This is a genomic window from Rudaea sp. (assembly GCF_057139185.1).
Genome location: NZ_DBNHDN010000044.1, coordinates 1 through 115,343 on the forward strand (window position 1 = coordinate 1; position 115,343 = coordinate 115,343).

At 66.4% G+C, this 115,343-nt stretch carries 90 protein-coding genes (1 of these 90 running past the window's edge); 61 read left to right on the plus strand and 29 right to left on the minus strand.

Features of this window, described 5'->3' with window-relative positions:
• The first annotated feature begins 47 nt into the window (after window positions 1–47).
• The 5 genes from AC16HO_RS14475 (at window position 48) to AC16HO_RS14495 (ending at window position 7,631) form a co-directional block, all read left to right on the plus strand.
• Window positions 48–470 (plus strand): DNA polymerase III subunit chi, encoded by a 423-nt coding sequence (locus AC16HO_RS14475; RefSeq protein ID WP_395641581.1) that lies wholly within the window; start codon window positions 48–50, stop codon window positions 468–470.
• 227 nt (window positions 471–697) lie between these two features.
• Entirely contained in the window at window positions 698–3,010 is a 2,313-nt protein-coding gene (locus AC16HO_RS14480; RefSeq protein ID WP_395641580.1) for a TonB-dependent receptor, read from the plus strand.
• 60 nt (window positions 3,011–3,070) lie between these two features.
• Window positions 3,071–4,039 carry a peptidylprolyl isomerase gene (locus tag AC16HO_RS14485; protein WP_395641579.1) on the plus strand — a complete coding sequence of 323 codons (969 nt, stop codon included), beginning with the start codon at window positions 3,071–3,073 and terminating at the stop codon, window positions 4,037–4,039.
• A gap of 64 nt (window positions 4,040–4,103) precedes the next feature.
• The gene (locus AC16HO_RS14490; RefSeq protein ID WP_395641578.1) at window positions 4,104–4,709 is read left to right on the plus strand and encodes a helix-turn-helix domain-containing protein; all 606 of its coding nucleotides are present in this window, start codon (window positions 4,104–4,106) and stop codon (window positions 4,707–4,709) included.
• 99 nt (window positions 4,710–4,808) lie between these two features.
• Window positions 4,809–7,631 (plus strand): valine--tRNA ligase, encoded by a 2,823-nt coding sequence (locus AC16HO_RS14495; RefSeq protein ID WP_395641577.1) that lies wholly within the window; start codon window positions 4,809–4,811, stop codon window positions 7,629–7,631.
• A gap of 29 nt (window positions 7,632–7,660) precedes the next feature.
• On the opposite strand, the gene AC16HO_RS14500 is transcribed toward AC16HO_RS14495, so the two are convergent.
• The 3 genes from AC16HO_RS14500 to AC16HO_RS14510 are packed head-to-tail and all read right to left on the minus strand — an operon-like array spanning window position 7,661 to window position 12,078.
• Window positions 7,661–8,773 (minus strand): acyltransferase family protein, encoded by a 1,113-nt coding sequence (locus tag AC16HO_RS14500; RefSeq protein ID WP_395641576.1) that lies wholly within the window; start codon window positions 8,771–8,773, stop codon window positions 7,661–7,663.
• Window positions 8,770–9,498 (minus strand): SGNH/GDSL hydrolase family protein, encoded by a 729-nt coding sequence (locus tag AC16HO_RS14505; RefSeq protein WP_395641575.1) that lies wholly within the window; start codon window positions 9,496–9,498, stop codon window positions 8,770–8,772. Before AC16HO_RS14505 ends, AC16HO_RS14500 begins: the two co-directional genes overlap by 4 nt.
• 21 nt (window positions 9,499–9,519) lie before the next feature.
• Complete coding sequence (locus AC16HO_RS14510; protein ID WP_395641574.1) at window positions 9,520–12,078, minus strand: family 20 glycosylhydrolase; 2,559 nt, start codon at window positions 12,076–12,078, stop codon at window positions 9,520–9,522.
• A gap of 203 nt (window positions 12,079–12,281) precedes the next feature.
• Between AC16HO_RS14510 and AC16HO_RS14515 the strand changes: the two genes are divergently transcribed.
• Window positions 12,282–14,372, plus strand: a complete 2,091-nt coding sequence (locus AC16HO_RS14515; protein WP_395641573.1) for a S9 family peptidase — start codon at window positions 12,282–12,284, stop codon at window positions 14,370–14,372.
• 159 nt (window positions 14,373–14,531) lie between these two features.
• A complete protein-coding gene (locus AC16HO_RS14520) occupies window positions 14,532–18,173 on the plus strand; it encodes a DUF748 domain-containing protein (protein ID WP_395641572.1) in 3,642 nt (1,213 codons plus the stop codon).
• A 270-nt stretch (window positions 18,174–18,443) separates the two neighbouring features.
• Here AC16HO_RS14520 and cydX read toward each other — a convergent pair whose 3' ends face one another.
• The 5 genes from cydX to AC16HO_RS14545 all read right to left on the minus strand — a co-directional run bounded on the left by cydX (window position 18,444) and on the right by AC16HO_RS14545 (window position 22,498).
• Window positions 18,444–18,563, minus strand: coding sequence for a cytochrome bd-I oxidase subunit CydX (gene cydX, locus AC16HO_RS14525; RefSeq protein WP_395641571.1), 120 nt, complete (start codon window positions 18,561–18,563; stop codon window positions 18,444–18,446).
• A gap of 9 nt (window positions 18,564–18,572) precedes the next feature.
• Entirely contained in the window at window positions 18,573–19,703 is a 1,131-nt protein-coding gene (gene cydB, locus AC16HO_RS14530) for a cytochrome d ubiquinol oxidase subunit II (RefSeq protein ID WP_395641570.1), read from the minus strand.
• Window positions 19,696–21,246 (minus strand): cytochrome ubiquinol oxidase subunit I, encoded by a 1,551-nt coding sequence (locus AC16HO_RS14535; RefSeq protein WP_395641569.1) that lies wholly within the window; start codon window positions 21,244–21,246, stop codon window positions 19,696–19,698. The genes cydB and AC16HO_RS14535 overlap by 8 nt, the downstream gene beginning before the upstream one ends.
• Window positions 21,243–21,494 (minus strand): cytochrome oxidase putative small subunit CydP, encoded by a 252-nt coding sequence (gene cydP, locus AC16HO_RS14540; protein ID WP_484335564.1) that lies wholly within the window; start codon window positions 21,492–21,494, stop codon window positions 21,243–21,245. The genes AC16HO_RS14535 and cydP overlap by 4 nt, the downstream gene beginning before the upstream one ends.
• 110 nt (window positions 21,495–21,604) lie before the next feature.
• Complete coding sequence (locus AC16HO_RS14545) at window positions 21,605–22,498, minus strand: ATP-grasp domain-containing protein (RefSeq protein WP_395641567.1); 894 nt, start codon at window positions 22,496–22,498, stop codon at window positions 21,605–21,607.
• Between the two features lie 137 nt (window positions 22,499–22,635).
• Here AC16HO_RS14545 and AC16HO_RS14550 point away from each other — a divergent pair, with 137 nt between their 5' ends.
• Window positions 22,636–23,055: a group III truncated hemoglobin gene (locus AC16HO_RS14550; RefSeq protein WP_395641566.1), complete on the plus strand. Its 420-nt coding sequence runs from the start codon at window positions 22,636–22,638 to the stop codon at window positions 23,053–23,055.
• Between the two features lie 225 nt (window positions 23,056–23,280).
• Here the strand turns inward: AC16HO_RS14550 and AC16HO_RS14555 are convergent, their stop codons facing one another.
• Window positions 23,281–24,918 carry an electron transfer flavoprotein-ubiquinone oxidoreductase gene (locus AC16HO_RS14555; protein WP_395641565.1) on the minus strand — a complete coding sequence of 546 codons (1,638 nt, stop codon included), beginning with the start codon at window positions 24,916–24,918 and terminating at the stop codon, window positions 23,281–23,283.
• A 134-nt stretch (window positions 24,919–25,052) separates the two neighbouring features.
• Between AC16HO_RS14555 and AC16HO_RS14560 the strand changes: the two genes are divergently transcribed.
• The 3 genes from AC16HO_RS14560 (at window position 25,053) to AC16HO_RS14570 (ending at window position 28,530) form a co-directional block, all read left to right on the plus strand.
• Window positions 25,053–26,486 carry an amidase gene (locus AC16HO_RS14560; protein WP_395641564.1) on the plus strand — a complete coding sequence of 478 codons (1,434 nt, stop codon included), beginning with the start codon at window positions 25,053–25,055 and terminating at the stop codon, window positions 26,484–26,486.
• A gap of 55 nt (window positions 26,487–26,541) precedes the next feature.
• Window positions 26,542–27,147: an alpha-ketoglutarate-dependent dioxygenase AlkB family protein gene (locus AC16HO_RS14565; protein ID WP_395641563.1), complete on the plus strand. Its 606-nt coding sequence runs from the start codon at window positions 26,542–26,544 to the stop codon at window positions 27,145–27,147.
• 93 nt (window positions 27,148–27,240) lie between these two features.
• Entirely contained in the window at window positions 27,241–28,530 is a 1,290-nt protein-coding gene (locus AC16HO_RS14570; RefSeq protein ID WP_395641562.1) for a threonine/serine exporter family protein, read from the plus strand.
• A 46-nt stretch (window positions 28,531–28,576) separates the two neighbouring features.
• On the opposite strand, the gene AC16HO_RS14575 is transcribed toward AC16HO_RS14570, so the two are convergent.
• From AC16HO_RS14575 to AC16HO_RS14585, 3 genes are all read right to left on the minus strand, one after another.
• Window positions 28,577–28,897 carry an H-NS histone family protein gene (locus AC16HO_RS14575; protein WP_395641561.1) on the minus strand — a complete coding sequence of 107 codons (321 nt, stop codon included), beginning with the start codon at window positions 28,895–28,897 and terminating at the stop codon, window positions 28,577–28,579.
• A gap of 158 nt (window positions 28,898–29,055) precedes the next feature.
• Window positions 29,056–30,756, minus strand: a complete 1,701-nt coding sequence (locus tag AC16HO_RS14580) for a proline--tRNA ligase (protein WP_395641560.1) — start codon at window positions 30,754–30,756, stop codon at window positions 29,056–29,058.
• Window positions 30,757–30,853: 97 nt separating this feature from the next.
• Complete coding sequence (locus AC16HO_RS14585) at window positions 30,854–31,312, minus strand: DUF4124 domain-containing protein (RefSeq protein ID WP_395641559.1); 459 nt, start codon at window positions 31,310–31,312, stop codon at window positions 30,854–30,856.
• Between the two features lie 136 nt (window positions 31,313–31,448).
• Between AC16HO_RS14585 and AC16HO_RS14590 the strand changes: the two genes are divergently transcribed.
• From AC16HO_RS14590 to ppa, 11 genes are all read left to right on the plus strand, one after another.
• A complete protein-coding gene (locus AC16HO_RS14590) occupies window positions 31,449–32,210 on the plus strand; it encodes a CDP-alcohol phosphatidyltransferase family protein (RefSeq protein ID WP_395641676.1) in 762 nt (253 codons plus the stop codon).
• Window positions 32,207–33,913, plus strand: a complete 1,707-nt coding sequence (locus AC16HO_RS14595) for an ATP-binding SpoIIE family protein phosphatase (protein WP_395641558.1) — start codon at window positions 32,207–32,209, stop codon at window positions 33,911–33,913. Before AC16HO_RS14590 ends, AC16HO_RS14595 begins: the two co-directional genes overlap by 4 nt.
• Window positions 33,910–34,245: an STAS domain-containing protein gene (locus AC16HO_RS14600; RefSeq protein ID WP_395641557.1), complete on the plus strand. Its 336-nt coding sequence runs from the start codon at window positions 33,910–33,912 to the stop codon at window positions 34,243–34,245. The genes AC16HO_RS14595 and AC16HO_RS14600 overlap by 4 nt, the downstream gene beginning before the upstream one ends.
• A 2-nt stretch (window positions 34,246–34,247) precedes the next feature.
• Entirely contained in the window at window positions 34,248–35,045 is a 798-nt protein-coding gene (locus AC16HO_RS14605; protein ID WP_395641675.1) for an MlaE family ABC transporter permease, read from the plus strand.
• A 121-nt stretch (window positions 35,046–35,166) separates the two neighbouring features.
• On the plus strand, window positions 35,167–35,976 hold the full coding sequence (locus AC16HO_RS14610; protein ID WP_395641556.1) for an ABC transporter ATP-binding protein: 810 nt from the start codon (window positions 35,167–35,169) through the stop codon (window positions 35,974–35,976).
• Between the two features lie 136 nt (window positions 35,977–36,112).
• Window positions 36,113–37,051: an MlaD family protein gene (locus AC16HO_RS14615; protein ID WP_395641555.1), complete on the plus strand. Its 939-nt coding sequence runs from the start codon at window positions 36,113–36,115 to the stop codon at window positions 37,049–37,051.
• A complete protein-coding gene (locus AC16HO_RS14620; RefSeq protein ID WP_395641554.1) occupies window positions 37,048–37,659 on the plus strand; it encodes an ABC-type transport auxiliary lipoprotein family protein in 612 nt (203 codons plus the stop codon). Before AC16HO_RS14615 ends, AC16HO_RS14620 begins: the two co-directional genes overlap by 4 nt.
• On the plus strand, window positions 37,656–38,126 hold the full coding sequence (locus AC16HO_RS14625; protein ID WP_395641553.1) for a hypothetical protein: 471 nt from the start codon (window positions 37,656–37,658) through the stop codon (window positions 38,124–38,126). The genes AC16HO_RS14620 and AC16HO_RS14625 overlap by 4 nt, the downstream gene beginning before the upstream one ends.
• Window positions 38,127–38,130: 4 nt before the next feature.
• The gene (gene rimI, locus AC16HO_RS14630) at window positions 38,131–38,610 is read left to right on the plus strand and encodes a ribosomal protein S18-alanine N-acetyltransferase (protein WP_395641552.1); all 480 of its coding nucleotides are present in this window, start codon (window positions 38,131–38,133) and stop codon (window positions 38,608–38,610) included.
• An 80-nt stretch (window positions 38,611–38,690) separates the two neighbouring features.
• Complete coding sequence (gene mprF, locus AC16HO_RS14635) at window positions 38,691–41,321, plus strand: bifunctional lysylphosphatidylglycerol flippase/synthetase MprF (protein ID WP_484335565.1); 2,631 nt, start codon at window positions 38,691–38,693, stop codon at window positions 41,319–41,321.
• A gap of 128 nt (window positions 41,322–41,449) precedes the next feature.
• The gene (gene ppa / locus AC16HO_RS14640) at window positions 41,450–41,998 is read left to right on the plus strand and encodes an inorganic diphosphatase (RefSeq protein ID WP_395641550.1); all 549 of its coding nucleotides are present in this window, start codon (window positions 41,450–41,452) and stop codon (window positions 41,996–41,998) included.
• Window positions 41,999–42,056: 58 nt separating this feature from the next.
• Here the strand turns inward: ppa and AC16HO_RS14645 are convergent, their stop codons facing one another.
• The 4 genes from AC16HO_RS14645 to thiC all read right to left on the minus strand — a co-directional run bounded on the left by AC16HO_RS14645 (window position 42,057) and on the right by thiC (window position 48,571).
• A complete protein-coding gene (locus tag AC16HO_RS14645) occupies window positions 42,057–43,718 on the minus strand; it encodes an ArnT family glycosyltransferase (protein ID WP_395641549.1) in 1,662 nt (553 codons plus the stop codon).
• A 28-nt stretch (window positions 43,719–43,746) separates the two neighbouring features.
• Entirely contained in the window at window positions 43,747–44,760 is a 1,014-nt protein-coding gene (locus AC16HO_RS14650; RefSeq protein WP_395641548.1) for a DUF2333 family protein, read from the minus strand.
• Between the two features lie 89 nt (window positions 44,761–44,849).
• Window positions 44,850–46,676, minus strand: coding sequence for a sulfotransferase (locus tag AC16HO_RS14655; protein ID WP_395641547.1), 1,827 nt, complete (start codon window positions 46,674–46,676; stop codon window positions 44,850–44,852).
• Window positions 46,673–48,571: a phosphomethylpyrimidine synthase ThiC gene (thiC, locus tag AC16HO_RS14660; protein WP_395641546.1), complete on the minus strand. Its 1,899-nt coding sequence runs from the start codon at window positions 48,569–48,571 to the stop codon at window positions 46,673–46,675. Before thiC ends, AC16HO_RS14655 begins: the two co-directional genes overlap by 4 nt.
• A gap of 305 nt (window positions 48,572–48,876) precedes the next feature.
• Here thiC and AC16HO_RS14665 point away from each other — a divergent pair, with 305 nt between their 5' ends.
• Window positions 48,877–49,425, plus strand: a complete 549-nt coding sequence (locus AC16HO_RS14665; RefSeq protein ID WP_395641545.1) for a DUF3016 domain-containing protein — start codon at window positions 48,877–48,879, stop codon at window positions 49,423–49,425.
• A 383-nt stretch (window positions 49,426–49,808) separates the two neighbouring features.
• Window positions 49,809–51,143 (plus strand): dipeptidase, encoded by a 1,335-nt coding sequence (locus AC16HO_RS14670; protein ID WP_395641544.1) that lies wholly within the window; start codon window positions 49,809–49,811, stop codon window positions 51,141–51,143.
• 131 nt (window positions 51,144–51,274) lie between these two features.
• Here the strand turns inward: AC16HO_RS14670 and AC16HO_RS14675 are convergent, their stop codons facing one another.
• Complete coding sequence (locus AC16HO_RS14675) at window positions 51,275–51,916, minus strand: TetR/AcrR family transcriptional regulator (protein ID WP_395641543.1); 642 nt, start codon at window positions 51,914–51,916, stop codon at window positions 51,275–51,277.
• A 236-nt stretch (window positions 51,917–52,152) separates the two neighbouring features.
• Here AC16HO_RS14675 and AC16HO_RS14680 point away from each other — a divergent pair, with 236 nt between their 5' ends.
• From AC16HO_RS14680 to AC16HO_RS14695, 4 genes are all read left to right on the plus strand, one after another.
• The gene (locus AC16HO_RS14680; RefSeq protein WP_395641542.1) at window positions 52,153–53,271 is read left to right on the plus strand and encodes an efflux RND transporter periplasmic adaptor subunit; all 1,119 of its coding nucleotides are present in this window, start codon (window positions 52,153–52,155) and stop codon (window positions 53,269–53,271) included.
• Window positions 53,272–53,358: 87 nt separating this feature from the next.
• Window positions 53,359–56,544 carry an efflux RND transporter permease subunit gene (locus AC16HO_RS14685; RefSeq protein WP_395641541.1) on the plus strand — a complete coding sequence of 1,062 codons (3,186 nt, stop codon included), beginning with the start codon at window positions 53,359–53,361 and terminating at the stop codon, window positions 56,542–56,544.
• 253 nt (window positions 56,545–56,797) lie between these two features.
• Complete coding sequence (locus AC16HO_RS14690; RefSeq protein ID WP_395641540.1) at window positions 56,798–57,454, plus strand: protein-L-isoaspartate O-methyltransferase family protein; 657 nt, start codon at window positions 56,798–56,800, stop codon at window positions 57,452–57,454.
• Between the two features lie 46 nt (window positions 57,455–57,500).
• The gene (locus AC16HO_RS14695; protein ID WP_395641539.1) at window positions 57,501–58,919 is read left to right on the plus strand and encodes a TolC family outer membrane protein; all 1,419 of its coding nucleotides are present in this window, start codon (window positions 57,501–57,503) and stop codon (window positions 58,917–58,919) included.
• Between the two features lie 63 nt (window positions 58,920–58,982).
• Here the strand turns inward: AC16HO_RS14695 and waaA are convergent, their stop codons facing one another.
• A complete protein-coding gene (gene waaA / locus AC16HO_RS14700) occupies window positions 58,983–60,269 on the minus strand; it encodes a lipid IV(A) 3-deoxy-D-manno-octulosonic acid transferase (protein WP_395641538.1) in 1,287 nt (428 codons plus the stop codon).
• Window positions 60,270–60,485: 216 nt separating this feature from the next.
• On the opposite strand from waaA, the gene lpxL reads away from it, so the two are divergent.
• From lpxL to AC16HO_RS14715, 3 genes are all read left to right on the plus strand, one after another.
• Window positions 60,486–61,406 (plus strand): LpxL/LpxP family Kdo(2)-lipid IV(A) lauroyl/palmitoleoyl acyltransferase, encoded by a 921-nt coding sequence (gene lpxL, locus AC16HO_RS14705; RefSeq protein ID WP_395641537.1) that lies wholly within the window; start codon window positions 60,486–60,488, stop codon window positions 61,404–61,406.
• Between the two features lie 186 nt (window positions 61,407–61,592).
• On the plus strand, window positions 61,593–64,349 hold the full coding sequence (locus AC16HO_RS14710) for a DUF2339 domain-containing protein (protein WP_395641536.1): 2,757 nt from the start codon (window positions 61,593–61,595) through the stop codon (window positions 64,347–64,349).
• Complete coding sequence (locus AC16HO_RS14715) at window positions 64,346–65,740, plus strand: DUF3999 family protein (RefSeq protein ID WP_395641535.1); 1,395 nt, start codon at window positions 64,346–64,348, stop codon at window positions 65,738–65,740. Before AC16HO_RS14710 ends, AC16HO_RS14715 begins: the two co-directional genes overlap by 4 nt.
• Window positions 65,741–65,933: 193 nt before the next feature.
• Here the strand turns inward: AC16HO_RS14715 and AC16HO_RS14720 are convergent, their stop codons facing one another.
• From AC16HO_RS14720 to AC16HO_RS14730, 3 genes are read right to left on the minus strand one after another with little or no spacing between them, the layout of a single operon-like run.
• Window positions 65,934–67,166: an O-antigen ligase family protein gene (locus AC16HO_RS14720; protein ID WP_484335566.1), complete on the minus strand. Its 1,233-nt coding sequence runs from the start codon at window positions 67,164–67,166 to the stop codon at window positions 65,934–65,936.
• Between the two features lie 2 nt (window positions 67,167–67,168).
• Window positions 67,169–68,344: a glycosyltransferase gene (locus AC16HO_RS14725; protein WP_395641533.1), complete on the minus strand. Its 1,176-nt coding sequence runs from the start codon at window positions 68,342–68,344 to the stop codon at window positions 67,169–67,171.
• Window positions 68,345–68,366: 22 nt separating this feature from the next.
• Complete coding sequence (locus tag AC16HO_RS14730; RefSeq protein WP_395641532.1) at window positions 68,367–68,588, minus strand: zinc-finger domain-containing protein; 222 nt, start codon at window positions 68,586–68,588, stop codon at window positions 68,367–68,369.
• Window positions 68,589–68,764: 176 nt separating this feature from the next.
• Here AC16HO_RS14730 and AC16HO_RS14735 point away from each other — a divergent pair, with 176 nt between their 5' ends.
• A complete protein-coding gene (locus AC16HO_RS14735; RefSeq protein ID WP_395641531.1) occupies window positions 68,765–70,027 on the plus strand; it encodes a Yip1 family protein in 1,263 nt (420 codons plus the stop codon).
• Between the two features lie 83 nt (window positions 70,028–70,110).
• Here AC16HO_RS14735 and AC16HO_RS14740 read toward each other — a convergent pair whose 3' ends face one another.
• Window positions 70,111–70,719: a YceI family protein gene (locus tag AC16HO_RS14740; RefSeq protein ID WP_395641530.1), complete on the minus strand. Its 609-nt coding sequence runs from the start codon at window positions 70,717–70,719 to the stop codon at window positions 70,111–70,113.
• 201 nt (window positions 70,720–70,920) lie between these two features.
• Between AC16HO_RS14740 and AC16HO_RS14745 the strand changes: the two genes are divergently transcribed.
• Window positions 70,921–71,946, plus strand: a complete 1,026-nt coding sequence (locus AC16HO_RS14745) for a mitochondrial fission ELM1 family protein (protein WP_395641529.1) — start codon at window positions 70,921–70,923, stop codon at window positions 71,944–71,946.
• A 37-nt stretch (window positions 71,947–71,983) separates the two neighbouring features.
• Here AC16HO_RS14745 and AC16HO_RS14750 read toward each other — a convergent pair whose 3' ends face one another.
• On the minus strand, window positions 71,984–72,727 hold the full coding sequence (locus tag AC16HO_RS14750; RefSeq protein WP_395641528.1) for a FadR/GntR family transcriptional regulator: 744 nt from the start codon (window positions 72,725–72,727) through the stop codon (window positions 71,984–71,986).
• 33 nt (window positions 72,728–72,760) lie between these two features.
• Window positions 72,761–75,727: a TonB-dependent receptor gene (locus tag AC16HO_RS14755; protein WP_395641527.1), complete on the minus strand. Its 2,967-nt coding sequence runs from the start codon at window positions 75,725–75,727 to the stop codon at window positions 72,761–72,763.
• 245 nt (window positions 75,728–75,972) lie between these two features.
• Here AC16HO_RS14755 and AC16HO_RS14760 point away from each other — a divergent pair, with 245 nt between their 5' ends.
• From AC16HO_RS14760 to AC16HO_RS14780, 5 genes are read left to right on the plus strand one after another with little or no spacing between them, the layout of a single operon-like run.
• Window positions 75,973–78,225 carry an alginate lyase family protein gene (locus tag AC16HO_RS14760; protein WP_395641526.1) on the plus strand — a complete coding sequence of 751 codons (2,253 nt, stop codon included), beginning with the start codon at window positions 75,973–75,975 and terminating at the stop codon, window positions 78,223–78,225.
• Between the two features lie 3 nt (window positions 78,226–78,228).
• Window positions 78,229–79,482 carry an MFS transporter gene (locus AC16HO_RS14765; RefSeq protein WP_395641525.1) on the plus strand — a complete coding sequence of 418 codons (1,254 nt, stop codon included), beginning with the start codon at window positions 78,229–78,231 and terminating at the stop codon, window positions 79,480–79,482.
• Between the two features lie 17 nt (window positions 79,483–79,499).
• Window positions 79,500–80,252 carry an SDR family NAD(P)-dependent oxidoreductase gene (locus AC16HO_RS14770; protein ID WP_395641524.1) on the plus strand — a complete coding sequence of 251 codons (753 nt, stop codon included), beginning with the start codon at window positions 79,500–79,502 and terminating at the stop codon, window positions 80,250–80,252.
• Window positions 80,253–80,265: 13 nt separating this feature from the next.
• On the plus strand, window positions 80,266–81,378 hold the full coding sequence (locus AC16HO_RS14775) for a sugar kinase (protein ID WP_395641523.1): 1,113 nt from the start codon (window positions 80,266–80,268) through the stop codon (window positions 81,376–81,378).
• Window positions 81,379–81,418: 40 nt separating this feature from the next.
• On the plus strand, window positions 81,419–81,607 hold the full coding sequence (locus AC16HO_RS14780) for a tautomerase family protein (RefSeq protein ID WP_395641522.1): 189 nt from the start codon (window positions 81,419–81,421) through the stop codon (window positions 81,605–81,607).
• A 3-nt stretch (window positions 81,608–81,610) separates the two neighbouring features.
• Here the strand turns inward: AC16HO_RS14780 and glnE are convergent, their stop codons facing one another.
• On the minus strand, window positions 81,611–84,460 hold the full coding sequence (glnE, locus tag AC16HO_RS14785) for a bifunctional [glutamate--ammonia ligase]-adenylyl-L-tyrosine phosphorylase/[glutamate--ammonia-ligase] adenylyltransferase (RefSeq protein WP_395641521.1): 2,850 nt from the start codon (window positions 84,458–84,460) through the stop codon (window positions 81,611–81,613).
• Window positions 84,461–84,756: 296 nt separating this feature from the next.
• Here glnE and AC16HO_RS14790 point away from each other — a divergent pair, with 296 nt between their 5' ends.
• Window positions 84,757–86,310, plus strand: a complete 1,554-nt coding sequence (locus tag AC16HO_RS14790; RefSeq protein ID WP_395641674.1) for a tetratricopeptide repeat-containing sulfotransferase family protein — start codon at window positions 84,757–84,759, stop codon at window positions 86,308–86,310.
• A gap of 72 nt (window positions 86,311–86,382) precedes the next feature.
• Here the strand turns inward: AC16HO_RS14790 and AC16HO_RS14795 are convergent, their stop codons facing one another.
• The 3 genes from AC16HO_RS14795 to AC16HO_RS14805 form a co-directional block, all read right to left on the minus strand.
• Window positions 86,383–89,202 carry a TonB-dependent receptor domain-containing protein gene (locus AC16HO_RS14795; RefSeq protein WP_395641520.1) on the minus strand — a complete coding sequence of 940 codons (2,820 nt, stop codon included), beginning with the start codon at window positions 89,200–89,202 and terminating at the stop codon, window positions 86,383–86,385.
• 128 nt (window positions 89,203–89,330) lie between these two features.
• Window positions 89,331–90,122: a LytR/AlgR family response regulator transcription factor gene (locus AC16HO_RS14800; RefSeq protein ID WP_395641519.1), complete on the minus strand. Its 792-nt coding sequence runs from the start codon at window positions 90,120–90,122 to the stop codon at window positions 89,331–89,333.
• Entirely contained in the window at window positions 90,119–91,210 is a 1,092-nt protein-coding gene (locus tag AC16HO_RS14805; RefSeq protein ID WP_395641518.1) for a sensor histidine kinase, read from the minus strand. Before AC16HO_RS14805 ends, AC16HO_RS14800 begins: the two co-directional genes overlap by 4 nt.
• Before the next feature lie 294 nt (window positions 91,211–91,504).
• Here AC16HO_RS14805 and AC16HO_RS14810 point away from each other — a divergent pair, with 294 nt between their 5' ends.
• The 21 genes from AC16HO_RS14810 (at window position 91,505) to purD (ending at window position 112,633) form a co-directional block, all read left to right on the plus strand.
• Window positions 91,505–92,455 carry a helix-turn-helix transcriptional regulator gene (locus AC16HO_RS14810; RefSeq protein ID WP_484335567.1) on the plus strand — a complete coding sequence of 317 codons (951 nt, stop codon included), beginning with the start codon at window positions 91,505–91,507 and terminating at the stop codon, window positions 92,453–92,455.
• A 310-nt stretch (window positions 92,456–92,765) separates the two neighbouring features.
• The gene (locus AC16HO_RS14815; RefSeq protein WP_395641516.1) at window positions 92,766–93,614 is read left to right on the plus strand and encodes a 2OG-Fe(II) oxygenase; all 849 of its coding nucleotides are present in this window, start codon (window positions 92,766–92,768) and stop codon (window positions 93,612–93,614) included.
• 228 nt (window positions 93,615–93,842) lie between these two features.
• On the plus strand, window positions 93,843–96,005 hold the full coding sequence (locus tag AC16HO_RS14820; RefSeq protein ID WP_395641515.1) for a protein-disulfide reductase DsbD family protein: 2,163 nt from the start codon (window positions 93,843–93,845) through the stop codon (window positions 96,003–96,005).
• Window positions 96,006–96,214: 209 nt separating this feature from the next.
• The gene (ccoN, locus tag AC16HO_RS14825) at window positions 96,215–97,681 is read left to right on the plus strand and encodes a cytochrome-c oxidase, cbb3-type subunit I (RefSeq protein ID WP_395641514.1); all 1,467 of its coding nucleotides are present in this window, start codon (window positions 96,215–96,217) and stop codon (window positions 97,679–97,681) included.
• A gap of 10 nt (window positions 97,682–97,691) precedes the next feature.
• Window positions 97,692–98,348, plus strand: a complete 657-nt coding sequence (gene ccoO / locus AC16HO_RS14830; RefSeq protein ID WP_395641513.1) for a cytochrome-c oxidase, cbb3-type subunit II — start codon at window positions 97,692–97,694, stop codon at window positions 98,346–98,348.
• Complete coding sequence (locus AC16HO_RS14835) at window positions 98,345–98,500, plus strand: hypothetical protein (RefSeq protein ID WP_395641512.1); 156 nt, start codon at window positions 98,345–98,347, stop codon at window positions 98,498–98,500. Before ccoO ends, AC16HO_RS14835 begins: the two co-directional genes overlap by 4 nt.
• Window positions 98,497–99,420: a cytochrome-c oxidase, cbb3-type subunit III gene (ccoP, locus tag AC16HO_RS14840; RefSeq protein ID WP_395641511.1), complete on the plus strand. Its 924-nt coding sequence runs from the start codon at window positions 98,497–98,499 to the stop codon at window positions 99,418–99,420. Before AC16HO_RS14835 ends, ccoP begins: the two co-directional genes overlap by 4 nt.
• A gap of 22 nt (window positions 99,421–99,442) precedes the next feature.
• Window positions 99,443–99,649, plus strand: a complete 207-nt coding sequence (locus AC16HO_RS14845; protein WP_395641510.1) for a hypothetical protein — start codon at window positions 99,443–99,445, stop codon at window positions 99,647–99,649.
• The gene (locus AC16HO_RS14850; protein ID WP_395641509.1) at window positions 99,646–102,075 is read left to right on the plus strand and encodes a heavy metal translocating P-type ATPase; all 2,430 of its coding nucleotides are present in this window, start codon (window positions 99,646–99,648) and stop codon (window positions 102,073–102,075) included. The genes AC16HO_RS14845 and AC16HO_RS14850 overlap by 4 nt, the downstream gene beginning before the upstream one ends.
• Window positions 102,072–102,245 carry a cbb3-type cytochrome oxidase assembly protein CcoS gene (gene ccoS, locus AC16HO_RS14855; RefSeq protein WP_395641508.1) on the plus strand — a complete coding sequence of 58 codons (174 nt, stop codon included), beginning with the start codon at window positions 102,072–102,074 and terminating at the stop codon, window positions 102,243–102,245. Before AC16HO_RS14850 ends, ccoS begins: the two co-directional genes overlap by 4 nt.
• Window positions 102,245–102,967 carry a sulfite exporter TauE/SafE family protein gene (locus tag AC16HO_RS14860; RefSeq protein WP_395641507.1) on the plus strand — a complete coding sequence of 241 codons (723 nt, stop codon included), beginning with the start codon at window positions 102,245–102,247 and terminating at the stop codon, window positions 102,965–102,967. Before ccoS ends, AC16HO_RS14860 begins: the two co-directional genes overlap by 1 nt.
• A gap of 51 nt (window positions 102,968–103,018) precedes the next feature.
• Window positions 103,019–103,564 (plus strand): TlpA family protein disulfide reductase, encoded by a 546-nt coding sequence (locus tag AC16HO_RS14865; RefSeq protein ID WP_395641506.1) that lies wholly within the window; start codon window positions 103,019–103,021, stop codon window positions 103,562–103,564.
• A 169-nt stretch (window positions 103,565–103,733) separates the two neighbouring features.
• Window positions 103,734–104,183 carry a type II 3-dehydroquinate dehydratase gene (gene aroQ, locus AC16HO_RS14870; protein ID WP_395641505.1) on the plus strand — a complete coding sequence of 150 codons (450 nt, stop codon included), beginning with the start codon at window positions 103,734–103,736 and terminating at the stop codon, window positions 104,181–104,183.
• 60 nt (window positions 104,184–104,243) lie between these two features.
• The gene (gene accB / locus AC16HO_RS14875; RefSeq protein WP_395641504.1) at window positions 104,244–104,714 is read left to right on the plus strand and encodes an acetyl-CoA carboxylase biotin carboxyl carrier protein; all 471 of its coding nucleotides are present in this window, start codon (window positions 104,244–104,246) and stop codon (window positions 104,712–104,714) included.
• Between the two features lie 46 nt (window positions 104,715–104,760).
• Window positions 104,761–106,128, plus strand: coding sequence for an acetyl-CoA carboxylase biotin carboxylase subunit (accC, locus tag AC16HO_RS14880; protein ID WP_395641503.1), 1,368 nt, complete (start codon window positions 104,761–104,763; stop codon window positions 106,126–106,128).
• Window positions 106,129–106,302: 174 nt separating this feature from the next.
• Window positions 106,303–107,211, plus strand: coding sequence for a 50S ribosomal protein L11 methyltransferase (gene prmA / locus AC16HO_RS14885; RefSeq protein ID WP_395641673.1), 909 nt, complete (start codon window positions 106,303–106,305; stop codon window positions 107,209–107,211).
• A 60-nt stretch (window positions 107,212–107,271) separates the two neighbouring features.
• The gene (locus AC16HO_RS14890; RefSeq protein ID WP_395641502.1) at window positions 107,272–108,039 is read left to right on the plus strand and encodes a zinc-ribbon and DUF3426 domain-containing protein; all 768 of its coding nucleotides are present in this window, start codon (window positions 107,272–107,274) and stop codon (window positions 108,037–108,039) included.
• Between the two features lie 248 nt (window positions 108,040–108,287).
• Entirely contained in the window at window positions 108,288–108,560 is a 273-nt protein-coding gene (locus tag AC16HO_RS14895; protein WP_395641501.1) for a helix-turn-helix domain-containing protein, read from the plus strand.
• Between the two features lie 134 nt (window positions 108,561–108,694).
• Window positions 108,695–110,302 carry a bifunctional phosphoribosylaminoimidazolecarboxamide formyltransferase/IMP cyclohydrolase gene (purH, locus tag AC16HO_RS14900; protein WP_395641500.1) on the plus strand — a complete coding sequence of 536 codons (1,608 nt, stop codon included), beginning with the start codon at window positions 108,695–108,697 and terminating at the stop codon, window positions 110,300–110,302.
• A gap of 125 nt (window positions 110,303–110,427) precedes the next feature.
• A complete protein-coding gene (locus AC16HO_RS14905; protein ID WP_395641499.1) occupies window positions 110,428–111,246 on the plus strand; it encodes a hypothetical protein in 819 nt (272 codons plus the stop codon).
• Between the two features lie 79 nt (window positions 111,247–111,325).
• Window positions 111,326–112,633: a phosphoribosylamine--glycine ligase gene (gene purD, locus AC16HO_RS14910; RefSeq protein WP_395641498.1), complete on the plus strand. Its 1,308-nt coding sequence runs from the start codon at window positions 111,326–111,328 to the stop codon at window positions 112,631–112,633.
• Window positions 112,634–112,641: 8 nt separating this feature from the next.
• Here the strand turns inward: purD and AC16HO_RS14915 are convergent, their stop codons facing one another.
• Window positions 112,642–114,270, minus strand: coding sequence for a tetratricopeptide repeat protein (locus AC16HO_RS14915; protein ID WP_395641497.1), 1,629 nt, complete (start codon window positions 114,268–114,270; stop codon window positions 112,642–112,644).
• Window positions 114,271–114,473: 203 nt separating this feature from the next.
• Here AC16HO_RS14915 and AC16HO_RS14920 point away from each other — a divergent pair, with 203 nt between their 5' ends.
• On the plus strand, window positions 114,474–115,343 hold the 5' end (the start) of the coding sequence (locus AC16HO_RS14920) for an MFS transporter (protein WP_395641496.1). Its footprint extends 1,017 nt past the window's final position; only the first 870 of its 1,887 coding nucleotides appear in the window; its start codon is at window positions 114,474–114,476; the stop codon falls past the right edge of the window.

Genomic DNA, 115,343 nt, shown 5'->3' on the forward strand with positions numbered 1-115,343 from the left:
GGTCGACCTGCGCCGCGTCGCCAAGCTCAGCCTGAAAACCACATCCGATGCCCCGTGCCGACTTCTACCTGATCGCCAAGCCGCGCTTCCGCGACGATCCGCTGCTGCTCGTCTGCGAGCTGGCCAAGCGCGCGTTCGAGTCGGGGCAACCGGCGCTGATCCTTGCGCATTCGGCCGACCAGGCTGATGCGCTCGACGAGAAACTCTGGGAGTTCGACGAGCAGGCATTCCTCCCGCATCAGCTCGCCGGCGACGACGACGACGCGATCACGCCGGTGCTGATCGTCGCACCGGGCAGTGAAACTCCGGATCGCGCGCTCGTGATCAACCTGCGCGAGGAGTGCGCGCCCGGCCTGTTCGAGCGCGTGCTCGAAGTCGTGCCTGCCGAAGAGGCGCAACGCGCCGGCTCGCGCGAGCGCTGGAAAACCTACAAGGCCGCCGGCTTCGAACTTGCCAAGCACGACATGTAGGTCGCGTCGGCACGCCACGGAATCCCGTGCCGGAGTTCCTGCGGACGCCGGCCGCGCTTGACACGCCCTCGTCAAAACGTTATCAATTCGTCAAAATTCTTTGACATGTCGAATTTCGAAGACCGGCGCTCCATGCCGTCCGGCCTCCGATTTCGCCAGATCGCCTCGACCCACAGCACCGGCAGGATGCCGCCATCCGCCCACTCCACTCCCCCGGGGAACATTCGATGATCACGCATTGCGCCGCTTCTTCCGCCGCCCGATCTTCCGCGCCGAATCCGGTACGAACCAGGATCGCCCATGCCGTCTTCTGCGCGCTCGCCGCGCTGGCCTTCGGCTCCGCGCATGCCGCCGATGCCGCCGCGACCGATGCGGACGCTCAGGCCAAGCCGGCTGACGCGAACACGGCTTCCGATTCAACTGCGCTCGGGACGGTGACCGTCACCGCGAACAAGCGCGCCGAATCGCTGCAGAAAGTGTCGATGAGCATCTCGGCGATCGACGGCAAGGACATGACCAACGCCGGCGCGCAGAACTTCACTGACCTGATCTCCAGCGTGCCGAGCCTGGGCATCTTCAAGACCGGCTCGGGCCGCTCGCAAATCATCATGCGCGGCGTCAACGCGGGCAATTCATCCGAGGACGATCCGCAGACCCAGGAAACCGTCGGCCTCTACATCGATGACGCGCCGGTCGCGATCAACGGTTTCAATCCGGAGTTCGGCCTGTTCGACCTCGAGCGCGTCGAAGTGCTGCGCGGCCCCCAGGGCACGCTGTACGGCGCGGGCGCGATGGCCGGCGCAATCCGCCTGGTCACGCGCAAGCCGCTGCTCGACACGGTCGAAGGCAGTGTCGAAACCTCGATCGCCGACATTGACCACGGCGGCACCAGCTACGACCTGCGCGGCGTGATCAACGTGCCGCTGATCAAGGACGTGGCCGGCCTGCGTGTGTCGATGTACGACGACCGCAACGGCGGCTTCATCAAGAACACGACCACGGGCGAGAGCAACATCAACCGCGCCAACGCGGTCGGCGGCCGCGTCGCGCTGCGCGTGCTGCCGACCGACAGCCTCACCGCCGACCTGTCGATCTGGGCCCATGACCAGAGCGACCACGGCCGCGGCCTCGATGAGACGGGCAACTACACGCGTGCCTACCAGTCGCCGGAGAATTCGAACGAGGACTACACGCTTTCCAACCTCACCCTGACCCAGGTCCTCGGCTGGGGCAGCATCGTTTCCTCGACATCGTATTTCCAGATGAACATGCTCAATCGCTGGAACCTCGACAAGATTTACACGTCGACCTATCCGGCACTGGGTCTTTCGGCGGACGGACCCAAGGCTTCGCTTGCCGACGAAACCCACCTCAACGACTTCACCCAGGAAGTGCGCGCGCTGTCCAACGACGATGGCGTGTTGAAGTGGCTGCTCGGCGCCTACTACCACAAGCGCAACCGCGGCTACATCAACGCCTTTCCCGATCCGGGCTGGGATGCTTACACCGGGTTCCCGAGCGCGGACTTCGGCGCGCCGAAGGACTATCCGTTCTGGGGCATCCAGAACGTGCACATCGAGGAGGCCGCGCTGTTCGGCGAGGCCACCTACAAGCTCGGCAATTTCGCGCTGACCGGCGGCTTGCGCGCGTTCGACTGGAAGGAGCGCCACTGGCAGTACCAGTCCGGCTTCTTCAATGGCGGCGCGACCTCGAACGGCATGCAGCACTCGAAGGAAAACGGCATCAACCCGAAGGTCAACGTCGCCTACACGATCGACGACAACAACGAAGTCTACGCGCAGGCGGCGAAGGGTTTCCGTTACGGCGGCATCAATCAGGTGATCCCGCTGAACCTGTGCGGCGCGGAACTCGAAGCGAACAACCTGCATCCGTCTACCGACTACGGCTCGGACAACCTGTGGAACTACGAGATCGGCAACAAGTCGAGCCTGCTCGACAACCATCTCACCGTGAACAGCAGCCTGTACCTGATCAAGTGGAACAACGTGCAGGTGCGCCGCGGCCTCAATTGCGGCGTCAACTACGTCGAGAACGCGGCCGGCCTGACCAGCAAGGGCGCGGAACTCGAAATCGCCTGGCGTCCGATCCAGAACCTGAAGGTCACGGCGGGTGGTTCGTACACGCATTCCACGCTTGACGCCGACATGCCGCCGCTGAATGCGCACGCCGGCGACGCCGCGCCATTCGTGCCGAAGACCTCGTTCAACGCCACGGCCGAATACACGTTCCCGCTCGGGGCGGACATGCACGGCTTCGTCTGGGGCGGATGGAACTATGTCGGCAAGCGCACGACGCAGTTCAATCCGGCATTTTCGCTGTATCGGGAGATGGACGCATACGATTTGCTCAACCTGCGTGCAGGCGTGCAATGGAGCTCGATGGAAGCCTCGGTGTTCGTGAAGAACCTCGGCAACAGCGACGGCGTCGTGCGCCAGGTCTCGGCAACACCGTTCTATCCCGACGGTGCCTACCGCGTGCAGCCGCGCACGATCGGGGCATCGTTCCGTTACTGGTTCTGATCATCCGCTCGTCATCCCGGCTTTCGCCCGGATGACGAGCTTTCAGCATGTGACAGCCCTATGACGACGAAGCTTCTTCGCAAGAACTACCTGCGCGCACGCGTCACGTCGCTTTGCGTGCTCGGCTTGGCTACGATGCTCGCCGCATCCGTCCATGCCAGGCCGCCCGTGACCGCAGCGAAACCCGCCACCCAGACTACCGCCGCCGTGCTCGCCGCGGCGAAACCCGGCGACTGGCGCGCGCTCGACCCGCAGAACACGTTGTACCTCGACCTGCCGGGCGGCCGCGTCGTCATCGAGCTCGCGCCCGCGTTCGCGCCGAACCACATCGCCAACATCAAGGCGCTGGCGCGCGAGCGGTATTACGACGGCCTCTTCATCGTGCGCGCGCAGGACAACTACGTCGTGCAGATGAACGATCCGGACTACGAGAACGAGGCCAAGCGCAAGCCGATCAAGACCGCCAAGCGCCACCTCGCGCCCGAGTTCACCGTCGCGCTCGACGCCAAGGCGCCGTTCACGCGTCTGCCCGACGCCGACGGCTACGCGCCGGTGACCGGATTCTCCGACGGCTTCGCCTCCGCGCGCGACCCGAAAACGCGGCGCATGTGGCTGACCCACTGCTACGGCGCGGTCGGCGTCGGCCGCGACAACGCACCCGACTCGGGCGGCGGCGCCGAACTCTACGTCGTCATCGGCACGCCGCCGCGCCAGCTCGACCGCAACGTCACCGTCGTCGGCCGCGTCGTCAAGGGTATCGAGTTGTTGTCCACGCTGCCGCGCGGCACCGGACCGTACAGCCTGTACGAAAAACCGGAGCAGCGCACTCCGATCACCAGCATCCGCGTCGCCGCCGACGTGCCGGAAAACGAGCGCGTCGCGCTCGAAGTGCTGCGCACCGACACGCCGACCTTCGACGCCTACGTCGAATCGCGCCGCAACCATCGCGAAGAGTGGTACGCGGTCGCCGCCGGACATATCGACGTGTGCAATGTCGACGTGCCGGTGCGCGCCGCGGGCGGACACTGAAGAACCATGGGGCAACCCTTCTGCGTGGAAGGAAGGGGAAGAACAAAAACGAGGGAGCAAACGCATGAGCACGGCGCCCAAGCGGAAAACCAGGTCGCGCCCCGGCAAGCCGCACATCGGCATGGGGGCGCGCATCCAGCATCGGCGCAAGCAGCTCGGCCTGACCTTGAGCGAGCTCGGCGCACGCGCCGGGCTGTCGGCGCCGTTCCTGTCGCAGGCCGAACGCAACCACACCGTGCCGTCGATCATGTCGCTGATGGCACTGGCCAAGGCGCTCCAGGTCGACCTGCAGTACTTCCTCGAAAGCCCGACCGAACGCAGCATCGTCTGCCGCGCCAGGGAACGCCCGCGCATCCGCATCAATTCGCCGGTTGCATTCTATGATCTGTCCTCGAGCCTGATCCATCGCATGATGGACGCGATCCTCATGGAAATCCCGCCCGGCCACGCGTTTCCGACCGACCAGCGCGATGGCGAGGAATTCGTCATGGTGCTCAAGGGTCGCCTGCACTCGCGCGTCGGCGAGATCGAAACCGTGCTCGGCCCCGGCGACAGCCTGCATTTCAACTCGCAACTGCCGCACTCCTCGCGCAACGACACGAACACGACCGTCACCCTGCTCTACGTCGGCACGCCGAGCGTGATCGGCGAAGAACCGCGCGAAGGCTGAATCCCGCGCCGTGCTTCGCGTCGCGCGGCCGGCGCGGCTACAATGACGCACCCTTTCTCCTTTCGCGCCCGCGTCCCGCGCGGGCCAGGCAAGATCGTCATGGAAAAAAGTTTCGAACCCCAACAGATCGAGTCGAAGTGGTACGCCGCTTGGGAAGCCGCCGGCGACTTCCAGCCGCGCGGCGACGGCGCGCCGTATTGCATCCTGCTGCCGCCGCCGAACGTGACCGGTACGCTGCACATGGGCCATGCGTTCCAGCAGACGGTGATGGATGCGTTGACGCGCTACCACCGCATGCGCGGCTTTCGCACGCTGTGGCAGGGCGGCACCGACCATGCCGGCATCGCCACGCAGAAGATCGTCGAGAACCAGCTCGCCGCCGACGGCAAGTCGCGCCACGATCTGGGCCGCGAGAAATTCGTCGAGCGCGTGTGGGAGTGGAAGCAGCAGTCGGGTTCGACGATCACCCACCAGATGCGCCGCCTCGGCGCCTCGGTCGACTGGTCGCGCGAGCGCTTCACGATGGACGAAGGCCTGTCCGCGGCGGTCAGGCGCGTGTTCGTGCAGTGGTATCGCGATGGCTTGATCTATCGCGGACGTCGCCTCGTCAACTGGGACCCGGTGCTGATGACCGCCGTGTCCGATCTTGAAGTCGAAAACCAGGAGAAGGACGGCTCGCTCTGGTCGATCCGCTATCCGGCCGCCGACGGCAGCGACAACCTCGTCGTCGCGACCACGCGCCCGGAGACGATGCTCGGCGACGTCGCCGTCGCGGTGCATCCCGAGGACGAGCGCTACCAGCACCTGATCGGCAAGATGCTCAAGCTGCCGCTGACCGGGCGCGAGATCCCGGTGATCGCCGACGACTACGTCGATCGCGAGTTCGGCACCGGCTGCGTCAAGATCACGCCGGCGCATGACTTCAACGACTGGCAGATCGGCGCACGGCACAAGCTCACACCGATCACGATCCTCACGCTCGACGCGAAGATCAACGACAACGCGCCCGAAAAATACCGCGGCCTCGACCGCTTCGCCGCGCGCAAGGCCGTACTCGCCGACCTTGAAGCCACCGGCCTGCTCGTCGAAACGAAGAAGCACAAGCTGCAGGTGCCGGTCAGCCAGCGCAGCGACGCGATCATCGAGCCGATGCTGACCGATCAATGGTTTCTCGATCTCACCAGCGACACGCGCGTCGACGGCAAGCCCGGCCCGGGCGGACGCCGCGCGATCACCAAACCCGCGCTCGCCGCGGTGCGCGATGGCGAAATCAAGTTCGTGCCGGAGAACTGGTCGACAACCTACAACCAGTGGCTGGAAAACATCCAGGACTGGTGCGTCAGCCGCCAGCTCTGGTGGGGCCACCAGATTCCGGCCTGGTACGACGAGGCCGGAAATATCTTTGTCGGCGAGAACGAAGCCGACGCGCTCGCGCACGCGGGCGTGCAGCCGGTCGGCACGCTCAAGCAGGACGAGGACGTGCTCGATACCTGGTTCTCCTCCGCGCTGTGGCCGTTCTCGACGCTGGGCTGGCCTGGCGATGAGCCCGTGAAGAACGAACGCGGCGAGATCGTCGCGAACTGGGCGCAGGACCAGGCGTTCCTGCCGAGCGCGGTGCTGGTCACCGGCTTCGACATCATCTTCTTCTGGGTCGCGCGCATGGTCATGGCGACCCAGTACTTTACCGGCAAGGTGCCGTTTCGCGAGGTCTACATCAACGCCATCGTGCGCGACGCCGAAGGCCAGAAGATGTCGAAGTCGAAAGGCAACACGATCGACCCGCTTGACCTGATCGACGGTATCGATCTCGGCACGCTGGTGAACAAATCCACAAGTTCACTGTTGATTCCACAGGTGCGCGAGAAGGTCGAGAAGCGCATCCGCAAGGACTACCCCGATGGCATCGCCGCAGTCGGCACCGACGCGCTGCGCTTCACCTTCGCCGCGCTCGCCACCTACGGCCGCACGATCAACTTCGACCTCAAGCGCGCCGAAGGCTACAAGGCGTTCTGCAACAAGCTGTGGAACGCGGCACGGTTCGTGTTGATGAATATCGAAGCGACGCCGCAACCAGTAGTGCAGCCAGCGACGGAAGCAGAGCGCTGGATTTACGCGCGACTGCGCATCACGCTTGCGGAAGTCGAGGCGCAGATGAAGCTCTACCGCTTCGACCTCGTCGCGCAGGCGCTGTACGAGTTCGTCTGGAACGAATACTGCGACTGGTTCGTCGAGCTGGCCAAGCCTGCGCTCAATGGCGACGACAAGGCCGCTGCCGATTCGACGCGGCACACGCTGCTTGCCGTGCTCGAAGCCGCGCTGCGCGCGTTGCATCCGATCACGCCGTTCATCACCGAAGAAATCTACCAATCGGTCGCGCCACTGCTCGGCCTCGAGGAAAGGAGCATCACGCAGCGCCCTTATCCGCGCGCCGACGACTTCACCGCCGACGATCCGGCCGCAAGCGCCGACATCGAATGGCTGCGCGCGGTGCTGACCCAGGTTCGCCGCATCCGCAGCGAGATGAACATCGCGCCGGGCAAGACGATTCCGCTGCTCTACGTGAACGGCAGCACGAGCGACCGCGTGCGCGCGGACAAGTTCGCCGCGCAGATCGCCTTCCTCGCCAAGGCAGAATCGCAGCGCTGGCTCGCGCCGGGCGAGACCGAACCGGCCGCCGCTACGGCGATCATTGGCGAGATGAAGCTGCTGATCCCGCTTGCCGGCCTGATCGATCTCGACGCGGAGAAGGCGCGGCTTGAAAAAGAGATCAAGCGCCTTGACGGCGAACTCGCCAAGTCGAGCGCGAAGCTCGCCAACTTCGGCGAAAAGACGCCGGCGACCGTGGTCGAACAGGAGAAGAAGCGCGTCACCGAGTTCAGCGCCACGCTCGACGGTCTGCGCGTGCAGTTGGCCAAGCTATGAAGTCATGACCGCCGCCGCGTGGCGGCCGCCTACAGCGTGATGTAGATGCGCTTTCGATCCATGCCCCAGGCGACGAGCCAGCACAGCAACATGAAGGTGCAGGCGTACAGCAGCGCACCGTTTGGCGCGCCGGCCCAGCTTTCGAATCCGTTGCGATAGAGCCAGGAAAACGACGAAACGCCGCCGATCGGGATCAGGAACATCAGCGCGTTGCCGACTTCGCTGAGCAGGTAGACGAACAATGTGTTCTTGCCGAGCACTTCGAAGAAATGCGTCAGCTTGTTGCGCACACCTCGACCGTCGATCGCCCAGACCAGCGCGGCAAGCACGACGAGGTCGATACCGATCGTGCACAGCGCGTACGAGCTCGTCCACAGCTTCTTGTTGATCGGCAATACGCCGTTCCAGACCAGTGCGAGCGCGACACAGACAACGCCGATGCCGGCGAAACGCCACAGCAGCGCGCGGTCGTAGCCGCGCACGCGCAATGCGCGACCGGCGAGGCAGCCGGCAAGCATGTTGACCGCGGCAGGCAGCGTACTCAACAGGCCTTCCGGGTCGAAGGCGATGCCCTCGCCGTGCCAGAGATGATCGGGGCCGAGCAGGAGCAGATCGAACTTACGTACCGCGTTGCCGGCAAGCGTGTAGTCGCCGAAATGCGCAAGCACCGTCCAGTAGCCGAGCAGCACGGCGCCGGCAAAGATCAGTGCGCCGCGTGTGCCGAGGACAATGGCGATCAGGCTGACCACGCAGTAGTCGACGGCGATGCGTTGCAGTACGCCGGGAATGCGCGTGCCGGCGAGTGGCAGCAGCGCAAGTCGTCCCGCTTCGTCGAAGTGGAAAAACGGAAACCAGTACAGCAGATAGCCGCAGAGGAAGAGCAGCGCCGTGCGGCGGAAAATCTTCTTCAGGGCGGCGCTCATGCCGACGCGCCGAAGGCCGTCGAGCGCGTAGCTGATCGAGACGCCGGCGACGAACAGGAACGTCGGGAAAACCACGTCGGTCAGCGTCAACCCATGCCACTTCGCATGCTGCAGCGGCGCATACGATACGCCTTCGATCGACATGTTGACCACGATCATCAGCACCAGCATCATGCCGCGCATGACGTCGACCGCGAGCGAACGCGTGCCGCCGCTCATTGCTTCGCCGCGCCGACCGGCGCCCGGCCCAACGCCTGCGCGACGGCCGCGCGTGCGAGCGCGTTCATTACCTTGTAGCCCGCCGCGTTCGGATGCACGCCGTCGTCGGAGTATTCCTTCTTCAACGCCGATCCGGCGGCCACCATCGGCGTGTAGTAGTCGATGTGGACGAGGCCGCGCTCGCGCGCGTAGTTGCCAATCCAGCGGTTGAGCGCAGCGATTTTCTCGACCGGCTTCACGTCGGGCGCCCAGTCATAGTGCGCCGCGGGCAGCAGCGAGGCAAGCACGACGACGATGCCGTGTGCCTGCGCCAGCTCGACCATCGAGGCCAGATTGCCCTCGATCTGCGCAAGCGTGGTCGGCCCGGCGTTGCCGGCGATGTCGTTGGTACCGGCAAGGATGACGACGACTTTCGGTTTCAGCTCGATCACGTCGGCGCGGAAGCGCAGCAACATCTGCGGCGTGGTCTGCCCGCTGATGCCGCGGTTGATGTAGTCGCGGGTGGAAAAAATGCTTTCCGGCGCTTCGCTCCAGAACTCGGTGATCGAATCGCCCATGAAGACAACGCGGCCGTTGCCGGCGTTGGACGCCGCAAGCGCGGCGTTCGCGGCGGCGTAACGGGCGAGATTGGGCCAGTCCGATTGGCAACCCTCGGCGGCTGCAGAGGTCACCATGGCGAAGACCGCGAGAACCGGCATCACACAACGCACAATGGATTTCATCATGGTTCGATCTTTCGTATGTCGCTACGGATTGTCAATCCATGCAGCGCGTCCCCTTCGTCCGTCCGTGGTGAAGGCCGCCACGCGCAACGTGCCGTGCTCGTGCAGCGGACCGGTCACGACTGGACTGTGGGCGTCGGGCTCGCCGCCGTCGCTGCGATAGCGCAAGATGAAGCCCGGAATCTGCATGTTGACCTGCACCGCGCCGTCGATGCGCTTCAACCCCGGCATCGGAATGCGGTACACGACGCCGGCGTGTTCCGCGTCGAGTCGCGGCAGCACGCGCTTTCCAATTTGGTTGACGAACGCCGACCACGCCGCCGCGTGCGCGCTCGCGGCGCGTGTGCGATCGACCTCGTGCGTCCACGCGGGATCGCGCGCCCAGCCAAGTTCGGCGGTGCCGAGCAGGCGCGGCATCAGCAGATAGTCGATGCGCTCGCGACTGCGCAAGGTCTCGCCGAACAGCGTCGCCTCGACGCCGCGCACATGTTGCTCGCCGTACTCGGTGAGACCATCCAAGCCGGGCACACCAGCGGGGTCGGTGACGTCCTTGCGCGTGGAATCAAGCGGAATGAAATCGTAGACCTTGCCGAGGTCCACGTAGGCGGCCCAATTCATGCCCGGTTCCTCGGGATCACGGCTGTAGGCCATGTCCGCATAGAGATTGGTCGCCGGCGACAGCACCACGTCGTAGCCTGCATTGGCGAGGCGGTACGCCAGATCCTCGGCGCCGCCGGTGTTGTTCCAGACGTGCAGCGTGAAGCCGCGTTGCACGAATGTCGGATTCGGGATCAACTTGCTCTTGCCGCGCAGAGTCGTGCGCCGCGCGCCGAGCTCTTCCCAACCGGCGGTGGCCAGCCCGTGCGCGCGCAGAATGCGGTCGACGCGGTCGTAGAACACGTCCCACACCTGCGCGACCGAGTCCAGGTGTCGCGCCTGCATCAGCTTGCGCACCGCGGGCGACTGCTCCCACACGCCCCTGGGCACCTCGTCACCGCCGACGTGCAGCGTGGTCAGCGGCACGCCGGCCTCCTTGTGCATCGCGACGAGGTCGGCAACGACCCGCTCGATGAACGCATAGGTCGATTCCAGACCTGGATCCATCACGTTGTCGGTGTACAACTGCGCCGACGCGTACACCGACTTGTCGCCTGGGTCGGTGAGCAGCAGCGTGTTCGCAGCATCCGTTTGCGCGCTGTGGCGAGCACGCCAGGCCATCGCCTTGATCGCCGCACGCGCGTGCCCGGGCATCTCGATTTCCGGGATGACTTCGATGTGACGCGCGGCGGCGTACTTGAGAATCTCGATGTAGTCGGCGCGCGTGTAGTGGCCACTGCCGTGGGCGTCGTCGACATCGGGGCCGGAACCGAACGCGGGAAACAGGTACTCGGCCTCGTTTGTCGAGTGCCCGCGCCGTGCGCCGAACGCGGTGAGCTCGGGCAGGCCCGCTATGTCCAGCCGCCAGCCTTCGTCGTCGGTCAGATGAAAATGGAACGTGTTGAGCTTGTAGCGCGCCATCAGGTCGAGCAGCCGCAGCACCGTCGGCTTGTCCTGAAAATTGCGCGCCACATCGAGCATGAATCCGCGATAGGCGAAACGCGGTGCATCGGTGAGCGTGATCGCGCCGAGCGTTACCGCTTCGCCCGCTTTGTGCTGCAACGGCAACAGCTCGCGCAGCGACTGCAAGCCGCGCGCCACGCCCGCAGCCGTATTGCCGGTGATGCGCACGCCGCTGGCCGGATCGACCGAAAGCGCGTAGGCCTCGGTCGATGTCTCGCCGTCCACCGCGGCTACGCGCAACGTGAGCACGGGCTCCTTCGCACCTTGGCGGGCGCCCGCTGCGATATACGATGCCAGCATCGCACGCGCCTGTGCCGCCTCGTTGGCCAGCGTGGCGTCGGCATCGATGCGCGGCAGCGTGGACCACGTCAACCTGCCCTTGCCGCGAACAAAGTGCCGCGGCGTCGGAAACACCGGCGCCAAATCATTCTCGGCCACGTCGGCAATGATGCGGTTGCGCTCGAAAATTTCCTCGGCCCCGGCCGGTGGCGAATGTTCGCCTGCATCGGGATCGACCTGATCGGCGAGCTTCGGCAAGGTCACGCGGTAGTCGCTGATCGGATGCCCAACGTCGATCGCCGCATCGTTGACGAAATACGGCGCCTTCGGCGCCTTGTCGATGTTGAACATCACCGCCGGATGGATCAGGGTCAGGCGCACGCTGTCACCCGGCGCCAACGCCTTGAACCCAGCGATCGGCCGCAGCCGGAACAGGCCGCCATTGACGCGCTCGACCCGCACATGGCCCGGCATCTCGCCGGTGCGCGCATCGGCGAGACAATCGAAATAGATCGCCCAACCGCTGGCCGGCAGCGGCCGGCTATCGCGATTGGTCAGCACGAACGCCGCTTCGCTGTGACGTTCCGCCCCGCTGTCGGCGACGCCGATCTTCACCGTTTCCCACTGCAACTGCAGCGGCGCCGGCTGTGACGCTGCAAATGCGAACACCGCTTGCAGCAGCAGCGCGAGTACGCAGCACCAACGCGCGCACCGCGTGTTGAACCGTCGGTCAGCACCGTTCATCCGATCTCCCCGCAGGAATTGTCGCGGCGATGGCCCCGAAACTCCGCATCGTCGTTGCCGCGGGAGAATGGCCGAATCATGACAACGTTGTCAACAGCCCTTGCATCGTGCCTTCACGCATGATGCAGCGGCGCGGCCACAGCCAGCCCACCGTGCAACATTTGCAGCTATCCTCAGCGCAACGCCCCAGCCACAGGGATCCGATGAAAGCCCGCATCGCCGTTGTTGTCCTGCTCGCTGCCGCCACGTTCGCCCAGGCGGCCGACAAAACGACCATTACCCACGAAGACCTGTGGCTGATGCCGCGGGTCGGCGCGCCGGTGACCAGCCCCGACGGCAAGTTCGCCGCGTTCAACGTCACCGAGCCGAGCTACAAGAAGGATGAGTCGCGCACGCACCTGTGGCTCGTCGCCACCGACGGCGGCACGCCCGCGCGCCGCCTCACCGCGAGCAAGACCGCGGAGAGCGGCATCGCCTGGAGCGCCGACTCCAGGCGCCTCGCGTTTGCGGCCAAGCGTGGCGATGACAAGGTCGCGCAAATCTGGATTCTCGATCTCGCCCAAGGCGGCGAGGCGATCCGGGCGACGTCGCTGTCGACCGGCGCCGCCGAGCCGGAGTTCTCGCCCGACGGCAAGCGCCTGCTGTTCACCAGCCACGTCTACCCCGGGGCGAAGGACGACAAGGACAACGAGCGCATCGCCAAGGAACACGAGGAGCGCAAGTACAAGGCGCACGTCTACACCGGCTTTCCGATCCGCAACTTCGACAAGTGGATCGAGGACAAACGTCCGCATGTATTCGTGCAGACGATCGGTGCGAACGATGCGCGCGACCTGATCGCAGGCTCCGCGCTGGCGCAACTGCCGGGCTATTCCGCACCCGACGAGAATGCCGGCTCGACCTGGGCGCCCGATGGCCGCAGCATCGTCTTCGTCGCCAGCCGCAACCGCAACCGCGCAGCGTGGCAGTTCACCAACGCCGATCTGTTTCGGGTTTCCGTCGACGGCGGCGAGCCCAAGCGCTTGACCGGCAACGATTCGCTCGACGCCGGCGACAGCTACGGCAAGCCGCGCTTCAGCGCCGACGGCCGCACGCTGTACGCGGCGGTGACGCCACAAACGGGCGCGATCTACAACGCCTCGCGCCTTGCCGCGATCGACTGGCCTAGCGGCAAGCCGCGCGCACGCGTCGAACTGCCGGGAAAACTCTCCGTGGCGAGCTTCGCGCCGGCGCCTGATTCGCGCACGGTGTTCATCACGGCCGAGAGCGAAGGCCAGGAAAAACTCTATCGCGCCACGAACGGTGACAACGAAGCGAAACTGGTCGGCGCGCCGGCGCATGGCACCTGGGCACATCTGAGCGGCGGCGTGAAGTCGCCCATGCTCGTCGCGCAGTACGAATCGGCGACCGAGCCGCCCGAGATCGTGCGCCTCGACGCGTCGGGCAAGATGCAGAAGCTGACGAATTTCAGCGGCGAGCGCGCGGCCAGGCTCGATCTCGCGCCGGTGGAACATTTCGCCTTCACCAACGCGCGCGGCCAGCGCATCGACTCGATGCTCGTCAAGCCGCCGCACTTCGATCCGGCACGGAAGTACCCGCTGCTCGTGGTCATGCACGGCGGCCCGTTCTCGCAATGGCGCGACCAATGGGTGCTGCGCTGGAACTACCACTTGCTCGCCGCGCCCGGTTACATCGTGCTGTTGACCAACTATGTCGGCTCGACCGGTTACGGTGAGGCGTTCTCGCAGGCGATCCAGGGAGATCCATTGAAGGGTCCGGGCGACGACATCAACGCCGCCGCGGACGAGGCGATCAAAAAGTATTCCTTCATCGACGCAAGCCGCCAGTGCGCCGCGGGCGCGAGTTACGGCGGCCATCTTTCTAACTGGATGCAGGCGACGACGACACGCTACCGCTGTCTGGTCAGCCACGCCGGCCTGGTCAATCTCGAAGCGCAGTGGGGCACCTCGGACACGATCTATGGCCGCGAAGTCGGCAACGGCGGCCCGGTCTGGGAACAAGGCGCGATCTGGCGCGAGCAGAACCCGATCCGCTATGCGGCGAAGTTCAAGACGCCCGCGCTGGTCTCGGTCGGCGAGCGTGATTTCCGCGTGCCGATCAACAACGCGCTCGAATACTGGTCGGCGCTGCAGCGCCAGCGTGTCGAGAGCAAGCTCATCGTCTTCCCCGACGAGAACCACTGGGTGCTCAACGCCGAGGACTCGAAATTCTGGTACTCCGAAGTGCAGGCGTGGTTCGCACGGTACTTGAAGGACGAGAAATCACAGCCGTAGAGGGCGCGCGAGGCCGCTTTCCTTCTCGCGGCGAAAAATATGAGAGGCGTCGGCAGGATTCGATGAACCGAGCCCCTACGCCGGGACCGCGGACAGGTTGCCCGTCGTGCGACTTGTGGGAGAATCCAACCCATCGGATTCGGTGACGGAACAAAACCCATGCCGGCATCGATCGCCTCGCTGACAACCCGTGCGCTGGCAGTGCGCGCGCGCCTGCTTGCGCTGCGCCATTCGCGCCGCGCGCGCAAGCTCGCGCTGATCGCCGCGGTCGTGCTGGTCATCTACGCACTGGCCGGGTTCTTTCTGCTGCCCGCGCTGTTGCAGCGCTGGGTCGACGCGAACGCCGCCAGACTGCTCGGCCGGCCCGCGTCGGTCGCCGCGCTGCAATTCAATCCGTTCACCCTCGAGCTCGGCGCCGACCAAGTGCATGTCGCCGACGTGGACGGCAAGGCGCCGTTCGTCGACATAGACCGCCTCGTGCTCAACGGCTCATGGACATCGCTGCTGCGCTGGGCGCCCGTGCTCGACGCGGTTGTGGTCGAACGGCCACGCCTCGCCCTCGCGCGCGCGGCGGATGGACGCTTCAACTTTTCCGACCTGATCGATCGTTTCCGCGCCGCGCCCGCGGCCGCAATGCAGGCCACGCCCACGGAACCGGCGCGTTTCTCGCTGTCGAACATTCGCGTGCACCGCGGCGAGATCCGCTTCGACGACAAGCCGACGAATGCGAGCCACCGTATCGACGACATCGAGATCGGCATCCCGTTCCTCGCCAACCTGCCCGGCGACGTCGACGTGTCGGTGCAGCCGCTGGTCGCGATGCGCGTCGATGGCAGACCGCTGCGCATCGAGGGCCAGACCAAGCCGTTCAAGCACAGTCTCGAATCGACGATCGATCTGACCGTGGACCGCCTCGACCTGCCGCAATACCTCGCCTACGTGCCTGCCGAGCTCCCGGTCGCGATACCGAAGGGCCTCGTTTCGGCCAGCGTGCGCGCGCATTTCGTGCAGGACAAGGCGATGCAGCAACTGCGCCTCGACGGCGTGGTCGTGCTCGACGATTTTGCGATGACGGACAAGGCGAAAGCACCGATCGTGGAAGCCGGCCGCGTCATCGCCTCGTTCGCCGACGTCGAGCCGTTGATCTCGCGCTACCGCTTCGGCAACGTCAATCTCGACCACGCCCGGCTGCGCTATGTCGCGCGACCGGGCGGACGCAGCAATTTCGATGCCTTGTACGCGAAGCCGAAACCGTCGGGCGACAAGGCCCGGGCCAGCGAGTTCGCGATCGCCAACCTCGGACTCGTCGCCGACCGCTTCGACTACGTCGACGAGACCGTCGCCGACGCGACGGCGACCGTCACGCTGACCGACCTTGCGGGTTCGCTGACCGGCCTCGACACGACCAAGGGCACGGCGGCAACAGTCGAGGTGACGGCGAAGCACAACGGCGGCGACCTCGGCACGCGCGGCAAGCTCGACCTGGCCGGGAGCCGCTACGCGGGCACGCTGGACGCGAAGAACATCGGCCTGGCACCGCTGCAGCCGTTCATGCTGCCGGCAGGCAGTCGCGCGACGATCCGCGGTGGGCAGCTCGACAGCGAAGGCAGCTTCGCCGCCGACTGGAAAGGCCTGTTCAACCTGCACGTCGAACCGGCCAGGTTGGCCTTGCGCGACGTGGCCATCGGTCCCAAGGATGCCAAGGAACCGGCGATCGCGTGGAAGGCGCTCGATATCGCGCTGACCCGGTTCGACCTCGCCGCAGGAGAGACCCGACAGGGCGACGTCGTCGTGCACGGCCTGCGCGTCAACGCGCGACGCGAGCACGACGGCCGCTTCGACCTCGCGCGCCTGATCGATGCCGGGCCGGCCACGAAAACCGCGGCGGCGGCGAAATCGGCCAGGCCGGCGCAGCCGTGGAAATGGAGCATCGCGCGCCTCGTTCTCGACGACGCCGGCGCGACGGTCGCGGACCACACCACGGCGAGGCCCACCGCGGTCGTGCTCAAGGCGGTCAAGGGCGACATCGGCGGCTTGAGCGAGGATATGAAACAACCGCTGAAGCTTGCCTTGAGCGGCGCGATCGACCAGGGCAGTTTCGAAGTCGACGGCAGCGTCAGGCCGATTCCGCTCGACGCCGACCTCCGCCTGAAGACGCGCGAGCTCGACATCGCCGGCCTGACCGCCTACGCCGAAGTGCCGCTCAACGTGCGCGTGGCTTCGGCGCTGGTGAGCAGCGACGGTACGCTGCGCTACACCGAGGGCAAGCTGGCGAAGATCGCCTACCGTGGCCGCGCCGCGCTCGGTCGCGCGCGCGTGCTCGACAAGCTGAGCGGCGACGACTTCGCCAGCGTGCGTGCGCTCAACATCGGCGCGATCGACTTTGTGCAGGACGGCAGTGCGCCGATGCAACTCAAGCTCGGCGACATCGCGTTGAGCGATTTCTACGCACGTATCATCATGAACGCCAGCGGCAGGCTCAACCTGTCCGAAGTCGCCGGCACGAACGCGGCGACACCCGTGTCGGTCACGCGGGCGCAGGAGCCGACGAATCCCGCGCCCGCGCCGCAGGCGGAATCACCTGCGCCGCAACAGCCCGCGGCAGCGAAACCGGCGGCAACCATCCATGTCGGCCAGATCACCTTGTCACGCGGCCGTCTCAACTACACCGACAACTTCATCAAACCCAACTACACCGCGAACATCACCCAGCTGTCGGGCAAGATCGACGCGTTCGGCACGGCCGGCGGCGAGCCCGCCGTCGTCACCTTGCGCGGGCGGCTCGACGACAACGCCGAGGTCGACATCGACGGCAGGATCAGTCCGCTCGCACCCGTCGCCTACGTCGACATCAAGGGCAAGGCCGACAGCGTCGAGCTGACCCACCTGTCCGCGTATTCGGTGAAGTACACCGGCTATCCGATCATCAAGGGCCGCCTCAACGCCGACGTGAGCTACCTGCTCGACCAGGGCAAGCTCAAGGCCGACAACCACCTCTACATCGACCAGCTCACCTTCGGCGACGAGAACAAGGACCCGGGTGCGAGCCACTTGCCGGTCAAGCTTGCCGTCGCCCTGCTCAAGGATTCCAACGGCGTCATCGACGTCAACGTGCCCGTGTCCGGCTCGCTCGACGATCCGCAGTTCTCGCTCGGCGGTGTCGTCTGGCGCGCCTTCGCCGGCATGATCGCGAAGGCAGCGACCGCGCCGTTCCGCCTGCTCGCCGCGGCATTCAAGGGCGGCGGCGGCGGCGAAGATCTCGGTTACGTTGAATTCGCGCCCGGTGCCGACCAGCTCGACGATGGCGCACGCGCCAAGCTCGAACAGATCGCCAAAATGCTGAACGCACGCCCCGCAATCAATCTCGGCATCGTCGGCCGCACCGACCCGGCCCTCGATACCAACGGCCTGCGCCGCGTGATGGTCGACGACCTGATCCGGCGCGAATACCTGCACGACCACAGCGACAGCGAGGAAGCCGCCGCGCAGCCGATGCCCCCCGCGGAAACCGAAAAATATCTCGAAGCGGCCTACAGGCACGCCGACTTTCCCAAGGAGAAGACCCTGGGCTTCCTGACCAAGTCACAGCCACCCGAAGAAATGCGCCGCCTGCTCGAAGCCAACGTCGCGATCGACGATTCCTCGATGCTGCACCTCGCCGAACGCCGCGCCGGCCACATCGTCGGCTTTCTCCACAGCAAGGTCGAGGACCGGCGCTTGTGGACGCTCGCACCGCAATTGACGCCCAAGGGCATCGACGACCAAGGCAAGACGACGCGGGTCGATTTCACTCTCCAGTAGCGCTGTACCCGGCCTCTTGCCCGTCCCGATTCTTGCTTGTCATTCGGGCGGATGCCGGGCTTTCAACGGCAAAGGGCTGGCCATCCGGCCTTCGCTCGCTCTGTCCGCTTCCGCTCGGTTTTCCGCGGGCGGCGCGCGGGCTGCGCTCCTTTCTTGTGCAAAGAAGGCGGCCCAAGAACAAGGCCCGGATGCCGCGCTCGCGGCTTCGCCACGAGGACATGCCGGAGTGACCAGCCCGCCGGCTGCGGAGAGCCGCGAGACGGCGCTGAACTAGGGCTCGTCCCGGGCGGACCTCGCTTGCGAGTCTGCATGCAGCTCGAACCACATCGCATTGAGGATCGCGAAGCTGCAAGCGAGTCCGATGCCGAGTATCCAGCTGAAATACCACATGGCGCTCTCTCAATAACCCAGATGGTGTTTGATCTGCTCGAACGTCACCCGTCCGCACAACACACGATAGACCCAGCTCGTGTAGGCAAGCACGATGGGCAGGAACACGACGACGACGATGAGCATGATGCCGAGCGTGCGCTGGCTCGACGAGGCGTCCCACACCGTCAGGCTGCTGCGTGGATCGAGACTCGAGGGTATCAAGAACGGGAACAGCGCGAAGCCGGCCGAAAGGATGGTTCCGGCGCAGACCAGCGAGCTGGCAAGAAACGCGGCGAAGTATTTCTGCGCCGCGATCAGCACGAAGTTGGCCAGCGCCGCGACGAGCGCGAGCACCGGGGCCAGCCAGAACAGGGGATGCGCGGCGTAGCCCGCAAGCCAGCGGCCCTGCAGGACGACCTGCTTGAGCAGTGGATTCGACGGCGCCGCGCCATCGATCGGCGACACGATCGCATAGCCGGGCAGACCGAACGCGAGCACCGCGCCGGCAACCAGGTAGAGCACGAGGAAGGCAAGCGACGCGCTGCGCGCGACCTTGCCGGCGCGCTGCGCTAGCGAAGCATCGGCCTTGAATGCGGCATAGCTCGCGCCATGGGCGAGCAGCATCGTGATGCTGACCAGGCCACAGAGCAGTGCGAACGGCGTGAGCAGGCCGAAGAAACCGCCCTCGTAGCTCATGCGCATCTCCGCATCGAGGCGGAACGGCAGGCCGAGAAACAGGTTGCCGAAGGCGACGCCGAAGATCAGCATCGGCACCAAGCCGGAGACGGTCAACGCCCAGTCCCAGGCATTGCGCCAACGCGCGTCAGCGAGTTTGTTGCGATAGCTGAAGCCGACCGGGCGCAGGATGAACGCCGCCAACAGCAGGAACATCGCCACGTACAGCCCCGAAAACGCGATCGCGTAGACGAACGGCCAGGCCGCGAACACCGCGCCGCCGGCGAGGATGAACCAGACCTGGTTGCCCTCCCACACCGGCTCGATCGTTTCGAGCAGCACGCGCCGCTCCTCGTCGTTGCGGCCGAGCACGCGCAGCAGCGCGGCGATGCCGAAGTCGAAGCCGTCCATGATCGCGAAGCCGATCAGCAGCACGCCGAGGATCAGCCACCACAGCAGGCGCAGGGTTGCGTAGTCAGGCATGTGCTTCTCCCGGCGGCCAGATGCCCAATCCATCAGGTCCGTGCCGCACGTATCGGCGCATCAGGAAGAAGTCGACGACTGCAAGCGCAGTATAGAAAACCACAAATCCACAAAGGGAAAAAAGCACCTGTCCAGCGGAAACCGAGGACACGCTCAGCGCGGTCGGCAGCACACCCTCGATCGCCCACGGCTGGCGCCCGTACTCGGCAACGATCCAGCCGAGTTCGATCGCGAGCCACGGCAGCGGCAGGCTGTACAGCGCGAGCTTTAGATACCAGCGCCGCGTATCGAGCCGGCGTTTCGAGGCCAGCCAGAACGAATAGCCGAACAGCGCGATGAAATAGAGGCCGCAGCCGACCATGATGCGGAACGCCCAGAACAACACGGGCACGTTCGGGATCGTGCTGTTCGCCGCGGCCCGCACGTCGGCCGGGGTCGCCTGCGCTGGATCGGCGATGACCTTGCGCAGCAGCAGCGCATAGCCGAGGTCGGCCTTGTGCGCATCGAAGTCGGCGCGTGCGCGCGCGTCGTTGCGGTCGGCGCGCAGGCGCTGCATCGCGGTGTAGGCGATGCGGCCGCTTTCGATGCGTCGTGCGGCTTCGTCGACGAGCTGGTTGATGCCCGGCAGCACGCCGTCGAGCGAGCGCGTGCCGATGATGCCCATCACCCACGGGACATGGATAGCCAGATGGGTCGTGCGCTCGGCCACGTCAGGCCAGCCGAACGCGGTGAACGAGGCCGGTGGCGTTTCCGTCTCCCACATCGCCTCGATCGCGGCGAGCTTCATCTTCTGGTTTTCCGAGACGGTGTAACCCGATTCGTCGCCGAGCACGACGACGCTGAGTGCGGAAGCAAGACCGAAACTCGCCGCCACCGTCATCGAGCGTTTGGCGAACTCGATGTTGCGGCCCTCGAGCAGGTACCACGCACTGATCGAGAGCACGAACATCGCGCCGAGCACGTAGCCCGCGCTTACCGTGTGCACGAACTTCGACTGCGCGACCGGGTTGAACATGACGGTCGCGAACGAAGTGACCTCCATGCGCATGGTGTCGAGGTTGAATTCGGCACCGACCGGGTTCTGCATCCACGCGTTCGCGATCAGGATCCACAGTGCGGACAGGTTCGTGCCGAGCGCGAGCAGCGACGTGACGATCAGGTGTTTCACCTTGGACAGCCGATCCCAGCCGAAGAAGAACAGACCGATGAAGGTCGCCTCGAGGAAGAACGCCATCAGGCCCTCGATCGCGAGTGGCGTGCCGAATACGTCGCCGACGTAGTGCGAGTAGTACGCCCAGTTCGTGCCGAACTGGAACTCCATGGTCACGCCGGTGGCCACGCCCATCGCGAAGTTGATGCCGAACAGCACGCCCCAGAACTGGGTCATGCGCTTCCAGATTTCGCGCCCGGTCATGACGTATACCGCTTCCATGATCGCCAGCATCCAGGACAGGCCCAGGGTCAGCGGCACGAACAGGAAGTGGTACAGCGCAGTCAGCGCGAACTGCAGGCGCGACAAGATGACGACGTCGTTGTCGATCATGGCGCGGGCTCGCCTCGGCGCTGGCCGGCGGGTTGGCTTGCGGGCGCAGCGGCGGCGGGCGCGCCGCGGATCGCGTCGTACACCTGGTCGGGCGAGGTGTCCGCGCGCGGCTGCGGCGCGACGAAGATTAAGTAGATCGCGGCGAGCAGGACGATCTTGAACACGATCAGCCAGAGCAAGTGGCGGCGGTAGCGGCGCCCCTCGACCGAACGGAACCACGACGGCGCGGAGTCCGTACAGAGAACCACGGCTACTGGCGCATGGCTGAGCATGCGCACAGTCTAACGCGATCGCGAGGCGCGGAAATGCGCTGCGCCGCCGCAGTCCCGCGCGCTGTCGACCGGTATGCCCGCGGCCATCAGCCGAGCCGCGCAGCGAGCACTTGGGCGAAGCGTCGTGCGGCACCTTCGGCATGGGCGAAGAACAGCGAAGGTTCGGTCAACTCGAGTTCGAGTACGCAGGGTTTGTCCGTGCCGTCGCGGATCAGGTCGACGCGCGCGTACGGCAACGGGCCGCCGAACGGAATCGCGGCGATCGCGCTTTCCGCGACGCGCAATTCCTCCGCGGTCGGCGTGCGCGGGGTGATGTGCTCGGCGGCGAACAACGCACGCGTCGGTCCTTCGCCACGACGCAGCAGCGCCCCCTTGCGGATGGCATGGCTGAACTGGCCGTCGAAATGGATCAGCGCGGTTTCGCCGTGTGCGTCGACCCGGTCGAGGTAGGGCTGCAACAACGCGCTGCGCCCCGCCGCGAGCAGGCGCTGCGCGTGCGCGAGCGCGGCGGTGCGCTCCTCGTGTCCGTAGCGCTGCGCATCGCGCGAGCCGGCGCCGACGCTGGGTTTAACCACGAACTCACTGGTCTCGTGCTTGTGCAGAAAGCGATCGAGCAGCGCCGCGGCATCTTCGCCCGGTTCGATGAAATGGCTCGCCACGGTCGCCACGCCCGCGCGCGCGAGGTCGCCGAGGTAGTGCTTGTCGGTATTCCAGCGGATCACGTCGAGAGGGTTGAGCAACTGTGTCGCACGGCTTGCGCGCGCGGCCCAGTCGAGGAATTCGTGCAGGCGCGTCGTGTAGTCCCAGGTCGAGCGCAGCACAGCGAGTCGGTAGCGCGACCAGTCGGCACTTGCATCGTCCCAATTCACGATGTCGAAGCCCAGGTCTTGCGCGCGCAGCGCGTCGGCCAATGGCGGCAGGTCTTCGTCGAGATCGCGCGCCGCGGCGGCGGTGACGAGGGCGATGCGAGGCTGGGGCATGCAATTGTCCTGGGTGGGAAAACATGCAGTTTCCCACGACGCGGACCGGCCTGTCTCGCCACGCCTTGATCCGGGTCAAGGCGAAACCCATTTGACACAGGTACCCTGCTCAGCCCGCGCCCCGATCGTATCCGCCCATGTCCACGCCTTCCCTCGACGAAACCCGCATCGCCACACTCGTCGACCGCTTCTACGACAGGGTGCGCATCGATCCGCGGCTCGGCGCGGTATTCAATCCGGTCGTCGCGGATTGGAATGAACACAAGCGTCTGCTGACTTCGTTCTGGTGCTCGGTTGTGCTGCGCACTGGCACCTATCGCGGCAATCCGATGGCCAAGCATCTGCCGCATGCGATCGACGCGGCGCATTTCGAACGCTGGTTGCAGTTGTGGGGCGAAACCGCGCGCGACGTGCTCGATGCCGACGCGGCTGCGGTCATGGTCGAGTACGCCACGCGCATCGGCGACGGCCTGCGCCTCGGCCTCGGGCTTCCGCGCGCACGCCATGCGCGTGGTCTCGGCATTCCGATCGTCGGAGCGCCGCCGCGCGCGAGTTGATTCGATGTCGCGCAACCGGTACGCCGGCGCCGGATCGAATCAGCTGGAACGAACCATGCTTGTTCGATCGGTTGACAGTCCACTGATCAAAAATCCGTGCGGATACTTCTCTGGGTCGCGCCCCCCCAACGAACGCAGGCAGTCGAGCAATGACCCATCCGGCGGACGAACTCAGACTGATCTTTTTTGTCCCTCCCCATTCATGCCTGTCCAGAAGCCGCACGGTCAAAGATTTTGGTAATTCGGTCCACTCCCGCCCTCGGGCGTCACCCAGGTGATGATCTCGTAGGGATCCTTGATGTCGCAGGTCTTGCAATGCACGCAGTTGGCGGCGTTGATCTGCAGGCGTTTGCCGGCTTTGCTTGATTCGTCGGCGACGATTTCGTAGACGCCGGCGGGGCAGAAGCGCGTGCAGGGGTTCTGGTATTCGCTCGCACACCTGGTCACGCAGACCTCGGTGTCGGCAACATGCAGGTGCACGGGCTGGTCTTCGTCGTGCTCGGTCGCGGCGAAGTAGACGGAAGCCAAGCGGTCGCGCGGGGCGAGCGTGCGCTCGAGGTAGCCGAGGCGCTTCTGGTCCTCGGCGACGGTGTCGCCGGGCGCGACTTTTTTCAGCGAGGACCAGTCGGCATGGTTTTTCAGCGTCCACGGCGAAAGTCCCGCGGTGACGGTTTCCCAGCCCGCGTTGGCAAGGCCAAGCCACAGGCCCTTGTTGAAGCCCGGGCGGATATTGCGCACCTTCTTGAGCTCACTCATCACGACCGAGCCACGCAGCTTCGCGTCCCAGCCGGCCGATGCTTTCGCAGTGATGACATGTTCGGCGGCGAGCATGCCCGAGCGGATCGCCTGGTGCGTACCCTTGATCTTCGGCACGTTGAGCAGGCCGGCGGAATCGCCGATCAGCATCGCGCCGGGCATCTCGACCTTCGGCAGCGACTGGTAGCCACCTTCGACGATGGCGCGCGCGCCGGCCGAGACGATGCTGCCGCCGTCGAGCAGCGGCTTGATGTGCGGATGATTCTTGAGCTGCTGGAATGCCTCGAACGGCGACAGCAGCGCGTCGGAATAGTCCAGGCCGGTGACGAAGCCGATCGCGATGCGGTCGTTGTCGAGGTGATAGAGGAAACTGCCGCCGTAGGTCGCGCCGTCCATCGGCCAGCCGACGGTGTGCATGACCTTGCCAGGCGTGGTGCGGCCCGCGGGCACCTGCCAGAGTTCCTTGATGCCGATGCCGAAGGTTTGCGGATCACGGTCCTTGTCGAGTTCGTATTTCGCGATCAGCTGCTTCGACAGGTGGCCGCGGCAGCCTTCGGCGAGAATCGTGATCGGCGCGACGATGTCGATGCCCTGCGTGTAGCCGGGCTTGTGCGATCCGTCCTTGGCCACGCCCATGTCGCCGATGCGCACGCCCTTGACCGCGCCGCTCTCGTCGAACAGCGGTTCGCTCGCGGCGAAACCTGGATAGATTTCGACACCCAATGCCTCGGCCTGCGGTGCCAGCCACGCGCACAGCGCGCCGAGCGAAACGATGAAGTTGCCGTGATTGTGCATCTGCGGCGGCGTGATCGGCGACTTGATCGCGCGCGCGTGGTCGGGCAGGTACCAGAATTCGTCCTCGCTCACCGGCACGCAGACCGGCGGCGGATTCTTGCCCCACTCCGGCAGCAGTTCGTTGAGCGGCTGCGGCTCGATCACCGCGCCGGACAAAATCTGCGCACCGATCGTCGAGGCCTTCTCGATCACGCAGACGCGGATGTCGGGCTGCAACTGCTTGAGCCGGATCGCGAACGCGAGCCCGGCAGGGCCGGCACCGACGGTGACGACGTCGTATTCCATCACGTCGCGTGGGGTGGAATCGCTCATGCTGGCTCTCTCGCGGACGGGTTGGTATGGAAATGGAATTGTGCGGGTTTGCCGCGTGGGCGGCAATTGTGCATTTGCACGTTCCGCCAACACCAATTCGGTGATAATGCGACAGGGATCGGGGGTATGAGCTGATGAACATCGAATTGAATCCGGATGCCGCGCAAACTCTGAAGCCGTTGCCGCCGCCGGAGGCGCAGCGGTTGCGCGGCGCGGATCTGTGCCAAACCCTGCACTGGCTCGCGGGCGCGCGCGTGAGCGCCACCGCCTTGACCCAAACGTATCTCGACGCGATCGCGGCGCGGAATGCCGAACTCAACGCCTACGTCGCGCTCAATCCCGCCGCCCGAGCCGAAGCCGCGGCCAGCGATGCGCGCCGGGCAAAGGGAAAATTCGGCCGCCTCGACGGCGTGCCCGTCGCGATCAAGGACAACTTCGACGTCGCCGGGCTCGCGACCGCCTGCGGCCTGCCGGGCGCGCATGTGCCCGCACACGCCGACGCGCACGCGGTCGCGCGCCTGCGCGGCGCCGGTGCGGTGATTCTCGGCAAAACCCACGTGCCGGAAGCCGCTCTCGGCGCGACCAGCAACAACCCGCACCTCGGCGCCGCACACAATCCGTTTCGCCATGGTTACCAGGCCGGCGGATCTTCGGGCGGCTGCGCGGTCGCGGTCGCGGCGGGACTTGCCGCCGTCGCCATCGGCTCGGACAGCCTGGGTTCGATCCGCATCCCGGCAAGCTATTGCGGCCTGTTCGCGCTCAAACCCACGCACGGCGAAATTTCCACGCGCGGGATGATTCCCGCCGCGCGCCGCCTCGACTCGGTCGGCCTGATCGCGCGCAGCGTGCACGATCTCGGCGTGCTGCTGCACGTGCTCGGCGGCCACGATCCGGCCGATCCGCGCTCGCGCCGGCGCCGCGTCGATCTCGCCCTGCCCGATTGGGAGCCGGGCAAGTTGCGCGTCGGCCTGCTCGGCGATCCCGGCGCGTTCGGCATCGAGCCCGGGGTGGCGAGGGCATTCGAGCGCGCGTTGATGGTGTTGACCCACGAACTCGAAAACCGTTGCGACGTCGGCTTCGGCGATTTCGATCTGCCGCGCGCGCGACGTGCGGCGTTCTTCATGATCGAAGCCGAGATGCTGGCGACGCACGCGCGCGCGATCGCCGACCCCGCGCATCCGGTTTCGGCCGAGATGCAGGCCTGGCTGGCCTACGCACGCAGCAAGTCCGCCGCCGACTACGTCGCCGCCGATCACCTGCTCGATGCCGCCGTCGTCGCCGCGCGCAGAATGTTCGAGCAGGTCGACGTGCTGGTCACGCCGACTACGCCGCAAACCGCGTTCCCGCTCGAAGCGCCGCTGCCCGACAACGCCGGCGACTTCACCTGCATCGCCAACCTCGCCGGCCTGCCCGCAGTCACGATCCCGATGGGCATGACCCTCGACGGCCTGCCTTGCGGGATGCAGTTCGTCGGCCCGCCCGGCTCGGACCTGCGCCTGCTCGAGCTCGCGGAAGTGTGCGCGGCGGCGCTTGATACGGCACCGGGCTACCCGTGCGGTCAACCCTGACCGCGAAGATCACCCGGCGGCCCTCCGTGGCCGCACTCGTCCGCTTCGTTTTTTCGTGACGACAGGACTCGACTGGCGGCGTTTCGATCTACCGGGGGCCGATGTGCGCCTCGCGCAATTTTGCGACGACGCGCAAGCCGCACGCTGGTTCGCGCGGCTGCATGAGGAAATCCCCTGGGAGCAGCATCGCCTGCGCATCTTCGGCCGCGAAATCGACGCGCCGCGGCTGTCGCGCTGGATCGGCGATGCCGAAGCGGTCTACACCTATTCGGGATCGCGCTTCGTGCCAAGCGCATGGACGCCGGCGCTCGCCGAACTGCGCGCGGTGGTTTGCGCACACGGCGCGGAGTGCTGCAACAGCGTGCTCGCCAACCTCTACCGCGACGGTCGCGATTCGATGGGTTGGCACAGCGACGACGAACCCGAGCTCGGTTCCGAGCCGGTGATCTGGTCTTTCAGCTTCGGCGGCGTGCGCCGCTTCCGCCTGCGCCATCGGCACGATCCGCGCCTGCGTCTCGAACTCGAGCTGGCTGCGGGCAGCCTGCTGCGCATGGCCGGGACCACGCAGCACCACTACCGCCACGACCTGCCGAAAACCGCGCGTACGGTCGCCGCGCGGATCAACCTGACGTTCCGCACCATCCGTGCGCTCGATGGCTGACGCCACAGTTCGCGCCGACAGCGTTGCCGGCGGCGGCGCGCAACGACTTCGATGTCCGCTCCGCGCGGCGATCGCGGATACAATTCGCGGGGTATGGCAACCACCCCGATCTTGAACGAGTCCGTCGACGCGGAGCAGCGTCCGCTCGTGCTCAGCGCGTGCGCGCCGCTGCACGCGCGCATCGCCTTCGTCCTCGAAACCGCGCGCCGGCTGCACCAGTACGGCACGTCAGCGCCGCGCCTGGAAAGCGCGCTGGATCGGCTGAGCACGCGCCTCGACCTCGACGTGCAGGTCTGGTCGAGCCCGACCGCGATCATCATTTCGTTCGCCGACGGCGGCGACCGCGAGCGTGTCGCCGAGACGACGCGTGTCATCCGCCTCTCGCCGGGCGACATCGACCTGCGTCATCTCGCCGAGGTCAACGACATCGCCGACAAGGTGATCGCGGGTGAGCTCGACATCGCGCAAGGCTCGCTTTTGCTGCACACGCTGGGCGATCGCATCGGCCCGCGCGCGCGCGCGCACGAGGTACTCTGCTACGGCCTCGTCTCGGCGACACTGGCCACACTGATGCACGGCGCCTGGGTCGATGTCGCCAGCGCGGGCAGCATCGGCCTCGTGGTCGGCCTGATCGCCGATGTCGCCGCACGCAGCCAGCGCATGCGCCTGGCGCTCGAGGCGCTGAGCGGCCTGGCTGCGACCGTGCTCGCCACGCTGATCAGCGTCCACATCGCCCCGCTGACGTTGAAGATCACGGTGCTGGCCAGCCTGATCGTGTTGTTCCCCGGCATGGTGCTGACGACCGCGGTGCGCGAGTTGTCGACACGCCATCTCGTCTCCGGCGTCGCGCGCTTCGCCGATGCGATCGCGACCCTGATCAAGCTGGCGTTCGGCACGCTGGTCGCGAACCAGTTGTGCAAGGTGCTCGGTCTTGTGCCGCCGTCGGCCGCACTGGCGCCGGTGCCCGACTGGACGGCCTGGGTCGCGCTGGTGTTCGGTGCGTACGGCTTCGCCGTGCTGTTTCGCGCGGCACGACGCGATTTTCCGCTGGTCATGAGCGCGGCCGTGCTCGGTTATGCGATCACCTATTTCGGCGGACGCGAATTCGGCCCCGAGTTCGGCGTGTTCCTCGCCGGGGCGATCATGGGCGCGCTGAGCAACCTCTACGCGCGCATCAGCGACCGTCCGGGTGCGCTGGTGCGCGAACCCGGCATCATCCTGCTCGTGCCCGGCAGTCTTGGATTCCTCACCATATCCGCGATCGTCGGCAGCGACGTGTTCCTCGGCATCAACACCGCAGTCTCGCTGTTCGCGATCCTGGTGTCGCTGGTCGCCGGCCTGCTGTTCGGCGATCTGATCGTTTCCCCGCGGCGCGTGCTGTAAAAAAAGCCGGCGGTTGGCCGGCTTTTTGTTTCCATTCGCGACGCGATCAGATCAGAAGATCCTTTTCCTTCTTGCCCGCGGCCAATGCCGCAGTGAACCAGCGCGGACGCTTGCCGCGACCTGACCAGGTCTCCCCGCGATCGGCCGGGTTGCGATACTTCGCCTTGGCCGGACGGCGCGTCTTGCGCACCGGACCGCGGCCGGCGAACAGCTGTTCGAGCGTGATGCCCTCGTTCTCGAGGATGGCGAGGATTTTCTCGCGCACCTTGACGATATTTTCCTTGGCCAATTCGTGCTTGCGCGATTCGGCACGCTGGATCAATTCGCTCAGCTGATTCTGATTCAAACCCTTGATGTCGATTGCCATTCATTTTCCTCATTCTGGATTGCGCTGACGGATCCATGGGCACGGCGCCACGGAAGCCGGCAGCCTGTGATTGTAATTGGCAAAAAGAAATGGCTCGTTAAAATCGCGAAATCGCGAATCGGCGGCGATTTCAATGCCGGCGGCAAAAGGGTCGGGCTCTATCCGCGCGCCAGCGCAATCACTTCCGCGCGCGTAAGCTGGCGACTTTCGCTGTCGCGACGCGCGCGGTATTCGAACGTGCCCGCGGCGAGGCCGCGTTCGGACACGACGATGCGATGTGGAATGCCGATCAGCTCGATGTCGGCGAACATCGCACCCGGGCGCAGGCCGCGGTCGTCGAGCACGGTGTCGATGCCGGCCGCGTTCAATTCGGCGTACAGAGCCTGTGCGGCCGCGTTGACGTTGGCATCGTTCTTCGGATTGATCATGCACACGGCCACTCGCCACGGCGCCATCGGCTCGGGCCAGATGATGCCGGCGTCGTCGTGGTTCTGCTCGATCGCCGCGGCGACGATGCGCGAAACGCCGATGCCGTAGCAGCCCATCTGCATCGGCCGGTTCTTGCCGTCGGCATCAAGCACGCTCGCGTTCATCGCCTCGGAATACTTCGTGCCGAGCGCGAACACATGACCGACTTCGATGCCGCGCGCGATTTTAAGCGTGCCTTTTCCATCGGGTGACGCATCGCCTTCGACCACCTTGCGGATATCGGCGACGACGTCCGGCTCTGGCAAGTCGCGCACCCAGTTCACTCCGGCGATATGGAAATCGACCTTGTTCGCCCCGACGACGAAATCGGTCATCGCCGCGACTTCGCGATCGGCGACGATGTTCACCTTGCCGCGATCCACGCCGACCGGACCGAGATAGCCGGGCTTGGCGCCGAGCGCGTCGACGATTTCCTGCTCGTTGGCGAGCCGGTATTCGGCAAGACCCGCAATCTTCTGCAGCTTGACCTCGTTGACCTCGTGGTCGCCGCGCACGAGCGCGAGGACGAAGCCTTGTTCGCCATTCACGCAGACCGACTTCACCGTGCGCCTGATATCGATGCCGAGCAGCGCGGCGACGTCGGCGCAAGTCGACTTGCCCGGCGTCGGCACGTCGTGCATCGCCTCGCTCGCGGTGGCGCGCGGCCCCGGCGGCAGCGCGGAGGCGAGCTCGACATTGGCCGCGTAGTCCGACGTGTCGGAAAACACGAGCGCATCCTCGCCCGACTCGGCGAGCACCTGGAATTCGTGGCTGCGGCTGCCGCCGATCGCGCCGGTATCGGCGTTGACCGCGCGGAAGGCGAGGCCGAGGCGGGTGAAGATGCGCGCATACGTCGCATACATGTTGTCGTACTCGCGACCCAGGCTGGCCTCGTCGATGTGGAACGAGTATGCGTCCTTCATCAGGAATTCGCGCGCGCGCATCACGCCGAAGCGCGGGCGGATCTCGTCGCGGAACTTCGACATGATCTGGTAGAAGTTGACCGGCAACTGCTTGTAGCTCTTGAGCTCGCTGCGGGCGAAGTCGGTGACGACTTCCTCGGCGGTCGGCGCGTAGCAGTACTCGGCCTCCTTGCGATCCTTGATCTTGAGCAACTGCGGGCCGAATTTCTGCCAGCGGCCGGTCTCCTCCCACAGCTCGCGCGGCTGCACTATCGGCATCGCCACTTCCAGGGCGCCCGCGCGATTCATCTCCTCGCGCACGATCGTCTCGACCTTCTGCAGCACTTTCAGGCCCAGCGGCGACCAGGTGTAGAGGCCCGCGGCATGCTTGCGCAGCATGCCCGCGCGCAGCATCAGCCGATGGCTGGCGATTTCCGCGTCGGCGGGCACTTCCTTGACGGTGGCGAGATGGAACTGGGACAGGCGCATGGCGGTTCGCGGGACTCGAGAGGGCCCGCGATTGTAGCGGCTGTGCATGGCGCGGCCAAACCGCGGGGCCGCAATGAAACCCGGTTGCCGGGTTCGATCAGCCCGGATTCTGGCAATAGCTGGCAACGCTCTGGCTCGCCGCCGCGGTGCGGTCGGCGCGCGTTTTTGCATCGAGCGGCTTGCCGGTGGAATCGGCGACCTGGAATTTGCTCTGCAGCAGATCGAGCGCGGCGCGCGACTGCTCGCACAGGCGCTTGCGGTTTTCCGGCGTGTCGGGCAGCGCGGTCGGCGCCGGCTCGACCGGCTTGGCGGCGTCGGCCGGTGCCGATTCCGGCTTTTTCTCCGCCGGATCGGCGACCGGGGCCTCGGTGCCGGCCAGGCGTACGCGCTGCGCCGAATCCGCGTCCTGCGGGGCGGTATCGGAGTAGTGGACGACGCCGTTCTTGTCAGTCCATTTGTACAGCTCGGTCGCACTTGCGAAGCCGCCGGCAAGCAGTGCGGCCAGCGCGAACGATGCGCTGGCACGACGGATCGAAACGACGCGGACGCGGGACATGGGTGCTCCGGGGTGGCAAGACGCGGAAGATTCTAGCTCCGCGAGGGCTTGCGGTACACTTTTGCCACCGAGAACTACGGGGACCCGCGTGGATTCCACTTCCGGCCAACCGCCGAAACCGCATCGCGGCATCTACCTGCTGCCGAACCTGTTCACCACGGGTGCGCTGTTTTCAGGTTTCTACGCCGCGCTCGCCGCGTTCGCCGGGAACTACGTCGCGGCCGCGATCGCCGTGTTCGTCGCGGCGATCCTCGACGCGCTCGACGGCCGCGTCGCGCGCCTGACCAATACGCAGAGCGAGTTCGGCGTGCAGTACGATTCGCTCTCCGACATGTGCAGCTTCGGCCTCGCGCCGGCGATCGTGATGTATGCTTGGTCGTTGTCGACACTGAAGGCCTACGGGCCGTTCTGGGGCAAGGTCGGCTTCGGTGCGGCCTTCGTCTATGCGGCCTGCGCCGCGCTGCGCCTGGCCCGCTTCAACACCCAGGTCGGCGTCGCCGACAAGCGCTACTTCCAGGGCTTGGCCAGCCCCGCCGCAGCGGGCTTGCTGATGTCGTTCGTCTGGGCGACGACCGAATACGGCATCGACGGCACCATGGCCCAATTCGTCGCACCGTTCCTGACCGTGCTCGCGGGCGGACTCATGGTCAGCCGTGTGCGCTACTGGAGCTTCAAGTCGGGCCCGAAGTCGGACAAGGTGCCGTTCGCGATCATCCCGCTCGCCGTGCTCGTCCTCGTCGCGCTGTATGTCGACACGGCGCCGGTGCTGTTCCTGATCGCGCTGCTCTACGTGATCTCCGGGCCGGTGCTGACCCTGTGGGGCATGCGCGCGGCGCGCGGCCGCCGCGAGGAGCGCGGCGACGAGAACAAGTCAGGCGCGGAGCCGCCACCGCCGTGAACGCGGCGCGCCCGGTTGCCGCCGATTCGCGCGATGCGGCGCGCGCAGGCGGGCGGCGTGCGCTGGGTTTCCTCGCCGATCTGTCGCAGTCGCTGGCGGTGTCGCTCGACCTGAAGACGACGCTCGGGCCGGCACTCGCGCGCATCCTCGATTTCATGCATGCCGAAGGGGCCTCGCTGTTCCTGCTCGATCCGGCGACGCATCTGCTCGAATGCAAGATCTGCGCGGGCCCGGTCGACATCGTCGGTCTCAAGCTCGAAGTCGGCCAGGGCGTTGTCGGCCGCGCGGTGGCCGAGAATGCGCCGCAGCGCAGCGACGACGCACGCCGCGACACGCGCGTCAACACGCGCGTCGATGCCGAAACCGGTTTCGTCACGCGCGCGATCCTGTGCGTGCCGCTGGCGACCGCGCAGGGCGCGCTCGGCGCGCTGGAAATCATCAATCGCCGCGACGGCGGCGCGTTCGACGACGATGATGCGGAGATCCTGCGCCTGATCGCGGCGCCGATGGCGCTGGCGATCAACAATGCGCGCCTCGCGCTCGAGGTCGCCGAGCAGCAGCGCATCCGCCGCGAGATGACGCTGGCGCGCTCGATTCAGAAATCGCTGCTGCCGCGGCGGCGGCGCGGGCGCTTTCCGCTGATCGGCGTCAACCTGCCGGCGCACGAGATCTCGGGCGACTTCTACGACTATTTCGACCTCGCCGACGGCCGCCTCGCGTTCTTCATCGGCGACATTTCCGGCAAGGGCCTCGACGCGGCGTTTCTCATGGTGCGCGTGGCCAGCCTGCTGCGCTGGAGCGGCAACGCCGCGCCCGCGCCGGCCGCGTGGCTGCGCGAGGTCAACATCGAGTTGTGCAAGACCTTGCAGAACGGTCGCTTCGTCTGCGCCGTCGTCGGCATCTACGACCATCGCACGCGCGCGGCCATCATCGCCAATGCGGGCTTCCCACCCGCGCTGCTCGACCACGGTGGGCGATTCGAGGAATTGCCGGCCGACGGCCCGCCTCTCGGCATCCTCGCCGATGCCGGGTACGCCGAGCGCACGATCGACCTCGGCAGCGCCGCGCTGTACCTGTTTTCCGACGGGGCCACCGACGTACGCGAAGGCGTGCGCGCGCGCCTCGGCGCCGAAGGCCTGCGCGAGTTGATCCGCCGCTATGCCGCACTCGCGCCCGAGCCGCGGCTGCGCGCGCTGATCGGCGAGTTGAAGCGGCGCCGTCTGGTCGACGACACAACCTTGCTGCTGCTGCAGGAGCCGCGCGGCAGCGAAGTACGCGAGCTGCTCGCGCTGCGCTTCCCGGCCGCCCCCGGCGAGATGCGTCGCGTGCGCGCCGAGCTGCGCACCGCGCTCGATGCCGAGGACGTGTCGCCGGAATTGCGCGACCGCCTCGTCCTCGTCGTCGACGAAGCATGCACCAACATCATGCGCCACGCGTACTGCGGCGGCGAAAGCGGAACGATCGCGCTACGCATGACGCGCGAGCGCGACGTGCTCGATTTCGAGCTGCGCGACGAGGCGCCTTGCGTCGACCCGCAGCGGATCCGTCCGCGCGACCTGTCCGAGTGCCGCGCCGGCGGCCTCGGCGTCGCCTTCATCGATGCGACGATGGACGCCTGGCACGTCGAAGGCGTGCCGGGCGGTCGCGGCAACCGTCTGCTCATGCGCAAACACATTCCCGCAAAAACAGGGGGCGACCCGTGAACGCCAACGAATGCACCAGCGAAACCCTTGGCGACTACGTGCTCGTGCGCCTCAGGGGCGAAGTCGACCTGTCCTGGTCGCAGCAGGTACGGCGGGCGATCCTCGACGCACTGGCCGATACCGGCAAGGTCGGCGTCGAATTGTCCGAGGTCAGCTATATCGACTCGTCCGGCATCGCCGCGCTGGTCGAGGGTTTCCAGAACGCGCGCAGCCGCAACCGCAAGTTCGGCCTCGTCGCGGTCAGCGCGGCGGTGATGGCCGTGCTCCAGCTCGCGCGCCTGGATCGCGTGTTTCCGATCTTCGCCGATCTCGACGCAGCAAGGTCGGCGTGAGCATGGATGCGATCACGCGCCCGCTCGAGTCGCTGGGCCGCACGACATTGAAGTCGCTCGCCGGCATCGGTCACGCGGCGATGCTGCTCACGGAAAGCATCGGCTTCGCGCTGACCGGCTGGCGCCGCGGCCAGCCGGTGCGCGTCGCGTCCGTGTTCGAGCAGATGCGCCAGATCGGCGTCGACGCGCTGCCGATCACGGCGCTGCTCGCGCTGGTCATCGGCATCATGCTCGGCATCCAGTTCGTGGCCGCGTTGTCGGAATTCGGCGCGCAGTCGCAGGTCGTCGTCGCCGTGGCCAAGTCGGTGACGCGCGAATTCGGCACGCTGATCACGGCGATCCTCGTCGCCGGGCGTTCGGGATCGGCGCTGGCCGCGCGCATCGGTTCGATGAACGTCTCGCAGGAAGTCGATGCACTCGCGGTGATCGGCATCGATCCGGTGCGCTACCTGGCCGCGCCAGCGCTGTTCGCGATGCTGATCATGCTGCCCGCGCTGACCCTCTTCGCCGACGCGATTTCGATCCTCGGTGCCGCGCTCTATTCCGCGCCCGCGCTCAACGTTTCGCCCGGCGCATATATTGCGCAGACGCTGGCGCAGCTGACGCCGGGCGATATCGGTCAGGGCCTGGCCAAGTCGGTGGTGTTCGCGATCCTGATCTCGCTGATCGGCATCAGCACGGGCTTCTCGGTCGCGGGCGGCGCCGAAGGCGTCGGCCGCGCGACCACGCGTTCGGTCGTGCTGTCGATCTGCTACATCATCGTGGCGGACATGATCTTTTCGTTCTTCCTCAATCGATGACGGGCATCAGCGACAAAACAGTGTGCGGCGTGCGGAATGAGCGCAGAGCCGCGTTGTCGCCGCTGCTTTTTCCGCTCGCCGCCCACCGCTCGTCGCTTGCCGTCGCCCCGAGGTTCCTGTCGTGAATGCCTCCGCTTCGCTCATCGAAGTCTCCCAACTCGAAGCCTGGTACGGTCGCCGCCGCATCCTCAAGGGCGTCGATTTCAACGTACGCGCGGGCGAGATCCGCGTGATCATGGGTGGATCCGGTTCAGGCAAGAGCACGCTGCTGCGTCATCTGCTCGGCCTGCATCGGCCGCGCGGCGGCTCGATCAAGCTGCTCGGCGTCGATATCGGCCGGGCGAGCGAGGCGCAGATGCTCGGCATCCGCCGGCAGATCGGCGTGTCGTTCCAGGGCGGCGCGCTGCTGACCTCGCTCAGTGTCGGCGACAACGTCGCGCTGCCGCTGCGCGAGCTGACTTCGCTCGACGAGAACACGATCCGCATCATGAGCCGGCTCAAGCTCGAAGTGGTCAACCTCGGCGGCTTCCAGGAGCTGATGCCGGCGCAACTGTCCGGCGGCATGATCAAGCGCGCGGCGCTCGCGCGCGCGATCGTGATGGATCCGAAACTGCTGTTCTTCGACGAGCCTTCGGCCGGCCTCGACCCGGTCGTCTCCGCCGAACTCGATGAGTTGATCCTGCGCCTGCGCGACGCGCTGCGCATGACCATCGTCGTCGTCACCCATGAACTCGAAAGCGCGTTCAAGATCGCCGACACGATCACCGTGCTCGATCAGGGTGAGATCCTGATGACCGACACGGTCGACAAGGTGCGTCACGCCGACAACGAGCGCATCCAGGACCTGCTCAACCGGCGCCCGCGCGAGACGCCGGTCGATGCCGACGCCTATCTGCGCCGGCTGACCGAAGAGCATGCCGCGCCGGTTTGAGGGCGGCTTGCGCGAACGCGCTCGCGATGCGGGTCAGCACGTCCGGCCTGCGCTCGATTGCCCTCGCGCCGCCAGCGGCCGTGTATGATTTCGGCATGCGGCGCCAGGGTCGCAACCATTCCGGAGCAGGGCACGGGTGAAACGCGACAACATCAACTACGTGCTGGTCGGCGCCGTCGTCGCGGCGGCGTTCGCGCTGTTGCTCGTCGCACTCGCTGCGATCACCGGGCGCGGCTCGGCGAGCACCGACTACGTCGCGCGTTACCGCAACGTCACCGGTCTGCGCTACGGCGCGCCGGTGTTCTACGAAGGCTTCCGCATCGGCCAGGTCAGCGCGATCGACCCCGAACGCGGCGCGGCCGGGGGCAAACCCGAGACGCGCTACAAGGTGACGCTGGCCGTGCGCCGCGACTGGCCGATTCCGAAGGATTCGGTCGCGCGCCTGACCTCGACCGGGCTGCTCGCCGACGTCGCGATCGGCATCAGCGAGGGCGCGAGCGTCGACGTCGCCAAGCCGGGCAGCGAACTCGCCGGGGTCGAGAACGCCGATCTGTTCACCTCGATGAACACGCTCGCCGCGCAGCTCGGCGACCTCGCGCACAACCAGGTCTCGCCCCTGGTAAAGACGCTGACCACGCATGTCGACTCGATCGCGAGCCAGCTCGACGAAAACACGCCGGAGATCGTCGCCCAGTCGCGCCAGTTGCTGCAGCGGCTGAACTCGGCTTCGAGCTCGGTCGACGACCTGCTCAAGCCGCAGAACCGCGCCGCGATCGGCGCGATCCTGGGCAACGTGCAGACCCTGACCCACGATCTCGCCGAGACCCGGGCCAAACTCAACAGTGCGATCACCCAGCTCGACGAGGTGATCCGCGAGAACCGCCCCGGCGTGCGCGATTCGGTCGATGACCTGCGCGGCATCCTCGCCTCGCTGTCCGAACGCATCGATTCGATCACGCAGAATCTTGCCGTGGCCGCACGCAATTTCAACGAGTTCTCGCGCGAAGTGCGCATGAGCCCGAACCGCCTGCTGATCGCGCCGAAACGCGACAAGGTAGAGGAGGAGCCGAAATGACGTGGTCGCGCCTGTTCGCCGCGTGCGCGGCTTTGCTGACCCTCGCTGCCTGCTCGCCGCCGACCGTTCCCGACGTCACCTACTATTCGCTGCCGCCGATGGCGCCGCCGCCGCACCTGCAGAAGCCGCTGACGGTGCTGCCGATCGAGGTGGCCACGTTCCGCTCCGAAGGTGTCTACGCCGAGCAGTCCGTGCTCTACGCGACCACGCCCGATGCCGGCGCGCTGCGCGCCTACCACTATCAGCTGTGGAGCGATCCGCCTTCGCGCGGCCTGCAGGCGCGACTGACCAACCGCTTGCGCGAAGCGGGAGTCTCCGCGCTCGTCACCGACCGCCTGCCGGCGAGCGTGCAAGCACTGCGCATCAAGGGCCGCATCCTGCGTTACGAGCGCGTGCCGCAGGCGCAGGGCGCCGTCGCCCAGGTCGCGTTCGAGATGCGCGTCGAGCAGGACTCCGGCGAACCGCTGCTCGAGCAGAGCTACCGTGCCGAGCAGGCCGCGTCGGGCGAGACCATGGCTGCAACCGTGCAGGCCTTCGGTGCCGCGGTCGACGCCGCGTTTGCGCAATTCCAGGCCGACCTCGTCGCGCTCGAAGGCGGCAAGTCGTGATGGACGCGACGCGCCTGTCCCTGCTCGAAGCGATGGGCATCGATGTCTATGCCCTGCGCACACGCGGCACATCGGCCGCGCCGTCGGTGATGACGGTTGACGCCGACGTCGGCAACCCGGCCAAACTGGCCATCGTCTGCGCGCGCGGTGTGCGCGCCGATGCGCGGCTCGCGCGCCTGTTCAAGCACTTGCCGCAAACGCTGGGCGTCGCCGCTGCCGCGATCGAATGGCTCGAAGCCGGCGCGGAGGGCGAGCTCGTGGGCACGGCGGATGCGCCCGCCTATCTCGTGATCGGCGCGGCGATGGCCCGCGCGCTCGGCGTGCATTTGTCCACGATGCAGCAGAATGCGGCGACGATCGCGGTCACCGCCGATCCCGCGTTGCTGCTCTGCGCGGCTGCGGACAAGCGCGCGCTGTGGCATTCGCTCAAACCGCTCGCGCGCCGGCTGCGCGGAACCGCGGGCTGAGGCGATGGTCGCGATTCTCGCCGAACCGCGCTCGCAGATGCGCGCCATGCGCATCGATGACATCGACGCCGTCGCCGCGATCGAATCGGTCGCCTACGAATTCCCGTGGACGCTTGGCATCTTCGGCGACTGCCTGCGTGCGGGCTATGAATGCTGGGTGCTGCAGCGGGGCGAGGAAGTTCTCGGCTACGGCATTCTTTCGGTCGCCGCGGGCGAGGCGCATCTGCTCAACGCCTGCATCGCACCGGCGCATCAGGGCCGCGGTCACGGCCGTCATCTGGTCGGGCGCATGATCGAACTCGCGCGCTGGCATCGCGTACAGCGCATCTTCCTCGAGGTACGCCCCTCGAACCTCGCTGCCGTTGCGCTCTATCCGACGCTGGGCTTCAACGAGATCGCCGTGCGGCCGAACTATTATCCGGCCAAGCACGGACGCGAAGACGCGATCGTGATGGCAATGGAGTTGCTGCCGCCCGAAAGCTGATCGCCGCCACCGGTCATGCCGCGAGTGACCGGCTGGCACGATTGCCTGCGATAATGCGCGCGCCAGCGCACAGCCACGTCATGACCGAACCCGGCAGTACCCTCCCTCATCGCCCCGCCTCGTCCGGTGCGCTCGCGCGCCTGCGCTGGCTTGTGCCGTTGGCGTTCCTCGCGGTGACCGGCTGGCTGCTGTGGCACGAGATCGGCACGCAGTTCGACCTGCCCGAGATCCAGCGCACCCTGCTCGACGTACCGACCGCGCCGGCGCTGGGCATCGCCCTGCTCGCGCTGTTCGCGGTCGCCTTTACCGGCCTCGTCGACGGTCTGATCGGGCATTGGCTCGGGCTGGGCCTCGCCTGGCGCGACTACCTGCGCCTGTCGTTCGTGGCCAATGCGCTGGCGAACACGCTGAACCTTTCCGGGGCGATGGGCGCGGGCATCCGCTTGATGGGGCTGACCTCGCACAAGGTGCACCTGCCGCGTGCGGCGGCGCTGATCGGCATGCAGGCGCTGTCGCTGCCGCTCGGCCTGTCGCTGCTCGTCGTGCTCACCTTGATGACGCATTCACTGCCGCTGACCGCGAGCACGACCGAACGCACGATCGCCTACCTCGTGCTCGCCGCGGCCGCGCTGTATCTGCCGCTGTATTTCGTGCTGACTACGCAGCGGAAACTGATGCGCTGGCTGCCGCACGATCTTGGTCTGCCGCCGCTGCGCCTGAAGATCGAACTCGTCGCCGTCTCGCTGCTTGACTGGATCCTCGCAGCGGCAGTGCTGTGGGCGTGTTTCTACATTTCCGGCGCGCACGTCAAACCCGGCCTGCTGCTCGGCGCGTTCGCCGGCGCATCGGTGCTGGGATTGGTCAGCCAGGTGCCGGGCGGCCTCGGCGTGTTCGACGGTTTGATTCTGATCGCGCTCAAGGACGCCGGTTACGACCCGCCGGTGATCGTGTCGGGCCTGATGCTGTTCCGTCTCGCCTACTACCTGCTGCCGCTGCTCGCCGGGCTCTACCTCGGCTCGGAGATGTTCACCCAGAACTCGCAGGCGCTGGCGCGGCTGCGCCTGCGCCTCTCCGGCCATCCGCTGTTCGGCCTGCTCGGCCTGCCCGCGGTGCTGCTCGCCGACCTCGGCACGCGCTTGGTGGCGATCCTGACCTTCCTCGCCGGCGCGCTGCTGCTCGCTTCCGCGGCGACGCCCTCGGTGATCGAGCACGTCAACGTCGTGCGCCAGCATCTGCCGATCCTGTTCGTCGAGAGCGCGAGCTGGTTCTCGATCCTCACCGGCGTGCTGCTGCTCGGCCTCGCGCGCGGCATCGACGGCCGCCTGCGTGTGGCCTATCGCCTGACCATGTGGCTGCTGCTGATCAGCGCCGGTCTCGCGGTGACCAAGGGCCTGCATTTCGGCGAAGCGCTGTTCCTGATCGCCGTCGCCTTGCTCCTGCGCACGCGCAAGCGCGTGTTCATGCGACGCGCGATGACGCTCGGCGCGATGACGCAGGCAGGCTGGTACGCAGGCCTCGCCGTCTGCGTGCTGGTGTTCTTCGCGGTCGGCGCCGCGCAGGTGCTCGGCGATGACTCGTTCGACCTGTTCTATTTCGGTTTCGGCGAGCACACCTCGCGCATCGGCCGCGGCCTGGTCGCCGCGACCTTCGGCCTCGTCGTCTATTTCATCTGGCAGTTCTTCGCCGTGCGCAGGCCGGAACTGTCGCTGCCCAACCGCGGCGACCTCGAACAGGCGCGCGCGATCTACCGCGCGCATGGCGGCGGCGAGTTCGCCCATCTCACTTTCATGCGCGACAAGCATCTGTTCTGGGCCGCCGACCATCGCGCCGTCGTCGCCTACGGCAGCGTGCGCAACCGCCTCGTCGCACTCGGCTCGCCGTGCGGACCGGAGAGCCTGATCGACCAGGCCATCCTCGAATTCCGCCGCCACGCCGACACGCAGGACCGCGTGCCGATTTTCTACGAAGTGCTCGAACCGGACCTCTCCCATTTCCACGACGCCGGCTTCGACCTGTTCAAGCTCGGTGAACTCGCGATCGTCAAGCTCGACGAATTCTCGCTCGCGGGCAAACGCTGGGAGGACCTGCGCCAGGCGGTCAACCGCTCGGTCAAGGAGCGGCTGACGTTCGAGATGATCGCCCCGCCGCACGATTCGACGCTGATCGCGGAAGTGCGCGAAGTCTCCGATGCGTGGCTTGCCGACAAGGGCTCGGTCGAAAAAGGGTTCTCGCTCGGCCGCTTCGACGGCGACTATCTCGACTGGAGCGCGCTCGCCCTCGTGCGCCGTGCCGGTTGCCTGATTGCCTTCGCCAATTTCGTTCCCGGTTACGGGCCGAACGGCACCGCCAGCGTCGACCTGATGCGCCATGTGAGCGACGCGCCGCGCAGCACGATGGATTTCCTCTTCGCCAAGGTCATGCTGTGGGCGCAGGCGCAGGGCTATCCGCAGTTCAGCCTCGGCATGGCGCCACTGTCGCGCGTCGGCGACAACCCGTACGCGCGCATCAATGAACGCCTCGCCTCGCTCGCGTTCCGCTACGGCAACAACCTTTACAACTATCAAGGCGTGCGCCGCTACAAGGACAAGTTCAAGCCGGAATGGATCGGCTCTTACCTCGCCTACCCACGCGGCGCCTGGGTGCCGGGCCTGCTGATCGATATCGCCGCGCTGGTCGCGGGCGGTTACGGCCGGTTCCTGTTCAAGCGCTGAGAATCCGCCCTCAAAGCCGCTGCGCTTTGACAGCGGATTCTGAACGCCAGCCCGAAAGTCGGGATGCGGCGGCGCAGCATTTCGCGTATCCTGCGCGCCCTCGCCTGCAAACATCGACGGAAGACATCATGGGCCTCGACCTCGTCCCCAGCGGCCGCGACGTGCCGAACGAAATCAACGTCATCATCGAAATTCCGAAGGACGCGGAACCGGTGAAGTACGAAGTGGACAAGGCCTCGGGTGCGATCTTCGTCGACCGCGTGCTGTCCACGCCGATGCGTTACCCATGCAACTACGGCTACGTGCCGAACACGCTCGGCGGCGACGGTGATCCGCTCGACGCGCTGGTGATCCTGCCGCTGCCGCTGGTGCCGGGCTCGGTGATCCGCTGCACCCCGGTCGGCATGCTCAAGATGACCGACGAGGCCGGCGCCGACGAGAAACTCGTCGTCGTGCCCGTGACCAAGGTGTTCGCCGGCTACGCCAACATCACCGACATCGGCCGGGTGTCGGCGCACTGGCTCGAGCGTATCGGCCACTTCTTCGAGCACTACAAGGATCTCGAGAAGGGCAAATGGGTGAAGATCGATGGCTGGGCAGGCGCCGAAGCGGCGAAGAAGGAGATCCTCGAGGGCGTGAAGCGCTACGAGGCGTCGCCGGAAAAGCCAAAGTTCTGACTTCTCGCGACGACGCGCGATTTCGGCGGGTACGCCCCGACTGCGCACGCAGCGGCGCTCAATCTTCGCTCCTGGTTTCCTCTTCGGCCTTTCCCTGCGGCGCAATGCGCGGGCCGCTGCACAGGTCCGCCGCACGCCAGATCAGGATGCGGCCTAGCCGCCAGGGCACTTCCGTTTCGGGTTTCACCGGGACGCCGTACTTGGTGTAGAACGTCACCACTTCGCCGTCGGGATGCGCCGCGCACCAGGTGTACAACTGACCGAGGTTGATCGCCTCGAACGGCTGCTTGAGCCGGCCCGGAAATTCGAACAGGCCGTGATGCCAGCCGAGATGCACGATCGGCTTGCCGGCTTGCTGTGCGGCGCGAATGCGATTCGCTGTCGCACTCACGTCGAGCGTCGGACCGACCGCCTGCGCGATCGTAAGCATGCCCAACGCCGCCGCCGCGACGCTGGCCAGCGCGACCGCGACCAGTTGCCTGTACGCACGCCGGTGCACGAGCAGGAATACCCCGAGCGCTGCAATCAACGCACCCCAGAGCGGCCAGATGCCGCCGAGCACCGCCTGCTCGTCGGCGGAAAAACTGCCGCCGTGCACGAGCCCGCGCAAACCCGGTACACTCGCCGCATGCTGCGCCAGCCACGGCGCGGCACAAAGGAAGACGCCAACCAATCCGAGCAGCACTGCAAACAGGCGTCCGCGCACACGCGCCGCATCGTCGCGCAGCACCAGCGCGAAGTACAAGGCGAGGCCCGGCAGCAACGGCAACAGATAATGCGGCTGCTTGCCGCTGGCGAAACAGAACAACACGAATGCCGGCACGAACCACGCAACGGCGAAACGCGCGGCCTTGCTGCCCGCCAGATTGTCGCGCCAGGCGCGCCATGGTGCGCGCAAGCTCAGCGTCCACGGCAGGATCATGAACGGCAGCACCATGAAGTACCACCAGATGGGCCGCGCATGGGCGAAGCTCTGGGTCATGCGCTCGGCAGTCTGATGGAACACGACGTCGTTGACGTAGCTCCAGCCGCCGGCCGAGACCATGTAGACGAGGCCGACGCCGACACTGGCGAGAACGCCGGCGAACACGGCGGCATACCATCGCAGTGGCGCTCCGCGCGCAGTCGCGCTCCACCACGGCCCGAGCAGGCCGACGAGGCCCGCATCGAGCAGCATCACCGGCCCTTTGTTGAGCAAGCCCAAACTCAAGCCCGCCGCGAAAATCGCAATGCCGCGGCCCCAGCGTCGCTCGTCGAAGTCGATCAGTCCGTGCAGCGCGAGCAGGACACAGGCGGCGAGCACGACGTCGAACATGATCGCGCTGGCAAACACCGCGAAGAACATCATGCCGGCGAAAATTTGCGCGGCGCGGGTGGCGAGCCTGCCGTTCGCTGCGCCATCCGCCGGGTCGAGGCGGCGCACGAGACGCTCGAACATCAACAGCGATACCAGCGAGACGACGAGCATGCCAAGGCGCACGATCCACACGTTCAGGCCGGCCGCCGTCCAGGCGATATTGATCAGCCAGAACAACAGCGGGCCTTTGTGCGAATACAACTCGCCGTTGAGATGCAGCAGAAGCCAATCCGGCGAATTGCGCAATTCCCACGCCACCGAGAGATAACGCGTCTCGTCGATGGGCAACGCCGGCAGAAACAGCGCTACCGGCAGCAGAATCAGAAACCAATGCAGGCGCCAGTCGGCGAAAAGCTTGTTCATGGATTTGTCATCGAATGGCGGTGGGCCATCAGCCCCGGTTCAACAAGTTTTTCAGATCGATGATCGCCGCGTTCGCGCGCGAGACGTAGTTGGCCATCACCAGCGAATGATTGGCGAAGAAACCGAACGGACTGCCGTTGAGGATCACCGGACTCCATACCGGCTTCTGCGATTCCTCGAGCTCGCGGATCACCTGCTTCAGGCTCACCATCGCGCCCTTGCGCTCGAGCACGGGGCCGAAGTCGACCTCGATCGCCTTGAGCTGTTCGAGCAGCGCCCAGGTGTAGCCGCGCGACTCATAGAAGATGTCGTCGATCTTGTACCACGGCGTCTTCACCACCTGCTGCCCCTGCGCGTTCTGCATCAGCGCCGTGCCGGCCGGTGTCTCGCCCTGCAATTGGATCTGGCCGACGCTCGCGGACAGGCGCTGCGACAGCGAGCCCAGGCGCGTGGAGACGACGTCGAGATAGTCGGCGAGGCTGTCCGCGCGCGCATAGAACTGCGCACCATTCGGATCGTTCTTGCCGAGGCGCGTGAAGTAGCCTTCGACGCGAGCGATCGCCTTGCGGTACTGGCCTTCGGAGCTCGGCAGCAGCCAGCGGTCGTTCGGCGAAGAGAACAAAGGGTCGGCTTCCCTGAGGTCGACGTCCTCTTCCGACTGGGACTGCGAACGCGCGAACTTGTTGCGCATCTCGCGCGCCAGGTCGCGCGTGGCGGTGAGCACGCCGAATTCCCAGTTCGGCACGTTGTCCATGAGCACGCCCGGCGGGAACTTGTCGTTCGAGATGTAGCCGCCGCGCTTGTCGAGCAGGGTCTCGGCACTGCCGATCAAGGTTGCAGTGACGGTGCTGCCGGTGACGACCGGCTGGTTGTGCCGCGCCGAACGCTCCTGGGCGAACTTGACCACATCGAACTGCGCCGGCTCGTAGCTCCACCACCACATCAGCGCAAGCACGACGAGCACGTACAGGGCGACGACGACGGCGATGCCACGCAGCCAGTAGCGGCGGCCCGAGGAACGAGGGGTCGGGATCGCGTTCATGGAGCCTCCTTACCGGTCTTGCGGACCCGCATTGTGCCGCAAAGCGCGCCGCGCTTGCATGCATGCCGAAGCAGTCGAGGGGCTGCCGTTCAGCGCGCGGCGAACCTGTCGCTGCGCGCGATCGTCTCGGCGAGACCGGGCAGCACCGCTTCGATCGCGGCTTCGTGCCGGCGCCATTTTTCCGGATCGGGTTTCGACACGGTGTAGCGCGACAGCGGCAGCTCGGCTTCGAGCGGACGGTCCCAGGCAAATTCGACTGCCGCACACAGGCGCGCGATTTCGGCCGCGGGATCCGCGGTCAACGCATCGTAGCGCGCGACGTGCACACGCTCGCGCGGCATTGCGCCGAGATCGTCGAGCAGCGCCTGGGTCACCGCCTGCCACTGCGCCGCGACGATTGCGTGCAGCGGCCGGCCATTCAATTCCCGCCAGCCCGGCGTCAGCGCGAGCGACCACGGCAGGCCGTTCCAATCCGGCAAATTCGGATAGGTGCGGAAGCCCCCCGAGTTCCATGCTTCGATCATGCTCGCCAGCACCTGACGCACGTCGCGATGCAGATAGATGAACTGCGCCTCGGGGAAAACCTTGGCGAGAAACGGGATGCGCAGGGAGTTCTTCGGCGTCTTCTCGAGCAGACGCAACGGCCATTGCGTGGGCGGCGTGCCGTCGCGGTCGCGCAGCGCGGCGCGAAAACGCGCGCGCAGTTCCTTGACCACATCGCTGCCCGCGGCGTCGACGTCGAGACGATTGGAAGCGAAGCCGCGCACGCGCGGATGCAGCACGCCGATACCCTCGATCAGGCCGTGGCTCTCGTCGCCGATCGTGTAGACGCCTTTCGCGCGCGCCAGCGTTTCGAACAGGAAGGTCGAGCCCGAGCGCGGCGGCGAGACGATGAACACCGGACGGTCGAATTCCGTGTCGCGCGACGACTTCGCCTTGCGTGGCGCATCGCGCGGCTCGCCGAAAATCACCGGTGTCGACTCGTCGATCAGCGCCGAGCCGACCACCATCACCATCAGCACCTTGTGGAAGTCGAGGTCGTTGGTCAGGAACAGGTGACCGCGCAACGGCTGCATCTGCTCGACGAATTCGTCGAGCACGCGGCGGAACCCCGCGCGACCCGCTGGCGCATCGCCGTGACGCGACCACAGCGCCTGCCAACGGCGCATGCAGTGCATAGCCGCCTGTTGCGCTTCGGCAATCGCCGGCTGCTGCGGGCGCAACTGTCCGAACAGGAACGACAGGTGCGAATGCAGCTCCCACGGCGACATCACCGCGGGCGAATTCACCGACTCGAACTGCAGCTCGCCCGCGTCGCCCGGCTGCGGCGCGACGAGCTGCGCCTGCCAACCGGTCGGGTTCAGATGATGCGGACGCGAACGCGCCATGTGCTCCCAGAAGCCCTCGCCGCCTACCGTGTCGGCAACGAGGTGGATGCGCACGTCGTCGCCCTGGTTGAGCACTCGGTGCAGGCGCCAGGTATCAAAGATCCAGCACTCGCCCGCACCCATGTTGATCTCGGCATCGCCGCAATGAAAGCGCACGCCGGGCTGGGTCACGATCGGCACGTGCACGCGCATGCGTTCGGCCCAGTAGTAGGCCTGGTCGATGTGCGCAGTGACTTCGGCCTGACCCGACAGACGCATCAGGCGCGTGCGCCCGAGCACCACGCCGAGCGAGGCGAGCACCTGCCGCAGATACGGCAGGCGCGCGAGCAGCGGCGTCGGCCGCATCGGCCCGACCAGGCCGTCGTTGTCCTCGTCTCCGTCCACGGCGACCAACGGCAGCGCGGAGTTGCCGGGGAAGCCCTGTGGATGCGGTCGCCATTCCGCTTCCTCAATCGCGGCGACTTCGGCGGCCAGCGCCGCGGCATCGAAACGCAGCGGCAGCTGAATAAAGGGGAATTGCAGCCTCAAGAGACCTTCTCGCTGCCAGCCTGCAGATAGACTTCGCCGCCTTTTTCGCGAAACTCGCGTGCTTTCTCCTGCATGCCCTTGGCCAGCGCATCGGCCTCGTTGGCGACGCCGTGGTCCTTGGCGTAGTCGCGCACGTCCTGGGTGATCTTCATCGAGCAGAAATGCGGGCCGCACATCGAGCAGAAATGTGCGTGCTTGGCGGCCTCTTTCGGCAAGGTTTCGTCGTGGAATTCCTGCGCCTTTTCCGGATCGAGACCGAGGTTGAACTGATCGTTCCAGCGGAACTCGAAGCGCGCCTTGGACAGCGCGTTGTCGCGCACCTGCGCGCCAGGGTGGCCCTTGGCCAGGTCGGCGGCATGCGCGGCGATCTTGTAGGTGACGATGCCGTCGCGCACGTCCTGCTTGTTCGGCAGGCCAAGGTGCTCCTTCGGCGTGACGTAGCAGAGCATCGCCGTGCCGTACCAGCCGATCATCGCAGCTCCAATGGCGCTGGTGATGTGGTCGTAGCCCGGCGCGATGTCGGTGGTCAGCGGGCCCAAGGTATAGAACGGCGCTTCGTGGCATTTCTCGAGCTGGCGCTCCATGTTCTCGCGGATCAAATGCATCGGCACGTGGCCGGGGCCTTCGATCATGGTCTGCACGTCATGCTTCCACGCGATCTGCGTCAGCTCGCCGAGCGTGTCGAGCTCGGCGAACTGCGCCGCATCGTTGGCGTCGGCGATCGAGCCGGGGCGCAGGCCGTCACCGAGCGAGAAGGCGACATCGTAAGCTTTCATGATCTCGCAGATGTCCTCGAAGTGCTTGTAGAGGAACGACTCCTGGTGATGCGCAAGGCACCACTTCGCCATGATCGATCCGCCGCGCGAGACGATGCCGGTGACGCGTTTGGCGGTCAACGGAATGAACGGCAGGCGCACGCCCGCATGGATGGTGAAATAGTCCACGCCCTGCTCGGCCTGTTCGATCAGGGTGTCGCGGAAGATTTCCCAGGTCAGTTCCTCGGCCTTGCCGTCGACCTTCTCCAGCGCCTGGTAGATCGGCACCGTGCCGATCGGCACCGGCGAGTTGCGGATGATCCATTCGCGCGTCTCGTGGATGTGCTTGCCGGTCGACAGGTCCATCACGGTGTCGCCGCCCCAGCGGATCGCCCAAACCATCTTCTCGACTTCCTCGGCGATCGAACTCGTCACCGCCGAGTTGCCGATGTTGGCGTTGATCTTGGTCAGGAAGTTGCGGCCGATGATCATCGGCTCGCTTTCCGGATGGTTGATGTTGCACGGAATGATCGCGCGGCCGCGCGCGACTTCGCTGCGCACGAATTCGGGCGTGATGATTTTCGGAATCGCTGCGCCGAACGATTGGCCGGCATGCTGTCGGAGCAGGTCGGCATCGCGCAACGCGTCGAGCTTCTGGTTCTCGCGGATCGCGATGTATTCCATCTCCGGCGTGACGATGCCGCGGCGCGCGTAGTGCATCTGCGAGACGTTCGCGCCGGCCTTCGCGCGCAGCGGCGCGCGCGTGTGCGGGAAGCGCACGCCGGCCAATTTCGGATCGGCAGCGCGGCGGCGGCCGAATTCGCTCGACAGGCCCTTCAGGGTTTCCGTGTCGCCGCGCTCTGCGATCCAGTTCGCGCGCAGCGGCGCGAGGCCGGCGACGAGGTCGATGCGCGCGCCCGGATCGGTGTACGGGCCCGACGTATCGTACACTGCCAGCGGCGCGTTCTTCTCCGCGCCGAACACCAGCGGCGTATCGCTCAGCGCGACTTCGCGCATCGGCACGCTCAAGTCGGCACGCGAGCCCGGGACGTGAATCTTGCGCGAACCCGGAATCGGACGCGTAACCGCTTCCGACAGCGCGGTCGTGTCACGGATCAGGTCGGCGGCCAGTGCATTCATTCTCAACTCCTCTCTCAAAAAGCCTGGATCGAAGGTGCTTTTTGTGGAGAGTCCGCACAAGGATGTGCGATCTACTCTTCGCGCGCAGGGAGGCACGCAAAAATACCTATGACCCGGATCACGTACGAAGGGTTTTTCCCAGTTTCCCGGTCTCTGCGGAAAACACCCCCGCTTCATGAATACTATTGAAACACGAAGCGCCGGCGCTGGCGAGCCGCGACGAAACCCGGCGCCCGCGCGTCTTGTCTATCGTTCGCGCAGGCCACAGAGTATCCGGGCCTGGTTCAATCCTCGAGAGGTTTGCCATGAAGACATACCGCCATTCGATGTTCCGCCCGCTGCTCGCCATCGCCGCAGCCTGCCTGACCCTGGCCGCCTGCGTGGCGCCGGGGCCGAAGAAGGCGTTGCCCGAACGCGTCCAGGTCAGCTGGGCACCGGACAACCAGTTGACCGAGGTCAGGAACAACTCGTTCCAACGCGGCTGGCTGAAGCCGGAAGACTGGCAGAAGACGCTGTCCACGTACCTGCGCCAACGTGCGGATGCCATCCTGCCGCCGGGGCAGAAGCTCGAGGTCAAATTCGAGGACATCAAGCTCGCCGGTGACTTCGAGCCATGGCATGGCCCCAACGCGCAAGACATTCGCTTCATGAAGGACATCTATCCGCCGCGCGCGACGCTGCACTATCGCCTTACCGACGCAAGCGGCGCGACGATCCGCGAGGGTGAGAGCAAGCTCAGCGACCTGGCCTACCTGCAGCGTACGACGGTCGCGAACTCGACCGATCCACTGCGCTACGACAAGCGCATGCTCGACGACTGGCTGACCAAGGAATTCGTGCGCAACCAGTCGTGAGGTCCCGACCGGACCCGATCCGGGAATCAGGACATCGTGTTCGGTGCGCCGCGCGGCATGGCGCCGCGCCGTCGCCGCGCGGCGGATGCAGCGGTTCGAACAGGCTTTGACCGGAGCGCGCCGACGGGCTGTCCGCGCCACGCAGCCGTCGGCCGCCATGCGCGGTATGCCCCGAGTTGCCGTCGACGTAGTCGGCCCACCCTCACGCGGCACGCCCGGATCGCGGAACTCCGCATTCCCCGGTACGGCGCCCCCGCGCTTGCGTCACCTTCGCAATGACGGCGAGGGCAAAACCGGACATGCGACGAAGAAACCGGTTTCGCCGCGCGCCAATTTCGGCTATGACTACCAAGGTCAGATACCCACTCCGATCGAGGCCAGAAATGACGACCACTCCGACGCACCTGAAGTTTCCGCTTTTGTTCGCCGCGATCGCCGCGACTTTCGCCATGTCGGCGGCCTTCGCGGCCGGCGGCGACGTCAACGCTCGCGTCGCGCGCGTACTCGCGCAGACGCCGCTGATCGACGGCCACAACGATCTGCCCTGGGAGATCCGCACGCGCTTCGGCGGCGACGTGACGAAGATCGATCTCGCCGCGGACACCTCGAAACTTGCCGCGCCCGAAGGCGAGGCGAAGCTGATGACCGACATCCCGCGCATGCGTGCCGGCCATGTCGGCGGCCAGTTCTGGTCGGTGTGGATTCCGGTGTCGCTGAAAGGCCCCGAGGCCGTGCAGGTCACGCTAGAGCAGATGGATATCGTCAAGGCGATGACGGCGCGCTGGCCGCATGATTTCGCCATGGCCTACAGCGCGGCCGACATCCGCCGCATCCACAAGGAAGGCAAGATCGCCTCGCTGATCGGTATCGAGGGCGGCCATCAGATCAACGACTCGCTCGCCGTGCTGCGCGAGTACTACGACGCCGGTGCGCGCTACATGACCCTGGCGCATTCCTCGAACACGGACTGGAGCGACTCGGCCACCGACGCGCCGGCGCACCACGGCCTGACGCCGTTCGGCAAGGAAGTCGTGCGCGAGATGAACCGGCTCGGCATGCTCGTGGACCTCTCGCACGTTTCCGACGAGACGATGAACGCCGCGCTCGACGTGTCGCAGGCGCCGGTGATTTTCTCGCACTCGTCGGCACGCGCGATCGACGACCATCCGCGCGACGTCTCCGACGAGATGCTGCATCGTGTCGCCAGGAACGGCGGCGTGGTCATGGCCAACTTCGCGCTGGACTATGTTTCCGACGCGCACCGCCGCTGGAGTGCCGACCGCTCCGCCGAGCAGGCGCGCTACAACAGTCCGCCGTTCGGCGGCCTTTACATCGGCAATCCCGCGCGCGCCAAGGCCGCGCTGGCCGAATGGGAGAAGGCGCACCCCGCGCCAAAGGTCACGCTTGCCGAAGTCGCCGACCACATCGAGCACATCGCCAAGGTTGCCGGCGTCGATCACGTCGGCATCGGATCGGACTTCGACGGCATTCCGGAAGCGCCGCAAGGCCTCGATGGCGTCGACAAGTATCCCGCGCTGCTCGCCGAACTCGCGCGCCGCGGCTGGAGTGACGTCGATCTTGCCAAGGTCGCGGGCGGCAACCTGTTGCGCGCGATGACGCAGGCCGAGGTGGTCGCGGCGAAGCTGCGCGCCGAGCGGGGACCATCAGCGGCCACGCTCGAACAACTCGATGGCGCGCGTCCGCAAGCGCGGCACTAGGCTTCGAGCCCCTTCTCCCGCGACGGGAAAGGGGCTGGGGCAAGGGTTGAGTCGAAACCAGCGGCATCTTCGACGCCGAACCCCTCTCCCGCAACGGGAGAGGTGACAAGACAGCGGTGACGATCAATTCGTCAACGCGGCACGTAAGCGCGCAAGAAGAAATCGACCGTCGCGTTGAGGTGCTCGTCGATCTCGCGCGCGGTCGCCGGCTCGCCGCAGCCGCACTCCTTGCGCGCATGCAACTCGCCCTTGAGCAGGCAGAAGAACTGCGAGGCGGCGCGATGCAGGTCGGCGATATCGAGCTTGCCCGCCTCGACCTCGATGCGCAAGAACGATTCCAGCCCCCGCTGGACCTTCGTCGGACCGGCTTCCCAGAACAGGGCCGCAAGCTTCGGCGCACTCGCCGCATTGGCGACGATCGTACGGTGGATCGCGATCGCATCCTCGCTCGTGATCAGGCCGAAGAATGCGCGCGCGATCGCGAGCAGTTGCTTGCGCAACGGCCCCTTGAGGTCGGCCTCGAACAATTCCTCGGGCATCAACGTTTCGCACTTGCTGCGCACGGCCTCGGCGAACAAGGTTTCCTTGTCGCGGTAGTGACTGTAGACGGTGAGCTTGGACACACCCGCCTTGTTCGCGATCGCGTCCATGCTCGTGCCTTCGAAGCCCTGTTTGACGAAAAGCTGCTTGGCCGCATCGAGGATGGCGGCGCGCTTCTCCATGTCCTTGGGGCGGCCGGGACCGGCGGTTCTGGGGGTGGCTAACAATGACATGGCGTCGCTCGGGACTTGCAGTGGTTTCAGTCATTCGATGCCGGGGCATCAAAATAAACTGGACAGTTCAGTTTACTATTTGTAAGATAGCACAATAACAGTGTTCATGGGGCAGAAAAGAACGTTTTTCGTTTGCACAAATTCCTGTTGCGACGTCTACTTTTGCGCGATTCGGCACACCGCGCAATCTGCCCCGCAACAACGATGCGCGAATTTCGCCCGAGAGGCTCAAAGTCATGTTCGACACGTCCACCCGTTCCCCACTCCATGTCGCGACCGCGACCACGTTGTTGCTCGCGGTATTCGCCCTCGCCGGCTGCGGCAGCCACGCCGCTGCGCCCGCGCCGCCGCGCAGCGCGATCGTCGCCCATCCGCAGGCCGCCGACGCGATCAGCGCCGAGGTGTATTCGGGCGAGGTGCGTGCGCGCTACGAAAGCCAGCTCGGCTTCCGCGTCAACGGCAAGATCCGGACGCGCAAGGTCGATGTCGGCAATCACGTCGAAGCGGGACAGGTGATCGCCGAACTCGACCCGGCCGATCTGCAATTGCAGGCCGGCAGCGCGAGCGCGAACCTTGCCGCGGCGAAAGCCAACCGCGATCTCGCCCAGGCCGACTACGACCGTTATCACAAGCTGCTCGACAAGCACTACGTCAGCCAGACCCAGGTAGATGCGCAAGCCAACGCGCTCAAGGCCGCGCAGGCGCAAGTGCTGCAGGCACAGGCCGCGCTCGCGGTCGCCTCGAATCAGACCGGTTACACGAGCCTGCGCGCCGACCACGCCGGCGTGATCACCGCGCTCAACGCCGAGGCCGGCCAGGTCGTCGCCGCGGGCCAGGGCGTCGCCACGCTCGCGTGGGACGGCGCGACCGAAGTCGAAATCGCCGTGCCCGAAAACCGCATCGGTGCCTACAAGGTCGGCGCGCCGTTCGCGATCGAATCCTGGGCCGAAGCAGGCAAACAGTTAGCCGGCCATCTACGCGAGATCGGCGCCGAAGCCGACCGCGTCACGCGCACCTACCGCGTGCGCGTGAGCTTCGACGATGCCGCTGCCGCACCGCGTCTGGGTCAGACCGCGCGCGTCTACTTCGCCGACGGCGCCAACGCCGGCCAGATCCTGATTCCGCTGTCGGCGCTGCACGAACTCGGCGGCAAACCCGCAGTGTGGATCGTCGATGCGAAGACACACCAGGTGAAGCTCGCGCCGGTCACCGTCGCCGCGTACCGCGAACAGGGCGTGACCCTGTCCGGTGGCACCGGCACGCAAGACTGGATCGTCACCGCCGGCGTGCACAAGCTGCACGAGGGCGACACGATCACGCCGGTCGATGCGCTCAACCGCCCAATCATGCTGTAGCAACCTGTCATTCCCGCATGCCGCCGGCGGGAGTGATGAACCAATGGTTGCCACGCCAGACCAACCGCTAGGACTTTGCTTCCTGCCATGACCCGCTTCAATCTTTCCGAATGGTCGCTGCGCAACCAGCCGCTGTTGCGCTATTTCATCGTCCTGCTCGCCGCGCTCGGCGTGTGGTCGTACATGGGCCTGGGCCAGTCCGAGGATCCACCGTTCACGTTCAAGGTCATGGTCGTACAGACGCAGTGGCCGGGTGCGACCGCAGCCGAGGTCACCGAACAGGTCACCGAGAAGATCGAGAAAAAGCTGCAGGAACTGCCGCAGATCGACTACCTGCGCAGCTACTCGCGCCCGGGCGAGTCGATGGTGTTCGTCGTGATGAAGGATTCGCTGCCCGCGGACACGGTGCCGGATTTCTTCTACCAGGTGCGCAAGAAAATCGGCGACATCCGCTACAGCCTGCCGCAAGGCGTGCTCGGCCCGTTCTTCAACGACGAGTTTGGCGACACCTTCGGCAACATCTACGCGCTGAGCGGCGAAGGCTATTCCGACGCGCAACTGCGCGATTACGGCGAGCGCCTCAAGCTCGAACTGCTGCGCGTGCCCGATGTGGCCAAGGTGCAGTTCGTCGGCCTGCAGGACGAGAAAGTCACGATCGAACTGTCCAACGCCAAGCTCGCCACGCTCGGCGTGAGCTTCGATCAGCTGCAGCAGACACTGGCCGCGCAGAATGCGATCACGCCCGCGGGAAGTTTCGAAACCGGCAGTGACCGCATCTACCTGCGCCCGACCGGGACGTTCGATTCGGTCGATCAGATCCGCAACATCTCGATCCGCGCCAACGGCAACCTGTTCCGCCTCGGCGACATTGCCAACGTCACGCGCGGCTACGCCGATCCGGCCAATCCGCGCATGCGCTTCATGGGAAAAAATGCGCTCGGCCTCGCCGTGTCGATGCGCGCGGGCGGCGATATCATCCATCTTGGCGAAAATCTCGACGCGGCGATCGCGCGCCTGCAGCAGGCGCTACCGGTCGGCCTCGAACTCGAACGCGTCACCGACCAGCCGCGCGCGGTCGCGCGCTCGGTCGACGAATTCGTGCACACGCTGGCCGAGGCGGTCATCATCGTGCTGCTGGTGAGCTTCTTCTCGCTCGGCCTGCGCACCGGCCTCGTCGTCGCGCTGTCGATTCCGCTCGTGCTGGCGATGACGTTCGCGGCGATGAAGTACTTCGGCATCGACCTGCACAAGATCTCGCTCGGCGCCTTGGTCCTCGCTCTGGGCCTGCTTGTGGATGACGCCATCATCGCGGTCGAGATGATGGCGATCAAGATCGAGCAGGGCTACGACCGCATCCGCGCGGCCGCGTTTGCCTACACCTCGACCGCATTCCCGATGCTGACCGGCACCCTGGTCACTGCCGCGGGTTTCCTGCCGATCGCGACGGCGAAGTCGGGCACGGGCGAATACACACGCTCGATCTTCGAAGTGGTGACGATCGCGCTGCTGATCTCCTGGGTCGCCGCGGTCATGCTGATTCCGTATCTCGGCTACAAGCTGCTGCCCGAGCGCGACCAGGCGCCGCCGCCGGCGGGCTCGTGGCTGAACAAGCTGCCGCCGCGGCTGCGCCGCATCGTCACCGGCGAGCATCCACCGCATGCCGACCACGACCCGTACGCGACGCCGTTCTACAAGACGTTCCGCGCGCTGGTCGACTGGTGCGTGGAGCATCGCTGGGCCGTGATCGGCGCGACGGTCGGCGCTTTCGCGCTGTCGATTGCCGGATTCGGCCTCGTCCAGCAGCAGTTCTTCCCCGACTCGACGCGGCCCGAGCTGATGGTCGATCTGAAATTGACCGAAGGCGCCTCGCTCAACGCGACGCAGGAGCAGGTGAAGAAGCTCGAAGCGTGGCTGGCGAAACGCCCCGAACTGGAAAACTACGTGAGTTTCGTCGGCAGCGGCGCGCCGCGTTTCTATCTGCCACTGGATCAACAACTGCCGCAGGCGAGCTTCGCCGAATTCATCCTGTTGACCAAGTCGCTCAAGGATCGCGAGAAAATACGCGCCGAACTGATCGAGCTGTTCGACAGGGATTTCTCCGAGCTGCGCGCGCGCGTCGTGCGTCTGGAGAACGGGCCGCCGGTCGGCTATCCGGTGCAGTTCCGCGTTTCCGGCGCCGACATCGCCACGGTGCGCGGGCTCGCGCGCAAGGTCGCCGACGTGATGCGCAAGAATCCGATCCTGCGCAACGTCAATCTCGACTGGGAGGAGCCCTCCAAGGTCGTCAAGCTCGACATCGATCAGGAGCGCGCGCGCGTGCTCGGCGTGTCCTCGCAGGATCTCGCCAACTTCCTGCAAAGCTCGCTGTCGGGCGTGCCGGTCACCTACTACCGCGAGCGCGACCAGCTGATCGAGGTCGACCTGCGCGGCCCGACCGACGAGCGCGCGCGCCTGTCCCTGCTCGAAAGCCTTGCCGTGCCGATGCCATCGGGCAAGGCCGTGCCGCTGAAGCAGGTCGCGAAGGTGTCGTACGGCTTCGAGGAAGGCATCATCTGGCGGCGCAACCGCCTGCCGACGGTGACCGTCCGCGGCGACATCTACGGCGACACCACCGCGCCGACCGTGACCACGCAGGTGCTGCCGCAGCTCGACGCGATCAAGGCTTCGATGCCGGCCGGATACCTGCTCGAAGTCGGCGGCGCCGTCGAGGAGTCGGCCAAGGGCCAGACTTCGGTCGACGCCGGCATGCCGTTGTTCCTGATCGTGGTGCTGACCGTGCTGATGATCCAGCTGCGCAGCTTCTCGCGCGTGCTGCTGGTGTTTCTCACGGCACCGCTCGGCCTGATCGGTGTGACCCTGTTCCTGCTCGTGTTCCGCGTGCCGTTCGGCTTTGTCGCGATGCTCGGCACGATCGCGCTGATGGGCATGATCATGCGCAATTCGGTCATCCTCGTCGACCAGATCGAGCAGGACATCGCCGCCGGCCACGCCCGCTGGGCCGCGATCGTCGATGCCACCGTGCGCCGCTTCCGCCCTATCGTCCTGACCGCACTTGCCGCGATCCTGGCGATGATCCCGCTGTCGCGCAGCGCGTTCTATGGTCCGATGGCGGTGGCGATCATGGGCGGCCTGCTCGTGGCGACGGCGCTGACGCTGCTGTTCCTGCCCGCGCTGTACGCGGCCTGGTTCCGCGTGCGACGCGGCGAGTCCGCAGCGCATCCGAAGACCGGAACCGGGGCGGAGGCGAGCGTCGCAATCGCGGCCAACCATTGAATTCCGCGGAGCTTGCCCAACCGTATCGATGCAACCGTTACCGCTCGGTAACATCTTGGCCGTTACTGAGCAGTAACATCGAGCCGGATCGGCGGCGTAAGCTTCGCGTCAGCGACGATGCCGGAACATGCACGAAGGTTTGAATGACTTCCGGCACTTCGGCGGTTGTCGCGATCTGCGGCATCGTACGATTGCCGGCGCAAAGCCCAGACTTTATCCTTTGATCCTTTTCATGAAAGCCGGAAACCCCGCCATGTCGCTCAACGTCGAACTCGCACGCAACAACATGATCGAACAGCAGGTGCGCCCCTGGGACGTACTCGACGAACGCGTGCTCGAGGCGCTCAGCGCGCTGCGACGCGAAGACTTCCTGCCCGAAGCCGTGCGCAACCTCGCCTTCACCGACATCGAGCTGCCGCTCGGCCATGGCGAAATCGCGCTCAAACCGGTCATCGAGGGCCGCCTGCTGCAGTCCATCGCGCCGGCGAAAGGCGAGAGCGTGCTCGAGATCGGCACCGGCTGCGGCTTCCTCACCGCCTGCCTCGCCCGGCTCGGCGGCAACGTGACCAGCGTCGAGCAGCATGTCGACTTCGTCGAAGCCGCGCGCGCGCACCTCGCCACCGCCGGCATCCGCAACGTGCACATCGAGCATGCCGACGCGGTCAACGCCTACCAGCCCGGGCAACAGTTCGACGTGATGCTTGTCACTGGCGCCGTGGCCGCGCTTCCGCCACGCTGGCGCGAATGGATCAAGCCGGGTGGACGCCTGCTCGCGATCGTCGGCGAGTCGCCGGCACAGCGCGCCGTTCTGTATGTGCGTACCGACGGCGGATGGAGCGAGCAGGCACTGTTCGAGACCGACCTGCCCTACCTCACCCATGCGGCACCGGTCGCCCGCTTCGTGCTCTGAATACGGGCACCGCGGCACACACAGAGAATTTCCCAAGGAACCCACTATGCGCAAAAGTAGACAAATGAAAAATGCCGCGCCCGCCCGGGTCAAGCTCGGCGCACTCGCCGCCGCCATCGCCATCGGCACGCTGGCATCGCCGCTGCGCGCGGAGGATCTGAGCCAGATCTACGCGCAGGCGCGCGAAGCCGACCCGACGCTCGCCGCAGCGGACGCGAACCGTCTGGCCACCAAGGAAGGCTCGCCGCAGGCGCGCGCCGCGCTGCTGCCGCAGATCAACGGCAGCTACGGCTACAACCGCAGCAACGGCAACAGCAGTCCGGCGACGTCCGACATCACCGGCGCGCTCGAAGCCGGCACGCAGTTCACGCGCGCGCGCTCGCGTCCTGCTTCGGTCACCTTGAGCCAGTCGCTGTTCAACTGGGGCAACATCGAGCGCCTGCGCGCGGCGAATGCGCTTAGCGAAGGCGCCGACTTCAGCTACGACGCGGCGTCGCAGGCCCTGCTTGTGCGCACCGCGACGGCCTACTTCAACGTACTCACCGCCGAGGACCAGCTCGCTTTCAGCCAAGCCAACGAAAAGTCCCTGCAAAAGCAGCTCGATCAGGCCGACGAACGCTTCAAGGTCGGCCTGTCCGCGATCACCGACGTGCATGTCGCCCGCGCCCAGCACGACTCCGCGGTCGCCGGCGTCATCGTCGCGCAGAACTTCGTCGAAACGCAGCGCGAGGCGCTCGTTCAGATCATCGGCAAGAATTTCGGTGATCTGAAGAAGTTGCGCGATCCGGTTCCACTCGACAAACCGGTACCAGGCGACATGCAAGCCTGGGTCGATCTTGCCGAGAAGCAAAACCCTTCGCTCGCCTCGGCGCAGAAGTCCGTGGACTCTGCCGAGCACGGCATTTCCGCCAGCCGCGCCGGCCACTATCCAACCCTTGGCGCCACGCTGACGCGCAGCGACACGCCCAACTGGGGCAGCGGCTGGGTCGACGTGCCCGGCCATGCGGGAGGGCCGCACCTGTCCAGCAACGGCCTGGTCGGCAACACCACGATCGGCGTCAGCCTGAGCATTCCGATCTTCTCCGGCGGTCTCGTCTCATCGCAGACGCGCCAGGCCGTCTACCAGCGCGACGCAGCGCAGGACCAGCTCGAAATCACCCGCCGCGGCGTCGTCGCCAACACGCGCAACGCGTACCGCACGGTGATTTCGGGTATCAGCGAAGTCGAAGCGGCCAAGGCCGCGGTGGTCTCGGCACAAAGCGCGGTCGATGCAACGCAGGCCGGATTCGAAGTCGGCACCAAGACCATCCTTGACGTGCTCACCAGCCAGAGCCAGCTCGTCAGCGCGCAGAGCTCCTACTCGCAGGCTCGCCACAACTTCGTGCTCAGTGGCCTGCTGCTCAAGCAGTCGGCCGGTGCGATCGCGACCAGGGACCTCGATTCGGTCAACGCGTTGCTGCAGTAGCGCGACACTCCATGGTCCGGTTTGACGGGCCGGAAACCAGCAAGGGCGCGGACGACCGCGCCCTTACTTTTTCCCCGGCTCGTCGCCGAGCGCCTTCTCCACGATCGCCAGCGTGCGCAACACGCTGCCCTGCTCGCGTTCGAATGCGTGCTGCGCGGCTTGGCCGACGCGCTTGCGCAGCACGCCGTCGGCGAACAGGCGCGTGATCGCGGCGCCGAGCTCGTCGCCGTCGAGCACCTGCAGCGAGGCGCCGGCCGCGGTCAGGCTCTGGTTGATCTCGGCGAAATTGAACATGTACGGGCCGACCACGATCGGCACCGCGAGCGCGGCCGGTTCGAGCACGTTGTGCCCGCCGATCGGTACGAGGCTGCCGCCGACGAAAGCCACGTCGGTCGCGGCGTAATAGTTGAGCAGTTCGCCCAGCGTGTCGACGACGAAACATTGCGTGTCCGCGGCCGCCGCATGTTCTTCGCTGCGCGTGCGTGTGGCGAAGCCGAAGCTGCGGCAGGCGAGCGCGACCGGTTTGAAGCGTTCCGGGTGGCGCGGCACGATCAGCATCAGCGCGTCCGGGAAGCGGCGCAGCACTTCCGCATGCGCCTTGAGCACCGGCAGTTCCTCGCCGTCGTGCGTGCTCGCTGCGATCCACACCGGGCGGCGCGCTCCCCAGGCGGCGCGCATCGTCGCAGCCTCCGCGACCAGGTGCTTGGGCACGCTCATGTCGTACTTGAGGTTGCCGATCACGCCGAGGCGCTCGGCCTGCGCGCCGAGTTCGGCGAACCGCGCGGCGTCAGTCGCCGATTGCGCGGCGATGTACCCGACCCCGGCCAGCGCGCGCTGCACGAGCGGACGGATCGGCGAATAGCCGCGCAGGCTTTTTTCCGACAGACGAGCGTTGGCGATGATCAATGGGATCCTGCGCGCCTCGCACTCGAAGAACAGGTTCGGCCAGATCTCGGTTTCCATGATCACGGCGACACGTGGGTGGATACGGTCGAGGAAGCGCGCGATCGAGCGCGGCAAGTCATACGGCAGATACAGGTTGACGACGCGATCACCATAGACGCGGCGCACGCGTTCGGAGCCGGTAGGTGTCACCGTGGTGATCACGAACTTCATGCCGGCGTACTGCGCCATCAACGCGTCGATCAGCGGCAGCGCGGCATTGACCTCGCCCATCGACACCGCGTGGATCCAGATGCTTTCCTTCAACTCGACCGTGGAGTGGCCGAAACGCTCGCGCCAACGCTCGAAGTATTCGCGATAGCGCAGGCCGCGCACCGCGAGCCGGTACAGGATGGCCGGCGTCAGCAAGTACATGGTCAGCGTGTAGAGAAGGCGGCGAAACGGCACGTGGGGAGGCGGAGTGAAGGATGGCGAAGTATAGCCGCGGGGCGAACGCGGAATTCGGGACAATGCGCGTGGCCGGTCATTCGCGCGGGTTCGCGGCGGGAATCCTGCGACCTCCGCCTTCGGGTTCGCGACGCACAAGAAAAGGCTCTGGATTCCCGCCTTCGCGACAATGATGCGCAAAAAACAACCTCGCAGCACTCCCGTATACTTCGCGCGATGACGGTGCCGGAAAGCCCACAACCCTCCTTGCGTTCGCCGCGCTGCTGGCCCGCGTGGCTCGGCATCGGCGTGATGAAACTCGTCGCGCTGCTGCCGTACCGCGCGTTGCATCTGCTCGGCCGCGCGCTCGGCCTGCTGACCCGGCAGTTGCCCGGCGCGCGTCGCCGCGTCGCGCGGCGCAATCTCGAACTATGCTTCCCGGAACTTTCCGCGGACGAACGCGAACGCCTGCTGCGCGCCACGCTCGCCGACCTCGGCATGATGCTGGTCGAGTTCGCCTTCGCCTGGATGGGCAGCGACCGCGCGATCGCGCGCGTGCCGTGCGCGATCGAAGGGCTCGAACACCTCGAAGTCTGCCGTGCGCAGGGCCGCGGCGTGCTCCTCGTCGGCGCGCACTTCTCGCACCTCGAATTGTGCGCGCGCCTGGTCTCGCAACGCATCCGCATCGCCGGCATGTATCGCGTGATGGACAATCCCGTGTTCGAGCACGAAGTTCTGCGCTCGCGCCTGCACTACGCCGAGGTGATGTTCACCAAGGACGAGTTGCTCGCGACGGTGAAGTACCTGCGCCGCGGTGGCGCGCTCTGGTACGCGCCCGACCAGGACATGCGCGGCAAGGACGCCGTGTTCGTACCGTTCTTCGGCCTCGCCGCGGCGACGATCACCGCGACGCACCATCTCGCGCGCCTGTCCGGCGCCGCGGTGGTCCCGTTCTTCCATCGCCGCCTGCCCGACGGGCGCGGCTACCAGCTGCGCCTCGAAGCGCCGCTGGAAAACTTCCCGGGCGCCGATGCCATCGCCGACACCGCACGCGTCAACGCACAGATCGAGCGCATGGTGCGCGAGGCACCGGAGCAATACCTGTGGGTGCACAAGCGCTTCAAGTCGCGGCCGCCGGCAGACCCTCCGCTGTACTGATCCGCGCCCCCCGGTATTTCGTCTTGCCAGCCGCGTGGAGAGGTTTCCCGACAGATTCCGTCGCACAGCCAGGCCGGGGGAGAAGAGCCGGCGCGAGCCATGGCGGCTTTGCGTGAGTAGGCACTAATATCGCCTTGGGGTTTTGACTGCGCGGCTCGCGCCGGCGCGCAACGGGAGACAGACGCTATGATTTTCTTGTGGATGTTCGTCGGTGCCGTGTTCGGCGGCTGGCTGAGCTGGATCGTGCTCGACGAATCGGTCGGCGCGCTGGGGATGACTTTCGGCATTGTCTGCGGGCTGCTGTTCGGCCGGCTCGCCAGGCTCGGCAAGCGGATCGGCGAACTCGAAGCGCAGATCAAGATGCTGGTTTCAGCGCCTGCCACGCAGCGGGCCGAGGTGCCGGACGTCGCGGTCACGCCTTCGCTACCCGTCGAAACGGCCGCCATGCAGTCCGCGACCGCGCCGGCGCATCCCGTTTTCGCTCCTGTCGCCGCGACCGCCGCCATGGCCGATCGCGGAGCGACGACGATCGATTTGCGCACGCTCGCGGCCGCGACCGAAACCAGACCGGCATCGGCGACGACGTCGCCCAGCCCGGCTCCACCGCGCGCCGATCCGCCCGCGCTCGCCTGGCTCAAGCGCTGGTTGACCGAAGGCAATCCGCTGGTGAAGGCGGGCATCGTCGTCGTGTTCTTCGGCGTCGCCTACCTGTTCAAGTACGCGGCCGACGCGGGCTGGCTGTCGGTGCCGGTCGAGTTCCGTTTCCTCGCTGTCGCCGCCGCCGCACTCGCCGCGCTCGCGTTCGCGTGGCGCAAGCGCGAGTCGCAGCGCCCGTTCGCGTTGAGCCTGCAGGGCGGCGCGATCGGCGTGCTGATCCTGACCATCTTCGCAGCGTACCGTCTGTACGCGCTGCTGCCGCCGACGCTGACCTTCGCCCTGCTCGTTATCGTCGTCGCCGGCGCGGGGCTGCTCGCGGTGCTGCAGGATTCGGCCGCGCTCGCCGTGCTCGCGATCGTCGGCGGCTTCCTCGCACCGATCCTCGCCTCGACCGACAGCGGCAACCACGTCGCCCTGTTCTCGTACTACGCCGTGCTCAACGCGGCGATCTTCCTCATCGCCTGGATCAAGCCGTGGCGCGCGCTCAACCTCGTCGGCTTCGTCTTCACCTTCGGCGTCGGCGCGGCCTGGGGCGCGCTCAAGTACCGACCGGAACTGATCGCCTCGACCGAGCCATTCCTGTTGCTGTTCTTCGCGTTATATCTTTTGATTCCGGTGCTGCACGCACGCCTGCAGGCGCGGCAGCAAGGCGGGGCCGGACCGAACCGTGCGCAGGCCGTGGTCAGCGGCAGCCTCGTGTTCGGCACGCCGCTGGTCGTGTTCGCGCTGCAAGCGGCGCTGCTCGAGGGCGCGCGCATGCCGCTTGCGTTCAGCGCACTCGGCGCCGCGGCGATCTACGCTGCGCTCGCCGCGCTGGAACTGCGCCGCTGGCACGCGCAGCTGCTCGGTGAATCGCACGCGCTGCTCGCCCTCGGCTTCGCCACGATCGCCGTGCCACTCGCGCTGTCGGCACAGGCGACGACGTGTACGTTCGCGCTCGAAGGCGCGGCGCTGGTCTGGCTCGGCCTGCGTCAGGCGCGGCGCGTCCCGCGCTGGATCGGCTACGCGCTGCAAGGCATGGCCGGTGCGATCTGCGGCGACGGCTTCGCCGCCGCCGCAGATGCGGCGCCGATCCTGAACGGTACGTTTCTCGGCGCCGTACTTCTCGCGCTCGCCGGCCTCGTCAGCGCGCGCCTGTTGCACCGGCGCGATGCGCATGCGCCGCTGACCCTGCTGTTCCTCGTCTGGGGCGGGTTCTGGTGGTACCTCGCCGGCGGCAACGAGATCGAACGCTTCGCCGCGCACGCACGGCACTGGGACGCATGGCTCGCATTCCTCGCCGCGACCGCGCTGATCGCTACCGAAGCCGCGCGCCGCCTGACCTGGCGCGAACTGCTCGTGCCCGCCGTGGTCACGATCGCGCTCGGCCTGCCGTTCGTCGTGCTGACCATGCTCGACGAGCATGGCCCGCTCGAAGGCTGGCATCTGGCCGCCTGGGCCATGTGGTTCGCCGCCACTTGGCGCACGCTGCCCGCCATCGTCGCCGACAACACCCGAGTCGCGCGCATTCTGCATTTTATTTATTTGTGGATCTGTACGCTGCTCCTTTCGCTCGAACTCGGCCATCTCGGCCACGATCACCTGCACTTGCGCGGCATCTGGTTCGCGCTGTCCCTGCTCGCCCCGTTCGCGGCTGCGTACCTGCTCGTGCTGCGCCGCTCGCCGCTCGCGCACTGGCCACTCGCCGTCGGGGTCGTTGCGCTGCGTACGCCGCTGCTCGGCAGTCTCGTTGCGACCATGGGCATCGCTTGGCTCGCCGGCCTCGTGCAGGAAGGCGAGCCGACGCCGTTGCCGTATCTTCCCGTGCTCAATCCGCTGGAACTCGCGCAGATCGCCTGGCTCGTGCTGCTTGCACTTTGGTACCGGCAGGCGCAAGGCGAAGGCAAGGTTTTTCTCGATGCCGAGTTGCGCGCGCGGGTGCTCGCGGCGGCGGGCTTCGTCCTGCTCACTTCGATCACATTGCGTTGCGTGCACTTCTTCGGCGGCGTGCCATGGGACGCGAACATGGCCTCCTCGCCGCTCGCGCAGTCGGCGCTGTCGATCGTGTGGACGCTGGCCGGTATCGCCGCGATGCTCGCCGGCAAGCAGCGTGGTTCGCGCGCGGTCTGGTTCGGCGGCGCGGCGTTGATGGCGCTCGTGCTGGTCAAGCTCATGCTGATCGATCGCAACTATCTCAACGACCTGTCTGCGATCGTCGGCGTGCTCGTGGTCGGTGTGCTGCTCGTCGCGGTCGGCTACTTCGCCCCGGTGCCGCCGAAGACTGGCGCTGCGGGAGAACCGACATGAAGCGCGTCGTCGCGCTGTCCGTTGCCCTGCTCTTTGTCGCAGCCGCTGCGCATGGCGATGATTCGAAACGCTACGCGTATTCGTGGCCGCTGACCCTGACCGGCGACGCCGCCGCCTGGCAGGTCGAATTGCCGCTTGAGGTCTATCGGACCCTGACCGATCCGCAGATGCGCGATCTCGTCGTCGTCGACGACCAGGGCAACGCCGTGCCGACTGCCGCGCGCGCCGCCGATCCCGCCACCGTCGTCTCCGCACGCACCGAGCTGCCCTTGTTCGCGTTGCCCGCCGGCCTGCCGTCGAATCCGGCCGACGCCCCGCTCAACCTGCGCATCGAACGCGACGCGGACGGGCGCCTGCGCAGCATCGGTGCCGATCTTGGTACGGCCGCGAAGGCGACGCCGGATTCCCGGGACTATCTGATCGACGCGGGCAACCTCGACGCGCCGATCGACCGCCTGCGCCTCGACTGGGACGAGGGCGCCGGTTCGGTCAACGCGCAATTCGCCCTCGCCGCGAGCGACGACCTGCAGAACTGGCGCAGCGCGGTCGCCGGCGCGAGCGTGCTCAGCCTCGCCCAGGACGGCAATCGCCTCGAACTGCACGAGATCGATGCGACCGGCGTGCACGCGAAATACCTGCGCCTGCGTCGCCTCGATCACGGCGTCATGCTGCCGGGCCTGCGTGTCAGCGCCGTCACCTTGGCACGGCGCAGTCCGGCACGCGCCGCGCGCGAGTGGCTGTCGCGCACGGCAAAGGAACCGGCCGCATCCGGTGCGCCGACGCTGACCGGCGTCGAGTATCGCTACGACCTGCCGGCCGCGCTGCCGATCGAGGCGATCAAGCTCGATCTCATCGCCGATAATTCGGTCGCACGCGTCGGCATCGCCAGCCGCCGCAGCGGCGCACAAGCGTGGACGCCGCGCGCCGACTTCACCGCGTTCCACCTGCAGCAAGGCGGCGACGCCATCGTCAACGACGAGACGACCCTGACGGGCGCGGTGCGCGACAACGAATGGCGCGTGCAGTCGGCGACGCCGCTCAACCGCGCGCCGATTTTGCATCTCGCCTGGCGCCCCGACCGCTTCGTTTTTCTCGGTGACGGCACGCATAGCTACCGGCTCGTCGCCGGCAGTGCCACCGCGCGTCGGGCCGACTATCCGGTCGATGTCGCCCTGGCCCAGTTGCGCGGCAAACTCGGCGCCGACTGGCAGCCGCCGCTCGCCGCCCTCGGCGCGCGCCAGACCCTCGCCGGCGATGCCGCGCTGCGAGCGCCGACGCCCGCGTCGAAGTACGACTGGAAAACCTTCCTGCTCTGGGCTGTGCTCGTCGCCGCTGCGGCGGCGATCGGGTATCTCGCGTTGAGTCTTTTGCGCGGGCAGAAGTCCGCGTAGCAACAGGAGCTTCCACTCGCCCTTCGGGCGCGCGGACAGGCGAACGGACGCGGCCAGAAGGAACAAAAACAAAGGTAAATGGAACGCCGGCTGTGCCGGCATGGCGAACATTTCGGATTCCAGCCTGACCCCTCGTTCGGCTGTTGAGAGCCGCCGGAATGGCGAGCAAAAGCAGATCGGCAAAAAATGGCCGCTACGCGTTGCGATCCGCGCTCAGCGCCGCGCAATACAGCGCGAGCAACCACCAGAACACCAACCCCCACCACGCCGCATAGAACTCGAGGTGGGTGTCGAGCGGAAACGTCATCGCCGCAAGCGCCAGCGCGGGTACGAATGCACGTTTGCGCGCGGCGGCGTCCGCGCGCCGCCATGCGCGGCATGCAATCGCGAAACCGAAAATCCAGAATGCGAGTCCGATCACGCCGGTTTCGCCGAGGATCTCGAGCACGATCTGATGGGCGTGCAGCGCCCCTTCGTCCGGATCGGGGTTGGCGAACGCATCGCCCGCCCCCGCATACCGCGCGTAGGCGTAGCGGAACGCGTGCACGCCGACGCCATTGATCGGGTGCGCTTCGAACATGCGCCATGCGGCCGGCCAGATGCGCGTGCGCCCGGAGCTTGCGTAGTCGATCGAAGCCCCGGTGCCCTGCAGCGCACGCAGCGAGCGCTCGACGCGCGCATCGAACGCGGGCGAGGCATGCAACGCGACGAGTACAGGCACGGCCGCGAGCACCGCGGCGCTGGCGCTCCATCCGGCGAAGCGCAACGGCGAGCCTGCCTCGCGCCAGAGAAAGGCAAGCACGACGAGCGCGTACATCAGCCAGCCGGCGCGTTCGCCCGCGAGCAGGATCGGCACAAGCGCGAACACGAATGCGACAACGAGTCCCGCGCGGCCGAAACGTTCGCGCGCGGCGGCAAGCACGAACGGCGACAGCACCGCGAGGGTCGGGCCGAGCTTGAGATTCTTCGCGCCGAAGATGCCCGACAGCCGATCCTTGTCCGATGCGCCGGCGATGCCGTAGCCGCTGAACGCCTGCACCCAGGCGTCGCACAGCCACAGCGCGAGGATCGCGCCGATCGCGAGCGTGATGCGCGGCCACAGGCGCGCATCACGCAAGCCCAGGCAGGCAAAGATCGCGAACGGCAGAAAGCGCAACAGACCACCGACCGTGCTCCACGACTTTCCCGGCGCGATCGAATCGAACGCCGAGATCAATGCCGGCAGCCAGTAGCAAAGAAACAGCGCGACAATGAGGCGAACGCCGGTATCGCGGCGCAACCCGCCGCGTTCGCGCCACCCAAGAGCCACGCCGGCAATGACGCACAGTCCGAGTGCGGCATTGGCGTAGCCGATGCCCGGCGGAAGCAGCACGAGGATCGCAATCAGCAGCAGCGCAGGCCAGGTTGGAAAAAACGTTGCATTCATCATCATCGGCGCAGCATGTCAGAACCCTTCCCTGCCGACGACGAAACCCTCGGCGGAGAACAAGCATGAACGACCTCGGCGTACAGCGCCAACGTCGCCGCCTGCATGTCGGCGAGGCGGTATTTTTCCAGCGGCGCCACCGCTGGTGCCGCGCGCAGCAGCTCAAGTGCGCGTTCGGCAAGCATGGCGCCATCGCCGAGCGGCACAAGGCCGCGCGGATACGCCTCGGCGAGCAGCTCGCCGACGCCGCCATGCGCGTAGCCGAGCACGGGCCGGCCGAGCGCGAGCGCCTCAACCACCGTGCGCCCGAACGATTCGGGCTGTGTCGACAATTGCAGGACGAGATCTGAGATCGAATACACCTCGCGCACGTCGCTGCGCGGTGGCGTGATCGCGAGGCGATCGGACACGCCGCGCTCGTATGCGATCTGCTCGATTTCACTGACATATTTCTCGCGCCCCGCCTCGCGCGCGCCGAGCAGCAGCAGACGCGCATCGACGCCGCGCGCATGCAGCGCGGCGAGCAATTCGACCGCGTCGCGATGGCCCTTGAGGCGCGTGCCGCGGCCGGACAGCGTCAACAACGGACCACCGGCAAGCTGCGGGAATTCGGCGGCGAAACGCGCGCGCCAAGCCTCGCTCGCACGATGGCCGCGCGGAAACTCGGCCGGATCGATACCTCGCGCGATCACTGTGATCCGTGCCGGATCGAGCTGCGGGTAGTGCCGCAGCACGTAGTCACGCAGCGTGTTCGACACGCAGATCACGCGTTCGCCGCGGGTGAGGATCGCGCTGTAGGGTCCGGGCGAATTGAGCCCGTGCACGGTAGTGACGAAGTGCGGCCGTGTCGCCTCCAGCATGCCGCGCAGCGCGTGCCAGCCGATCCACGCGGGCAGACGCGAGCGTGCGTGCACGATGTCGGGGCGGATTGCGGCGAACAGACGCCGCAGCGTCCAGACGTGGCGCAACGTTGCCAGCGACTTGCGCCCGATATCGAGCGCGACATGTTCGCTGCCGTCGGCGATGAACTCATCGAGCAGACGCCCGCCGGCCGAGACCGCGATCGAACGATGTCCTGCTGCGGCAAGCGCGGCGCCGATTTCCAGGGTCGAGCGCTCGACGCCGCCCGCGTTGAGCGCAGGCAACAATTGCACGACGGTCAGTCTGCGCGTGGTCATCGCGACGCGCGGCGGCGCGGAATCAGGACTTGAGGGTATAGACCGCGCCGCAATAAGGACACTTCGCACTGCCGGTGGCCTCGACCGGCAGGTACACCTTCGGATGCGAATTCCACAGCGACATGCCCGGCATCGGGCAGGACAACGGCAGGTCGGCGGCGGTGACCTCGTAGCGATTCTCGGCGTTGGCGGGAATCGTCTTGGCCGTGGCGGGGTTGAGCGAGGCGACGGCGGCGGACGTCATGGCGCACTTCCATTCAGGCAATGCCGCGGCGCGGCGAAGAAGCGCATTCTAGCAAGGTTCGCGCCGCGCACACAGGAATGTGACCCCGTCGACGCTCGTCGATTGTGCGGGGCCGCATTTCGCCGCCTTGAAGAATGCGTATGATGCACCGGTCACCAATCCGACGGGGAAATCGCATGGACTTCAACAAACTGATCGCGCGGGTCAAGAACATCCTGCTGACGCCGAAGACCGAATGGCCGGTCATCGCGGGCGAGCAGGAGACGGTGCAGAGCCTGTTCACAAACTACATCATGATCCTCGCCGCGATTCCCGCGGTGGTCCAACTGCTCAAGCTCAGCATCATCGGCATCTCGATTCCGATCGTCGGCGGAACCTACCGCCTTGGCATCGGCATGGGCATCACCCAGATGGTGGTGGCCTACGTCGTCGCGCTCGGCGTGTGCTACTTGATGATGCTCATCGTCGACGCACTCGCGCCGACGTTCGGTGGCGAAAAAAACCAGGTGCAGGCCCTCAAGTCGATCGCCTATGCAAACACTGCGGGCTGGATCGCCAGCGTGCTCGGCCTGGTCGGCCTGCTCGGCTCGCTGGCGGCGCTCGCTGCGGCGATCTACGGCATCTATCTGCTCTACATCGGCCTGCCGAGCACGATGAAGTGCCCGCAGGAAAAAGCCGGCGGCTACGCGGCTGCGACGATCATCATCGGCTTCGTGCTGTCGCTCGTCCTCGGCATGGTGCTGGCCAGCGTCACCGGCCTGAGCGGCGCGATGACGGGCGCACTGAGCGGCAGCCTGCACTCGTCTTCGACCTACACCCCCGACAAGGATTCCGCACTCGGCCAGCTCGCCGCGATGGGCCAGCGCGCCGAAGCGGCGGGCAAGAAGCTCGAGGCCGCGCAGAAATCGGGGGATGCCAACGCGCAGGCCGCGGCCGCAGGACAGATGCTCGGCGCGGTGCTCGGCGGCGGCGCAGCAGTCGAGGCGCTTGCGCCCGATGCGCTCAAGCCGTTCGTTCCGGAAACGCTCGCCGGCTTGCCGCGCACGAGTTTCTCGGTACAGAAACAGGCGCCGCTCGGCATGCAGGTGTCGATCGCCGAGGCACGCTACGGTTCGGGCGACGGCCCGAGCTATGAACTGACCGTCACCGACGCCGGCGGCGCCAAAGGCTTAATGGCGTTGGCCGGGTTCGGCGCAATGGAAAACGAAGAGCAGACCGATCACGGCTACGAGAAGACCTACCACCAGGGTGGCCGCCTCGTCCACGAACAGTGGAACAAGTCCGGCGACGGCGAATACACCATCGTGCTTGGCGAGCGCTTCATCGTCGCGGTGAAGGGCTCGCGCGTGGCCAACGTCGACGCGCTCAAGGCCGCGCTCGGCAGCCTCAATCTTGCCGGTCTCGAGGCACTGAAGTCGCAGGGCGTCAAGAACGGTTGAAACCGCCCGGTCCGCCCAAGGGACTTACAACCCGCGCACGACGCGAGCCAGTTTTCCTGCCGCCAGCGCGCGCCGCGGCGCGCTTACTTCGCCGCCGCCTGCTTCGCATCGAGCGTGATGCGCACCGCGATCTCGTCGCTGACGTTAGGCAAGTACTTGTCCACGCCGAACTCCGAACGTTTGATCGTCGTCGTCGCGTCGAATCCCGCGGCCTGGACCTTGTACGGCCCCATCTCGAACAGGCCGATCTTGTTGATCCTGGCATTGAGCGTCACCGGTCTGGTCACGCCGTGCACGGTGAGCTCGCCCGCGATCGTGAGGCCGTTGTCGCCGGCCTTCTCGACCTTCGTGCTCTTGAACGTGATCGTCGGGTACTTGGCCGCGTCGAGGAAGTCCGCGCTCCTGAGATGTTCGTCGAGCTTGGCCACGCCGGTGTCGAGTCCGTCGAGCGGCAGGGTAACCGCGACCGATGACCTGGTCAGGTCGGCGCGGTCGAGCAGCACGCTGCCTTCGATCGTTTTCAGGCGCGCGGTCGGGTTGGAGAAGCCGAAGTGGTTCCAGCCGAAGGTGACGTTGCTGTGAGCGGGGTCGATATCGTACTTCGCCACGGCGGTGGCGGGTGCTTTCGCGCCATCGGCGGCGAAGGCCGGGATGCTGGCGAACAACAGGGCGACCAGGATGAGACGTTTCATGGATGCAAATCTCCGAGGTTGGTTGGGTCGATGCCGGAGCTGCGGCAACGTTGCGGTGAACAGATCGTTATTCGATGAACCGCGCCGGATGGTTCAACCCATCGCGGTCCGGCGAAAAGATGGGCGCAGTATATCGGCGCACCATCGGCCCAATGTGTGCACGGATGGGACGGTGAGACTTATCAAACGTACAATCCGCGGGTGAAGCCGGAATCCAACACCCGCCCAACACGCGCCGCCGGCGTCGTCGTCGTTACCGACGGCGCGGCCGGCAACGAGCGCCAGGCGCTGTCGTTGGCGCTGGCGATGCGGGTGTCGCCGCGCGTGCTGCGCATCGCCCTGCGCGCGCCGTGGTGCTGGTTCGGGCCGGGATTCACGCGTGGCGCCAGCCTGTCGATCCTGCGCTGGCAGTGGAAGATGCTGTCCTCGCCGTGGCCCGCACTCGCGATCGGCTGCGGGCGCCATGCGGCCGTGATCACCCGCGCGCTGCGCGAGGCGAGCGGCGGCGCCACGTTCGCCGTGCAGATCCTCGATCCGCGCGTCGACCGCGGGCATTTCGACCTCATCGTCGCGCCGCGTCACGACGGTCTCGAAGGCGACAACGTCATCCAGACCATGGGTTCGCTCAATCCGGTGGATGACGCCTGGCTCGCCGAGGCAAAAGTGGAATTTTCCACTTTGCGGCAATTGCCGCAACCGCGCACTGCCGTACTCGTCGGCGGACAACGGCACGGACTGGACATGGATGACGCGTGGTTCGACGCCCTGCTCGCGCGGCTCGAACGCTGGCGCGAACGCGATGGCGGCTCGCTGCTGATCACGACCTCGCGGCGCACGCCGCCGGCATGGCGCGAGCGCCTGCGCAGCGCGTTCAGGAACGGCACCACTTGCTTCTGGGGCGGCGAAGCCGACGGCGTCAATCCGTATCCGGGCTATCTCGCCGTCGCCGACCGCATAGTCGTCACCCCCGACTCGGTCAACATGCTCAGCGAGGCCTGCGCGACCGGCGCACCGGTGTTCACCTCGCTGCCGGCACAGGTACCGGCCAAGCTCGCCGCGTTCCACGCCGAACTCTCCGGCCAGGGCTGGCTGCACGACATCCATGCAGACCGTGCCGTGCCGCGCCAGCCGCCGCCAATGCGTGAAATGGCGATGGTCGCGAGCAAGGTCTGGCACCGCATCGAGGCGACGCGACCCGATGTAGCGGTGGCGTTGGGCGCCGGTTAGGGGGGACGCATTTGCGCTGGACGATTGCGCGCGCGGTTCAGATACGCGTCGTGGCGAGGAAGCGCTCGCGATTCTGTTCGGTCGCGCGGCGAATCTCCATCAACGCATCGTGCTCGGTTGCGCTGAGCATCGATTCGAACAGACGCTGGAAATGGTTGCGCATTGCGTTTCGTGCCGCCGTTGGATCGCGCTTGCGCAAGGCCGAGAGAATTTCCGCGTGCTCCTCGGTGCGCGATTGCCAGTCGTGGGTACATACACGCATGTATACCTCGCGTACGCGCGGCAATTCGTTGCGCATGCGCCAGATCAGGCCGACGCAGTACTCGACCACGGGATTGCCGGCGATGCGCGCGATCGAAAGATGGAACTGCCTGTCGGCTTCGCCCGCAGCCTCGTCGCTGACCTCCGGACCGGCCATTGCCGCGACCCAGCTTTCCAGCTCGCGCAATTCGGCATCGGTGATGCGTCCGGATGCCAGCGCGGCGGCTTCGGCTTCGATGACGGCGCGCGCCGCAGTGAGATCGAACGCACTGACGTCGGGCAACGCATCGGGTGCGCGTTCGGGGGGCGCCAGCACGTAGGCCCCCGAGCCCGTCCTGATCGCGATCCGCCCCTTCGCTTCGAGCGCGATCTCCGCCTCGCGGATCGTCACCCGGCTGACCTTGAAGCGCTCGGCAAGGTCGCGTTCGCCGGGCAAGCGCGAGCCCGGCGGAAACTCGCCCGATTCGATCAGCTCGAGGATCGCCGAGGAGATGGAGTGATAGAGACGGCTTTCGGACATCTGGTGGTGATCTTCGCTCGGTACGGGAGAAGACTATTTGAACTGGTATTTTATTCCAAGATAGTAGCGCGGGCCGAACGCCGCATCTTCGTAAAAGCTGCCCGGAATCGGCATGTACGAGCGCTTGAGGTAGCCGTTGAGATTGGAGCCCTGGAGGGAGAACGACAGCGCATCGTTGACCTTGTAGGTCATGCGGAAATCGAGCACACCCGTATTCCCGACATAGCGGTTCTGCGAAGGGCCGGCCACGAACTTCTCGTAATATTGCGATCGATAGTTGTAGATTGCCTGCATCTCCAGGCGCTTGAGCGTATAGATCAGCGAAGCCGAGTACACCGTTTTCGAATACCCGAAGACGCTCGCTGGCTCGACGATGCGCGGTGTGACCGCACCGGTGACGGGATTGACCAACTCACCCAGACGCAGATCCTCGGTCTTGAAGTCGGTCAGCGCGTAGTTGTAACCCAACTTGAAGGCCAAGCCGTCGAACGGGTGTGGCAGATAGGAGAGGCGGTGCACGGCTGACAGTTCGATGCCGGTCAGGTCGCTTTTCTTGTTGGTCGTGTCCATGACCACCACCGGCACGGTCACGGGGGTGCCGTTGATGACGTAGGTTTCGTTCGACACGGACGAACGATAACCACCGTTGAATTGCTTGTAGTAGAGCGCTGCACTCAGCATCGAATCCGGATTCGGGTACCACTCGAACGAGAAATCCGCATTCCACGACATCAGCGGCTTGATTGCCGGGTTGCCGTTGGCGGTGACGTTCTTGAGCGCATCCTGCAGCGATGGGAAGGAATTGGTCGGATCCACGGTGAACACGCGTCCCGCGCCGAGGTTGCTCCAGTCGGTGCGTGACATGGCGCGGTAAAGACCGAAGCGGAACAGTTTGTCCTCGGCGAGGTCGAACGCGACATTGAGGCTCGGCAGCGGTTCGGTGGACGACGCATTGAACGTCTGCTGGGTGACTTGGCCGCTCGGCTGCAACGAGATCGTTCCGTCCGGGTTGTTGATCACGTTGAGACCCGTGCGACCACCGATGGAGCGATCGCTGGTTTGAACCAGACGTACGCCGACATTGCCGGTCACCGGCAGGCCGAACAGTTCCGAAGAAAATTCCCCCATCAGATAGGCCGCGTTCGTGCGTTCGCGCACATCGGTCGTCGCCATCGGGTCGAAGCCGCCGGGAACCCTGCCGGTATCGTACACGCCGGTCAAGGCTTTGTAGATGCACAAGGGATCGAACGTCGCCCAGCTCGTGATCGCGTTGCCGCTGTAGCCCGCGAAGAAATCGGTCTGGCGGAAGTCCTCGCGACAAGCCAGGTTGGCGGCACGAATCGTCGCCGCGTCGGTGTAGTTGAACGGGATCTTCTCGCTCTGCTGGGTGTAGATGGACTTGGACAGGCGTACGCCGAACTTCAGGGCGGTGAACGGGCCGCCCGCCGGAGTGTAGTTGGTATCCAGACGCCAGGCGCGAATGATGTTGTGGCGCGGATTGTCGGTGCGCGTGATGTTGATGGGACCGGCGAAATTGTCCGCATTACCGAGATCGAACCGCGGATCGACGACGATGGTGGGTGCGTCGGCCCCGTTGTAGGCATACGTGTAGTTGACGCGCTGACCATTGATGACACCCGCAACCGGGTTGCCATTGATGTCCTTGGCGTTCGAGAGCAAGGTAATCGAACGCGTCGTGTCCTGCCGGTAGTCGCGCGAATAGGCGAAATCGTTGTCGATCGTGAACGAATCGCTTGGACGCCAACGCAGTTTCAATCCGCCGCCCGAGTAACGCTCGTCACGTGTGTAGTAGGTCGGGTTCGCTTGAATCGTCGAGTTGCCCGCGGCGGAACGCAACACCCCGTTTGGATCGTACTGGAGACTGGTCAGGCCGCGGCGCGCCTCGGTGAAGTTGAGATCGGCCCGGCTTTCGTCGGTGCGCGGATGGCTCACCTGCCAGTCAAGGTTGGCCTCGAAGCGGTCGTTCAAGCGCCATTGCAACGCGCCGGTAAAGGTATTCATCTGCCGCTTGTCGACCAGTTGGCGATATTGGCGCGAGTTCGGTACCAGATAGTAGGGTGTGCCGGAATTCGCCTGTTGCGGCGTGACTGCGGTGCAGTTCGACGTCGCCGAGCTCTTGATCGCGGCGTTGCACGCGTTCCAGGTCGAACTGCTCGAAATCAAATCGTCCGGGTTGGTTCCACCGTTGTTCTGGAGGCTCAAGGCAAGGCCGAGATCACCCGCCTCCCCCAGATGGAACTGATCGACGTAGCTTGCCGTACCGCGCCAGCCCGGCGTTCCGGACCCGTAGTACGGGGAATCGTCATTGCGCCGGTTCTGATAGCCGGCATAAATGGAAAGTGCCTGGAACTGGAGCCGCTGCTTGCCGAAGTCGAGTGGCTTGAGCGTTTCCAGTTCGACCGTGCCGGCGACGCCGCCTTCGATCAGATCCGCGCGCTGCGTCTTGTAAACGCGTACGGTGTTGACCATTTCGGCCGGGAACTTGTCGAAGTTGACCGAGCGGTTGCCGCTGCCGTTGGAGATTTCACGACCGTTGAACGACGACGCGGTCAGAAATGGTCCGAGACCGCGCACGAACAGTTCGGTGGCGCCGTTGTTCTCGCGATGCGAGCTCACGCCGGTGATCGTCTGGATCGCGTCGCCGATCGAGAGCGCCGGCAGGTCGCCGACATCCTTGGCCGAGAGCACGTCGGAAATCACCGTGTCATTTCGCTTGTTTTCGATCGAACTCTGGATCGAGCTGCGAATGCCGGTGACGGTGATGGTCTCCATCGAAGTGGATTTGTCTTTGTCCGCCGCTGCGGATGTATGCGTACCCGCGGTTTCGGGTGGCGCTGTGGTCTCGGCGGACCGGGCTTGCTGCGTCGTGTCCTGCGCGACGACTTCGCTGACAACGCACGCCAAGCTGATGGCCAAGGCACGGCTGAGCACGGTACGGCGGATGGACGGCGCGGCAGCGCGTTCTACGTATTGCGGCATGACTCCCTCCCAAATGGCCCGCTCGTTACGAGCCTGCTTCATATCAAGACACACGTCCTTACCAATGTCAACATATTGGTATGTGAATATTACATACCTATAAACAATACCAATTTATAAATTTCTCGCCGAATATCGCAATTTATTGGTATATGACATTTTGCATATTGGTAAGCCAATCTGGTTGACAATCAAGCGCCAACTAGGGTTAGATGCATGCTGCACGCTCCATCCAGGGAAACAACATGGCTTTGCGCCTGCGCGTTGTACGGCTTTGGACCGGCCTTGGTCTGGCCGCAGTCGTCGTCGTCATGATGGCCGGAAGCAACACCGTACAGGCCGCTTCCACCGCGGCAACCGCGCCGGTACTGGTGCGGGCCGACGAATGGCAGCGCATGGCCAACGCCGAGCATCGCCCACCCCTGTTCGCGCATGAACTCGAACATACCGTGCGCCGAGTGCGCGCGGCGATGCAGGCCGGCATTCACGTGCCCGTACCGAAGGATCCCGGTGGTGGCGCCACGCATGAGCAGCACAAGCGCAACTACATCGCAATCAAGGATGCCGGCACGCTGTACCGCTTGACCGGAGACCGGGCCTATGCCGACTTTGCGCGCGACCTGCTCCTTGCCTACGCCAAACTGTACCCGACGCTCGGCAAGCATCCGGCCAGCGGCGACCAATATCCCGGGCGGTTGTTCTGGCAGGTGCTCAACGACTCGGTCTGGCTGGTCTACGCGATCCAGGGTTACGACGCAATCCGCGACACGCTCTCGGTGCAGGATCGCCAAAACATCGACGACAACGTGTTCCGGCGCATGGCGCATTTCCTTTCCGACGAGTCGCCGCAGAATTTCGACCTGATCCACAACCATGCGACCTGGGCCGTGGCCGGTGTTGGCATGACCGGCTATGTGCTGCGCGATCGTGACCTCGTCGACAAGGCGCTGCTCGGTCTGCACAAGGACGGAAAAGCCGGCTTCCTGCGCCAGATCGACTTGCTGTTTTCGCCCGACGGTTACTACGAGGAAGGTCCTTACTACCAGCGCTACGCGTTGCAGCCGTTCGTAATCTTTGCCGCGGCAATCGAACGCAACGATCCGCAACGCAAAATCTTCGAGTACAAGGACGGGGTTCTGCTCAAGGCGGTCGATGCACTCGTGCAATCGAGCTATGCAGGCCTGTTGTTCCCGATCAACGATGCGCTGCTCGACAAGGGTCTGGACAGCGAAGAGATCGTCACCGGCGTCGACATCACCTACGCGCACACGCACGACGCGGGCCTGCTGTCGATCGCGCATCGCCAGAACCGCGTGCTGCTGACGCCGGACGGTCTCGAGACCGCGCAGGCCGTGGCGGCAGGCAAGGAACAACCGTTCACGTTCCGCTCGATTCTGCTGCGCGATGGCCCCGATGGCACACGCGGCGGATTGGCGATCCTGCGCGAAGGCGGCGAGCGCGGCCAGGCGCTGGTCATGAAGAACACGATGCAGGGCATGGGGCACGGCCATTTCGACCGGCTCAATTGGCTGTTCTTCGACAATGGCCAGTGCATCGTCAGCGACTATGGTTCCGCACGCTTCCTCAACGTCGAGGCGAAGTCGGGCGGCATCTACCTGCCCGAGAACAAGAGTTGGGCCAAGACCACCGTCGCGCACAACACGCTCGTCGTCGACGAGCAAAGCCAGTTCGGCGCGAACTGGCAACGGGGTGAGGAACTCGCACCAACGAAGCTGCGCTTCGAACACAGCGAAGGCCTGCAGCTGGCCGGCGCGACCATGGAGGGTGCGTACCCTGGCGTGGTATTCAACCGCACGCTGGCCCTTGTCGACCTCGGTGACGGCAACCTGCCAGTCGTCGTCGACCTGCTGCACGCCACGAGCGACAAACCAGCGCGATTTGACCTGCCGCTGCACTTCAACGGGCACATCATCACTCAGGGCTTCGCGGCCGAACGTCATGTCGACACGCGCCCCGTGTTCGGCAAAGCCAACGGCTACCAACATCTGTGGGTTGATTCTGCCAGCGCCGCAACGAGCGAGCCGCGCTACCTGAGCTGGTTGTTGGACGGGCGCTTCTACACCTATCGCTTCGGCGCCAGCGTGCCGACCCGCGCCTACATCGTGGAGAGCGGCGCCAATGACCCGAACTTCAATCTGCGCCGCGAACCCGCGTTGATCCTGCGCGCCGATGGCGCGCGTGAGGCGACGTTCTTCGCCGTACTCGAGCCGCACGGCAAGTATGACGGTACCGCCGAGTTCGTCAGCGGAGCCGCGCCTCGCGTGCGCTCAATCGAGCAACTGCGCGGCGACGACGGCGACGTGATCGTGCTGCACCTGGCAGGCGATCGCGAAGTGGCGGTCGCCATCGCCGACTCCGCGAGCGCTGGCGTCAACCACACGGTGGTCGGCAACGGCAGACGTTACGCGTGGCAGGGTGGTTCTGCGCGCATCCTCGCGCCCGTGGCGCAGGATGCACAGGCGCAAGCGAAGCACTGAGCGATGAAACCCTCGCCGCTGCGCTGGACCATTGCCGGGCTGATCGGCCTGGCCACGATCGTCAACTACATCGACCGCAACGCGCTTGCCGTGATGTGGCCGGAAATCGCGAAGGAAATCGGCGCGAACAAGGACGACTACGCGCTGCTCATCACCGTGTTCATGATCGCCTACGCGGCGGGCCAGTTGCTGTTCGGCAAGGTATTCGACCGCATCGGCGTGCGTCGCGGCTTCATGCTGTCGATCTCGGCCTGGTCGCTGGCCATTGGCCTGCACGCGGTGACTGCGTCAATCGCCGCATTCTCCGCGGTGCGCGGCATGCTCGGCTTGAGCGAAGCGGGAGCATGGCCCGGCGCGGTCAAGGCCAACGCACAGTGGTTTCCCGAGCACGAACGCGCCTTCGCACAAGGCCTGTTCAACGCCGGCGCATCGCTCGGCGCGATCGTGTCGGCACCGCTGATCGCGTTGTTGTTCCTGAAGTTCGGCTGGCGCGGCACGTTCGCGCTCATCGCCGTGCTTGGCTTCCTTTGGCTGCTGCCGTGGTCGCTGATCTATCGTGTCGACGTCGATCGTGATCCCGCGACGCGCGACGCGCAGCCCGCCGACACCACACCCCGACTGACGCTGAAGCAACTGATGGCCTACCGGCAGAGCTGGGGTATCGTGCTTGCGCGCCTTTTCCTCGATCCGGTCTGGTGGCTGTTCGTGTCTTGGCTGCCGATCTATCTCGCCGAGACCTTCCACTTCAACATCCTGCAAATCGGCCTGTTCTCGTGGGTTCCCTACGTCGGCGCGATGTTGGGCAGCCTGTTCGGCGGCTGGTGTTCCGGCTGGCTGATTGCCAACGGTCGCAGCGTCCACCAGGCACGCAAATGGACGATCACGTTCGGCGCGCTGCTCATGGTGCCGGGCTTGATCGCGGCAATGCATGCAGCAACGCCGACGTTCGCGGTGCTTGCGATTGCGCTCGTGCTGTTCGGTTTCCAGGTCGCGATCGGCAACGTTCAAACCCTGCCCAGCGACGTGTTCCAGCAAGGTTCGGTCGGCTCGCTCGCCGGCGCCGGCGGCCTGGCCGCGGTGATCGGCACACTCGTGACGACCTGGCTCGTGCCGTCGATGACCGTGCATTCCTACACACCGGTCTTCGCACTCGCGGCCGCGCTGATCCCACTCGCGCTGATCGCGGTCTGGTGGGTCGCAGGCCCGATCCACCGCGTCGGCGACGCGCCGGTACACGAAGAAGTTCCATCCACTTGATTCGAGGAGAGACGCACATGCAAGCGACGCAAAAAACGGCGATCGTCACCGGCGGTGGACGCGACATCGGCAGCGAGGTCGCGGTGAAGCTCGCCGCGACGGGCGCCCGCGTGTGCATCAACTACGCCCACGACGAAGCCGGCGCGCGACGCACGCTCGAGCGGATCGAACATGCGGGCGGCCGCGCGATCGTGCATCGCGCCGATGTCACGCGCGCAAGTGAAGTCGAAGCGATGGTCGCGGCCACGCGCGCGGCATTCGGCGAGCGCATCGACATACTGGTCAATGTCGCGGGTGGTTTGATCGCGCGCAAGCAGCTCGCCGAGATCGACGAGGTGCATTTTCATCGCGTCATGGATCTCAACATGACCTCGACATTTCTCGTCACGCGCGCGGTCGTGCCATACATGACGGCGGGTGCGGCGATCGTGAACTTCGCCTCCCAGGCGGGACGCGACGGTGGCGGCCCGGGCTCGGCGATCTACGCGGCGGCAAAGGGCGCGGTCATGACCTTTACGCGCGCGATGGCGAAAGAGCTCGGCCCGCGCGGCATCCGCGTCAACGCCTTGTGCTGCGGCATGATCGCGACACGCTTCCACGACGAATTCACCAAACCCGAAGTGCGCGCCGCGGTCGCCGCAGCAACGCCGTTGCGCCGCGAAGGCCGTGCCCAGGAGGCTGCCGACGCGGCGGTCTACCTCGCCTCCGACGCCGCGAGCTTCATCAACGGCGCGAACCTCGACGTCAACGGTGGCACGTTCCTTTCCTGAGCGGGGCACCGGCATGACCGCACCATCGGACCCTGCATTCCCGACCGCCGCCTCGGACCAGCGCTGGGATTGCGTCGCGCTCGGCGAAGTGATGCTGCGTTTCGATCCAGGCGAGGACCGCATCCGCACCGCGCGCACGTTTCGCGTGTTCGAAGGCGGCGGCGAATACAACGTCGCGCGCGGGCTGCGCAAGACCTTCGGTCACAGCGCCACCGTACTCACCGCCCTGCCGCACAACGAGCTCGGCCTGCTCGCCGCCGATCTGATCATGCAGGGTGGCGTCGATACGAGTCATGTCGTCTGGCGCACCCACGACGGTGTCGGTCGCACCACGCGCATGGGCCTGAACTTCACCGAGCGCGGGTTCGGCGTGCGCGGAGCGCTCGGTCTGTCCGACCGCGCAAATTCCGCTGCCTCGCAACTGCGCGCGGATGAGTTCGACTGGCAGCACATCTTCGTCCACGAAGGCGCGCGCTGGCTGCACACCGGCGGCATCTTCGCCGCACTCTCCGAATCCACGGCGCAGACCGCGATCGCTGCGGTGTGCGCCGCACGTCAAGCGGGCGTCGTCGTTTCGTTCGATCTCAACTACCGCGCGAGCCTGTGGCACGCGCACCCGGACGCCAACGCCGCACGTCGTGTCTGTCACACGATCGCAGCCGAGTGCGATCTGCTCGTCGCCGACGATTTTGCGCTGGCCACGTGTCTTGGTATCGGCGCCGAGGCAGCCGTGCCGCGCACGGGTCCGATGGATCCCGCGCCCGCGACGGTGGCCGCGCAGCTCGCCCTCCGCACATTCCCTCAGCTCAAGGCCGTCGCGTTCACGTTGCGCGATGCGTACTCGGCCTCGCGCAACGCGTGGGCCGGCTTCCTGTTGACGCGAGCGGGCCTGCACGCCTCGCGTGAGCGCGGCGATCTCGATGTACTCGATCGCGTCGGCTGCGGCGACGCATTTCTCGCCGGCCTGATCCACGGCTTTCTCGCCGGCGCCGACGTGCAGCAAGCACTCGACCTGGGAGCCGCGCACGGTGCCTGGGCCATGACGACACCCGGCGACAACGCCAGCGCTTCGGCCGAGGAAATCGACGCCCTCGCCCACGGCGCCGCGGCTACGGTGCGGCGCTGATCGTGCCGGCACATGGTTTCATCACCAGCGGAGAGACGGTATGCCCGAAATCGTTGTCTATGCACTCGAAGGCCGCACGCCGGCGCAAAAGGAAGCGCTGATGAAGGCGATCACCGAAGTCACCGCACAGCATTTCGCGGTGCCCGCTGCCGGCATCGTCGTGCAGATCGTCGAAGCCAAGGCAGACTCCAAGTCCAAGGGTGGCGTGCCCTACGCCAAACGCGGCTGAGATTCAGGTCAGGCGCAACCCGAACCGCGCGGCGATGTCGATCACCGAGCGCGCATGGCGCAGCAGTTCGGCGCTGCGCTCGACCAGTCGCGGGCGCGCATCGAGCGTGCAGGTCAGCGAGCGCGCGAGCAGCGTCGCATGCGCATCGGCGAGCGCGCGCGCCTGTCCGCGCTCGAGCAGTCCGACCTGGCGCGCAAGTGCGATAAGCGTTGCCGTGTTGCCGTTGCGCAGCAACGTGGCATGTTCGCGCGCGTGGATCAGCACCAGCGCCTGAAGCAGGAATTCGATGTCGAGCAACGCTCCCTGGCCCTGCTTGAGGTCGAACAATTCCGCGGTCGAGCGGTCGCGCTCGACGCGCCAGCGCTGGCGCATGCCGATGACCTGTTCGATCACGTCGCGCGCGTCGCGCGCCTGCGCGAGCGTGGCCGTGCGCACCGCGGCGAAGCGTGCGAGCGTGGCCGCGTCGCCCGCGATCGGCCGCGCGCGCACGAGCGCCTGCTGCTCCCACACCCAGGCGCGCTCGCGCTGGTAGTCGGCAAACGATTTCATGCTGGTGACGAGCAGGCCCTTGCCGCCGTCCGGGCGCAGACGCACGTCCACTTCGTACAACCGACCGGCGTGCGTCTGCAGGCTGAGCCAGGCGACGATGCGCTGGGCGATGCGTGCGTAGTAACGCGCACCATCGAGCGGGCGGGCGCCATCGCTTTCGACGTACGCGCATTTTTCGTCGTAGACGAAGACAAGATCGAGATCGGAGCCGAAGCCGAGTTCGGCGCCGCCGAGGCTGCCGTAGCCGATCACGGCCAGGCCCGCATCGCCGTCCAGCCGGCCGTGCTGACGCTGCATCTCGTGCATCGCCATGGCCAGCAACTCGGCGACGACGAAGTCGGCGGTGTTCGACAAGCCGCGCGCGGTCGCGGCAGCGCCGAGGTGGCCACCGCGATAGGCAAGGCCGACGCGGAACGCGGCGCTGTTCTTCTGCTCCTGCAGCACGGTCAACCGCGTCTCGGCGTCATCCGCCGGCACGTTGGCGAGATGCCGGCGTGAGGCAGCGACCAGTTCGTCGTGACTGGGCGCCTGCGTTTCCATGCGCGCATCGAGCAGGTCGTCGAGCAACAGGGGGTGCGCGATCACGCGCTCGGCGAGCAGCGCGCTGTCGGCGAACAAGGCGACCAGGCGCCGGCGCGCGCCGGCCTGTTCCTCGAGCAGGGCAAGATAGGCCGAACGCCGGATCACGCCGTGCAGCAGACGCAGCAGGCGATCCAGACAGACATCGGGGCCGACGCTGCGCGCGGCCTCCTCGATCAGCGTCGGCAGCAGCGCGTTGAGACGGGCGTGACCGCGCGCCGACATCGTCTGCGCGGCGTGGATCAAGGCCACGACTTTGGCGTGCAACGCGGCCGCATCGTGGTAGCCGAGCGCGTGCAGCACCGCCGCATCGGCGCTGCCGTCGGCGACGCGCTGCACGTAGCCCGTCGCCTGCGCGGCGACGGGCCGCGCGTCGGTCTGCAGCGGCGCCATCACCTCGGCGAAAATCGCGGCGACGTCGGCGCGTGCGCGCGCAAGTTCGACGGCCAGGATCTGCGGCTCAGGGCAGCCCAGCGCCTGCGCGAGGCGCGCGCGTGCCGCGCCATCCTCCGGCAGCGTGTGCGTCTGCTCGTCGCGGAACATCTGCACGCGGTTTTCGACGCGGCGCAACAGCAGGTAGGCGACGCGCAGGCGCCGGGCACGGTCAGTCGCGATCACGCCGAGCTGCTCGCAAGCGGCGAGCGCGGGCAGCAAGCCGCGCTCGCGCAGCGCCGGTTCGCGCCCGCCACGGATCAGCTGCAGCAGTTGCACGATGAACTCGATCTCGCGGATGCCGCCGGCGCCGAGTTTGAGATTGCCTTCCAGATCCTTGCGCGCGACTTCGGCGTCGATCAGCGACTTCATCTCGCGCAGGCCGGCGAAGGCGGTGTAGTCGAGGTAGCGGCGGTAGACGAACGGCCGCAGCGCTTCGATCAGCCGCTTGCCGCTGCGCAGATCGCCGGCGACCGGCCGCGCCTTGATCCACGCGTAGCGTTCCCAGTCGCGTCCCTCGCGCTGGTAGTACTGCTCCATCGCCGCGAACGAGAACGCGACGCGACCGGCGCTGCCGAATGGACGCAGGCGCAGGTCGACGCGATAGACGTAGCCGTCGATCGTGATCTCGGCGAGCAGCTTCACCAAGAGTTGTCCGAGTCGTGCGAAAAATGTCTCGTTGGCGAGCGAGCGCGCCGTGCCGGAGCCGGCGCCGTCAGTCTCGCCGTTCTCGTCGAAGGCGAGGATCAGGTCGATGTCGGAGGAAAAATTCAGATCGGCACCGCCAAGCTTGCCCATGCCGACGACGACGAGGCGTTGCGGTGCGCCGTCCCGTGCGCGAGGTACGCCGTGGCGGCGGATCAATGCGCGCTCGCCGAAATCGTGCGCGGCGACGAGGCAGGATTCGGCCAGCGCCGTCGAGCCCGCAAGCGTCTGCTCGACGCCGTCGAGGCCGTTGACGTCGCGCCAGATCAGGCGCACCGCTTCGCGCCGCCGGTAGCGACGCAGCGCGCGCATCGCCTCGGCTTCGTCCAGCGTCGGATCGAGCGCGAGCGGTCGTGTATCAGCGTGATGCGGGTTGGCCATCAGCAAAAGGCCATTGGCATTCAACAGTTCGGGATCGCGCTGGAAACTTTCCCAGGCGAAATCGCTGGCAAGCAGCACGCGGCGCACGCGCTCGTCCACGCCGGCGTCGTCATGCAGGACCACGCCAGCCTCGCGGCAGCGCGCGAGCAGTTGGGCGTAGCGGTCGGTCAGAAATGCGTCAAACGCGGACTTCAAAGCGGTGGGCAAGGCAAAACCTGTCGTCGGGAAACGAGCGCCAAGCATGGACCAAGTCGGCCCGGTTTGGCAGCGGTACGCGCGCACCGGCGGCGAGAATGGGCGGCTCCCGCCAGCCACATTTGTCCCGTGATGGCTACAATGGCGTGCCACGCACGTCTTCCCGCCCAGGGAAGAAAATGCAGGTTTTGATGCAACCGCGCCGCGCCGGAACAACCGCTGCGGAAGCCCATGAACGGTCCGTTCCCTGACCATGCCCAGGACAGCCCCTTGCATTTGCAATTGACCGGAGCGCGGCAGTGAACGCGATGGACGACCGCCTCTGGCTCAAGGCACAACGCTACCTCGCAGGCAATCAATTGACCGCGGCGCGCATCGCCTGCGAGGCACTGCTGCAACGCGCGCCCGATCATGCGGACGCGCGCCTGCTGCTCGCCGGCATCCTGCTGGGTGAGAAGCGCGTACGCGAGACCGCGGCACAGCTGCTCGCCGCCGCGAATTCCGGGGCGACGTCCGCAACCCTGTCGGGCAAGATCGCACTGGCGTTGTTGCGTGTTGGCGAGACGCGCGCCGCGCGCGACTGCGTTGCGCGAGTGCGGCCGGCCGCCCTCGCCTCCGGCCCCGACTGCGCTGTGCTCGCGCACGCGTTGCAGACGATCGGCGAGCACGAAGACGCGCTCGCGATGGTCGCGCGCGCACGCGCGCTGGGCTTCGACAATGCCGATCTGCGTTACTTCCACGCGATCCAGCTGATCTTCAACGGCAAGCTCGACGCCGCCGCGGGCGAACTCGAGGCCTGCCTGCGCCTGCAGCCCGGCTTCGGCCGCGCTGCGCTGTCGCGCGCGCGCCTGCGCCGGCAGACGCACGCGACGCAGCACCTCGACGACATCTGCCGCCGCCTCGGCGTCGTCGAATGGGGCAGCGTCGATCATGCCGCGCTGGAGTTCGCCCGATTCAAGGAGCTCGACGACCTCGGCGACCATGCCGATGCGTGGGGTGCGCTGGAACGCGGCAACGCGATCATGCATGCGCGCCTGCCCTGCGACCGCGCGCGCGAGGAAGCGCTCGTCGAGCGGATGATCGCGCTGTCGACCCGCGATTTCCTGCAACCCGCGCCGGCGGCGACCCACGCCGGCCCGCAGCCGATTTTCGTCATCGGCATGCCGCGCAGCGGCACGACCGTGCTCGAACGCATCCTCGGCAATCATTCGCAGGTTTCCGCGGCGGGTGAACTCGACGATTTCGCGCATCAATTGCGCTGGCAGGCCGATCATCATGATCGCACGCTGCTCGACCCCATGCTGCTCGAACGCATGCGCGGCCTCGACTACGCCAACATCGGCGCGCGCTACCTCGCGCAAACGCAGTGGCGCGCGCGCGGCAAGCCGTACTTCGTCGACAAGTTGCCGTCGAACTACTTCCTCGCCGGCGCGATCCATCGCGCGCTGCCGCAGGCGCACATCCTGCACATGTCGCGCGATCCGATGGACGTGTGTTTTTCCAACTACAAGGCCTTGTTCGGCGACGCCTGCGCCTACAGCTACCATCTGCCTTCGCTCGCCGCGCAGCATCGCCACTACACGCGCCTGATGCGGCATTGGCATGCGGTGATGCCCGGACGAATCCTCGATGTGTCCTACGAGGACCTTGTCGCCGCGCCCGAGACGCAGGCGCGACGAATTCTCGACTTCTGCGGCCTGTCGTTCGAGGCTGGCTGCATCGACATTTCGCGCAACGCCGCGCCGGTGGCGACGTTGAGCACGGCACAGGTGCGCGAAGCGATACACGATCGCGCCAGGGGCGAGTGGCGCCGCTACGCGACGCAATTCGGCGGCATCGGCGATCTGCTTGCGATGAACTGAAAAAAGCGGGGCCGATATTCCCGCCCCGTCGGCTCAACCACAAGCACGTTCCGTTGCGCAGGCTGCCTTCCGCTACTTGCCGCCGAAATGCACGTCGAGTTCGAGCCAGTACTGGCGACCGTAAACGTTGTAGTTGCCGAAGTTGTAGTACGGCAGCACGGTGTTGGTCGGGTCGTTCGGCGGGTTCTTGTCGAAGATGTTGTTGACGATAAAGGTGAGCGAAGCCATGTCGCCAAAACTGTAGCCGACGCTGCCGTTGTACAGCGTCCAAGCCGGCAGCGTGCCTGCGCCCGGCGTGGCGTAGCCCGCCGCGGCGAGCGTGGAACGGTAGTTCGGCGTCTTGCCGTAGCGGGTGCCGCGCAGCGTCACCGACCAGGCGTCGCGCTGCCAGCCCAGCGTACCGCTGAAGATGCTCTTGAACTCGGTCGAGTTGAACGGATCGTGCAGCAGGTCGATTTCGGCGTCGCCGGGCTGCGGAATGGCGGTGTGCTTCATCGTCACGTTGTAGTTCGCACCGAACAGGAAATCACCGAAGCGATCGGTGCGCAGGCGGTAGTTGCCCGAGAACACCAGGCCGGCAACGCGCTCGCTGGCGATGTTGACCGGGTCGTTGTCCACTTCGAGCAGTTGCAGCGGCACCGGCGCATTGGCCGGGTTGCGCACGATACGCGACAGCGCCTTCACGCAGGTCGGCGAATTGATGTCGAGCACGCCGGTGCGGCATTCGAGTTCCTGGCGCAGGAACAGGTCGCGATCCTCGCGCTGCACCTCGTTTTTTATCTTGACGTCATAGTAGTCGACCTTGACGTTGGCATCCGCGGTCGGCGACCAGACCACGCCGTAGCCGAACGAGCGCGCAGTGATGAATTTCAGGTCGCGGTTGCCGTGATGCTGGCTGAACACGGCGGTCGGGTTGTAGTCGCAATCCTCGATCGGTACATCCGGTTCCTGCACGTGGCAGCGGTAGTAGTCGGTCAGCTGGGTGAACGAGCCGGACAGGCCGGCGAAGGTATAACCCATGTCCGGCGCGCGGAACGCGGTCGCGTAGCTGCCGCGGAACAGCAGCGTTTCCAGCGGGCGATATTCGAGGCCGAGCTTCCAGGTTGGCTTGCTGTCGCCGCCGCCGCCCTCGTTGCTGTAGTCGTCGTAGCGCGCGGACACGTCCGCGGTCAGCGTCGACAGCACCGGTACGCGCAGTTCGCCGGCCAGCGACCAGACGTTGCGCGTGCCCGCGCCGGACGTGCCGCTGCGGCCGTAGAATTCGCCGGCGAGCAGCTCGGGCTGCGCCGGGTTGCTCCATTTCTGCTGGCCGATCTGGGCGATGCCGGCGATGCCGACGCTGCCCGCCGGCAAGGTGAACAGTTCGGTATTGGTGACCTGCAGGTTGAGGTGCTCGGTCGAGGTCTTCGACTTGCTCGCGATCATGCCCTGGAAGCTGCGGTACTGCGCCGGCGTCAGCATCTGGTAGAACTTGCTCGCGTCGGGTTCGTAGATCGGGTAGCCGCCGTCGGTCGTGCCGAGCTTGGGACCGAGGAACTGCTGCTCGAAGAATGCGTCTACCTTGTCTTGCAGCGGCCACAGTTCTTTGGTCTTGTCGAAGTATTCGGAGCGGTCGTAGTAAGCGTCGTAGGTCCAGTTCGACGAACCGATCGCGCCGCGTGCGCCGCCGTAGAAGTTGTAGGCGCGCTTGAGCTCGAACACGCCCTGCACGTCGAGGCCGCCCGCTTCTTCCGGCGAGAAATAGTGCTGGAAGCCCTCGACGCGGCCGGTGGCGCTGTTGAAGAAATTGCCGGGACCGACGTTGCCGCCGTTCGATTGCCACACCTTGGCGCCGTCGCCGTAGCGCGAACTGTCGGCGTTGTAGAGCAGCGTCGCATACAGCTCGACGTTGTCGCTGAGGCGATCGGTGAAATGCAGGTAGGCGGCGGCGGAACGGTCGGCGCTGGTCAGAGTGGAATCGTAGGCCGCTTCCTCGGTAGTGCCGCAGTAATAGCCGCGGCCTGTGCGGAATTTGTACTGAGTCGTGCCGTTGTAATTGCCGGCTACCGCGTTGCAGTTGGATGCGCCCGGATCCACGTAGCGCGTCGCGCCGCTCGGCGTCAGGTAGCTGTAGAGCATGGTGCGCGTGGCAAAACGCGTGGCCGTGTTCGGATTGCCGGTCGTGGAAAAGAACGGAGGACGCTGGAAGCCCCACACCGGATTCTGGTTGCCCAGCTGCAAACCCCCGGTCAGGTTGATGCCGTTGTCGAAACTGTGCCCGCCGAGCAGTTCCAGGCGCTGGCTGGCGCCGCCGCCACGATCGAAGCCGCCGACGCGATAGTTCAACTCGACGCCTTCGACCTTCTGCTTGAGCACGATGTTGATCACACCGGCGATCGCGGCCGAACCATAGATCGAGGACTGGTTGCCCGGCAGGACATCGATGTGATCAACCATGCCCATCGGGATGTTGGTCAGGTCGACGAAGTTGCTCTGCCCGTTGTAGAGCAGCGGATAGTCGGCAAGCGGATGGCCGTCGATCAGGGTCAGCGTGAATGCGGGATCGAGGCCGAGCAGGCTGAGCGTGCCCGCGCCCTGAGTGAAGCCGCCCTGGAACTGGCCGTCCTGCACCGAGCCCGTGGCCAGCGGCAGCGCGCGCAGCGCGTCGTAGACGTTGCCGAAGCCCTCGCGTTTCATCTGCGCGGCGGTGATCGTGAGCACGGGCGAGGCGGTTTCGATCTGCGCCTGCGGGATCAACGAGCCGGTGACGACGACGGTTTCGAGCTGGTTGGAATCCTTCTTGTCCGTGGCGGAATCCGCGGCAGCGGAGTTTTGTGCCCGGGCCGGAGGCGTTTGTGTGATCGCGGCAAGGGCAATGAAGATCGCCGTCGCCAAAGGCAGCCGTTTGGTCATGTTTTCTTCCTCGAATCGTGGGCAATGGCGCCGCGCGCAACATTCGCAAACGCGGCAGGCCGTTGCCGCATGGTGCGCCGACGCGCACGCCGCCCGCTTTCAAAAATTTGACTGAAATCGCGTACGGCCTAGCCGGCCAGACGCTGCATGACCTGGCTGCGGAAGCGCCGGCTCACCGGCACCTCACCGCCGCCGCGCAAGACCGCGACGAGGTTGCCCTTGAACATCTCCTCGAACGAGGCGACCGCGTCGATGCGCACGAGCGCGGAACGGTTGACCTGCACGAAACCCTCGCCGGCTACGCGCCGGGCCACGTCGGCGAATGGGCCATCGATGCGATGGCCGGTCTTCGTGCAATGCAGGATGCAGTCACGACCGTCCGCCTCGATCCAGCGCACGTCGTCGAAGCGCACGATCAGGAAGCGACCGTGCTCGCGCACGACGAAGCGGCCCAGGCCCGGCTTCGCTTCGACCGGCGCAGCGACGGATTCGAGCGTGCCGGTCAGCGCAGCCTGGACGCGTTCGACCAGCGACAGTGCCTCGCGTTCCTGCAGGCGTCGTTGCGCCAAATCGAGCGCGCGGTGCAGGCGCGCGCTGTCGAATGGCTTGAGCAGGTAGTCAGCAGCGTCGATCTCGAACGCGGTGCAGGCATAGTGCCGGTATGCGGTGACGAAAATCACGCTCGGCGCCGGATCGCGGCTCGCCGCGAGCATGCGCGAGAAGCCGATGCCGTCAATGCCGGGCATCTGGATGTCGAGCAGGGCCAGGTCGACGCGCTGTGCGGCGACGGCGTCGGCCGCCTCCTCGCAATTGCGACATACGGCAACGACGTCGAAGTCCGCGCGCGCGCGGACCAGGCGCGCGAGGCGTTCGCGTGCGAGATCCTCGTCCTCGACCACGAGCACGTTCAGGCGTTTCATGCCGCCCGCCCCAAGACCGGCGCACGGTCGGGTACGACGATGACGACGCGATAGTGCCCCTGGCCGACGAAACCGGCCTCGAAACACGCGGCTTCGTCGTAGAGCAGCGCGAGCCGATCGCGGCAATTCGGCAAAGTCATGCGCATGCCCGCATCCGTCGCCGACGGCGGCTGCGCTCCGGTGTTCTCGATCTCTATGCGTATCTCACCACCATCGCGCCACGCGCGCAGCGCGATTTCGCCCCCATCGAGTGAGCGCGCGATGCCGTGGCGGATAGCGTTCTCGACCAGCGGCTGCAACAGGAACGACGGCAGCCGGCGATCGAGCAGCGCATCGGCGACGTCGATGCGCGAGCGCAGGCGCGCGCCAAGGCGCACGCGCTCGACCGCGAGATAGGCTTTGACCAGGACCAACTCCTCGCCCAGCGTCGCCGTCGCGCGCTCGCCGTGATGCAGCAGCATGCGCAGCATGTCGGCGAGGCGCACGGTGAAGTGCTGTGCCTTCGAGTTTTCCTCGAGCATGGCGACGAGTGCGTTGAGCGCGTTGAACAGGAAATGTGGCTGCATCTGCCGCTGCAGCGCGGACAACTGCGCGGTCGCCGCCTGCGTGCGCAACGCTTCGCGCGCGAGCGACTCGTCGCGCGCCCGACGGAAATAGATCCCGGCGTTCGCGCACGCCGCCGTCGCCAGATAGCACATCACTCCCCAATGCGCCTGTGTCGTCAGCAGTCGCACGACACGCGCGGGAAAAGCCGCCGGCATGCCGAACCATTCCGCCTCCACCTGCATTGCCGCCGCCACGATCGCCGCATGCAGCACAATGAAGACGAGGGCCGCCGCCGCCTGCAAGGCGAACGCACGCCACTTCCAACCCCGCCATTCCAGCGGGTGTCGCTGACAGAACACGATGACGAACGGCGCCAGCACCCCCCAGACGTACCAGATGATCGCGTTCCAGCCGAGCATCGGGGCGAAATCCATGTCCTCGCCGCGCACAACATATTGCATCTGCGTCTGGAAAGTCGTGATCGCCGTCATCGCTGTGGCGGCGACGAGCGCGATCAATCCATAGCGTCGCAGGTTTTCCACCCGCAGTTCTCCCCGACCCGGCACCGCCGAAGTGCGATGTTTTTCGTAGTTCTACGTGCGTGTGCGCGTTGTGACCAGTGCCTGAAGTCATCCACACGGCGATATCGCGTCCACTGCGCGCCACCGCCGACCGCATTTCCAGGCTTGCCGCCGCCGTATTCGTGCTCGCGCCGCGACCGCCGGTGCCGGCCGCGCAACCGTTCGTGCCAAAACCGTTTCGCGCACGCGCGCAAGCGCCGAGCCTTACCGTCGGATGCGGCACTACGCGCCGCGCGGGGGTTAGCCACGATGAACATGCTGAGCAACCCTGCGTTGCGCGAAATCCAATCCGGCCGCGGCGTGTCGCCATGGCGGGCGCCGCCGCGCGGGGAAGCGGTCGCCACGCCGGAGCCGTTCTGCGTCGGCATTTCCGCCGCGGACCGGATCCTGCGCCAGACCCGCCAAGTTGCGCTCGGCCAGCATCGCAGCACGCACACGCACACGCACCGCGCGAGCTGTGCCTACCTCCTCTTCCATCGCAGCAGCGTGCGCCTGCGCACGCCCACAGGCGGCGAGGAAATCGCCACCCCGCTGCACGTGAGCATGCACGCGCCGGGCGAGATCCACGCGCGCGAGGCGCTGAACGACGAAGGCCACGACTGCGACTTCATCGCCGTCGCCCCGCGACTGCTGCAGCGGCTGCGCATGGGCGTCGCGGGCATCTACGTCACCAACGACGGCCTGTTTCCATCCGGTGCATGCGAGACGACGCCGGAAATTTTCCTCGCCCGGCGCCGGCTGTTCAGTGCCGCCTCGCGCCCCTGCACGACGCTGAATTCACACCAGATCGACGCGGCGGTCGAACGGCTGCTGGCTCTGATCTTCGACCGCGCGAGCGCACGCCATCGATTCCTGTGCGGCCAGGCGCGGACAATCCGCGGCCGGCGTATCCAGCTCGTCGAGGACGCCAAGACGATCCTTGCACGCGAATATCAAACCGACTTGACGGCAATGGGGCTCGCCTATCGGCTGCACTGCTCAACCGCCTATCTTTCGCGCACGTTCCACGCCGCAACCGGATTCCGGCTCGTCGACTACCGCCACGAGCTGCGCCTGCGCAGGGCTGCGTACCTAATCGAGCGAGCAGACGCGGAAATCGGCGAAATCGCCGTGCGTGTCGGCTTCGCCAGCCACAGCCATTTTTCCAGCGCGTTCCACCGGCGCTTCGGCATGACGCCGTCGGAATATGTGAATCCGTCGGCGTAGGCCGGCGCTACCGTCGCGCGGCAGGCAGGTCAAGGCCGCCTTCCAATGCGTCGGACGCACTTCGCCCCACGGCACTTCGGCGCAGCAGTTTGCGGGGGGCTGAAACGAAAAAGCCCGCCGCGATTGCTCGCGACGGGCTACCCTCCCCCACAAGCCCTAGGGCTTCGTGTGGCCGCATTGGATTACAAATCTTTCACGCGCGCACGTCGCGCCGCATCAATTCGGCACCGTACGCACAAACTTCCCGCACATCCCGTCAATACGATTCGCCGGCTAGACTTGTTTCCCGCGAATGACGGACGGAAGCGGAATGAATGCCCATGTACAGGTGCCGGAGGAATGGCGCGATTGGATCGCGCGCAATCTCGTCCGCGGCTGCGATCCGGAAATGCTGATCGCAGACATGGTGCGCGCGGGCTTCGACGCGCAGGCGGCGCGAAACGTCGTGTCCGGCCTGGCCGACGGCGACGCCGCCGAGCCCCCCGCGAGCCGCGCCTACGTCCACGAAACGCCGCGCCTGCCCGCCGGCAATCTCATCCGTACGCCGGATCGCGACGTGCGCGTCGTGCTGCGTGTCGAACAGCCGACGATCGCCTTCGTCGACAGCCTGCTCGATGCGGACGAATGCGACGAACTCGTGCGTCTGTCCGCCCACCAGCTGGTACGTTCGACCATCGTCGACCGCAGCCACGGCGGCGCCGGAGTGACCGCCGGGCGCACCAGCGATGGCATGTATTTCCCGCTCAACGCCGACCCCTTCATCGCGCGCCTGGACCGGCGCATCGCCGCGCTGATGAACGCGCCGGTGGAGAACGGCGAAGGCTTGCAGATCCTGCACTACCGCACCGGCGGCGAATATGCGCCGCACTACGACTATTTCGCGCCCGAGGACGCGGGCAGTCGCACGCATCTTGCGCAGGGCGGGCAGCGCGTGGCGAGCCTGGTGATCTACCTCAACGACGTCGACGACGGCGGCGCGACCGTGTTCCCGCTGCTCGGCCTCAGGCTCGGGCCGAAGAAAGGCGCGGCGGTCTACTTCGAATACAGCAACAGCCTGGGCCAGGTCGATGCGCGGACCCTGCACGGCGGCCTGCCGGTGCTGCGCGGCGAGAAGTGGATTGCGACGAAATGGATGCGCCAGCGGCGCTACGGCGCGTAATCCGGCGCCGCAAGCCGCGGGCCGCGACGGGCGCGCGCCCGAAAATGCGTGTCGCGCACGACTGAACCGCGCCGGCCGCAAAGCGCATCCACCTCCGTGCCGCCGGGATTGCGCCGGGCACGCAGGAATTTGCCGCTTGCGGTCACGCGATGCGCCGCGCCCTGAAAGCGCGGCCGGCCGGCACCGGTCTTTCCTGTCCACGGACACGAACTCTGCGACAATTCCCGGATGAAATTCCTGCCTCGCTCCATCCTTCTGGCCGCCCTCGCCTGGCTGACCACCGCGACCGTCCTCCATGCCGCGGAAACCGACGAACTGCTGCCGGTCGAACAAGCCTTCGTCGTCGGCGCGAAAGCACTCGATCGCGACACGGTCCGTCTCGACTGGAAACTGGCCGAGCACTACTACCTCTATCGCGAGCGCATCAAGGTGACCACGGCCGACGCCGGTGTCGCCCTTGGCGCGCATGAGCTGCCTGAGGGCGAGAAAAAGCACGACGAGTTCCTCGGCGACGTCGAGGTCTATCACCGGGATTTTTCCTCGAAGCAGAAGTTGAACGCACCGGCTGGCGTCGCGCAGATCACGCTCGCGGTGCGCTATCAGGGCTGTCATGAAGTCGCGCCGAAGATCTGCTATCCGCCGCATACGGTGAAACTTGCCGTCGACTTGCCACCCGCGATCGCGCCGACGGCCAGCGACGCGACGAACCTGCTCAGCGGCGGCGGAGCAGGCGGTGCGCTCGATACGGGCGAGCCGCTGCCGGTCGACAAGGCCTACGTCTTCGAAGCGATTGCGACGAGCCCGGGCGAAGTGCTCGTGCGCTTCACCATGCCGAAAGGCTACTACCTCTATCGCGACAAGACCTCGTTCCACGCGGACAACGCCTCGCTCGGCGCGCCGCGCTGGCCCGAAGGCAAGCTGCACGATGACGCCAGCTTCGGCAAGACCACCGTGTATTTCGACCAGGTCGAAGTGCCGATCGCCGTGTCCGGCCTGGCCGCCGGGCAACCGCTGCGCCTGACCTCGACATTCCAGGGCTGCCTCGAGGGCAGCGTCTGCTATCCGCCGACGATGCGCAGCCTCGCGGTGACGATGCCCGCCGACGCAGCGGCAACGGACACCGGTCGGGGCACCTCGCAACAACAGACGCGGCCGGCGGCAAGCGGAGGATCACTGCTCGCCGCGCTGTTCGCCGCGCTGCTCGGCGGCCTGATCCTCAACCTGATGCCGTGCGTGCTGCCGGTGCTGTCGCTCAAGGCAATCTCGATCCTCGAGGGCGGCGAATCGCCCCGGCACGCGCGCAAGCACGTGCTCTGGTACGCCGCCGGCGTGCTGCTCTCGTTCGTCGCGGTCGGGCTCGCCGTGATCGCGCTGCGCGAGGCAGGCCTCGCCTATGGCTGGGGTTACCAGCTGCAGCAGCCGCTGATCGTCGCGATCCTGGTCTACGTGATCGTCGCGATCGGCCTGTCGCTGTCGGGCGTGGTCCAGTTCGGCGTCGGCCTGACCAATGCCGGACAGGGCTTGGCCTCGCACTCCGGACCGGCCGGCGATTTCTTCACCGGTGTGCTCGCAGTCGTGGTGGCAAGCCCTTGCACCGCACCGTTCATGGGCTCCGCGCTCGCGTTCGCGTTCGCGAGTTCGACGCTGACCGCGTTCCTCGTGTTCATCGCGCTCGGCCTGGGGCTGGCATTGCCGTTCCTGCTGATCGGTTTCGTGCCGGCGTTGGGCAAACTGCTGCCGAAGCCCGGCGCGTGGATGGAGACGCTCAAGCAACTGCTCGCGTTCCCGATGTACCTGACCGCGGCGTGGCTGATCTGGGTACTCGGCAACCAGCGCGGCGTCGATGCGATCGGCCTGGTGCTCGTCGGCGTGATCTTGCTCGGTTTGGCGCTCTGGTGGTTCGAGCACAGCCGCTACGCCAACGGCGCCTGGCGCGCACTGGCGCTCGTCGCGCTGCTGCTCGCGCTGCCGCCGCTGTACGCGATCGCGCGACTCGACCGCCCCGCGGCGGCACAGAGCACCAGCACCGATCACGTCGCCTTCAGCCCGGCCCGGCTCGACGAACTGCGCAAGTCGGGCAAGGCGGTGTTCGTCGACGTCGGCGCGGACTGGTGCACGACCTGCAAGGTCAACGAGCGCGCGGTGCTGCATACCGACGCGTTCCGCGCCCTGCTCAAACGCACCGACACGACGTTTATGGTCGCCGACTGGACCAATCCCGACCCCGACATCGAGGCCTTCCTCGAGAAATTCCATTCGGTCGGCGTGCCGCTCTACGTCGTCTTCCGCAAGGGCGAGGAAGGCCGCGCCTTGCCGACCGTGCTGACCCAGGCCACCGTCCGCGACGCCATCGAGAACGCCGATACGCAACAGCGTAACGCGGCACCGTGAGCATGGAATCCACCGCCGCATCCGGCTGATCGCGTCCACGGGCAATATCCACCGCGACGAATTGCCCCGGCCGCAACGGTGGACAGAACCGCGCCGTAGGTAGAAGATTCCCGGGCCATCAACGGCTCGGCCGGGCACGTTTGCGGCGAGCGGGTTCGTCCATGCCGCAGCCTGATCCGGTCGATGCACCATCGCTCACGGGAGTATCGATGCAAGCTGCCGAAACCTACAACGACCATGTCGTGCGCCTGTTCCTGCTTGCCTCGGCGGTATGGGGCATCATCGGCATGCTCGTCGGCATGTACGCCGCGGCCGAACTGGCCTGGCCCGCGCTCAACTTCGGCATTCCCTGGCTGACCTTCAGCAGGATCCGCCCGGACCACACCTTCGGCGTGATCTTCGCCTTCGGCGGCTCGGCGCTGATGGGCACCTGCTACTACGTCGTGCAGCGCACCGGACATACGCGCCTCGCGCTTGGCCGCGTCGCCAGCTTCACTTTCTGGGGCTGGCAGCTGGCCTGCGTGCTGGCGATGGCGACGATGCCGTTCGGCATCACGCAGAGCAAGGAGTACGCAGAACCCGAGTGGTTCGTCGACATCCTCGTCGCCATCGTCTGGGTCGCATTCGGCAGCGTGTTCTTTGCCACGCTGGCGCGACGGCGCATCCGCCACATCTACGTCGCCAACTGGTACTACGGCGCATTCATCATCGCCGTGGGACTGCTGCACATCGTCAACAATCTCGCGATTCCGGTGTCGCTGTGGAAGTCGTACCCGATCTACTCGGGCGCGGTCGATGCGATGGTGCAGTGGTGGTACGGGCACAACGCGGTCGCGTTCTTCCTCACCGCGGGCTTCCTCGGCATGATGTATTACTTCGTGCCGCGCCAGGCGCAGCAGCCGCTGTGGAGCTACCGCTTCTCGATCGTCAATTTCTGGGCGCTGATCTCGGTGTACATGTGGGCCGGTTCGCACCACCTCATGTACACCGCGCTCCCGGACTGGGTGCAGTCGGTCGGCATGGCGTTCTCGCTGATCCTGCTGATGCCGAGCTGGGGCTCGGCGGCGAACGGCCTGCTCACGTTCAACGGCTCGTGGGCACGATTGAAAACCGACCCCGCGGCGAAGTTCATGGTGCTGGCTCTGGTGTTCTACGCGGCGGCGACATTCGAGGGATCGATGATGGCGATCAAGACCGTCAATTCGCTCTCCCACTACACCGACTGGACGATCGCACATGTGCACTCCGGCTCGCTCGGTTGGGTCGCCATGATCACGATCGGCTCGCTCTACGCGATGGCCCCGCGCGCGCTGGGCCAGCCGGCGATGTATTCGCGCAAGGGCATGGAAGTGCATTTCTGGCTGCACCTGAGCGGCACGTTGCTCTACGTCATCGCGATGTGGTGGGCCGGCGTCACCGAGGGGGTGATGTGGCGCGCGACGAGCGCCGACGGTTCGCTCACCTATTCCTTCCTCGACAGCCTGATCGCGGTCAAGCCGCTGTACGCGCTGCGCTGGCTGGGTGGCGTGCTGATCTGGCTGGGCATGTGGGTGATGGCATGGAACCTCTGGTACACCGCGGCCGATGCCCGCGCGCACCTGATCACGCCGATCCCGGTGCCGATCCCGGAACCCGATGTCGACCAGATCCCGGCGCCGCTGCCGGCGCAAGGCTGAGGGACAGGACATGGCACGCGGATACAAGTATTTCGAAGCGATCGAGAAGCACGCGGGACTACTCGCCGTGCTCACCGCGATCATGGTGTCGATCGGCGGACTCGCCGAGATCACGCCGATGTTCATGGAAGCGAACAAGGTGCAACCGGCCGCCGGCGTGCTGCCGTACGATGCGTTGCGCCTCGCCGGCCGCGACATCTACGTGCGCGAAGGCTGTTATCTCTGCCATTCGCAGATGATCCGCGCCCTGCGCTTCGAGACGCAGCGCTACGGCCACTATTCCGTCGCGAGCGAATCGGTCTACGACCGTCCGTTCCAGTGGGGCAGCAAGCGTACCGGCCCCGACCTCGCGCGTGTCGGCGGCAAATATTCCGACGTCTGGCAGCGTCTGCACCTGCAGGATCCGCGCAAGGTCGTGCCCGATTCGAACATGCCGGGCTATCCGTGGCTGGAGAAGACGCCGCTCGACGCGGCCGACATCCAGGCGCGCATGCGCGTGCTGCGCATGCTCGGCGACCCGTACGTCGATGCCGACATCGCCGGCGCGCCCGCAGCGCTCGCCGGCAAGAACGAGCTCGACGCTCTGGTCGCCTACCTGCAGGGCCTCGGCGTCAAGAACGAGCCAGCTGCCGCAGCCGCGCCCGCGGGCGACGGAGGCACGCCATGAGTCCGTTCTGGGGCAATTTTGCCGGCGTGATCACCACGCTGCTGCTCGCGGCCTTCATCGGCATCTGGATCTGGGCGTGGAGCGGCCGCCACCGCCGCACCTTCGATGCACTCGCGCGCGTACCCATGCAGGACGGGGAGGATCGGCAATGAGCGCATTCTGGTCGGCATGGGTGATGTTTCTGATCGTGCTCAACCTCGGCATCACGCTGTTCCTGTTCCTCTGGGGCCAGCGCGTCGAGATTCCGACGCGCGCCGACGGCACCAGCGGCCACGTCTGGGCGCACGGCGTATTGCGCGAAGGTGTGCGCAGGCTGCCGCTGTGGTGGGTGTTGCTCTCGGCGAGCATGTTCGTGGCCGGCTTCGCCTACCTCGCGCTGTATCCGGGATTCGGCAGATCCAGGGGCCTGCTCGGCTGGACCTCGCACGACGAGCTCGCGGCGGCGACGCAACGCAACGACGCCGTGCTCGGCGACCGCATGCAACGCTACTCGCTGTACCCGATCGAGGAGCTTGCCCGCGACGGCGGCGCGACGCGCATGGGGCACGTCCTGTTCGAGGACAACTGCGCGGCCTGCCACGGCCGCGAGGCTACCGGCAACCCGCTGCTCGGCGCACCCAACCTCGCCGACAACGACTGGCTTTACGGCGGCGACGGCAAGGCGATCATGACCAGCATCCTCGACGGCCGCCACGGCGTGATGCCGCCCTGGGCCAGCCTCGGCGAGGACAACGTCGTCAGCCTCGCCAACTACGTGCTCAGCCTGTCCGGCGCGGCGCATGACGATGCCAGGGCCGCGCAAGGCAAGGCGCTGTTCGCGACCTGCGCCGCCTGCCACGGCGCCGAAGGCAAGGGCAATCCGGCGCTGGGCGCGCCCAACCTCACCGACAACATCTGGCTGTATGGCGGCGACCTCGCCAGCGTCGAGGAAAGCATTCGCCACGGCCGCGGCGGCGTGATGCCTGCTTGGCGCGCACGTCTCGGCGAAAACGACGCGCGCGTCATCGCCGCGTGGATTTATTCGCTTTCGCACGGCAATGCTGGCAGCGGAGCGCCCGCCGCGGCCCGGTAGGCGTCGCGCCAGACGTGCATCGATGACCCTCGCAGGAAACAAGGCAGCGGCCTGGTACCACCAGCCGGTGCTGTGGCTCGGCGTCGCCGTCTTCGCCGCCTCGCTGATCGGCTGCGCCGTGCTGATCGTGGCCGGCGCGCGCTATGCCGATCCGCCCTTGCCCGACACCGGCAAAACCGTGCTCAAAGTGCCGGTGGCACACCCTTCCACGCCGGAGCAAGGGCAATGAACGCGCGAGCGGACCGTTGCTGGCATTGCGCCTCGCCGATCGCGCCGGACACGCGCATCGAGGCACAGGCCGGCGGCGCATCGCGCGCATTCTGCTGCGGTGGCTGCGCCGCAGCGGCACAGTGGATCGAACAGCTCGGCCTCGGTGACTACTATCGCCTGCGCAGCCAACCGGCACCGCGCGCACCCGGCGACACCGAGTCGGCATGGCGTCGCCCGGAGTTGCTGCGTGAAGTCGCGCGCCCGCTCGGTGACGGCCGCAGCGAAGCGCTGATCGCGATCGAAGGCGTGCGCTGCGCCGCCTGCGTCTGGCTGATCGAACGCGCCCTAGGCGCGGAGCGCGGCATCGACAGCGTGCAGGTCAACGCCGTCTCGCGGCGCGCGCGCATCGTCTGGCGCGAACACGAAACCTCGCTCGCCGACGCGCTCGCCGCGCTCGCGCGCGCCGGCTACACGGCACTGCCGCTGTCCGCACCGGCGCTCGACGACGCGCGCCGGCGTGAGGCGCGCGAGGCGATGAAGCGTCTGCTCGTCGCCGGCTTCGGCGCGATGCAGGCGATGATGTACGCAAGCGCGCTCTACTTCGGCGCAGTCGAACGCATGGACACGGCGACGCGCACCGGCATGCGCTGGCTCGGCCTGCTCGTCGCTACCCCGGTCGTGCTGTACTCGGCGCGACCGTTCTTCGCCGGCGCCTGGCGCGCGTTGCGCGCACGCACGCTCGGCATGGACGTGCCGGTCGCGCTTGCGCTCGCGGCAATCTATGCGGCAAGCGTGTTCGCCGCACTGCGCGGCCGCGGCGAAATTTACTTCGACTCGGTGTCGATGTTCGTGTTCTTTCTGCTCGCCGGACGTTACCTCGAGATGCGCGCGCGCCACCGCGCCGGCGATCTTACCGACTCGCTCGCCCGCCTCGCGCCGGCCCAGGCCGAGCGCGTGCGCGCCGGCGACGGCACGATCGAACGCGTGGCCGTCGCCGAGCTCGCGGTCGGCGACCTCGTGCACGTCGCCGAAGGCGGCATCGTGCCGGTGGACGGCGAGCTCGAGAGTGCGTCCTGCCGCGTCGACGAGGCGCTGCTCAGCGGCGAATCGCAGCCGCTGCGCAAGCAGCGCGGCGACATGCTGATCGCCGGTAGCGTGCTCGCCGAAGGCCCGGCGCGCATCCGTGCGCGTCGCGTCGGCATGGCGACGACGCTGGCGGCGATCCAGCGCCTCATCGCACAGGCGCAGGCCGAACGCCCGCGCCTGGCGCGCGCGGGTGAGCGCGCCGCCGCCCATTTCGTGGTGCGCGTGCTCGCACTCGCCGCGCTGTGCGCGCTGGTCTGGACCTGGCTCGACCCGGCGCGCGCGTTCGACGCCACCATCGCGGTGCTCGTCGTGTCCTGCCCGTGCGCGTTCGCGCTCGCCGTGCCGGCTGCGATCACGCGCGCACTGGGTGCGCTCGCGCGCCGCGCGGTGCTCATCGTGCATGCCGACGCGATCGAAACCCTGGCCGCGGCCACCCACGTCGTATTCGACAAGACCGGCACGCTGACCGAACCGCAGCTCGCGCTCGCCGACGTCGAGGCGACCACACGCCTCGATGCCGCGGAGGCACTGGCGATCGCCGCCGCGCTCGCACGGCAGAGCCGCCACCCCGTCGCGGTCGCGATCGCGGCGGCGAGCACCGCCACGCAGCTCAACGCCACCCACGTCGTCGCCACGGCCGGCGGCGGCCTCGCCGGCGAAATCGACGGGCGCCGCTATCGTCTGGGTCGCGCCGCGTTCGCGCTCGCTTCGGCCGGCGACGACGACGCGATCGTGCTTGCCGACGACGACGGCGCGCTCGCGCGCTTGCGCATCGGCGAGCGCCTGCGCGCGGGTGCGCGCGAAGCGGTCGCCGCGCTGCGCGCGCAGGGACTGCAGCTCGAAATCCTCAGCGGCGACGCGCCGGAAAAGGTGCGCGCGATCGCGGCCCGGCTCGACATCGCCGACTGGAAGGCGCGGCAACTGCCAGCCGACAAGCTCGCCCGTCTGCAGGCGCTGCGCGCGGACGGCGCGCGCGTCATCGCGGTCGGCGATGGCATCAACGATGCGCCCGTACTCGCCGCGGCCGACGTCGCCGTGGCAATCGCGGGCGGCGCCGAGCTCGCCCAGGCCAGCAGCGACATCGTCCTCGCCGGCGAGCGCCTCGACGCACTCGCCGAGGCGCGTCGCGTCGCCTGCGAAACGCTGCAGGTGATGCATCAGAATCAGCGCTGGGCATTCGTCTACAACCTCGCCGCCGTGCCGCTCGCGGCGCTCGGCTTCGTGCCAGGCTGGCTGGCCGCGGCGGGCATGTCGGCGAGTTCGCTCGTCGTCGTGCTCAACGCACTGCGTATCGACCGCCGCCGCGCCGCGCCGGTCGTCGCCGCCGGCAACGCGTTCGCTTCGCGAGGCGCGGCATGAGCATCCTCGCGCTGCTGATTCCGTTGTCGCTGCTGTTCCTCGTCGGCGCCGGCATCGCGTTCTTCTGGGCGGTGGATCACGACCAGTTCGACGACATGGAAACGCCGCGCCTGCTGCCGCTCGCCGACGCCGACCCGGACGATTCGCGCGAAAACAAGGACGACAGCTGATGGGCGATCCGCTCACGCTCGGTGCCGCATTGCTGCTCGGCCTCGCCGCGAGCGGCCACTGCGTGTTGATGTGCGGCGGCATTTCGGCCGCGCTCGGCGTGGCTACGGCGAAGGACACGCGCGGTCGCCAGCGCGCAGGGCTGCTCGTCGCCTATCAACTCGGCCGCATCGCCTCGTACACGCTGGCCGGCGCGCTGTTCGCCGGCGCATTCGGCACCGCCATCGCCGCGCTCGACCATGCGGCGGTGCGCTTCACCTTGCGTGCGCTGGCCGCGGCCGCCTTCCTGCTCGCCGCACTCGTCGCCAGTGGGCGCCTGCGCGATCCCGGTCATTTCATCGGCCGCCGCGTCTGGCCGAAGCTCGCGCCGCTGGGCCGCCGCCTGCTCCCGGTCGCGACGCTGCCGCGCGCGCTGGCCTTTGGCATGATCTGGGGCTGGATGCCGTGCGGCTTCGTCTACACGGTGCTGCTGATCGCCACACTGCAACTCGACGCCGGGCGCGGCGCGGCGACGATGGCGGCGTTCGGCGTCGGCACGGCCCCGGCCTTGCTCGCCGCCGCGTTCGGCGCGCAGCGCTTCGCCGGCTGGACTACACGCCCGCTCGGTCGCCGTATAGCCGCGTTCGCGCTGACCATGAGTGCGATCCTGACCCTGGCCGGCCCGATGCTCGTCGCTGCACTGCCGGGGCTGCACCCTTTCCTGCCGTTCGATTGCGCGCGTTGATCCGCGCCCGCCGCGCGGCAGAGGCAACGCAGATCGCTTAGAATCCGCGGCATGTGGCAACGTACTCCTTTGCTGATCGTCACCGTGGCGATCCTCGGCGCCGCGCTCGGCCTGTTCGTGTCAACGCGCATGAACAGCTATGCCGAACGGCCGCTGCCGCCGGGCGTGACCGTGCTCAAGGTCGGCGACGCGCGCAGCGACTTCGAACTGGCCGACCTCGACGGCAGATCGCGGCGCCTGTCCGAGTTCGACGGCAAGCTCGTGCTGCTCAACTTCTGGGCGACCTGGTGCGGCCCATGCCGCGAGGAGATGCCATTGCTCGACTCGACCCACGAGAAGTTCGCCGACAAGGGCCTGCTCGTGGTCGGCATTGCAGTCGACGACGCCGATGCGGTGCGCGATTACCTCAAGGACTACCCGGTACGCTACCCGGTCCTGCTCTCCGGCGACGACGACGACGTGCCGCTGCGCTACGGCGACACCCGCAATGTGTTGCCCTACAGCGTGCTGATCGGCCGCGACGGCAGGCTGCTCGCACAGCGAGCCGGCTACTTCAGCACGGACAGCCTCACCGACTGGCTGCGGCCGCATCTGTAGCCGACACAACCGGCCGCATGCGCGGCCCGCGACGCCGGCACGGATTCAAACAATCGTTCAACATCGGCCATCTTCGCCGATTTTGAGCGTATCGCACTGGACAAGTCGCCATCGACGGCGCAGACTTCGGCGCCTTGAACGGGCCGCCGGCCTGTTGGATACCCACTTCGTGGCGAAAATCCTCGTCCTGCACGGCCCCAACCTGAACCTGCTCGGCACGCGCGAGCCGGAAATCTACGGCCGTGCCACGCTGGACGAGATCAACGCCGACCTGGCCGCCCGCGCCAAGGCGGCCGGGCATGCGCTGGAATGCCTGCAGTCGAACGCCGAACACGAACTGGTCGGGCGCGTGCAGCATGCGCGCATCGACGGCACGGCGTTCATCCTGATCAATCCGGGCGCGTTCACTCACACCAGCATCGCCCTGCGCGATGCGTTCGCGGCGGTGGCGATCCCGTTCATCGAGGTGCATCTGTCGAACGTGCATGCGCGCGAGGCATTTCGCCGGCACAGTTACCTATCCGATCTTGCCGTTGGCGTGATTTGCGGGCTGGGGCCGATCGGCTATGGTCTCGCGTTGGCGGCGGCGGTGCAGAAACTGGATCAAGCTGCAGGCTGAAAGATCGCGCAAGCAAGAATCAAGAACCAAAGATAACCGGAAATAAAAGCAGGTGTATCAGTGGACCTACGCAAAATAAAAAAACTGATCGATATCCTCGAGGAATCCAACCTCGCCGAACTCGAAATCAAGGAAGGCGAGGAATCGGTGCGCCTGTCGCGCGTGCCGAAGGGCGCAGCGATTGCGCCGGTAGCGCCGGCGACGCATGTCCAGGTTCCGGCTGCAGCGCCCGCCCCCGACCCCGCCGCGAGCGCGTCAGCCCCGGCACCCGCCACGGGCGGCAAGGAGCTGCCGCCGGGCCATGTGCTGCGCTCGCCGATGGTCGGCACGTTCTATGCCTCGCCCAACCCCGGGGCACCGGTCTTCGTCAAGGTCGGTCAGGCGGTCAAGGTCGGCGACACGCTCGGCATCATCGAGGCGATGAAGATGTTCAACCAGATCGAGGCCGATGCCGCGGGCACCGTGCTTGCGGTCCTCGCCACTAGCGGCCAGCCGGTCGAGTTCGACGAGCCGTTGTTTGTCATTGGCTGAAAGAAAGCCGGGACCCGATGCCCGATAAATCTCCCGGACTCATCACATGCTAGACAAAGTCGTCATCGCCAACCGCGGCGAAATCGCGCTGCGCATCCTGCGCGCCTGCGCCACGCTCGGCATCAAGACGGTGGCGGTGCACTCCACCGTCGACCGCAATCTGAAACACGTCGGCATGGCCGACGAGTCGGTGTGCATCGGCCCGGCGCCCGCGGCGGAAAGTTACCTGTCGACGCCGGCGATCATTGCCGCCGCCGAGGTGACTGACGCGCAGGCGATCCATCCGGGCTACGGATTTCTCTCGGAGAATGCCGACTTCGCCGAGCGCGTCGAACAATCCGGCTTCATCTTCATCGGCCCGACCGCCGAAGTGATCCGCATGATGGGTGACAAGGTCGAGGCGATCAAGGCGATGAAGGCCGCAGGCGTGCCCTGCGTGCCCGGTTCGGGCGGACCGCTCGGCGACGACGCGGCGACGAACGCGAAGATTGCGCGCGAGATCGGCTATCCGGTCATCATCAAGGCCGCCGGCGGCGGCGGCGGCCGCGGCATGCGCGTGGTGCACACCGAGGCGCACCTCCACAATGCGATCCTGACGACGAAGTCCGAGGCCAAGGCCGCGTTCAACAACGATCAGGTCTACATGGAGAAGTTCCTGGAGAATCCGCGCCACGTGGAAATCCAGGTGCTCGCCGACGGCCAGGGCAACGCGATCCATCTCGGCGAACGCGACTGTTCGATGCAGCGCCGCCACCAGAAAGTCGTCGAGGAAGCGCCCGCGCCCGGCATCACCGACGCGCAACGCGAGGAAATCGGCCGCGTCTGTGTCGAAGCCTGCATCCGCATCGGCTACCGCGGTGCGGGCACGTTCGAGTTCCTCTACGAAAACGGCCGCTTCTACTTCATCGAGATGAACACGCGCATCCAGGTCGAGCATCCGGTCACCGAGATGATTACCGGCGTCGACCTCGTGCGCGAGCAGTTACTGATCGCCGGCGGCGAAAAGCTGTCGATCAAGCAGAGCGACGTCAAGATCACCGGCCATGCGATCGAGTGCCGCATCAATGCCGAGGACCCGGACACGTTCATGCCCTCGCCGGGCATGGTCAAGCGCTTCCTCGCCGCCGGCGGCCCCGGCGTGCGCATGGACACGCACATCTACGACGGCTACAAGATTCCGCCGAACTACGATTCGATGATCGGCAAGCTGATCGTGCACGGCCGCGACCGCGAAACCGCGATCGCGCGCATGCGCATCGCGCTCGGCGAATTGGTCATCGACGGCGTGAAGACCAACATCCCGCTGCAGCAGCGCATTCTGGCCGACGGCGGCTTCCAGACCGGCGGGCAGAACATCCACTATCTCGAAAAGCGGATTGCGGAGCAGCGCGAGAAGGGCATCGGACGCGGTTGAAATGCTTTGTGCTCGTCATTCCGGCAAAGGCCGGACTGCGTAGGCAGGATGCCGAAGCGAAAATTCGTGCCGCGAATGGCCTGAAGGGCAAACTGCAGATGCAGTTTGTAATCCGGCTTCTTCTAATAATGCAAAGATGAATGGAATGCCGGCTTTGCCGGCATGAACGAATCCATGGCCTGGCTCGAACTCTCCCTGACCCTGCACGCGAAGCAGCAGGAGCGCGTCGAACTCGCGCTCGAGGATCTCGGCGCCCTGTCGATCACGCTGCGCGATGCCGATGCGGACACGCCCGACGAACGCGCGATCTTCGAGCCCGGCGTCGGCGAACTGCCGCTGTGGAACGAGATCGTGCTCAATGCGCTGTTCGCGAACGATGCCGACCGCAGCGGGCTGGTGCATGCACTGCACGAACTCGTGCCCGAACTTGCGCCGGACCGCATCGCGTTCCGCGATGTGCCCGACCAGGACTGGACGCGCGCCTGGATGGACACTTACCAGCCGATGCGTTTCGGCGAGCGGCTCTGGATTTATCCGAGCACGGTCGCGCCGGGTGCGGATGACGCCGGCAAGGTCATCGTCCATCTCGACCCCGGCCTCGCCTTCGGCACCGGCACGCATCCGACCACGGCGCTGTGCCTGGAATGGCTCGACGCGACCGATGTAAGCGGCAAGACCGTGATCGACTTCGGCTGCGGCTCGGGCGTGCTCGCCGTCGCCGCGCTCAAGCTCGGCGCCGCGCGCGCGATCGGCGTCGACAACGACGAACAGGCGATCGAGGCAAGCCGCAGCAACGCCGAACGCAACGAGGTCGCGGCACGGCTGGATCTGCATCTGCCGCAGGATTTCCCGCCGCAACGCGCCGACATCCTGATCGCGAACATCCTCGCCGGCCCGCTCGCCGACCTCGCCGCGCAGCTCGCGGCGTGCGTCAAGCCGCGCGGGTCGCTCGCCCTGTCCGGTATCCTTCGCGGGCAGGAGGCCGAACTGCTTGCGCGTTATGCGCAGTGGTTCGAAGATCTGGCTGTCGCAACGCGCGAAGATTGGACACGCATCACCGGCAGGAAGAAGGCTGCGGACTGACTGCGGCAAAGCGTCCCACCCCTCGGCCTGCGTTTCCGCCCCACGTCGCGCCATCACATCATGTACACCCAGTGTCCCGAGTGTCTGACGATCTACATGGTCGTGCCCGAAGCCCTGGCCCAGGCGCGCGGCAGCGTCGTGTGCAAACACTGCACGGCCGTGTTCGACGCCCTGCGCACGCTGACCGGCGACCTGCCGGTCGGAGCCCAACGTCTTGTCGAGCACGAATCCGGCACGGCAATCCCCGAGTTGACGCTGCCGATCATGCGGCCCATGGCGGCTGCGGAAACCACCACCCGCCCGCCTGTCCATGCCGCACCGCCGCCTGAGTTCGCGCGCGCGCATCGGGCGAAGCACGCTTCCTCGGGCTGGCTCTGGAAAGGTGGCATCGCCTTGCTCCTGCCGCTGCTGCTCATCCAGCTCGCCTGGGCCGAACGTCGCGAGTTGCTGCAGAACCCGACCTCGCGTGCCTGGCTCGAACGCGGCTGCAGGTTTCTGCGTTGCACGTTGCCGCTCGCCCACGATGCGGAAGCCCTGGTCCTGCTTTCGCGCGACGTACGCCCGCACCCGTCGGTGCCGAGTGCGCTGATCATCTCGGCGACGCTGCGCAATGACGCGGACGTGGCCCAGGCATTTCCGACCGTCGAGATCACCCTGACCGACCTCGACGAGCAGCGCATCGCGATGCGTCGCTTCAAGCCTGCCGAATACCTCGGCGACGCCCGTACGCTGAGCTCGGGCCTCGCCGCGCACGGCTCGACCGCGCTCGTGTTCGAGGTTGCCGACCCGGGCAAGAACGCGGTGGCCTACGAATTCAAGTTCCTCTGAGTCCGCCCCGTCCATTCCCGGATGCGGAAGTCGGGCGCAGGTTCCTGTGCGGCCACTCTTGCGGATGGATGCGGGGCCACGACCGACCACCGCCGAGATCTGGTGCGGATCAAAAAAATACTTAACTCGCAGGCGCTGCGGCGATAGACTACCCGACCCGCGTTGCGAATTCTTCGGCTTCGCCCACGAAGCCGATCCGGGATTGCCGTATCAGGGAAGAACCAAGAGCAAACTTAGGTACCCGCACGATGAACGCCGCACCCAACCTGCGCCTGAGCGAGGCGACCGAGTCCGCGCTGCAGCCGGCACTGCGCGAATGCGTCGCGCGCGCGGTGCGCCGCTACCTGCACGACATGGACGGCGAAGCCTGCGGCTTGTACGGGATCGTGCTCGATGAAGTCGAGTCGCCGCTGTTGCGCGAGGTGATAAATTGGGCCGGCGGCAACCAGAGCAAGGCGGCCGCGGCGCTCGGGATCAACCGCGCGACGTTGCGCAAGAAGCTGGCCGCGCACGGGTTGTAGTCCCCCGCCGCCGGCAACCGTTCGAACAGACGGCTATAATTTCCGCTTGAAATTTTTGCGGTCGCGACCGATCGCGACATTCGAACCGCGGCCATGCGTGGCCGCATTTCCCAAACAAAGCTGCGGAAACTCCCATGTCCGACTCCCCCGTACCGGTCCGGCGCGCGCTGCTCAGCGTCTCCGACAAGACTGGCCTGATCGAACTCGCGCGCGCGCTCGCGGCGCGCAACGTCGAACTGCTGTCCACCGGCGGCACGGCCAAGGCGCTGCGCGAGGCCGGCATTGCGGTGAAGGACGTCAGCGACGTAACCGGCTTTCCCGAGATCATGGACGGCCGCGTGAAAACCCTGCATCCGAAGGTGCATGGCGGCCTGCTCGGCCGGCGCGGCACCGACGATGCGGTGATGGCCGAACTCGGCATCCAGACTGTCGACCTGCTCGTGCTGAACCTCTATCCGTTCGAGGCTACCGTCGCCAGGCCTGACTGCACGCTCGACGACGCGATCGAGAACATCGACATCGGCGGCCCGGCGATGCTGCGCTCGGCGGCGAAGAACTGGAACGACGTGGGCGTGCTCACCTCGCCGGATCAGTACGCGGCGGCGCTCGCCGAAATCGAACAGCATGGCGGCCTTTCGCGTGCCACCCGCTTCCGGCTGGCCGTCGCTGCGTTCAACAACGTGGCCAACTACGACGGCGCGATCAGCGACTACCTCTCCGCTCTGAAACTCGACGAAGCGCATGAGCACATCGTCGGCCACGAGGCTTTCCCCGCGCAGGCCAACGGCCGCTTCGTCAAGCTGATGGATCTGCGCTACGGCGAGAACCCGCACCAGAGCGCCGCTTTCTACCGCGACCTGCATCCAACAGCGGGCACGCTGGCCACGTTCCAGCAACTGCAAGGCAAGGAACTTTCGTTCAACAACATTGCCGATGCCGACGCCGCGTGGGAATGCGTGCGCAGCTTCGTCAAGCCGGCCTGCGTGATCGTCAAGCACGCCAACCCCTGCGGCGTGGCGGTGAGCCTCGACGGCATCGGCAAGGCCTATGACCTCGCCTGGCAGACCGACCCGACTTCCGCGTTCGGCGGCATCATCGCGTTCAACCGCGAGGTGGACGGCGCCACCGCGCAGGCCATCGTGTCGCGCCAGTTTGTCGAAGTGGTGCTGGCGCCTGCGTACAGCGAGGACGCACTCAAGGCGTTCGCGAAGAAGGGCAACGTGCGCGTGCTCGAAATCCCGCTGCCGCCCGGCACCGATCTGGTCGCCGCGCATCCCGGCGCCAACTCCAGGCGCGTCGGCTCGGGCCTGTTGATCCAGACTGCGGACACCGGCATGGTCAAGGCGGAGGACTTGAAGGTGGCGACGAAAATCGCGCCCACGCCGCAGCAGATCGACGATCTGATCTTCGCCTGGAAGGTGGCGAAATTCGTCAAGTCCAACGCCATCGTCTACGCGAAGAATCGCCAGACCATCGGCATCGGCGCCGGCCAGATGAGCCGCGTCTACAGCGCGAAGATCGCCGGCATCAAGGCCGCCGACGAGAAGCTCGAAGTGCGCGGCTCGGTGATGGCCAGCGATGCGTTCTTCCCGTTCCGCGACGGCATCGACGCGGCGGCGGCGGCAGGCATCGCTGCGGTGATCCAGCCCGGCGGCTCGATGCGCGATGCCGAGGTGATCGCCGCCGCCGACGAGCATGGCCTGGCGATGGTGTTCACCGGCATGCGGCATTTCCGCCACTGAAAAATTTCTGAACGGCGAGCGCGTTGCGCCAGAAATCCGCCATATTCGACCGCTTAGATTGAAGTCGTCGCACCGGCGACTGGCGCGACCGCAGCAACGTTCCGAGCCAACCAACGGAGTGTCCAATGAATCGCAACCTGAATTCGATGGGTCTCGTCCTTGCCCTTGCCGCCATCTCGGCCGCGGCCGTCCAGCCTGCGTCGTCCGGCGCGCTCGACGGCTGGCTGAAATCGCAGTACGGCGCGCAGGCCAACGTGGCCCATGCATGGAAAGGAACCGACTGGAAGAACCCGCAAGCCGATTCCGGTCCGGCATCCGCCACCGAGCAGCGCGTCTGCCTGGATTCGACCCCGCAGCCGAAAGCGCCTCGTTTCGTCGCCGTATGCACGACCGTCAAGGATGCGGGCCCGCCCACGCCGGGACTGGTCGATCTCTGGCAGATCGACGCCGCCAACTCGCAACCGGCGCTGTTCAAGCGCGAGGTGCCAGCCGGATGGGGGGCGGGTGCGCCGGGAAAAGTGAGCGTGGTACAAGTGGGTCCGGATCGATTCGCCTTCCGCGTCGAATCTGGCGCGACCAACATGGGCAGCAATGTCGGCGTGTCGGAGTTGTATCTCGCACAGAACGGCACGCTCGCCTCCTGGTTCGCATATCCGCACATTTCCGACTACAACGGCGCCTTCGAGTCGAACGACCCGAGCAAATGCCGATCCGATGCGGAATGCGGCAAAAAATTCGGCTATTCGACGACCTGCGAACTCCACGTGGATCGAACCAAACAGACCGACGGATACTATGCACTGTCGATCCGCGTGCAAGGCATCGATCGAGGGCGCCCGATCCACCGCAGCATCCCAGTGCCGCTCGTCGACGGCAAACCTTCGTTGACGCCGGCCGAACTGAAAAAACTCGAATGCAGCAGAAACTCCAGCTGGGATCAATAATGCAAACGATCATCGCCAGCGACGGGCAAGCGCTCGCACGGCCTCTGGTTTCGCCAGCGCGGAAACGGCACGCGACACCATGAAGGTGCTCGTCGTCGGCTCGGGCGGGCGCGAACATGCGCTGGCGTGGAAGCTCAGGCAATCCTCGCGCGTCGACGAAGTGATCGTCGCGCCGGGGAATGCCGGCACGGCGCAGGAACCGGGCGTGCGCAACGCGTCGATCGCGGCGACCGATATCGAGGCGTTGCTGCATTTTGCCCGAGTGGAAAACGTCGCATTAACCGTGATCGGCCCCGAGGCTCCGCTGGTTGCGGGCATCGTGGATCGATTCAACGCAGCCGGATTGAAGTGCTTCGGTCCGAGCGCGAAGGCCGCACAGCTCGAAGGCTCGAAAGCCTTCGCCAAGGATTTCCTCGCCCGTCACCGTATCCCGACCGCGCACTACGCCGTGTTCACCGAACTCGCGCCGGCGCTCGCCCACGTACGTGCGCATGGCGCGCCGATCGTGATCAAGGCCGACGGCCTCGCCGCGGGCAAGGGCGTGGTCGTGGCGATGACGCTGGCCGAAGCCGAGCGCGCGCTCGAGGACATGCTCGGCGCCAACACGCTGGGCGCGGCCGGCGCGCGCGTCGTCATCGAGGAATTCCTCGACGGCGAAGAGGCGAGTTACATCGTCATCGCCGACGGCCGGCACGCGCTGCCGATGGCCACGAGCCAGGACCACAAGCGAGTCGGCGACGGCGACACGGGAGCAAACACGGGAGGCATGGGCGCGTACTCGCCCGCGCCCGTGGTGACGCCCGAAGTCGAAGCGCGCGTGCTGCGCGAGGTGATCGCGCCGACGCTCGCCGGCATGGCCGCCGACGGCACGCCGTTCACCGGTTTCCTCTACGCCGGCCTGATGATCGATGGGTCAGGTGCGCCGAAGGTGATCGAGTTCAACGTGCGCTTCGGCGATCCGGAGACGCAGCCGATCATGCTGCGTCTGCAATCCGATCTGCTCGAACTGATCGAGGCCGCGCTGGACGGCAAGCTGGATGCGCAACGCACGCGATGGGATGCACGGCCCGCGATCGGCGTCGTCCTCGCCGCGCACGGCTATCCGGGCACGGTGCGCACGGGCGACGCGATCAGCGGCCACGATGCCGACTTCGGCGCCGAGGTGAAGGTGTTCCATGCCGGCACGAAAACCGAGAACGGCCGCGTCGTGACCGCGGGCGGACGCGTGCTGACCGTGTGCGCACTCGGCGCGGAGCCCGGATCGAGTCCGGGGCAGGCTCTGCGCGCGGCGCAACACAGCGCCTACGCCGCGATGGCTAGGATCGCCTGCGCCGGCGCGTTCCATCGCAGCGATATCGGCCACCGCGCACTGCATCGCGGCGACTGAGCGGGCGTCTACTTCTGCACCGGGCCGGGCGGCGGCGCGGCTGGCGCGGCCCGCATCGCCGGCGCCTTGAAGTACGGATGCTCCGCCGGCCACGGGCGATCCGGCACCTGCTGCTTGACGAATTGCTGCATCGTGGAGCGGAGCATCGCCGCCGCCTCGGGGTTGCGCGCACGCGTCGCCTCGAAAATCGCCTGCGCCTGGTATTCCTGCGCGTCCTTGAACTTGGCGTGCGCGGCCAGCGCGAGCGCGAGCGCGGCCGCATTCGCCGCATCCGGACGCTGCTTGTACAGCAACTGGCCGTAGTCGAGCGCGACGTCGCGCGTCTTCGCATCCGCCGCCTCGCAGGTGCTGGCGACGCGCACGAAGATCTGCAACAGATCACCATCGTTCTTGCGCCGCTCGAGCACGCCGTTGATCGCCTGCAGCGCGCCGTCGCATTTGCCCTGCGCCGTGAGCGCGGCGACGAGGTGCGCGTACGCAGTCGCGCTGTCGGGCTGCAGCGCGATCAGGCCGCGATACTGTTCGGCGGCCTGCGCGTAGCGTGCACGGCGCATCTCGGCATCGCCGAGCAGCAGCCAGGAATCGGGCAGTTTGCGATCGAGTTTCTGCGCCTGCCGGTATTCGTCGTACGCCTTCGCGTCGTTCCCGGCGAATTCGGCGACGATGCCGCTGGCCACGCGCGCGGTAGCGCTGTCGGACTTTGCCTTGAGCGCCTGGTCGACATAGGACTGTGCGACGGCCTGGTTGCCGAGCGTCGCCTCGATGCGCGCAGCGAACGCCAGTGCCTCGACGTCGTCCGGCGTCTCCTTCAGCACCGCGGCGAGGGTGTCGCGCGCACCTTGGATGTTGCCCTGCTGGGCAAAGCTGCGCGCCTCGGCCAACGTGCCGCCGGCCTGCTGCGGCGCGGCGAGCATGCCGGCGACAAGCGGATCATCGAGCGCCGCGGCGCCACGGCCCGCCTTCGCCCGCGCCTCGTCGGCGGCCTTGGCGTTGTTCTGCCCGGCGTAGGCGTCGGCAAGATCGGCGTACAGGCCGGTCGCCTGCGGATCGAGCCTGAGCGCCTTGTTGAGCGCCTCGACCGCGTCGGCGTAGCGCTTCTGTTTGAGCGCGAGCTGACCGAGCATCGCGAACGCGACCGGCGCGTCGGCGTGTTCGCGCGCCGCATCCTCGAGCAGCTTGCGCGCGCCGGCAGTGTCGCCGAGATCGACGAGCGTGTCGGCAAGCCGATAGCGGATCGGCAGATAGACCTTGTCGCGCTCGAGCGCGGCCTGGAAATTCGCGCGCGCATCCTCGTTGCGCTTGAGCTTGCGCGCGATCACTCCGCGCAGGTAGAACCAGCGGCCATCGTTCGGATTGACCTGGGTGGCGTCGTAGAAAGCAACCGCCGCGGCTTCGTCGAAACCATTGCGCGCGTACAGCGCACCGAGATCGGCGTAGGCCTGCGCGAGCGGCGGACCGACCAGATCGGCCCTGGCCTTGTCGATCACCGCGCGCTCGTCGGCGATCTTCTTCGCAGCGTCCGCCGCCAATTTCGAGGTATCGGGTGTCGGCACGGGCTGCAATGCGCCGTCGGCATGGGCCACGACCGCGGCGAGGGCGAGCAGAAGGGAGGCGGAAAGCCGTAGAGAATTGCGCATGGATATGTCCGGAAACCAGGTTCTCGAACCGCGTAGTTTATCAGCGCTCAGGTTTGCTACTCTGGCCGCGGGGTGAACGACGACCCGGCACGACGCGAGGCACGATACGCGGGGTCTCGCGTCGCGATACGCCGGCACACAGCGCCGCAGTGCGCGTCGTTTTCAGACAATATGGCCGCAGCGCCGATAACGCAGAGGTAGCGATGTCCGACCACAGCCAGTTCCGCCTGTTGCGCGAACGCCGCTTCCTGCCGTTTTTCCTGACCCAGGCACTGGGCGCATTCAACGACAACGTCTTCCGCGTCGCGACGATCCTGCTGATCGGTTTCAGCATGAGCCTGCCCGACGAGAAGGTTGCCTTCTACAACAACATCGCGCCGGCACTGTTCATCCTGCCATTCTTCCTTTTCTCCGCCTCGGCCGGCCAACTCGCGGAGAAGTTCGAGAAAACACGCATCATCCGCTTCGTCAAACTGTTCGAGATCGCCGCGATGGCGATTGCGACCTGGGGCTTCGTCACCCGCAGCCCGTGGCTGCTGCTGTTCGTGCTGTTTCTGATGGGCGCGCATTCGACCCTGTTCGGGCCGATCAAGTACGCGATCCTGCCGCAGGCGTTGGACGAAAGCGAACTGGTTGGCGGCAATGCGCTGGTTGAAACCGCAACCCAGCTCGCGATCCTGTTCGGCATGATGGTCGGCGGCGCGTTGATGGCCACGGGCGGCGCGAACGGACCGCTGCTCGCTTCGATCGCCGTGCTCTGTGTCGCCGCCGCCGGCTACCTCGTCTGCCGCGCGATCCCGCCCGCACCGCCGACCGCGCCCGGATTGCGCTTCAACTGGAACATCCTTTCCGAGACCTGGCGCGTGATGCGCTTCGCCGCGCGAGATCGCACCGTATTCAACTCGGTGCTCGGCATCTCCTGGTTCTGGTTCTTCGGTATCGTCGTCACCGCGCAGCTGCCGAGCTATACGAAGATCTTTCTCGGCGGCAACGACGCGGTGTTCACGTTCACGCTCGCGCTGTTCTCGATCGGCACCGGCATCGGCTCGCTGCTATGCGAGCGCCTGTCCGGG

Bases quoted from the DNA above. Each gene is read 5' to 3' on its own strand.
- AC16HO_RS14670 (WP_395641544.1), top strand. From the start codon at position 49,809: ATGACGACCACTCCGACGCACCTGAAGTTTCCGCTTTTGTTCGCCGCG.
- ccoO (WP_395641513.1), top strand. From the start codon at position 97,692: ATGGCACGCGGATACAAGTATTTCGAAGCGATCGAGAAGCACGCGGGA.
- rimI (WP_395641552.1), top strand. From the start codon at position 38,131: ATGGTCGCGATTCTCGCCGAACCGCGCTCGCAGATGCGCGCCATGCGC.
- AC16HO_RS14735 (WP_395641531.1), top strand. From the start codon at position 68,765: ATGGACTTCAACAAACTGATCGCGCGGGTCAAGAACATCCTGCTGACG.
- AC16HO_RS14535 (WP_395641569.1), bottom strand. From the start codon at position 21,246: ATGATCGACAACGACGTCGTCATCTTGTCGCGCCTGCAGTTCGCGCTG.
- purH (WP_395641500.1), top strand. From the start codon at position 108,695: ATGTCCGACTCCCCCGTACCGGTCCGGCGCGCGCTGCTCAGCGTCTCC.
- AC16HO_RS14765 (WP_395641525.1), top strand. From the start codon at position 78,229: ATGAAACCCTCGCCGCTGCGCTGGACCATTGCCGGGCTGATCGGCCTG.
- AC16HO_RS14575 (WP_395641561.1), bottom strand. From the start codon at position 28,897: ATGGCAATCGACATCAAGGGTTTGAATCAGAATCAGCTGAGCGAATTG.
- AC16HO_RS14545 (WP_395641567.1), bottom strand. From the start codon at position 22,498: ATGCCCCAGCCTCGCATCGCCCTCGTCACCGCCGCCGCGGCGCGCGAT.
- AC16HO_RS14480 (WP_395641580.1), top strand. From the start codon at position 698: ATGATCACGCATTGCGCCGCTTCTTCCGCCGCCCGATCTTCCGCGCCG.
- lpxL (WP_395641537.1), top strand. From the start codon at position 60,486: ATGACGGTGCCGGAAAGCCCACAACCCTCCTTGCGTTCGCCGCGCTGC.
- mprF (WP_484335565.1), top strand. From the start codon at position 38,691: ATGACCGAACCCGGCAGTACCCTCCCTCATCGCCCCGCCTCGTCCGGT.
- AC16HO_RS14715 (WP_395641535.1), top strand. From the start codon at position 64,346: ATGAAGCGCGTCGTCGCGCTGTCCGTTGCCCTGCTCTTTGTCGCAGCC.
- AC16HO_RS14650 (WP_395641548.1), bottom strand. From the start codon at position 44,760: ATGAACGCGATCCCGACCCCTCGTTCCTCGGGCCGCCGCTACTGGCTG.
- AC16HO_RS14815 (WP_395641516.1), top strand. From the start codon at position 92,766: ATGAATGCCCATGTACAGGTGCCGGAGGAATGGCGCGATTGGATCGCG.
- AC16HO_RS14560 (WP_395641564.1), top strand. From the start codon at position 25,053: ATGAACATCGAATTGAATCCGGATGCCGCGCAAACTCTGAAGCCGTTG.
- AC16HO_RS14550 (WP_395641566.1), top strand. From the start codon at position 22,636: ATGTCCACGCCTTCCCTCGACGAAACCCGCATCGCCACACTCGTCGAC.
- AC16HO_RS14795 (WP_395641520.1), bottom strand. From the start codon at position 89,202: ATGACCAAACGGCTGCCTTTGGCGACGGCGATCTTCATTGCCCTTGCC.
- AC16HO_RS14505 (WP_395641575.1), bottom strand. From the start codon at position 9,498: ATGATGAAATCCATTGTGCGTTGTGTGATGCCGGTTCTCGCGGTCTTC.
- AC16HO_RS14665 (WP_395641545.1), top strand. From the start codon at position 48,877: ATGAAGACATACCGCCATTCGATGTTCCGCCCGCTGCTCGCCATCGCC.
- AC16HO_RS14810 (WP_484335567.1), top strand. From the start codon at position 91,505: ATGCTGAGCAACCCTGCGTTGCGCGAAATCCAATCCGGCCGCGGCGTG.
- AC16HO_RS14740 (WP_395641530.1), bottom strand. From the start codon at position 70,719: ATGAAACGTCTCATCCTGGTCGCCCTGTTGTTCGCCAGCATCCCGGCC.
- AC16HO_RS14755 (WP_395641527.1), bottom strand. From the start codon at position 75,727: ATGCCGCAATACGTAGAACGCGCTGCCGCGCCGTCCATCCGCCGTACC.
- AC16HO_RS14510 (WP_395641574.1), bottom strand. From the start codon at position 12,078: ATGAACGGTGCTGACCGACGGTTCAACACGCGGTGCGCGCGTTGGTGC.
- AC16HO_RS14645 (WP_395641549.1), bottom strand. From the start codon at position 43,718: ATGAACAAGCTTTTCGCCGACTGGCGCCTGCATTGGTTTCTGATTCTG.
- AC16HO_RS14690 (WP_395641540.1), top strand. From the start codon at position 56,798: ATGTCGCTCAACGTCGAACTCGCACGCAACAACATGATCGAACAGCAG.
- AC16HO_RS14780 (WP_395641522.1), top strand. From the start codon at position 81,419: ATGCCCGAAATCGTTGTCTATGCACTCGAAGGCCGCACGCCGGCGCAA.
- AC16HO_RS14860 (WP_395641507.1), top strand. From the start codon at position 102,245: ATGGGCGATCCGCTCACGCTCGGTGCCGCATTGCTGCTCGGCCTCGCC.
- AC16HO_RS14725 (WP_395641533.1), bottom strand. From the start codon at position 68,344: ATGACCACGCGCAGACTGACCGTCGTGCAATTGTTGCCTGCGCTCAAC.
- AC16HO_RS14890 (WP_395641502.1), top strand. From the start codon at position 107,272: ATGTACACCCAGTGTCCCGAGTGTCTGACGATCTACATGGTCGTGCCC.
- AC16HO_RS14675 (WP_395641543.1), bottom strand. From the start codon at position 51,916: ATGTCATTGTTAGCCACCCCCAGAACCGCCGGTCCCGGCCGCCCCAAG.
- AC16HO_RS14485 (WP_395641579.1), top strand. From the start codon at position 3,071: ATGACGACGAAGCTTCTTCGCAAGAACTACCTGCGCGCACGCGTCACG.
- AC16HO_RS14710 (WP_395641536.1), top strand. From the start codon at position 61,593: ATGATTTTCTTGTGGATGTTCGTCGGTGCCGTGTTCGGCGGCTGGCTG.
- AC16HO_RS14730 (WP_395641532.1), bottom strand. From the start codon at position 68,588: ATGACGTCCGCCGCCGTCGCCTCGCTCAACCCCGCCACGGCCAAGACG.
- AC16HO_RS14695 (WP_395641539.1), top strand. From the start codon at position 57,501: ATGCGCAAAAGTAGACAAATGAAAAATGCCGCGCCCGCCCGGGTCAAG.
- AC16HO_RS14570 (WP_395641562.1), top strand. From the start codon at position 27,241: ATGGCAACCACCCCGATCTTGAACGAGTCCGTCGACGCGGAGCAGCGT.
- AC16HO_RS14895 (WP_395641501.1), top strand. From the start codon at position 108,288: ATGAACGCCGCACCCAACCTGCGCCTGAGCGAGGCGACCGAGTCCGCG.
- AC16HO_RS14845 (WP_395641510.1), top strand. From the start codon at position 99,443: ATGACCCTCGCAGGAAACAAGGCAGCGGCCTGGTACCACCAGCCGGTG.
- AC16HO_RS14685 (WP_395641541.1), top strand. From the start codon at position 53,359: ATGACCCGCTTCAATCTTTCCGAATGGTCGCTGCGCAACCAGCCGCTG.
- AC16HO_RS14500 (WP_395641576.1), bottom strand. From the start codon at position 8,773: ATGAGCGGCGGCACGCGTTCGCTCGCGGTCGACGTCATGCGCGGCATG.
- AC16HO_RS14515 (WP_395641573.1), top strand. From the start codon at position 12,282: ATGAAAGCCCGCATCGCCGTTGTTGTCCTGCTCGCTGCCGCCACGTTC.
- AC16HO_RS14555 (WP_395641565.1), bottom strand. From the start codon at position 24,918: ATGAGCGATTCCACCCCACGCGACGTGATGGAATACGACGTCGTCACC.
- AC16HO_RS14750 (WP_395641528.1), bottom strand. From the start codon at position 72,727: ATGTCCGAAAGCCGTCTCTATCACTCCATCTCCTCGGCGATCCTCGAG.
- AC16HO_RS14865 (WP_395641506.1), top strand. From the start codon at position 103,019: ATGTGGCAACGTACTCCTTTGCTGATCGTCACCGTGGCGATCCTCGGC.
- AC16HO_RS14680 (WP_395641542.1), top strand. From the start codon at position 52,153: ATGTTCGACACGTCCACCCGTTCCCCACTCCATGTCGCGACCGCGACC.
- cydB (WP_395641570.1), bottom strand. From the start codon at position 19,703: ATGCCTGACTACGCAACCCTGCGCCTGCTGTGGTGGCTGATCCTCGGC.
- ccoP (WP_395641511.1), top strand. From the start codon at position 98,497: ATGAGCGCATTCTGGTCGGCATGGGTGATGTTTCTGATCGTGCTCAAC.
- accC (WP_395641503.1), top strand. From the start codon at position 104,761: ATGCTAGACAAAGTCGTCATCGCCAACCGCGGCGAAATCGCGCTGCGC.
- AC16HO_RS14790 (WP_395641674.1), top strand. From the start codon at position 84,757: ATGGACGACCGCCTCTGGCTCAAGGCACAACGCTACCTCGCAGGCAAT.
- prmA (WP_395641673.1), top strand. From the start codon at position 106,303: ATGGCCTGGCTCGAACTCTCCCTGACCCTGCACGCGAAGCAGCAGGAG.
- AC16HO_RS14490 (WP_395641578.1), top strand. From the start codon at position 4,104: ATGAGCACGGCGCCCAAGCGGAAAACCAGGTCGCGCCCCGGCAAGCCG.
- AC16HO_RS14520 (WP_395641572.1), top strand. From the start codon at position 14,532: ATGCCGGCATCGATCGCCTCGCTGACAACCCGTGCGCTGGCAGTGCGC.
- AC16HO_RS14620 (WP_395641554.1), top strand. From the start codon at position 37,048: ATGACGTGGTCGCGCCTGTTCGCCGCGTGCGCGGCTTTGCTGACCCTC.
- AC16HO_RS14835 (WP_395641512.1), top strand. From the start codon at position 98,345: ATGAGTCCGTTCTGGGGCAATTTTGCCGGCGTGATCACCACGCTGCTG.
- thiC (WP_395641546.1), bottom strand. From the start codon at position 48,571: ATGAATGCACTGGCCGCCGACCTGATCCGTGACACGACCGCGCTGTCG.
- AC16HO_RS14770 (WP_395641524.1), top strand. From the start codon at position 79,500: ATGCAAGCGACGCAAAAAACGGCGATCGTCACCGGCGGTGGACGCGAC.
- AC16HO_RS14800 (WP_395641519.1), bottom strand. From the start codon at position 90,122: ATGAAACGCCTGAACGTGCTCGTGGTCGAGGACGAGGATCTCGCACGC.
- AC16HO_RS14905 (WP_395641499.1), top strand. From the start codon at position 110,428: ATGAATCGCAACCTGAATTCGATGGGTCTCGTCCTTGCCCTTGCCGCC.
- ppa (WP_395641550.1), top strand. From the start codon at position 41,450: ATGGGCCTCGACCTCGTCCCCAGCGGCCGCGACGTGCCGAACGAAATC.
- AC16HO_RS14585 (WP_395641559.1), bottom strand. From the start codon at position 31,312: ATGTCCCGCGTCCGCGTCGTTTCGATCCGTCGTGCCAGCGCATCGTTC.
- AC16HO_RS14475 (WP_395641581.1), top strand. From the start codon at position 48: ATGCCCCGTGCCGACTTCTACCTGATCGCCAAGCCGCGCTTCCGCGAC.
- ccoN (WP_395641514.1), top strand. From the start codon at position 96,215: ATGCAAGCTGCCGAAACCTACAACGACCATGTCGTGCGCCTGTTCCTG.
- AC16HO_RS14580 (WP_395641560.1), bottom strand. From the start codon at position 30,756: ATGCGCCTGTCCCAGTTCCATCTCGCCACCGTCAAGGAAGTGCCCGCC.
- AC16HO_RS14720 (WP_484335566.1), bottom strand. From the start codon at position 67,166: ATGAATGCAACGTTTTTTCCAACCTGGCCTGCGCTGCTGCTGATTGCG.
- AC16HO_RS14820 (WP_395641515.1), top strand. From the start codon at position 93,843: ATGAAATTCCTGCCTCGCTCCATCCTTCTGGCCGCCCTCGCCTGGCTG.
- AC16HO_RS14915 (WP_395641497.1), bottom strand. From the start codon at position 114,270: ATGCGCAATTCTCTACGGCTTTCCGCCTCCCTTCTGCTCGCCCTCGCC.
- purD (WP_395641498.1), top strand. From the start codon at position 111,326: ATGAAGGTGCTCGTCGTCGGCTCGGGCGGGCGCGAACATGCGCTGGCG.
- AC16HO_RS14850 (WP_395641509.1), top strand. From the start codon at position 99,646: ATGAACGCGCGAGCGGACCGTTGCTGGCATTGCGCCTCGCCGATCGCG.
- AC16HO_RS14760 (WP_395641526.1), top strand. From the start codon at position 75,973: ATGGCTTTGCGCCTGCGCGTTGTACGGCTTTGGACCGGCCTTGGTCTG.
- AC16HO_RS14495 (WP_395641577.1), top strand. From the start codon at position 4,809: ATGGAAAAAAGTTTCGAACCCCAACAGATCGAGTCGAAGTGGTACGCC.
- AC16HO_RS14775 (WP_395641523.1), top strand. From the start codon at position 80,266: ATGACCGCACCATCGGACCCTGCATTCCCGACCGCCGCCTCGGACCAG.
- AC16HO_RS14605 (WP_395641675.1), top strand. From the start codon at position 34,248: ATGGATGCGATCACGCGCCCGCTCGAGTCGCTGGGCCGCACGACATTG.
- cydX (WP_395641571.1), bottom strand. From the start codon at position 18,563: ATGTGGTATTTCAGCTGGATACTCGGCATCGGACTCGCTTGCAGCTTC.
- ccoS (WP_395641508.1), top strand. From the start codon at position 102,072: ATGAGCATCCTCGCGCTGCTGATTCCGTTGTCGCTGCTGTTCCTCGTC.